At 45.7% G+C, this 115,343-nt stretch carries 101 protein-coding genes, 4 tRNA genes and 2 pseudogenes (2 of these 107 only partly in view); 55 read left to right on the top strand and 52 right to left on the bottom strand.

Translation table 11 applies throughout. From position 1 onward, the window contains the following. Both XDD1_RS11055 and XDD1_RS11050 read left to right on the top strand, forming a co-directional pair. Nucleotides 1–863, top strand: the 3' portion of a protein-coding gene (locus XDD1_RS11055; RefSeq protein ID WP_045971158.1) for an IS630 family transposase. 181 nt of this gene lie to the left of the window's left edge; 863 of the gene's 1,044 nt are visible here — the last part of the coding sequence; its start codon lies beyond the left edge, outside the window; the stop codon is at nt 861–863. A gap of 22 nt (nt 864–885) precedes the next feature. Continuing rightward, nucleotides 886–1,479, top strand: a complete 594-nt coding sequence (locus tag XDD1_RS11050; protein ID WP_148886089.1) for a TonB-dependent receptor domain-containing protein — start codon at nt 886–888, stop codon at nt 1,477–1,479. 201 nt (nt 1,480–1,680) lie between these two features. Here XDD1_RS11050 and XDD1_RS11045 read toward each other — a convergent pair whose 3' ends face one another. The 3 genes from XDD1_RS11045 to xseA all read right to left on the bottom strand — a co-directional run bounded on the left by XDD1_RS11045 (nt 1,681) and on the right by xseA (nt 4,064). Continuing rightward, entirely contained in the window at nt 1,681–1,920 is a 240-nt protein-coding gene (locus tag XDD1_RS11045) for a hypothetical protein (protein WP_045971155.1), read from the bottom strand. A gap of 180 nt (nt 1,921–2,100) precedes the next feature. Next, on the bottom strand, nt 2,101–2,334 hold the full coding sequence (locus tag XDD1_RS11040) for a hypothetical protein (RefSeq protein ID WP_045971153.1): 234 nt from the start codon (nt 2,332–2,334) through the stop codon (nt 2,101–2,103). 362 nt (nt 2,335–2,696) lie between these two features. Then, nucleotides 2,697–4,064, bottom strand: a complete 1,368-nt coding sequence (gene xseA, locus XDD1_RS11035; protein WP_045971151.1) for an exodeoxyribonuclease VII large subunit — start codon at nt 4,062–4,064, stop codon at nt 2,697–2,699. Between the two features lie 173 nt (nt 4,065–4,237). Between xseA and guaB the strand changes: the two genes are divergently transcribed. Continuing rightward, nucleotides 4,238–5,704 carry an IMP dehydrogenase gene (guaB, locus tag XDD1_RS11030; protein WP_045971149.1) on the top strand — a complete coding sequence of 489 codons (1,467 nt, stop codon included), beginning with the start codon at nt 4,238–4,240 and terminating at the stop codon, nt 5,702–5,704. Nucleotides 5,705–5,784: 80 nt separating this feature from the next. Continuing rightward, entirely contained in the window at nt 5,785–7,362 is a 1,578-nt protein-coding gene (guaA, locus tag XDD1_RS11025) for a glutamine-hydrolyzing GMP synthase (RefSeq protein ID WP_045971147.1), read from the top strand. Between the two features lie 394 nt (nt 7,363–7,756). Here guaA and nqrE read toward each other — a convergent pair whose 3' ends face one another. Next, nucleotides 7,757–8,356 carry an NADH:ubiquinone reductase (Na(+)-transporting) subunit E gene (nqrE, locus tag XDD1_RS11020; protein WP_148886078.1) on the bottom strand — a complete coding sequence of 200 codons (600 nt, stop codon included), beginning with the start codon at nt 8,354–8,356 and terminating at the stop codon, nt 7,757–7,759. Nucleotides 8,357–8,446: 90 nt separating this feature from the next. On the opposite strand from nqrE, the gene XDD1_RS11015 reads away from it, so the two are divergent. Then, nucleotides 8,447–8,665: a hypothetical protein gene (locus XDD1_RS11015; RefSeq protein ID WP_045971145.1), complete on the top strand. Its 219-nt coding sequence runs from the start codon at nt 8,447–8,449 to the stop codon at nt 8,663–8,665. 131 nt (nt 8,666–8,796) lie between these two features. On the opposite strand, the pseudogene XDD1_RS20400 reads toward XDD1_RS11015, so the two are convergent. Then, nucleotides 8,797–8,952: pseudogene (locus XDD1_RS20400) on the bottom strand (IS5/IS1182 family transposase); the annotation flags it as partial. A gap of 619 nt (nt 8,953–9,571) precedes the next feature. On the opposite strand from XDD1_RS20400, the gene trhO reads away from it, so the two are divergent. Further along, nucleotides 9,572–10,630: an oxygen-dependent tRNA uridine(34) hydroxylase TrhO gene (gene trhO, locus XDD1_RS11005; protein WP_045973520.1), complete on the top strand. Its 1,059-nt coding sequence runs from the start codon at nt 9,572–9,574 to the stop codon at nt 10,628–10,630. A gap of 134 nt (nt 10,631–10,764) precedes the next feature. Here the strand turns inward: trhO and XDD1_RS11000 are convergent, their stop codons facing one another. From XDD1_RS11000 to XDD1_RS10965, 8 genes are all read right to left on the bottom strand, one after another. Beyond that, the gene (locus tag XDD1_RS11000; RefSeq protein WP_045971144.1) at nt 10,765–11,358 is read right to left on the bottom strand and encodes a LuxR C-terminal-related transcriptional regulator; all 594 of its coding nucleotides are present in this window, start codon (nt 11,356–11,358) and stop codon (nt 10,765–10,767) included. Between the two features lie 211 nt (nt 11,359–11,569). Continuing rightward, nucleotides 11,570–11,824: a biofilm formation regulator BssS gene (bssS, locus tag XDD1_RS10995; RefSeq protein WP_045971142.1), complete on the bottom strand. Its 255-nt coding sequence runs from the start codon at nt 11,822–11,824 to the stop codon at nt 11,570–11,572. A gap of 210 nt (nt 11,825–12,034) precedes the next feature. Continuing rightward, complete coding sequence (gene pyrC, locus XDD1_RS10990; RefSeq protein ID WP_045971140.1) at nt 12,035–13,087, bottom strand: dihydroorotase; 1,053 nt, start codon at nt 13,085–13,087, stop codon at nt 12,035–12,037. A 231-nt stretch (nt 13,088–13,318) separates the two neighbouring features. After that, nucleotides 13,319–13,394: transfer RNA gene (locus XDD1_RS10985), tRNA-Asn, on the bottom strand. 239 nt (nt 13,395–13,633) lie between these two features. Then, nucleotides 13,634–13,709: transfer RNA gene (locus tag XDD1_RS10980), tRNA-Asn, on the bottom strand. Between the two features lie 287 nt (nt 13,710–13,996). After that, a tRNA-Asn gene (locus XDD1_RS10975) sits at nt 13,997–14,072 on the bottom strand. Between the two features lie 402 nt (nt 14,073–14,474). Further along, a tRNA-Asn gene (locus XDD1_RS10970) sits at nt 14,475–14,550 on the bottom strand. A gap of 122 nt (nt 14,551–14,672) precedes the next feature. After that, entirely contained in the window at nt 14,673–15,191 is a 519-nt protein-coding gene (locus XDD1_RS10965; protein WP_045971138.1) for a YlaC family protein, read from the bottom strand. Nucleotides 15,192–15,719: 528 nt separating this feature from the next. On the opposite strand from XDD1_RS10965, the gene cspE reads away from it, so the two are divergent. The 16 genes from cspE to XDD1_RS10885 all read left to right on the top strand — a co-directional run bounded on the left by cspE (nt 15,720) and on the right by XDD1_RS10885 (nt 35,393). Further along, entirely contained in the window at nt 15,720–15,932 is a 213-nt protein-coding gene (gene cspE / locus XDD1_RS10960) for a transcription antiterminator/RNA stability regulator CspE (protein WP_045971136.1), read from the top strand. A gap of 835 nt (nt 15,933–16,767) precedes the next feature. Next, nucleotides 16,768–17,478, top strand: a complete 711-nt coding sequence (locus XDD1_RS10955; RefSeq protein WP_148886082.1) for an MgtC family protein — start codon at nt 16,768–16,770, stop codon at nt 17,476–17,478. Between the two features lie 204 nt (nt 17,479–17,682). Next, the gene (mgtA, locus tag XDD1_RS10950) at nt 17,683–20,382 is read left to right on the top strand and encodes a magnesium-translocating P-type ATPase (RefSeq protein WP_045973519.1); all 2,700 of its coding nucleotides are present in this window, start codon (nt 17,683–17,685) and stop codon (nt 20,380–20,382) included. Between the two features lie 1,562 nt (nt 20,383–21,944). Next, the gene (gene flhD / locus XDD1_RS10945) at nt 21,945–22,295 is read left to right on the top strand and encodes a flagellar transcriptional regulator FlhD (RefSeq protein ID WP_045971132.1); all 351 of its coding nucleotides are present in this window, start codon (nt 21,945–21,947) and stop codon (nt 22,293–22,295) included. Between the two features lie 2 nt (nt 22,296–22,297). Beyond that, on the top strand, nt 22,298–22,879 hold the full coding sequence (gene flhC, locus XDD1_RS10940) for a flagellar transcriptional regulator FlhC (RefSeq protein WP_045971130.1): 582 nt from the start codon (nt 22,298–22,300) through the stop codon (nt 22,877–22,879). A 132-nt stretch (nt 22,880–23,011) separates the two neighbouring features. Further along, nucleotides 23,012–23,893 carry a flagellar motor stator protein MotA gene (gene motA, locus XDD1_RS10935; RefSeq protein ID WP_045971129.1) on the top strand — a complete coding sequence of 294 codons (882 nt, stop codon included), beginning with the start codon at nt 23,012–23,014 and terminating at the stop codon, nt 23,891–23,893. Between the two features lie 2 nt (nt 23,894–23,895). Further along, nucleotides 23,896–24,909 (top strand): flagellar motor protein MotB, encoded by a 1,014-nt coding sequence (gene motB / locus XDD1_RS10930; RefSeq protein WP_045971127.1) that lies wholly within the window; start codon nt 23,896–23,898, stop codon nt 24,907–24,909. Between the two features lie 6 nt (nt 24,910–24,915). Next, nucleotides 24,916–27,126, top strand: a complete 2,211-nt coding sequence (gene cheA / locus XDD1_RS10925; RefSeq protein ID WP_045971125.1) for a chemotaxis protein CheA — start codon at nt 24,916–24,918, stop codon at nt 27,124–27,126. 71 nt (nt 27,127–27,197) lie between these two features. Beyond that, a complete protein-coding gene (gene cheW / locus XDD1_RS10920) occupies nt 27,198–27,695 on the top strand; it encodes a chemotaxis protein CheW (RefSeq protein ID WP_045971123.1) in 498 nt (165 codons plus the stop codon). A 166-nt stretch (nt 27,696–27,861) separates the two neighbouring features. Then, nucleotides 27,862–29,565: a methyl-accepting chemotaxis protein gene (locus tag XDD1_RS10915; RefSeq protein WP_045971121.1), complete on the top strand. Its 1,704-nt coding sequence runs from the start codon at nt 27,862–27,864 to the stop codon at nt 29,563–29,565. Between the two features lie 55 nt (nt 29,566–29,620). Further along, on the top strand, nt 29,621–31,252 hold the full coding sequence (locus tag XDD1_RS10910; protein ID WP_045971119.1) for a methyl-accepting chemotaxis protein: 1,632 nt from the start codon (nt 29,621–29,623) through the stop codon (nt 31,250–31,252). 6 nt (nt 31,253–31,258) lie between these two features. Beyond that, nucleotides 31,259–32,146, top strand: a complete 888-nt coding sequence (gene cheR, locus XDD1_RS10905) for a protein-glutamate O-methyltransferase CheR (RefSeq protein ID WP_045971117.1) — start codon at nt 31,259–31,261, stop codon at nt 32,144–32,146. Beyond that, nucleotides 32,139–33,191 (top strand): protein-glutamate methylesterase/protein-glutamine glutaminase, encoded by a 1,053-nt coding sequence (locus tag XDD1_RS10900; protein ID WP_045971115.1) that lies wholly within the window; start codon nt 32,139–32,141, stop codon nt 33,189–33,191. The genes cheR and XDD1_RS10900 overlap by 8 nt, the downstream gene beginning before the upstream one ends. Before the next feature lie 106 nt (nt 33,192–33,297). Continuing rightward, nucleotides 33,298–33,687, top strand: a complete 390-nt coding sequence (gene cheY, locus XDD1_RS10895; RefSeq protein WP_045971114.1) for a chemotaxis response regulator CheY — start codon at nt 33,298–33,300, stop codon at nt 33,685–33,687. 9 nt (nt 33,688–33,696) lie between these two features. Further along, on the top strand, nt 33,697–34,353 hold the full coding sequence (gene cheZ, locus XDD1_RS10890; RefSeq protein ID WP_045971111.1) for a protein phosphatase CheZ: 657 nt from the start codon (nt 33,697–33,699) through the stop codon (nt 34,351–34,353). Nucleotides 34,354–34,592: 239 nt separating this feature from the next. Next, nucleotides 34,593–35,393, top strand: a complete 801-nt coding sequence (locus XDD1_RS10885; protein WP_052705687.1) for an alpha/beta fold hydrolase — start codon at nt 34,593–34,595, stop codon at nt 35,391–35,393. A gap of 204 nt (nt 35,394–35,597) precedes the next feature. Here the strand turns inward: XDD1_RS10885 and XDD1_RS10880 are convergent, their stop codons facing one another. From XDD1_RS10880 to XDD1_RS10845, 9 genes are all read right to left on the bottom strand, one after another. Beyond that, nucleotides 35,598–35,861, bottom strand: a complete 264-nt coding sequence (locus XDD1_RS10880; RefSeq protein ID WP_052705761.1) for a PAAR domain-containing protein — start codon at nt 35,859–35,861, stop codon at nt 35,598–35,600. A gap of 13 nt (nt 35,862–35,874) precedes the next feature. Then, nucleotides 35,875–36,579, bottom strand: a complete 705-nt coding sequence (locus tag XDD1_RS18890; RefSeq protein ID WP_231854390.1) for a DUF2931 family protein — start codon at nt 36,577–36,579, stop codon at nt 35,875–35,877. Nucleotides 36,580–36,835: 256 nt separating this feature from the next. Beyond that, nucleotides 36,836–37,450 (bottom strand): DUF2931 family protein, encoded by a 615-nt coding sequence (locus XDD1_RS18885; protein ID WP_231854389.1) that lies wholly within the window; start codon nt 37,448–37,450, stop codon nt 36,836–36,838. 107 nt (nt 37,451–37,557) lie between these two features. After that, a complete protein-coding gene (locus tag XDD1_RS10865; RefSeq protein ID WP_148886084.1) occupies nt 37,558–39,366 on the bottom strand; it encodes a phospholipase effector Tle1 domain-containing protein in 1,809 nt (602 codons plus the stop codon). A gap of 161 nt (nt 39,367–39,527) precedes the next feature. Then, entirely contained in the window at nt 39,528–40,310 is a 783-nt protein-coding gene (locus tag XDD1_RS10860) for a DUF4123 domain-containing protein (RefSeq protein ID WP_052705685.1), read from the bottom strand. Further along, on the bottom strand, nt 40,307–42,334 hold the full coding sequence (tssI, locus tag XDD1_RS10855; RefSeq protein ID WP_045971109.1) for a type VI secretion system tip protein TssI/VgrG: 2,028 nt from the start codon (nt 42,332–42,334) through the stop codon (nt 40,307–40,309). Before tssI ends, XDD1_RS10860 begins: the two co-directional genes overlap by 4 nt. A gap of 33 nt (nt 42,335–42,367) precedes the next feature. Beyond that, the gene (locus tag XDD1_RS10850; protein ID WP_269450512.1) at nt 42,368–43,546 is read right to left on the bottom strand and encodes a type VI secretion system baseplate subunit TssF; all 1,179 of its coding nucleotides are present in this window, start codon (nt 43,544–43,546) and stop codon (nt 42,368–42,370) included. Between the two features lies 1 nt (nt 43,547). Beyond that, nucleotides 43,548–44,120 (bottom strand): type VI secretion system baseplate subunit TssF, encoded by a 573-nt coding sequence (locus XDD1_RS20215; RefSeq protein WP_269450511.1) that lies wholly within the window; start codon nt 44,118–44,120, stop codon nt 43,548–43,550. Between the two features lie 341 nt (nt 44,121–44,461). After that, nucleotides 44,462–45,040, bottom strand: a complete 579-nt coding sequence (locus XDD1_RS10845; protein ID WP_045971108.1) for a recombinase family protein — start codon at nt 45,038–45,040, stop codon at nt 44,462–44,464. Nucleotides 45,041–45,442: 402 nt separating this feature from the next. Here XDD1_RS10845 and XDD1_RS10840 point away from each other — a divergent pair, with 402 nt between their 5' ends. The 3 genes from XDD1_RS10840 (at nt 45,443) to flhA (ending at nt 50,265) form a co-directional block, all read left to right on the top strand. Then, nucleotides 45,443–46,819 (top strand): alanine/glycine:cation symporter family protein, encoded by a 1,377-nt coding sequence (locus XDD1_RS10840; RefSeq protein ID WP_045971107.1) that lies wholly within the window; start codon nt 45,443–45,445, stop codon nt 46,817–46,819. Nucleotides 46,820–47,015: 196 nt separating this feature from the next. Then, nucleotides 47,016–48,167: a flagellar biosynthesis protein FlhB gene (gene flhB / locus XDD1_RS10835; RefSeq protein ID WP_045971106.1), complete on the top strand. Its 1,152-nt coding sequence runs from the start codon at nt 47,016–47,018 to the stop codon at nt 48,165–48,167. Then, nucleotides 48,160–50,265, top strand: a complete 2,106-nt coding sequence (flhA, locus tag XDD1_RS10830; protein ID WP_045971105.1) for a flagellar biosynthesis protein FlhA — start codon at nt 48,160–48,162, stop codon at nt 50,263–50,265. Before flhB ends, flhA begins: the two co-directional genes overlap by 8 nt. 949 nt (nt 50,266–51,214) lie before the next feature. Here the strand turns inward: flhA and XDD1_RS10825 are convergent. The 3 genes from XDD1_RS10825 to XDD1_RS10815 form a co-directional block, all read right to left on the bottom strand. Continuing rightward, entirely contained in the window at nt 51,215–51,751 is a 537-nt protein-coding gene (locus XDD1_RS10825) for an IS630 family transposase (protein WP_084720900.1), read from the bottom strand. Next, the gene (locus XDD1_RS10820; protein ID WP_045968011.1) at nt 51,745–52,218 is read right to left on the bottom strand and encodes a helix-turn-helix domain-containing protein; all 474 of its coding nucleotides are present in this window, start codon (nt 52,216–52,218) and stop codon (nt 51,745–51,747) included. Before XDD1_RS10820 ends, XDD1_RS10825 begins: the two co-directional genes overlap by 7 nt. A gap of 103 nt (nt 52,219–52,321) precedes the next feature. Next, the gene (locus tag XDD1_RS10815) at nt 52,322–53,365 is read right to left on the bottom strand and encodes an IS630 family transposase (protein ID WP_045970488.1); all 1,044 of its coding nucleotides are present in this window, start codon (nt 53,363–53,365) and stop codon (nt 52,322–52,324) included. Between the two features lie 194 nt (nt 53,366–53,559). Here XDD1_RS10815 and XDD1_RS10810 point away from each other — a divergent pair, with 194 nt between their 5' ends. The 4 genes from XDD1_RS10810 (at nt 53,560) to XDD1_RS10795 (ending at nt 58,593) form a co-directional block, all read left to right on the top strand. Continuing rightward, a complete protein-coding gene (locus XDD1_RS10810; protein WP_167541630.1) occupies nt 53,560–54,114 on the top strand; it encodes a fimbrial protein in 555 nt (184 codons plus the stop codon). A gap of 121 nt (nt 54,115–54,235) precedes the next feature. Next, nucleotides 54,236–54,922, top strand: a complete 687-nt coding sequence (locus XDD1_RS10805; RefSeq protein ID WP_231854510.1) for a fimbrial biogenesis chaperone — start codon at nt 54,236–54,238, stop codon at nt 54,920–54,922. Nucleotides 54,923–54,952: 30 nt separating this feature from the next. Then, complete coding sequence (locus XDD1_RS10800; RefSeq protein ID WP_045971098.1) at nt 54,953–57,502, top strand: fimbria/pilus outer membrane usher protein; 2,550 nt, start codon at nt 54,953–54,955, stop codon at nt 57,500–57,502. A 71-nt stretch (nt 57,503–57,573) separates the two neighbouring features. Next, on the top strand, nt 57,574–58,593 hold the full coding sequence (locus XDD1_RS10795; protein WP_045971097.1) for a fimbrial protein: 1,020 nt from the start codon (nt 57,574–57,576) through the stop codon (nt 58,591–58,593). A gap of 11 nt (nt 58,594–58,604) precedes the next feature. Here the strand turns inward: XDD1_RS10795 and XDD1_RS10790 are convergent, their stop codons facing one another. The 4 genes from XDD1_RS10790 to flgA all read right to left on the bottom strand — a co-directional run bounded on the left by XDD1_RS10790 (nt 58,605) and on the right by flgA (nt 61,428). Beyond that, a complete protein-coding gene (locus XDD1_RS10790; protein WP_045968390.1) occupies nt 58,605–59,642 on the bottom strand; it encodes an IS630 family transposase in 1,038 nt (345 codons plus the stop codon). Between the two features lie 219 nt (nt 59,643–59,861). Next, nucleotides 59,862–60,302: a flagella synthesis protein FlgN gene (locus XDD1_RS10785; protein WP_045971095.1), complete on the bottom strand. Its 441-nt coding sequence runs from the start codon at nt 60,300–60,302 to the stop codon at nt 59,862–59,864. Between the two features lie 26 nt (nt 60,303–60,328). Beyond that, nucleotides 60,329–60,628, bottom strand: coding sequence for a flagellar biosynthesis anti-sigma factor FlgM (gene flgM / locus XDD1_RS10780; protein ID WP_045971094.1), 300 nt, complete (start codon nt 60,626–60,628; stop codon nt 60,329–60,331). A 122-nt stretch (nt 60,629–60,750) separates the two neighbouring features. Then, entirely contained in the window at nt 60,751–61,428 is a 678-nt protein-coding gene (flgA, locus tag XDD1_RS10775) for a flagellar basal body P-ring formation chaperone FlgA (RefSeq protein WP_045971093.1), read from the bottom strand. 246 nt (nt 61,429–61,674) lie between these two features. Here flgA and flgB point away from each other — a divergent pair, with 246 nt between their 5' ends. The 13 genes from flgB (at nt 61,675) to XDD1_RS10710 (ending at nt 73,084) form a co-directional block, all read left to right on the top strand. After that, on the top strand, nt 61,675–62,091 hold the full coding sequence (gene flgB, locus XDD1_RS10770; protein ID WP_045971091.1) for a flagellar basal body rod protein FlgB: 417 nt from the start codon (nt 61,675–61,677) through the stop codon (nt 62,089–62,091). A 5-nt stretch (nt 62,092–62,096) separates the two neighbouring features. Beyond that, nucleotides 62,097–62,501, top strand: coding sequence for a flagellar basal body rod protein FlgC (gene flgC, locus XDD1_RS10765; RefSeq protein ID WP_045971089.1), 405 nt, complete (start codon nt 62,097–62,099; stop codon nt 62,499–62,501). A 13-nt stretch (nt 62,502–62,514) separates the two neighbouring features. Further along, a complete protein-coding gene (locus XDD1_RS10760; RefSeq protein ID WP_045971087.1) occupies nt 62,515–63,246 on the top strand; it encodes a flagellar hook assembly protein FlgD in 732 nt (243 codons plus the stop codon). A 15-nt stretch (nt 63,247–63,261) separates the two neighbouring features. Beyond that, nucleotides 63,262–64,470, top strand: a complete 1,209-nt coding sequence (gene flgE / locus XDD1_RS10755) for a flagellar hook protein FlgE (RefSeq protein ID WP_045971085.1) — start codon at nt 63,262–63,264, stop codon at nt 64,468–64,470. Nucleotides 64,471–64,491: 21 nt separating this feature from the next. Next, nucleotides 64,492–65,247 carry a flagellar basal body rod protein FlgF gene (locus tag XDD1_RS10750; protein WP_045971083.1) on the top strand — a complete coding sequence of 252 codons (756 nt, stop codon included), beginning with the start codon at nt 64,492–64,494 and terminating at the stop codon, nt 65,245–65,247. A gap of 17 nt (nt 65,248–65,264) precedes the next feature. Beyond that, on the top strand, nt 65,265–66,047 hold the full coding sequence (gene flgG, locus XDD1_RS10745) for a flagellar basal-body rod protein FlgG (protein ID WP_045971081.1): 783 nt from the start codon (nt 65,265–65,267) through the stop codon (nt 66,045–66,047). A 114-nt stretch (nt 66,048–66,161) separates the two neighbouring features. Then, the gene (locus XDD1_RS10740) at nt 66,162–66,941 is read left to right on the top strand and encodes a flagellar basal body L-ring protein FlgH (RefSeq protein WP_045971079.1); all 780 of its coding nucleotides are present in this window, start codon (nt 66,162–66,164) and stop codon (nt 66,939–66,941) included. 15 nt (nt 66,942–66,956) lie between these two features. After that, nucleotides 66,957–68,075, top strand: coding sequence for a flagellar basal body P-ring protein FlgI (locus XDD1_RS10735; RefSeq protein WP_045971077.1), 1,119 nt, complete (start codon nt 66,957–66,959; stop codon nt 68,073–68,075). After that, nucleotides 68,072–69,079 (top strand): flagellar assembly peptidoglycan hydrolase FlgJ, encoded by a 1,008-nt coding sequence (gene flgJ, locus XDD1_RS10730; RefSeq protein ID WP_197541026.1) that lies wholly within the window; start codon nt 68,072–68,074, stop codon nt 69,077–69,079. Before XDD1_RS10735 ends, flgJ begins: the two co-directional genes overlap by 4 nt. A gap of 89 nt (nt 69,080–69,168) precedes the next feature. After that, nucleotides 69,169–70,806, top strand: a complete 1,638-nt coding sequence (gene flgK, locus XDD1_RS10725) for a flagellar hook-associated protein FlgK (RefSeq protein WP_045971074.1) — start codon at nt 69,169–69,171, stop codon at nt 70,804–70,806. 49 nt (nt 70,807–70,855) lie between these two features. Beyond that, nucleotides 70,856–71,803, top strand: coding sequence for a flagellar hook-associated protein FlgL (flgL, locus tag XDD1_RS10720; RefSeq protein WP_045971072.1), 948 nt, complete (start codon nt 70,856–70,858; stop codon nt 71,801–71,803). Nucleotides 71,804–72,047: 244 nt separating this feature from the next. Further along, the gene (locus XDD1_RS10715) at nt 72,048–72,509 is read left to right on the top strand and encodes a helix-turn-helix domain-containing protein (protein ID WP_045971070.1); all 462 of its coding nucleotides are present in this window, start codon (nt 72,048–72,050) and stop codon (nt 72,507–72,509) included. Beyond that, complete coding sequence (locus tag XDD1_RS10710; RefSeq protein ID WP_045971068.1) at nt 72,509–73,084, top strand: PIN domain-containing protein; 576 nt, start codon at nt 72,509–72,511, stop codon at nt 73,082–73,084. Before XDD1_RS10715 ends, XDD1_RS10710 begins: the two co-directional genes overlap by 1 nt. Before the next feature lie 144 nt (nt 73,085–73,228). Here XDD1_RS10710 and XDD1_RS10705 read toward each other — a convergent pair whose 3' ends face one another. Then, nucleotides 73,229–73,540 carry an antibiotic biosynthesis monooxygenase family protein gene (locus XDD1_RS10705; protein WP_045971066.1) on the bottom strand — a complete coding sequence of 104 codons (312 nt, stop codon included), beginning with the start codon at nt 73,538–73,540 and terminating at the stop codon, nt 73,229–73,231. 74 nt (nt 73,541–73,614) lie between these two features. Between XDD1_RS10705 and XDD1_RS10700 the strand changes: the two genes are divergently transcribed. Next, the gene (locus tag XDD1_RS10700) at nt 73,615–74,295 is read left to right on the top strand and encodes an ArsR/SmtB family transcription factor (protein ID WP_045971064.1); all 681 of its coding nucleotides are present in this window, start codon (nt 73,615–73,617) and stop codon (nt 74,293–74,295) included. Nucleotides 74,296–74,642: 347 nt separating this feature from the next. Then, nucleotides 74,643–75,401 carry an SDR family NAD(P)-dependent oxidoreductase gene (locus tag XDD1_RS10695; RefSeq protein ID WP_045971062.1) on the top strand — a complete coding sequence of 253 codons (759 nt, stop codon included), beginning with the start codon at nt 74,643–74,645 and terminating at the stop codon, nt 75,399–75,401. Here the strand turns inward: XDD1_RS10695 and fliR are convergent. The 13 genes from fliR to fliF all read right to left on the bottom strand — a co-directional run bounded on the left by fliR (nt 75,398) and on the right by fliF (nt 86,656). Continuing rightward, nucleotides 75,398–76,180, bottom strand: coding sequence for a flagellar biosynthetic protein FliR (fliR, locus tag XDD1_RS10690; RefSeq protein WP_045971060.1), 783 nt, complete (start codon nt 76,178–76,180; stop codon nt 75,398–75,400). The genes XDD1_RS10695 and fliR overlap by 4 nt on opposite strands. Before the next feature lie 2 nt (nt 76,181–76,182). Further along, the gene (gene fliQ / locus XDD1_RS10685; RefSeq protein WP_045971058.1) at nt 76,183–76,452 is read right to left on the bottom strand and encodes a flagellar biosynthesis protein FliQ; all 270 of its coding nucleotides are present in this window, start codon (nt 76,450–76,452) and stop codon (nt 76,183–76,185) included. Nucleotides 76,453–76,514: 62 nt separating this feature from the next. Beyond that, nucleotides 76,515–77,252, bottom strand: a complete 738-nt coding sequence (fliP, locus tag XDD1_RS10680) for a flagellar type III secretion system pore protein FliP (RefSeq protein ID WP_148885917.1) — start codon at nt 77,250–77,252, stop codon at nt 76,515–76,517. A 46-nt stretch (nt 77,253–77,298) separates the two neighbouring features. After that, on the bottom strand, nt 77,299–77,775 hold the full coding sequence (gene fliO / locus XDD1_RS10675) for a flagellar biosynthetic protein FliO (RefSeq protein WP_045971056.1): 477 nt from the start codon (nt 77,773–77,775) through the stop codon (nt 77,299–77,301). 2 nt (nt 77,776–77,777) lie between these two features. Continuing rightward, nucleotides 77,778–78,185, bottom strand: a complete 408-nt coding sequence (gene fliN / locus XDD1_RS10670) for a flagellar motor switch protein FliN (protein WP_045971054.1) — start codon at nt 78,183–78,185, stop codon at nt 77,778–77,780. Beyond that, nucleotides 78,178–79,185: a flagellar motor switch protein FliM gene (gene fliM, locus XDD1_RS10665; protein WP_045971052.1), complete on the bottom strand. Its 1,008-nt coding sequence runs from the start codon at nt 79,183–79,185 to the stop codon at nt 78,178–78,180. Before fliM ends, fliN begins: the two co-directional genes overlap by 8 nt. A gap of 5 nt (nt 79,186–79,190) precedes the next feature. Further along, entirely contained in the window at nt 79,191–79,667 is a 477-nt protein-coding gene (gene fliL, locus XDD1_RS10660; RefSeq protein WP_045971050.1) for a flagellar basal body-associated protein FliL, read from the bottom strand. Between the two features lie 197 nt (nt 79,668–79,864). Continuing rightward, a complete protein-coding gene (locus XDD1_RS10655; protein ID WP_045971047.1) occupies nt 79,865–81,307 on the bottom strand; it encodes a flagellar hook-length control protein FliK in 1,443 nt (480 codons plus the stop codon). Then, complete coding sequence (gene fliJ, locus XDD1_RS10650) at nt 81,304–81,750, bottom strand: flagellar export protein FliJ (RefSeq protein ID WP_045971045.1); 447 nt, start codon at nt 81,748–81,750, stop codon at nt 81,304–81,306. Before fliJ ends, XDD1_RS10655 begins: the two co-directional genes overlap by 4 nt. 152 nt (nt 81,751–81,902) lie before the next feature. Continuing rightward, a complete protein-coding gene (gene fliI, locus XDD1_RS10645) occupies nt 81,903–83,267 on the bottom strand; it encodes a flagellar protein export ATPase FliI (protein WP_045971043.1) in 1,365 nt (454 codons plus the stop codon). Next, nucleotides 83,267–83,971 carry a flagellar assembly protein FliH gene (gene fliH, locus XDD1_RS10640; RefSeq protein WP_045971041.1) on the bottom strand — a complete coding sequence of 235 codons (705 nt, stop codon included), beginning with the start codon at nt 83,969–83,971 and terminating at the stop codon, nt 83,267–83,269. Before fliH ends, fliI begins: the two co-directional genes overlap by 1 nt. Next, nucleotides 83,964–84,956, bottom strand: a complete 993-nt coding sequence (gene fliG, locus XDD1_RS10635; RefSeq protein ID WP_045971039.1) for a flagellar motor switch protein FliG — start codon at nt 84,954–84,956, stop codon at nt 83,964–83,966. The genes fliH and fliG overlap by 8 nt, the downstream gene beginning before the upstream one ends. Continuing rightward, a complete protein-coding gene (fliF, locus tag XDD1_RS10630) occupies nt 84,953–86,656 on the bottom strand; it encodes a flagellar basal-body MS-ring/collar protein FliF (protein WP_045971037.1) in 1,704 nt (567 codons plus the stop codon). The genes fliG and fliF overlap by 4 nt, the downstream gene beginning before the upstream one ends. A gap of 285 nt (nt 86,657–86,941) precedes the next feature. Between fliF and fliE the strand changes: the two genes are divergently transcribed. The 3 genes and pseudogenes from fliE (at nt 86,942) to XDD1_RS10615 (ending at nt 87,918) form a co-directional block, all read left to right on the top strand. Next, complete coding sequence (gene fliE / locus XDD1_RS10625; protein WP_045971035.1) at nt 86,942–87,253, top strand: flagellar hook-basal body complex protein FliE; 312 nt, start codon at nt 86,942–86,944, stop codon at nt 87,251–87,253. A gap of 128 nt (nt 87,254–87,381) precedes the next feature. Continuing rightward, nucleotides 87,382–87,636: a type II toxin-antitoxin system RelB/DinJ family antitoxin gene (locus XDD1_RS10620; RefSeq protein ID WP_045971033.1), complete on the top strand. Its 255-nt coding sequence runs from the start codon at nt 87,382–87,384 to the stop codon at nt 87,634–87,636. Then, nucleotides 87,626–87,918, top strand: a pseudogene (locus XDD1_RS10615) (type II toxin-antitoxin system RelE family toxin). The gene XDD1_RS10620 and the pseudogene XDD1_RS10615 overlap by 11 nt, the downstream one beginning before the upstream one ends. Nucleotides 87,919–88,091: 173 nt before the next feature. Here the strand turns inward: XDD1_RS10615 and XDD1_RS10610 are convergent. Further along, complete coding sequence (locus XDD1_RS10610) at nt 88,092–89,117, bottom strand: IS630 family transposase (RefSeq protein ID WP_045971031.1); 1,026 nt, start codon at nt 89,115–89,117, stop codon at nt 88,092–88,094. Between the two features lie 20 nt (nt 89,118–89,137). Here XDD1_RS10610 and XDD1_RS10605 point away from each other — a divergent pair, with 20 nt between their 5' ends. Continuing rightward, nucleotides 89,138–89,323, top strand: coding sequence for a YiaA/YiaB family inner membrane protein (locus tag XDD1_RS10605; RefSeq protein WP_045971030.1), 186 nt, complete (start codon nt 89,138–89,140; stop codon nt 89,321–89,323). 692 nt (nt 89,324–90,015) lie between these two features. On the opposite strand, the gene fliT is transcribed toward XDD1_RS10605, so the two are convergent. From fliT to fliD, 3 genes are read right to left on the bottom strand one after another with little or no spacing between them, the layout of a single operon-like run. Beyond that, complete coding sequence (gene fliT / locus XDD1_RS10600) at nt 90,016–90,390, bottom strand: flagella biosynthesis regulatory protein FliT (protein WP_045971028.1); 375 nt, start codon at nt 90,388–90,390, stop codon at nt 90,016–90,018. After that, a complete protein-coding gene (gene fliS / locus XDD1_RS10595) occupies nt 90,387–90,800 on the bottom strand; it encodes a flagellar export chaperone FliS (protein WP_045971026.1) in 414 nt (137 codons plus the stop codon). The genes fliT and fliS overlap by 4 nt, the downstream gene beginning before the upstream one ends. Nucleotides 90,801–90,813: 13 nt before the next feature. Further along, nucleotides 90,814–92,286, bottom strand: a complete 1,473-nt coding sequence (gene fliD / locus XDD1_RS10590) for a flagellar filament capping protein FliD (RefSeq protein WP_045971025.1) — start codon at nt 92,284–92,286, stop codon at nt 90,814–90,816. 96 nt (nt 92,287–92,382) lie between these two features. Here fliD and XDD1_RS10585 point away from each other — a divergent pair, with 96 nt between their 5' ends. The 4 genes from XDD1_RS10585 to fliZ all read left to right on the top strand — a co-directional run bounded on the left by XDD1_RS10585 (nt 92,383) and on the right by fliZ (nt 95,173). Beyond that, on the top strand, nt 92,383–92,586 hold the full coding sequence (locus XDD1_RS10585) for a hypothetical protein (protein ID WP_045971023.1): 204 nt from the start codon (nt 92,383–92,385) through the stop codon (nt 92,584–92,586). After that, complete coding sequence (locus XDD1_RS10580) at nt 92,564–93,634, top strand: flagellin FliC (RefSeq protein WP_045971021.1); 1,071 nt, start codon at nt 92,564–92,566, stop codon at nt 93,632–93,634. The genes XDD1_RS10585 and XDD1_RS10580 overlap by 23 nt, the downstream gene beginning before the upstream one ends. 252 nt (nt 93,635–93,886) lie before the next feature. Further along, nucleotides 93,887–94,609 carry an RNA polymerase sigma factor FliA gene (locus XDD1_RS10575; RefSeq protein WP_045971019.1) on the top strand — a complete coding sequence of 241 codons (723 nt, stop codon included), beginning with the start codon at nt 93,887–93,889 and terminating at the stop codon, nt 94,607–94,609. A gap of 51 nt (nt 94,610–94,660) precedes the next feature. After that, on the top strand, nt 94,661–95,173 hold the full coding sequence (gene fliZ, locus XDD1_RS10570) for a flagella biosynthesis regulatory protein FliZ (protein WP_045971017.1): 513 nt from the start codon (nt 94,661–94,663) through the stop codon (nt 95,171–95,173). A 106-nt stretch (nt 95,174–95,279) separates the two neighbouring features. Here the strand turns inward: fliZ and putA are convergent, their stop codons facing one another. Beyond that, on the bottom strand, nt 95,280–99,260 hold the full coding sequence (putA, locus tag XDD1_RS10565) for a trifunctional transcriptional regulator/proline dehydrogenase/L-glutamate gamma-semialdehyde dehydrogenase (protein WP_045971015.1): 3,981 nt from the start codon (nt 99,258–99,260) through the stop codon (nt 95,280–95,282). 550 nt (nt 99,261–99,810) lie between these two features. Between putA and putP the strand changes: the two genes are divergently transcribed. After that, nucleotides 99,811–101,295, top strand: coding sequence for a sodium/proline symporter PutP (gene putP / locus XDD1_RS10555; RefSeq protein WP_045971011.1), 1,485 nt, complete (start codon nt 99,811–99,813; stop codon nt 101,293–101,295). Nucleotides 101,296–101,385: 90 nt separating this feature from the next. Here putP and XDD1_RS10550 read toward each other — a convergent pair whose 3' ends face one another. Further along, nucleotides 101,386–103,059 (bottom strand): cyclic peptide export ABC transporter, encoded by a 1,674-nt coding sequence (locus XDD1_RS10550; protein ID WP_045971009.1) that lies wholly within the window; start codon nt 103,057–103,059, stop codon nt 101,386–101,388. Between the two features lie 231 nt (nt 103,060–103,290). On the opposite strand from XDD1_RS10550, the gene XDD1_RS10545 reads away from it, so the two are divergent. Further along, complete coding sequence (locus tag XDD1_RS10545; RefSeq protein ID WP_045971007.1) at nt 103,291–104,103, top strand: hypothetical protein; 813 nt, start codon at nt 103,291–103,293, stop codon at nt 104,101–104,103. A 128-nt stretch (nt 104,104–104,231) separates the two neighbouring features. On the opposite strand, the gene XDD1_RS10540 is transcribed toward XDD1_RS10545, so the two are convergent. Next, a complete protein-coding gene (locus XDD1_RS10540) occupies nt 104,232–105,341 on the bottom strand; it encodes an S-(hydroxymethyl)glutathione dehydrogenase/class III alcohol dehydrogenase (RefSeq protein WP_045971005.1) in 1,110 nt (369 codons plus the stop codon). 437 nt (nt 105,342–105,778) lie between these two features. Here XDD1_RS10540 and sfnG point away from each other — a divergent pair, with 437 nt between their 5' ends. Then, entirely contained in the window at nt 105,779–106,861 is a 1,083-nt protein-coding gene (gene sfnG / locus XDD1_RS10535; protein WP_045971003.1) for a dimethylsulfone monooxygenase SfnG, read from the top strand. A gap of 91 nt (nt 106,862–106,952) precedes the next feature. Here the strand turns inward: sfnG and panP are convergent, their stop codons facing one another. Beyond that, the gene (panP, locus tag XDD1_RS10530) at nt 106,953–108,566 is read right to left on the bottom strand and encodes a pyridoxal-dependent aspartate 1-decarboxylase PanP (RefSeq protein ID WP_231854388.1); all 1,614 of its coding nucleotides are present in this window, start codon (nt 108,564–108,566) and stop codon (nt 106,953–106,955) included. A 74-nt stretch (nt 108,567–108,640) separates the two neighbouring features. Next, nucleotides 108,641–115,343 carry the final stretch of a non-ribosomal peptide synthetase gene (locus tag XDD1_RS10525; RefSeq protein WP_045970999.1) on the bottom strand. The gene runs 8,180 nt beyond the window's last position, so the window shows 6,703 of its 14,883 coding nt (coding positions 8,181–14,883); its start codon lies off the right edge, out of view; the stop codon is at nt 108,641–108,643.

Below are 115,343 nucleotides of genomic sequence, written 5' to 3'. Positions count from 1 at the left end.
TAAATTGGTTAACATTATACGGGTTGGAAGGGCTTAAAAGCCTCCCTGCGGGAAGGCCTGCCATCTGGAATTTAGCCCCGCTTCTCTCCGTCATTTCTTTCTTATTACAGCACTCTCCACAACATCTTGGCTATCTCCGTTCACGATGGAGCCTTGAACTGATTACACTTAAAATCAATGAGATACTGAATATATCGCTCTCTCAAAGTACACTCTATCGCTACTTTTGTCGGGCGGGCATCGTTTGGCGAAGGGCGGCGCCAACCTTAAAATTACCTGACCCTGAGTATGATGAAAAAATGGCCAAAATCAGCGAGGCGTTATCCAATGCCTCAGGGAAACATCCTGTCTTATATGAGGATGAAGTGGACATCAACCTTAACCCGAAAATCGGTGCAGACTGGTGCTTCAAAGGACAGCAAAAGCGTGTTGTTACCCCCGGAAAGAACCAAAAACACTACCTTGCGGGTTGCCTCAATGCGAAAACGAAAGAAATCACGTATGTCGGTGGCTTGAGAAAGAACTCAGATTTATTTATCAAATTGTTAGATGAAATTAATCATCAATATACCAGTGCCAAGACAATCACGTTAATTTTAGATAACTATTGCATTCATAAGAGCCGGAAGGTCAGGGTTTGGCTGGCAAAAAATCCCCAATTTAACCTTCTCTTTTTACAGTCCTATTCCCCGTGGTTGAATAAAATTGAACGTCTATGGCAATCCTTGCATGAAACCGTGACACGAAACCACTGCTGCCAATTTATGTGGCAGTTGCTTCACCATGTCAAAATCTTCATGGAAACCGCTTCCTTACAACAGCAGAAACCGGGGATGAGAAAAATGGGTGTATCACAATTATGAAAACCTATTTACTGAAAAGAAAATGTGTAAACTTGATGGAAAATTGACGGCTGAGGAAGAGAATTCACTTAATCCAAATGTTTCTGCTTATATCTATACCAATAGCCTGAAACCAGTAATTATGAAAGGTTATGAAATTTCTGCTAATTATGATGCAGGCGTGTTCTATAGTACATTGGCATATAGCCAGCAAAAAACACAGCAACCGACATCAATAGCAACATATTATTTTGGAGGAAGTCCGGAATCTCAATTACCAGAACGTTATCTGACATTAGATACAGGAGTTCGTTTTTTGGATGAAAAACTTCGGATAGGAACCATTATAAAATATACAGGGCAATCTTATCATCAAAGTCCTGAAGATGAGCGGGATGAAGATAATAAAATCGTAATGCAAAAATCAGACAAAATTCCGACAATTATTGATTTGTATACAGATTATCAAATCAATAAAAATATTTTGGTTAAATTTTCAATTCAAAATTTAACCAATAGAAGCTATGCTGATGCACTGAACCGTATGAATTCATCGCCAATCATGGCTCAACAGGATTCTAAAACGCAAACCGCTCGTGGCCGAACCTACGTGATGGGAGCAGAAATTCGTTTCTAATATTTTCTTAAAGTTTAAATGAGTACATAAAAATAGCGGTGAAGTTTCACCGCTATTTTGCTAAATCTATTTTATTTTTATCTTGATATTTTGGATTTTTATTTGGTAACTTAGATACTCTGCAATCTGGTTTTTAGTATAATATAAACTTTATTTATAATAGATTATATAAAATAGATATGTTGGGTTATTTATATTTTTTTATTCTATATTTCTTTGCTGAATAATAGTTAATATTTCTTTAAAACCTGAAATTGCTATATCTATGATATTTTTTATTTCTATTTTAATTAATGTATCATCAGGGATAATTCCACTGTCCATTAATAACTGAAATATATCTTTAAGTAATTTTCCTATATTATCAATCCCTTGTAAGAGATCCAAGAATGATTTTTCACTGAGGGCTAAGTTTGTTTTTACATCTGTTAACTCTTTCATGGTTACCTCGCTATGTAATTATTATGTGTGTTATTTTACTGCTAAGGGTGAAATAAAAATATCACTAGTCGGACAGAGGAATTAAAAAAATAATTGAGAAAATTTAACTTAACTGTTGACTGAAAATGATAATAGCTATCCAAGTAAATAGCCACTCCAGAAATTTTACCAGGGTGGTGTTCATTTTTTATCCTTAATAAATAGATCTTCAATAATCTTTTCAATAGCCTCGGCCAATCTGTTTATGACAGTAGTTATAATCTTCACTATGTCAGCAGAAATAACATCAGCATCTCTCAATGTATTTAATAAATCATCGATTGTTGTTGCTATATCGCCAACAAGACTTTCGATATCAGTCCATATTTTTTTATCAAGAGTTTTATTTGGTTCTATGGGGGTTGAGTTTGTCATAATTTCCTCACTACTTAATGTTGTGTGTAATAAAATTTAATATACTAATCCATTTCCATATATTGGGAAAGCTGTCTACTCCTTTAGGAATCTATATTAATAATTGAATAATAAGAAAAATAATCATAAGAATTATTTTAATGATCTGTAAATACTAACATTCTTAAAATACAACCTCCTGATTGATCTATTTTGTTATTTTATATATCCAAAATCTCCATTTTGGATAGTAACTAAAAAATAATTTCATCGATAAACTAAGTATAGAATAAAGATATCATTCATCAACCAGAAAAATAGAAAAAAAGATGGATAGGGGGCTATTTTTAGCATAAACCCCTAATTAACTTCGCATATCCAGACTAATTTAATTTCTTTCTCTTGCTGACTTTTTTCACCTGTGTTACCTGACTCTCAATCCACCCATCCTGCAAGTGTGTTTTCACCTTGTCCCCTGTTTTTACCTGCTTAACCTGTTTCAACAAATTCCCGTCAGATAGCTCGCTGATACTGTAACCGCGACTTAATGTTGCCAGCGGGCTAACCGCCTCCATGCGCGAACAGGAAACGGCAAATTTTTGCCGATAACGCCCTAATTGTCGTTCAATGGCCTGTTTTAAGCGAAAATCAAGCTGCTGAATAGATTGACTGTAATGCTGAATTTCCCGTTCAGGGCGGATTTGCAACAACCGCTGATTCAGCTTCTCATAGGAAATTGACTGCTGTTTTAAACAACGTAATAAGCTATCAACTAATTTTTGGCGTAACTCCGCCAAATAATTCTGCTGACGCGCTAATCGCAAATCAGGGCGTTGCTGCTGGAGACGGTGTTGCAATAGATTAAATACCCGTTGTTTCTGGGCAAAGAAATAATCCATCGCCATTTCAAGGCGTTGTTGCAGGGATTGTATTTGCCGTAATAACTCTATTTGGTTGCGGCTGACCAATTCTGCTGCCGCAGAAGGCGTTGGTGCCCGTAAATCAGCGACAAAATCTGCAATGGTAATATCGGTTTCATGCCCGACAGCGCTAATAATTGGAATACGGCTTTGGAATATGGCTCGTGCAACGCGTTCGTCATTGAAACACCACAAATCCTCCAGTGAACCGCCACCACGCCCGACAATCAGGACATCACACTCTTGTCGCGCATTTGCCAGTTCAATCGCCCGGATAATTTGTAATGGGGCTTCATCACCCTGAACCGCAGTAGGATAAATGACAATAGGTAAGGAAGGATCACGGCGTTGCAAGATGTTCAGAATATCGTGCAGTGCTGCGCCACTGGCGGAAGTAATAACACCGAGCCGTTTTGCCGGCGAGGGCAGGGTTTTTTTGTGAATTTGATCAAATAAACCTTCCGTGGAGAGTTTTTGCTTCAACATTTCAAACTGCTGTTGTAACAAACCCTCTCCGGCAGGCTGGATACTTTCCACAATCAGTTGATAATCACCCCTAGGCTCATACAGGGTAATTTGTGCCCGAACCAAGACCTGCTGCCCGTTTTGCGGGCGAAACGTGGCTCTCAGGTTGTGACTTCGAAACATGGCGGCACGAATTTGTGCTCGTTCATCTTTTAAGGTGAAGTACCAATGCCCTGATGATGGCTGAGAAAAATTGGACATTTCGGCGGATAACCAAATTCTGCCCATTTCCAGCTCTAATAACTGGCGAACAGTTTGATTTAAACGGCTAACAGAAAAAATTCCGCTATGAGTTGGTCGTGACATGTGAGCTAGATCAAATTTTAAAACAAGGACTTAATTAACCGATATTAGTCTCATCGGCTGACTAAGCAAGAATTTTTTTCAAAAAATGCTGGAGGCAACCGGTTTCGGCCTGTATAATGCCGCGGCAATATTTTATCCCTCTTATTGCTCCATAGCCTGGTGAGATATTGCCCATGTTACGAATTAGAAAAGAAGCATTAACTTTTGACGATGTATTGTTGGTTCCCGCCCACTCCACAGTCTTGCCTAACACAGCAGATTTGTCCACCCAATTAACTTCCACCATTCGCCTGAACGTGCCCATGCTGTCTGCGGCCATGGATACCGTGACGGAATCTTCATTGGCAATCGCACTGGCACAGGAAGGGGGCATTGGCTTCATTCACAAAAATATGTCCATTGAGCGTCAGGCGGAAGAAGTCAGTCGTGTGAAGAAACATGAAAGCGGCGTGGTGACCGATCCCGTTACTGTCACGCCACAAACGACGCTGCGTGAAGTCCAGGAACTGGCTGAACGTAATGGCTTTGCGGGTTATCCGGTGGTAACCGGAGCGAACGAGTTGGTGGGGATCATTACCGGCCGTGATGTCCGTTTTGTGACTGATCTGGATCAGCCCGTAACCGCGGTGATGACGCCGAAAGCACGTTTGGTGACAGTCAAAGAAGGCGAAGCCCGTGAAGTGGTTTTGCAGAAGATGCACGAGCAACGTGTTGAAAAAGCGCTGGTTGTTGATGATGAATTCCACCTGCTTGGCATGATTACGGTGAAAGATTTCCAGAAAGCGGAACGTAAGCCGAATGCATGTAAAGACGAACAAGGCCGCCTGCGTGTTGGTGCGGCGGTGGGTGCCGGTGCTGGCAACGAAGAACGCATTGATGCCTTGGTGGCTGCGGGTGTAGACGTACTGCTGATTGACTCTTCCCACGGTCATTCTGAAGGGGTGTTGCAGCGTATTCGTGAAACTCGCATTAAATATCCGGATTTGCAAATCATCGGCGGTAACGTCGCGACGGGTGAAGGTGCCAAAGCGCTGGTGGAAGCGGGTGTAAACGCAGTGAAAGTGGGTATCGGCCCAGGTTCTATTTGTACAACCCGTATTGTTACCGGTGTGGGTGTTCCTCAAATCACCGCCATTGCAGACGCAGTTGAAGCGCTGGAAGGGACTGGCATTCCGGTTATTGCAGACGGTGGTATTCGCTTCTCTGGTGATATCGCTAAAGCGATTGCAGCAGGTGCAGCCTGTGTGATGGTGGGTTCTATGTTGGCAGGGACAGAAGAATCTCCGGGTGAAATTGAACTCTACCAAGGCCGTTCGTTCAAATCTTACCGCGGCATGGGTTCTCTGGGCGCGATGTCCAAAGGCTCTTCTGACCGTTATTTCCAGACTGATAATGCGGCTGACAAACTAGTGCCGGAAGGTATCGAAGGTCGTGTGGCTTACAAAGGCCTGTTGAAAAACATCGTTCACCAACAGATGGGCGGCCTGCGTTCCTGTATGGGGCTGACCGGTTGTGCAACCATTGATGAACTGAGAACAAAAGCAGAATTTGTGCGTATCAGTGGTGCCGGTATTCAGGAAAGCCACGTTCATGACGTGACGATCACCAAAGAATCACCAAACTACCGTTTAGGTCTGTAATCTATTTAACGTGGCCCATCATTGGGCCACTGATTTTTTATTTTTTTAATTGCTACTTGTTTTTTTGGAACTCACCTCAAATGACAACGAATATCCATCAGCATCGCATTCTGATCCTTGATTTTGGTTCGCAATATACTCAGCTTATTGCTCGCCGCATCCGTGAAATTGGTGTTTATTGTGAACTTTGGACATGGAATGTCACTGAAGAGCAAATCCGCGAATTTAACCCGAACGGTATTATCCTTTCTGGCGGACCAGAAAGCACAACTGAGCACGATAGCCCACGTGCACCGGAATATGTATTCAATGCGGGTGTGCCTGTGCTGGGTATCTGCTATGGCATGCAAACCATGTCCACGCAATTAGGTGGCCAAGTTTCCAATTCTGATGAGCGTGAATTTGGCTATGCACAGGTTGAGATCAAAAATAACTGTGAATTGTTCCGTGAGATTCAGGATGCCCTGAGCGAAGATGGCAAACCTTTGCTGGATGTATGGATGAGTCATGGTGATAAAGTGACCGCCATTCCGGTTGGTTTTACCACGGTTGCCAGTACGGATACCTGCCCGTTTGCCATCATGGCTAATGATGAAAAACGTTTTTATGGCGTGCAGTTCCATCCAGAAGTGACTCACACCCATCAAGGCCTGAATATCCTGCAACGCTTTGTGTTGGATATCTGTCAATGTGAAGCACTGTGGACGCCGGCTTCTATCATCGACGATATTGTAGAACGTCTGCGTGCGCAGATTGGTGATGATCACGTTATTCTGGCGCTGTCTGGCGGTGTGGATTCCTCTGTTACGGCATTGCTGCTGAACCGCGCGATTGGTAAGCGTTTGACCTGCGTCTTCGTTGACAACGGCTTATTGCGCCTGAACGAAGCGGATCAGGTCATGGAGATGTTTGCAGGTAAATTTGACCTGAACATTGTTCATGTTAAAGCGGAAGAGCGCTTCCTGTCTGCATTGGCGGGCATTGATGAGCCAGAAGCTAAACGTAAAGCCATCGGCCACGTCTTTATTGATGTGTTTGATGAAGAAGCATCGAAACAAACTCAGGTTAAGTGGCTGGCACAGGGTACCATTTATCCAGACGTTATCGAGTCAGCGGCCTCTGCAACGGGCAATGCCCACGTGATTAAATCTCACCACAATGTGGGTGGCCTGCCGGACGATATGAAACTGGGTCTGGTTGAACCGCTGAAAGAACTGTTCAAAGACGAAGTACGCCGTATCGGCCTGGAGCTGGGGCTGCCATATGAAATGCTCTATCGTCATCCATTCCCAGGCCCAGGTCTTGGTGTTCGCGTATTGGGTGAAGTGAAGAAAGAGTATTGTGATTTACTGCGTCGCGCTGATGCTATCTTCATTGAAGAACTGCACAAAGCGGATCTGTACCATAAAGTCAGTCAGGCATTTACCGTATTCCTGCCTGTCCGTTCTGTGGGTGTGATGGGTGATGGCCGTAAATACGACTGGGTTGTGTCCCTGCGTGCGGTAGAAACTATCGACTTTATGACCGCTCATTGGGCGCATCTGCCCTATGATTTCTTGGGTCGTGTATCGAACAGAATCATCAATGAAGTTGATGGTATTTCGCGGGTCGTCTATGACATCAGCGGTAAACCACCCGCAACCATTGAGTGGGAATGATATAAAGCCCTCCCAAACCTCACCAAATCATCATGATTTTCTAATTAAGACCCTGATTTTAGGGTCTTTTTATTCTTGACTAAATACCACCCTTGTGAAGGCGGCCAGTAACAAATTGACTCTGCCAATAATGCTGCACATGGGAAAATCCGACTGTTATCCCATAACAGATAAGGATTTAATCATGAATATAAATAGAGTAAGCGTCAGAGAATAACCCCCTTACTTTCTGCCGATGACAAACGGTCTTATGGTTCTTTCCGTTCAGTTGGCTTGGCAAAAGTTTCTTAGCGCGATTTAAGTTGTATAAAAATTTATATAACTTGGAAAATATAATTAATTTATTGTCTAATTATCATTATATTCGATGATGTGTATGGCTCACCTTCGTTTATTAAAGTGATATTCCAGAGAATGACATAAATCCAAGTGACATAAGACCGACAGTGATAAAGGTAATACCTAGCCCTTTTAGTCCCTTGGGAATATTTGAATATTTCATTTTTTCTCGTAATCCGGCTAAGGCGATAATCGCCAGCATCCAGCCAATGCCACAACCTGCGCCATAAGTAATAGATTCAGCAAAATTATAGTTCCGCTCAACCATAAATATGGTGGCACCAAAAATCGCGCAGTGGATAGTGAGCAAAGGTAGGAAAATTCCTAGCGAGTGATACAGGGAGGGAATGAATTTATCCAGAAACATCTCTAAAACTTGGACAAGAGCGGCTAAGACACCGATAAAGGTGATAAAATTAAGAAATGACAAGTCTATGCCTTCAACGATGCTATCTTCTTTGAGTATATAATTATAGATTAAGTTATTGATTGGTGTGGCTAATGTAAGTAATACTGTGACAGTTATCCCTAGTTTAAATGCGGTTTTAACCTCTTTAGAAACAGCTAAAAAAGTACACATCCCAAGGAAGAAACTTAGAGCCATATTTTCAATAAAAGCTGCTTTAATGAGTATGTTTAAGTGATTTTCAATCATAATCCCTCCCATGTATGATAAGCTGTTTATAGTCTAAATAAAACAGTGAATTACTTAAAGCTATCTTTTAAAAAACTGGGAGGTAGATTTATGAGTATGGACTTGGAAGAGCGAATTTTAGCGGCACTTGATGAGTATTATCCCAATTTACGTTATAAAATAGATCATTATGATGTTGAAGTGACTCAAGCAAATTGCAGCGTAAGAATGTGGATTAAAGGTGAAGTTTTACCCAGATATGTCATATTTGATAGGGATATTGAGACTGACAATTTGTACCTGACACACGGAATCAGTCATGAAGACTAACAGAAATGTTGGTATTTTCCTCTACAACCAATAGTAAATTTTGATCGGGGTTGAATAGTACCCCGATTATCGCGGATAACGTTATTTCTACAACCGATAATATTATTTGAATAGAAATGTTTCTGCCCGTATTTTTCTAACCAGCCCAATGAACGCTCAACCATCCAATGGTTGGGGATCACCACGAACATATGCAATTCAGAACGTTTGGCAATTGTTACGGTAGCACCACACAGCAATTTTACCGACAGGGCAAACGCCTCTCCAGTATACCCACTATCGGCCATAAGCATTTTACCCGCGTTCCAACTGAGTATGATTATCGACAACAAGCTGACGTTTGATTCCTGATATCTTTTCCCCGGCATTATAGCCTTTGCATTCAGCGGGTTCGGTGTTCTTCATACTCCAGAAGGTTGCCGGATTCACAGGGTGCCGTTTGTTTATGGGCGTGCCCAAACAAAGGGAGTATCTGCTCAAATTGCTCGCGGGTACGGGAGAAAAAACACCGGAGGGATTGATAGCACCCAGTGTCTCGGAACCGCGTAATCTGTTGTCAAAATCGGTGAAAAAGACGGGAGAGACAATCGAACAGAGTTTACATTGGTCATACTGGTAGCGACGGCATCAATATTGTGCCTAACAATCTCATTATCATAAACGATATAACAAACTGATTAAAAAGAAATTATGGTTGTATTGTTAGTCAATGTTCAACGCGTTCAGGGCACAGATTGATAGATCTAGGTCACAAGAAAAAGTATATTGTAGAAAATAAAAACCCTAAGTGTGAACTCAGGGTTTTTAGTTAAATATTGCCGATAATGGTCAAGTGTGGACACTCTGTGGACACAGACAGACATAAATGTATAGATATCAATGAACTACAAGGATATTTTGAACACCATGCCAGTGTTACATAACCGTATTTCTAATAAAGAGCTAAAAGAGCGCATGTTGGCTGAAAATGAACCGCGCACGACAATCTCTTTTTATAAATATTTTACTATTTCCGAACCACAGGCTTTTCGCGATAGTTTGTATCAAAAGTTTGCTGAATTATCTGTCTTTGGTCGGGTTTATATCGCCAAAGAAGGTATCAACGCACAAATTAGTGTGCCTTCCAAAAATGTTGATGCGTTGAGAGCATTATTAGATGAGACCGACCCGGCGTTATGCAATTTGCGTCTTAACATTGCGTTGGAAGATGATGGTAAGTCATTTTGGGTATTGCGCATGAAGGTGCGTGAACGCATTGTTGCCGATGGTATTGGAGATGAAACTTTTGATCCATCTAAAACAGGCGAATACCTGAAAGCGGAGCAGGTTAACCAAATGTTGGATGATCCTGATACCGTCTTTGTCGATATGCGTAACCACTATGAATATGAAGTCGGGCATTTCGAAAACGCGATTGAAATTCCATCAGATACATTTCGTGAGCAGTTGCCAATGGCTGTGGAAATGCTGAAGGACAATAAAGATAAAAATGTAGTTATGTACTGTACCGGTGGAATTCGTTGCGAAAAAGCGAGTGCTTATATGTTGCACAACGGTTTTAGCAAAGTTTACCACGTAGAAGGTGGCATTATTGAATATGCCCGTAAAGCGAAAGAACAGGGATTGCCAGTCCGGTTTGTTGGCAAGAACTTTGTCTTTGATGAACGCATGGGTGAACGTATTTCTGAAGATATCATTGCGCACTGCCATCAATGCGGAGCAACATGTGATAGCCATACCAACTGTAAGAACGATGGCTGCCATTTGTTGTTTATCCAGTGCCCATCTTGTGCAGCACATTTCGAAGGTTGTTGCAGCGATGCCTGTCGCGAAGAGATGAGACTGCCAGGAGAAGAACAGCGTACCCGTCGGGCAGGAAGAGAGAATGGCGCTAAAATTTTTAATAAGTCCCGCTATCGGTTAAATGATGGCTTGCATATCACATCACTGCAATCTATTAAGTAGTCGTTCTAGTTAGTTTTCATCTTTCAAATTGTAGATTTATTATCTGCGTTTATTGTCCCAGTCACATAATTCGCTATGTGGCTGGGAATTTATTCTATTGCCACTATTATACTAAGATAGGTAATTCAAATGCGTTAACAGAAATACTTAAAGATATTGTAAATAAAAAGTAGCTCTATTTTGTTAGAAACGCCCATTTTTTCTATAATATGCCTTTTGTGAGAATAAACTGTACTATTGCTGATTTTCAAGATCTTGGCGATTTTATGGGTATCCATTTCTAACATCCAATAATAGATGATGCGATCTTCCTGATAACTAAAAATAGAACTATGCGTACTAAAATTAGAGAAATAATGTTGAATATCATATGAAGCCATTTCTTTTAGGCGTTCAAGTAATATTGTCATATCTTTTTTTGTTAAAATAAAATCCTTGTTTGTCAACTGGATAGGTTGGTTCTTGGTGGGATATGCTTTATCTATATAAATATAGGTACGAGCATCTAAAACTGAAGAAATTAATAATTTCAGTTGTTCACAATATTCACTGTAGTAACCATAAGTGGTCAAATTCGCTAAAATGACATTTGGGGAGAATACAGGTAAAATATTTATAGCCTCACGTATTGAGGCCGTTCCCAAAGAAAGGATAGAGGTATTTTCTTTCAGGGATTCAATAATTCCTAAGCGTGTATAGTGGCATTCATCAATGATTAATAGTTTCATTATTTGAACATCCTTGTTCTACTATGGTTATATTTAAATGATTAGCTTAATAGTTAAGCATTATGCGGGTGAGCGCAGGCGTATAATACAATATTATGAAGAATAATAAACCATATGGATAATTTTATTGGTTAATATATGTTCGGTTATTCATTTGGGACACTCAATATATTGAGTGTCCGAATGGGTTAGGCGTGTCTAAACCTTATTGCTAATGTTTAATATGATCGAGTTGACTGTATTCCGAGGCTTCTATTTTTTCAATCCCGGCTTGTAGAATGAGGATAAGTTGTTTCGCTACACCTGTTGTTAACCATAACGTTTTGTCAACACTGACATTTTCTGTGGTTTGATCTTGGGTGGATGAGTAATGAAGGCGTATCATCATGGCGTCATAGGCATCGACAGTGCTGATATCCCAGCCTACAACAGGATGAGTTTGAATTATTTCATTTTCTTTTCCCATATAACCTCCTAATCAGACAGCAGAATCATTATTGATATAATTGACTAAGAGCAGAAGATCTCATCTAAGATGAGCCTTTAGCAGTATAAACCTTTTTGGCAATCTAAGAAGTGAAAATAGCAGGATTTTTGCATTATAGCGGATAGGGCGCGTTAGGCCGGAAGTGTGCGGAAACAGAGAACAATTTCCGCACAGGTGGTTGTGATAAAATTACTCACATACCCTTACGTCCCATCCTGCATCTTCCCCAGCAAGGAATGGAATTAACTTTTCGTCACCGTATTCAACATATTCAACCACTGGCGTTGGTTTACGGGTGAGCTCGATAAAGCCATCATTCATTGGCAAGCCGTAAAATGCAGGGCCATTTAGGGAACAGAAGGACTCGAAATATTCCATTGCACCCATTTCTTCAAACACAGTGGCGTAGGCCGCCAGTGCGGTTGGAGCATTGAAAACGCCAGCGCAGCCACAAGAAGATTCTTTGCGGTGCAATACATGAGGAGCGGAATCTGTGCCTAAGAAAAAGCGGTTACAGCCGCTGGCAACTGCTGCCCGGAGGGCTTCCTGATGAATATTGCGTTTTAGCACAGGTAAGCAATAAAGGTGGGGACGAATACCACCAACCAGCATATGGTTTCGATTGAACATCAAATGCTGTGGTGTCAGTGTCGCGCCTAATTTATCATTGCCTTCAAGAACATATTCAGCGGCTTCTTTGGTGGTAATATGTTCAAAAACGACTTTTAATTCAGGGAACTGCTGACGCAATGGTTCCATTACCTGTTCAATAAAACGCGCTTCACGGTCAAAAATATCGATATGAGAGGCAGTGACTTCCCCGTGGATCAGTAAAGGCATGCCTATTTTTTCCATAGTCTCCAATAATGGGTAGATCTTTTTAATATCTGAAATGCCATGACTGGAATTCGTTGTTGCATTGGCAGGATAAAGTTTACAGGCAGTGAAGATCCCGTCTTGATAACCCGTCTCAATTTGGTCGCTGGCTGTTGAGTCAGTCAGGTAGCAAGTCATAAGAGGCTGGAAGTGATGATCTGACGGAATAGCAGCGATTATTCGCTCCTTGTAAGCTCTGGCGCTGGCAATATCTGTCACTGGGGGAACAAGGTTGGGCATGACGATTGCACGGCCAAAAAAACGGCTGGTATGGGGCACAATGGTCTTTAGCATATCACCATCACGGAAATGGACATGCCAGTCGTCAGGACGGCGGATTTTAATTGTGTATGATTCAGTGGTCATGGAACCGGCTCCAGAATATAGGTGAAAAATGGTGGATGCTGACTCAGCAATCCTTAAGCCGGAGGAGGATGATAAAGCGAAAATAGTTAAATAGCTATTATTGAATGATAATATTGTTCCAATCTTGGCAAATCAGAATTTTAAGTTTATCTGGAACTAGGGTATTCAGAGGAAATTATCGTATCAAAAAAAGGAAAAAATAGAAGTAACAACACGAGGGTGAATTGAATTTGGCTCCTCCAGCTGGACTCGAACCAGCGACATACGGATTAACAGTCCGCCGTTCTACCGACTGAACTATGGAGGAACTCCTTCAAGACGGGGTGAATATTAACGGCACTTTTTACGTTTGTCAAAGCAGAAAATAGCAATAACTGTTTGATTGCTGAGAATCTGTGCGTTATGTGTTTTTTGGCAGAGAAACCCCTGAAAAATGGCGACGTTAAAAAGAAGAAAGACACAAAACAGAAAAGATGAGATGAGAAAACAGCAGGCCGGAAAGCAAAAAGCCTGATTCGTTTTACGAATCAGGCTCTTCAAAATATTTGGCTCCTCCAACTGGACTCGAACCAGTGACATACGGATTAACAGTCCGCCGTTCTACCGACTGAACTATGGAGGAACTCCTTCAAGACGGGGTGAATATTAACGGCACTTTTTACGTTTGTCAAAGCAGAAAATAACAATAAGTGTTTGATTGCTTGCAATATGTACTTATTGGGTTGTTTTTGAGCTTACTTATGTTTTTTAGGTCGAAAAGGCAGCGGGAAAGCTTCTGGATATTAAGATTTTCAGTTGTAGGTTAACCGGCAACACCGCAATGTGAGAGATGAGAGAAGGGGTATGCACATAACATATTGCAGACAGAAAAAATCCCGACCAGCAAAGCTAATCGGGATTTTCAGAATTTGGCTCCTCCAGCTGGACTCGAACCAGCGACATACGGATTAACAGTCCGCCGTTCTACCGACTGAACTATGGAGGAATTAAGGTGTTCCTGAGAACGGGGAGAATAATACAGTGAATGATCTGGTATTGTAAAGGGAAAAAAAATAAAAATAAGTGCGATCGATTAAGTTAGCATCATAATGGTGTTTTTTTAATATTTTTTGCTGAAAAAATATCTAGTTATCTGAACATTTATGTATTTTATAGTTTTTAGTATTAGTTGTTTATCTTGGTAAAAATCTATTTAGTTTACAATTATTGCTTTTTTATGAGCATTAGGTAAACCAGAGTAAGATTTTACAGAACTTCAAGAAAGGGTGATAAAGATCAGAATAAAAAAAACGGCTTCCCGATTGGGAAGCCGCTTGAAATGATTCAGGCTAAGTTATCTTTCTCAACCTTAATATCACGCTGAACTAGCGAGCGAGATACTTGAATTTGGCTCCTCCAGCTGGACTCGAACCAGCGACATACGGATTAACAGTCCGCCGTTCTACCGACTGAACTATGGAGGAATTGGGTTGTTCCTGAGAACGGGGCGAATATTAGCGATGAACCGGAATAGTGTCAACGCAAAAATTCTTTTTTCTTGCTATTTGCTTGCAATATGAGCTTCTTGATTTGTCATTGTACTATTTCATTGAATTCCCGCGCTTTTATTAACCATGTTAATAGATTGAGCGTAGGGTGATTGTTCTGAACAAGTAAGCATAAACACATCATAAAAACAAATTCCTTGTTTCTTCCGTATGATATGTTTGATGTCATCTTTGATTTCATTAGGAACTCGGGGATGAGTGAGTATCTTACTGATAGCTTGTTTAGAAACTTGCTCGTTGACAAACCATTCGCCATTATAACATACCCGTAAATCGAGTACGTCAATATCTTCGAAATGATAGACTGGCTTGATATCGAATAGTAGGACCGCTGCCATAGCGATAAAAGCCAGAGTAAATGCAAAAAGAGACCACGCACCAAAATAGGGCGCGTACCACATGAGCATAGCAAGAAAAGCATAAGCAATGATCATCGCCAGACATAGGTAGGGATGATGGCGAATAAAAATGCTGTTGAAATGTACTTTACCATCACGATGCTCTTTAAGATTGATTCGTTCAAGATCCTGAATCAATATCTGTTTTATGATTTTCATAATACTAACTCACTTATTTGTAGACTCATTTGTAGAAATAGTGCTGTAAAAAATGTCGTAAAAGTGCTGTAAAAATCGTGATCGAGTTGAAATTTATGGCATTTTCAAGGTTAGCATGCTCTGAGCCTACATTTGTATAGCAATTGCTTTAATTTATTTGGCAAATTGTTATTGTCAGGCGAGCAATATCGGTATTTGTGCCAAGACAAAAAGTTGAACAAATCAAATAAAATTATAAAAACACCGCTTTATTATGTTATTCTGTTCTAATATTGAGCGTCTGAATTTTTTTTTAAAACGATAATACATAAAAAGGTTGCTATTCGTGTGCGGTCATGCGTTAATGCCTTTGGCCTGATTAACAGACCTACTTTATGTACGACATCTTGAGTTAATGAGTTATGTGTAAGTGCTATCCTTGGTAGCCTTTGTTGACCGTTTCCTTCTTAGTGCCTCCATAAGTAATAGCTGATACTGGCCAACACATGCCCGAGGTGGCGAGTTTTTTTTGATATATAGGAAAGTCAAATGTCTGACAAAATGAAAGGTCAAGTGAAGTGGTTCAACGAATCTAAAGGCTTTGGTTTCATCACTCCAGCTGATGGTAGCAAAGACGTATTCGTGCACTTCTCTGCCATTCAAGGTAACGGTTTCAAAACTTTGGCAGAAGGCCAGAATGTAGAATTCACCATTGAAGATGGTGCTAAAGGCCCAGCAGCAGCAAACGTAACTGCTATCTAATTTTACTTTAAGCCTTATTTAAGCTCGCTAGCGTAAAATGCCGTAGCGGGCTTTTTGTCTTTTTATATCATGCAGTTATTTTATTAATTTTAGCTCATGTATCGTATCGGTCTTAACATTTTCCAAGTTCATTTATTTAGTCAATAAAAAATAACTTAGTGAAAATAATGGGATATCAGCCATCAATTAAAATCAATCGTCAATTGTATGTAAAACAGAAAGCTGTTTTTGTTTTGTAGAACAATCTTCCAGATTAAAGCCTTTACTTGTTAATTTTAACTGTTTATACTCCCCCGCAAATTCTATTGGAGAACGATTAATTGGACAGTCAAAGTTTTAGGTTAAATAAAAAAATAATCTGGTAAGCTGTTCATATCCCTCGATTTGCTGCTTACCTAAAATGGTGGGCGGTACTACTTTAACTTCATGAGCTGTACCCACCCGAAGAGAAACTATCTCATATAGGGATCTACTGAGCTGGATTCTTAATGAGATATCGACTGAAGGTATATCGGGGTATACATGATGTGGTCATATACTCATTCCTTATTCCCTCCGGGAACATACGAATAATCGAATTCAATATTCGTCACCAGAATATTCTATGTACGATGAAGAGATGATCTCTTCAGGCATTCTTTGCGTGCTGTTCTTGCGTGGTAGTTTTATAACGAATTAAAAAACTCAGCCAATAAGAACTCAGTCAATCAAGTTAACTGAGGCAGCCTTTATGTACATGATTTTCTATACCTAATAAGTTTCAAGTATGCACTAATCAATCAAGTTCACAATCAATAACTTGAGGGACTTAGCGTGTCTTTATCCATTTGATGTTATGGAGAATGCCATGTTGTTAACATCTATTGCAATGCATTTACTATCCGCACTGTGTTTAGGCGCCTTGATTGGTGCTGAACGTCAATGGCGTCAACGTATGGCGGGATTGAGAACCAACGCCTTGGTATCAACAGGTGCAGCACTTTTCATGATTACTGCAATAAGTACTTCTGAGGGAAATCCTGATCGTATTGCGGCACAAATTATCTCTGGAGTTGGTTTTCTGGGCGCAGGTGTGATCATGCGTCAGGGAATGAGTATTCGTGGTTTAAATACGGCAGCAACATTATGGTGCTCAGCGGGAATAGGGGAGTTATGTGGCATAGGGCAATATTGGGCGGCAGGTATTGCTACCGCGATTATTCTCTGTGCGAACATTTTATTGAGGGAAATTGCACAACGAATTAACACTCAGCCTCACCAGCAAGCCTTAGATTTAGAACAGCGCTATAAGATCCATATTATTTGCGACATCGATGATGAAATATTGGTAAGGACTTTGATTTTACAAGCCCTCAATGGATTAGGTGTTAGGTTGCAGTCATTGAGCAGTGCAGATGCCATTCAACCTGGCAGGCTTGAGGTTTGTGCGGAAGTATTGGCAACGCCTGCGGATCAAAAAGAAATTGAATCGATTGTTTGTCGGGTAAGTTTGGAAAAAAGCGTGAGTTCGGTTAATTGGAAAATTGCAGCAGAACTGCCCGCTTAGAATATTTTATTATTGCTAATTTCGTAATTTTATATCGATAAGGAGTCAATATGGACGATGTCCCCCCATCCCCCACACTGAATGAGGTGTTGCCTATGGAGTGATTTTATTTCTCAGGTAGGCAACGCATAAACGTTTTATATGGAAATTATCCCTTGCTGAAAGGGATGATGGCTATTGCAAATTGAATTTAGAGAAAGCGTTATGACTGAGAAATACACGAATAAATCAGCCAAGTTTTTCAAGGAAAAAGAGTTTGTCGTTGCAAAACGGGCTAATCAGAGTCTGGATCATATCCTCACTGATCTTAACGGCAGTACATTGGGTTTAACTGATGATAATGCCGTAGCGCGTTTAGGGCAGTATGGAATTAATGAAGTGGCACATGAAAAAACACCTCATGCCTTGATGCAGCTTATTACCGCTTTTCACAATCCGTTTATCTATGTATTGCTATTGCTAGCCGCAATCAGTTTTTGTACTGATTATGTGTTGCCATCACTCAATGGGGAAGAAGTAGAGCTTACTGGCGTTATTATTATATTGATAATGATTGCATTAAGTGGATTACTTCGGTTTTGGCAGGAATACCGGACAAATAAGGCATCGGAAGCCTTAAAGTCAATGGTCAATACAACAGCAACCGTTTTTAGACGCCCTTCTGATGTGACCAAACCACAGAAAAAAGAAATTCCAATCAAGTATCTGGTGCCGGGAGATATTATCTATTTATCTGCCGGAGACATGATCCCAGCCGATCTGTACTTAATTGAATCCAGAGATTTATTCATCAGCCAGGCCATTTTAACGGGGGAAGCGATCCCGGTTGAAAAATATGACGCAATGGCTCATGTGAGTGCTAAGACAGCCCGTCCTGATAAGGTATCTGAAACCGAGTTACTTGAGCTTACTAATGTCTGCTTAATGGGAACCAATGTGGCCAGTGGTACTGCAACGGCGGTGGTTGTGGCGACAGGAAAGCAAACTTACTTTGGCTCACTGGCAAAATCTATCGTAGGAACGCGGGCACAAACTGCATTTGATCGCGGCGTTAATAGTGTTAGCTGGTTATTGATCCGTTTTATGTTGGTTATGGTGCCAATTGTATTGTTAATTAATGGATTCACAAAAGGCGATTGGCTTGATGCAGCGTTATTTGCACTGGCTGTTGCTGTTGGTTTAACACCAGAAATGTTGCCCATGATTGTCAGTTCTAATCTGGCAAAAGGGGCTATTGCTATGTCAAAGAAAAAAGTCATTGTTAAGCGGCTCAATGCAATCCAGAACTTTGGCGCAATGGACGTACTATGTACGGATAAGACAGGAACATTGACTCAGGATAAAATTATTCTCCAGCACTATTTAGATACCGAAGGCAGGGGAGATGTGTCTGTACTTCACTGGGCTTGGTTGAACAGCTTCCATCAAAGCGGTACTAAAAATTTAATGGACCAAGCCATTGTTAGGTATGGATGCGTTAATTCAGACCTCGATTTCCTCCGCAGCTACAGAAAAATTGATGAGTTACCTTTTGATTTTGTTAGACGCAGGCTGTCAATTTCTATACAAGATTTGTCTAAAAATTATCAATTGATTTGTAAGGGAGCCGCGGAGGAAATGCTATCAGTTTGCTCCTATATAAGGATAAAGGAGAAAATTATTCCTCTCACTGAAGAAAACCGTAACAATGTAATGGAATTAGTTAGCCGTTATAACGAACAAGGTTTCAGGGTGTTAATCTTAGCGACTCGGGAGTTAAGTCACGATGAAGTGAAACATCCACTTTCTGTTGCCGATGAAAAGGAGATGGTGCTGCAAGGTTTATTAACGTTTTTAGATCCACCAAAAGAAAGTGCCGCAATGGCAATTGCGGCATTAAGGGAAAATGGCATTTCGGTTAAGGTACTTACCGGAGATAATCCTGTTGTGACGGCTAAAGTTTGCCGAGATGTGGATTTAGATTCTGGAAATATTCTTATTGGCCCTGATATTGAACTAATGCGTGATGAAGACCTGGCAAAAGAAGTGGAACTAAGGTCAGTCTTTTGTAAGTTAACCCCTCTGCAAAAATCACGCATTTTAAAATCATTGCAAAATAATGGACACACTGTTGGCTTTCTTGGTGATGGAATAAATGATGCACCAGCATTACGGGATGCCGATGTTGGAATTTCAGTTGATACCGGCACGGATATCGCAAAAGAGTCAGCAGATATCATTCTGCTTGAGAAAAATTTGATGGTATTAGAAGAGGGGGTAATTAAGGGAAGGGAAACGTTTGGGAATATCATCAAGTATTTAAATATGACTGCCAGTTCCAATTTTGGAAATGTATTTTCTGTGTTAGTTGCCAGTGCATTTATTCCATTTTTACCGATGTTAGCCATTCATTTGCTTGTACAAAACCTAATGTACGATATTTCACAACTGTCTTTGCCTTGGGACAAAATGGATAAGGCGTTTCTGAAAAAGCCTCGTAAATGGGATGCGAAGAATATAGGGCGCTTTATGCTCTGGATTGGTCCTACTTCGTCTATCTTTGATATCACGACTTATGCTGTGATGTGGTATGTATTTGCGGCTAACAGCATAGAACATCAAGTATTATTTCAATCGGGGTGGTTTGTGGAGGGGTTACTATCACAGACTTTAGTTGTACATATGTTGCGCACACAAAAAATTCCTTTTGTACAAAGTACGGCAGCACTCCCTGTTTTATTAACGACACTTATAATAATGGTACTCGGTGTTTACATTCCATTCTCCGCATTTGGTACCCTAATTGGGTTACAACCTCTACCGTGGGAATATTTTCCGTGGCTAATTGGGACATTAATAAGCTACTGTATCGTTGCCCAAATGATGAAGCGGTTTTACATTCGCCGATTTGGTGGATGGTTGTAAATAATTCTCATTAATTGATATCTTATTCTGTATGGATTAAGAGAATAATCCATACAGAATAGATGCCATCGTCACTCTCATCATAACGAACTTTCTACAGATATTTAGAATAGGTCTTGACGTTATTCTTTAAACATGAGTTGCCTATCATAATGTAAATGAATTTAAGGAAGTAATAGCGTTATATTTATCTGTTATTCTTTTTATTTGAAACGTCAAATTAAACTATCTATTGCCGTTTTTCTCCAAAGTTAAATAGGATAATTCGCTTTTTTATATCTATTTTTACATCTGGATTTATTTCTTTTTATTCCGATTTTTTATTCTTCTTTTAATTGGGTTTTATGTAATAATATGTTGTTGCCAAATTTGCATTTGGGAATTATTTTATATTTATATTTTTTGTTATATAAGCTTATTAGTTTTTAGCCATCAAGCTACCTTGTATGGGATTCTGACCACTGATTTTCCTGTTTTGAAAAGCCTATAAAACATTTGTCATTCTTATCATTCTTGTTGTAAGTATAAAATTAATTGATTAATTTTTCTTATTTTTTGTGTGTATATGCTAGCCAATGGGAGGAAATAATCAGCAAAGGGAATTTAGTTAAATTTATGTCACAAATCGGCTATGTATGTGTTTGTTTGGTTTAGGTAAATTTATTGATTATGGCGGTGAGAAATATCCTTGACGGATCGTAGAGTAGATTGAATTTTGTTTAGTTAGTAAAGCCTTGCTGGTTGTGTTTACAGGCGAGTAAAGATACAGATGTTTTTTTATTTCAATATCATACTGTATTTTATCTTATTTTTGTGATCTGTATGATGTTTGTGCTCAGAGCAGGGGTGAGGGTTCTTTTTCTTTTGTGTGAAAATAATACGATCATAAACTAAAAATGATCAGACTGATAGCTTTTTAATAACTAGTATTCACATATAATTAATAAATTTGGCATGACTATGATCTAAATCAAGTTATAGTGGAAGATGAGTACCTACCTACATTATCAAGAAGCAAATTTTATTAGAATATTGCTAATTTAACTAAAGGAAAGATTTTTTATCGTTATTTTGGATTTGTAAGTTTAATAGATCGTGTAAAACAAAAAACGCTCCCTAATATTTTTATTTAAATAATTTAACTTATTAATTGTAGACTATTTCCTGTTTTTTATTGCTTGAATAGTTAATGAGCTAGAATCATAATAAAAAGGACTAGTTTTGTGATCGGGATCACATAGTATTTAAAATGACATCTATTCTCCGTTGTATAAGTTGATGATTCAGGAGTAAAGTTAATTAGCATTAAGAATATTCTTAATCAATTGTGGCAAGTGCATTACCCAGATGACGCAATAATACTTTCACAACCCATTACCGAAATATTTTAGAAATTGGGCGATCCCAAGAGTAATACAAAGGACAGTTACTGCTCTGGCTAAAGATGTATATTTCAGTTATGTCGGAGATTATTGAATCTCATGCTACTGGTAATTTTGTCGTGAGTGATTCTTTGATCACTTAATTTGATTTTTTCATGTAATCGGACGGGATATATAGAAATGAGTACGGCTGAATTGCTCAAACATATTTATGACATAAATTTATCGTATTTGCTTTTAGCGCAACGGCTAATTAACCATGAGAAAGCATCTGCGATGTTCCGTTTAGGTATTAGTGAATCGATGGCTGATACGTTGGCCGAGCTGACATTGCCTCAGTTAGTAAAATTAGCTGAAACAAACCAACTGATTTGCCATTTTCGGTTTGAAGACCACGAAACTGTACAGCAGTTAACTAAGGAATCGCGAGTGGACGATCTGCAACAAATTCATACAGGTATCCTACTGTCTACTCATCTTTTTCGGCAGTTATCCGCTCAGGATGACACTTCAATCAAGAAAAGAGCGTAAAGATGGTTGAAAAAAGTATTGTTCAGGAAGCGAAAGATATTCAACTGGCAATGGAACTCATCACTTTAGGCGCACGATTGCAGATGCTTGAAAGTGAAACCCAACTAAGCAGAGGCCGATTGATCCGGTTGTATAAAGAGTTGCGGGGAAGCCCTCCGCCTAAAGGGATGCTCCCCTTTTCGACGGATTGGTTTATGACTTGGGAACAGAATATTCATTCGTCAATGTTCTACAATGCTTACCGTTTTCTGTTGAAAAGTGGACATTGTGAAGGTGTAGAGGCTGTTGTCAAAGCCTATCGTCTATATCTTGAGCAATGTCCTCCGAATAGTGAAGAAGGGCCTGTTTTAGCATTAACCAGGGCTTGGACATTGGTTCGTTTTGTTGACAGTGGGATGCTACAGCCAACCCAATGTCGTTGCTGTGGTGGAACTTTTATCACTCATGCTCACCAGCCGGTAAATAGCTTTGTTTGCAGTCTTTGCCAGCCCCCTTCACGGGCAGTAAAAAAACGTAAACTTTCCTCCCAACCTGCCGATACTAATTCACAACTGCTGGATGGATTTGCTCAGCAAGCTATGTGAATTTAAATGGGAAAGTAAAATTCAGGTTACAGGTTTGACAAAACGCTGTAACCTGCCATCACACCCTTCTTCATTTATCAATTCGTCCTGTTCAAATCCCATCTGCTCACCAACTTAGCTAAAGGATATCGCGTGTTAGTACTTTTAGGATATATCGTGGTTATTGGTGCGGTAATTGGTGGCTACTTACTTGTCGGTGGTCACTTGGGCGCACTTTATCAGCCAGCGGAATTTTTGATTATTGCAGGTGCCGGCGTAGGCGCTTTTATCGTGGGCAATAATGGCAAGGCGATAAAGGCAACGTTGCGTGTTTTACCCAAAATGTTGCGCAGATCGAAATACAATAAGGCGATGTATATGGATCTTATGGCGTTGCAGTTCCGTTTGCTGTCCAAATCTCGCCAAAGTGGACTATTGGCTTTGGAACGGGATATTGAAAATCCACACCAAAGCGATATTTTCACCCAATATCCTCGCCTGTTGAAAGATCAGCATTTGATGGATTTCATCACGGATTATATGCGCCTTATTATCGGCGGTAACATGAATCCTCATGAAATTGAAGCCTTGATGGATGAAGAAATCGAGACTTTCGAACAAGAAAATGAAGTGCCGGCAACGAGCTTGGCAATGGTCGGGGATTCGCTGCCAGCATTCGGGATTGTTGCAGCGGTGATGGGCGTTGTTCATGCACTGGCATCGGCGGATCGTCCGGCAGGCGAATTGGGCGCATTGATTGCCCATGCGATGGTGGGAACATTCCTTGGGATCTTATTGTCTTATGGCTTTATTTCTCCTCTGGCAACCCTCCTTCGCCAGCGCAGCAGCGAGCAGATCAAAATGATGCAATGTATCAAAGTGACACTGCTTTCCAGTTTGCATGGTTATGCACCACAAATTGCCGTTGAATTCGGTCGTAAAACATTATTCCTCACCGATCGCCCTTCATTCACAGAACTGGAAGAACATGTTCGTCGGGTTAAATCTCCTGTACAACAAGAAGTTGAAGAATAATTATGAGAGCGAATAATGTTTCTGTCATCAGAATAAAAAAGCGTAAAAAACATGATTCGAGCCATACCGGTGGGTCATGGAAGATTGCTTACGCGGATTTTATGACTGCCATGATGGCATTCTTTCTGGTGATGTGGCTGATATCGATAGCCAGTCCACAGGAATTGACCAGCATCGCAGAATATTTTCGTACCCCTTTGCAGGTAGCAATCAATAAGGGAGAGAAAAGCAGCGATAGCACCAATCCGATCCCTGGGGGAGGGGAGGATATTCTCCAACAAGATGGGGAAGTTTTCCGTCAATCCAATGTGATTGAAACTCAAGAAGAAACTCGTCGACTGAATCGGTTGCGCCAGCAACTTGACCAATTGATTATCACCGATCCCCGGCTTAAAGAGCTGCGTCCTCATCTATTGATTGACATGATGGATGAAGGTTTACGTATTCAGATTATCGATCGGGAAAATCGCCCGATGTTCATGATTGGCAGTTCAAAGGTCGAAAACCACATGAGCGATATTCTGCGAGCAATTGCGCCGATCTTAAACGATATTCCCAATAAAATCAGCCTTTCTGGTCATACCGATAATTTACAGTACGCCAACGGGCAGCGAGGTTACAGTAACTGGGAGCTTTCTTCCGATCGTGCCAATGCTTCAAGGCGTGAATTGCTGATAGGGGGGCTGGATGAAGTTAAGGTCCTGCGGGTTGTGGGAATGGCAGCCACGGTGAGTATGCAGAAAGGTATTGATCCTAATGCGCCGGTTAACCGTCGTATCAGCATCATTGTATTGAATAAAGATGCAGAAAAAAGGATTGAACAGGAAAACAGTGGCGGCAGCGCCATGACCGCGAACAATAGTATGGATATGCAAGACGTCATCAGAATGGATTCGAATGAGGAAACGACTGTTCAGCAATCCACCACACAATCCCATGTGATCATAAAACATGAAATCATAGAATCGGAACAGCTATCGGTTGAACCGCCAAATGATAATAAGATGACAGAGTAAGTAACGATGGATATTACCGCGTTTTATCAGACTTTCTTTGATGAAGCAGATGAACTATTGGCCGATATGGAGCAGCATTTATTGCTGCTTAATGCCGATGAACCTGAGCATGAACAGCTAAACGCAATATTTCGCAGCGCCCACTCGATTAAGGGGGGCGCTGCGACGTTTGGTTTTACCAAGCTGCAACAGACCACGCATGTTTTAGAGAATCTGCTCGATAGTGCCAGACGTGACGAAATACGTCTGACCATTGACATTATCAACCTGTTTTTAGAAGCGAAAGATATTATGCAGCAACAATTGGATGCCTATAAAAGTTCTCAGGAGCCGGATGAAGACACATTCAATTATATCTGCGAGACACTGCGTCAGCTTGCTCTGGAACTACAACAAGAGCAGCAGGAAGACGCCTTTTTTGCAGCAACACCTGCAACTCAGGCTGAACTTGCCTCGGAAGACGTTGTAAATGAAGTCGAGGAAAAACAGGCGATAGCATCAGTTTTGTCCGAAGAAAATCAGCCAAAAGAGAAACAGACTTCAACAGACAAATCTAATCATGGAAGGATCCGTGTCCATTTATCTGGATTGAAAGAGCGTGAAGTCAGTTTAATGAAGGATGAATTGGGGCATCTTGGTGAAATTTATGATGTAGAACAAACGACAAACAGCCTTGAAGCTTCCTTGATCACCTCGGCGACAGAAGATGATATTACGGCGGTATTGTGTTTTGTGATTGAGCCTGAACAGATAACTTTTTTACCCACCAATGAATCTCAGTCGGCAGGTGCGGGGACTGAAACGGAACAGGATGCCGTCACAAAAAACGATATTGTAAAATCTGCGGCAGAAAATGATATGGCAGGCAGCAAGGCAGCCAAAGATACAGCGGCAGAGACAGCCACCACCGCAGTAAATCATCCACAGCCGACTCACGCCCCGAAAAAAACCGATGTCCGTGAAGTTGGTCGTCCGGCACCCCGTCCGGCTGCGGGATCGCCGCGCCAACGAGCGGAATCGTCCAGTATTCGTGTTGCCGTTGAAAAGGTTGATCAGCTGATCAATTTAGTGGGTGAATTGGTTATTACCCAATCTATGCTGGCTCAGCACTGTAACGGTCTGGAACCGACCAAACACAGTGAATTGCTGAGTTGCATGGCACAATTGCAGCGCAATTCCCGTGACTTGCAAGAATCCGTCATGTCAATTCGCATGATGCCGATGGAATACGTGTTTAGCCGTTATCCGCGTTTGGTACGGGATTTGGCTGGCAAGCTCGATAAAAAAGTGGAATTGACGCTGATTGGCAGTTCAACCGAACTGGACAAGAGTTTGATTGAACGCATTATCGATCCGCTGACTCATCTGGTACGCAACAGTCTTGACCACGGTATCGAAAGCCCGGAAAAGCGTCTTGCGGCGGGTAAACCCGAAACCGGTAACTTGACGCTGGCGGCCGAACACCAAGGCGGCAATATTTGCATTGAAGTCATTGATGATGGTGCCGGCTTAAATCGTGAGAAGATCTTGGCAAAAGCGCAATCCCAAGGTCTGAACGTCAGTGAAAATATGAGCAACGAAGAAGTCGCGATGCTGATTTTTGCTCCCGGCTTCTCTACCGCAGAAGTGGTCACCGATGTCTCTGGCCGTGGTGTGGGCATGGATGTGGTCAAACGCAATATTCAGGATATGGGCGGGCAAATCCAGATTAACTTCCAGGAAGGCAAGGGAACCGTTATTCGCATTTTGCTGCCGTTAACTTTGGCAATACTGGATGGCATGTCAGTCAGAGTGAATGATGAAGTTTTCATCCTGCCTCTGAGTGCCGTAGTCAGTTCATTGCAGCCGCAAGAGGAAGATATTTATCCGTTGGCGGGTGATGAAAAGCTCTTGCAGGTACGCGGGGAATATTTACCGCTGCTTGAACTGTATCGCATATTCGATATCCCCAATGGAATCACTGATCCCACGAAAGGCATTGCCGTTATTGTGCAGAGTGCCGGGCGCCGTTACGCCTTGCTGGTGGATAAATTGGTGGGGCAGCATCAAGTCGTTGTGAAAAATATTGAGAGCAATTACCGCAAAGTACCGGGTATTTCAGCGGCCACTATTATGGGGGATGGTAGCGTTGCGCTCATCATTGATATTCCCGCTTTGCAGAAACTTAACCATGAACAACTGGCTGAGCGCAAAGTGGAATTAGAGAATAACAAATAACCGATACCCACCACACAAAAGCGGCTTGAAAGGCGAAGGGTAAAACTATTTCACACTAAAAAGGTAACATCATGTCAGCCATAGAAGAATTCAATAAATTATCAGGAGAAACGGCCGGAAGGGAATATCTGGTTTTCACCTTGGGTAATGAAGAGTATGGAATTGAAATATTAAAAGTGCAGGAAATTCGCGGTTATGATCAAGTTACCCGCATTGCGAACACACCGGCCTTTATCAAGGGGATCACCAATCTGCGTGGCGTGATTGTCCCTATCATCGACCTGAGGATCAAATTCGCACAGGAAGATGTCACGTATAACGACAACACGGTTGTGATTGTCCTGAACTTGCTTAACCGTGTGGTTGGGATTGTGGTTGATGGTGTTTCAGACGTGCTGTCCCTGAAAGAAGATCAAATTTGCCCAGCGCCAGAATTTGCGGTTACTTTATCCACTGAATACCTCACCGGGCTGGGTTCTATTGATGATCGGATGCTGATTCTGGTTGATATTGAGAAACTGCTCAATAGCGAAGAAATGGCACTGGTCGATTCCGTCGCCAAAGGTTGATGTTTTACCGTTGTCCGACGCTTTGGGGTTGCTGCAATAAAAAACAGCAGCCCTTTTGCTTTAGATCAAAAAAAATCAGTAAAAAATCAATTTTTAAAATTACACGTAAAGTTCCCTTTAAGCGTGCCGATAACACTGGCATAGCAATTTATTAAAAAGGGAAGTTATGTTTAACCGAATGAAAATAGTGACGGGATTAATCTCGGTCATCATATTATTTGGTGCTTTGCAACTTATCTCCGGGGGATTGTTCTTCAAGGGGTTGAAGAATGATATCGATGCCTTTGACTTAATAGATAAAATGCGACAGCAGCAAATTTACCTGGATGAAAGCTGGGTTAACCTGCTGCAAGCCCGCAATAACCTGACCCGTGTTGGTATCATCCATATGATGAAAGATCGCGGTGTTGAAGGCAGTTATAAAGCTGATGAAGCGCAGGCAGAAGCCAGAGCAAATATTGCCCGTGCTGAACGGCTCTTCGAACAATATGAACAGACGGAAAAACTGTCTTTTTATGATCCAGAACATCTGCAACGTTTGAAACAGACCCACCGTGACTATCTGAATGCGCTTAAAGATTTAGATAACATGCTGGTGCAGGATAAGTTTAAAGAGTTTTTCCTCCATAAAACAACGGATTACCAGAACGCGTTTAATGCGGAATTTAACTTTTATCTCTCCCAGAGCGCCAAGTTTTATGATCAGGTGTCACAGGAAGCTGACGACGCTTACGGCAATATCATTGTTTCGTTGCTCTTTGTGATGGCTCTGCTCGTTGTGGTCATGATCATAAGCTGGATAGGCTTGCGTAAATCGCTGATCGATCCGTTGCACAAGCTGCTGGATAATATTAAGGCCTTCTCAAAAGGGGACTTGACCCACACCATCACTGTATCGGGTAATAACGAGATGGGCATGTTGGCCGTTGGCTTGAGACACATGCAGGAAGAGTTGATCAATACGGTCAGAAGTGTCCATCAAAGCACTGAAACCATCTATACCGGCACCAGCGAAATTGCTGCGGGTAACAACGACCTTTCTTCCCGTACTGAACAGCAAGTCGCGTCGTTGGAAGAAACGGCTGCCAGCATGGAACAGTTGACGGCAACCGTCAAACAGAATGCTGACAATGCCCGCCAAGCCAGCAACCTGGCTGACAACGCCTCTGAGATCGCCCGTCAGGGAGGCAAAGTGGTGGCTAATGTTGTTCAAACCATGCATGACATTGCCGACAGCTCTCGCAAAATCTCTGATATCACTGGCGTGATTGACGCGATTGCTTTCCAGACCAACATTCTTGCCCTTAATGCCGCAGTGGAAGCTGCCCGTGCGGGTGAGCATGGCCGTGGTTTTGCCGTGGTTGCCGGTGAAGTGCGCAATCTGGCACAGCGCAGTGCAGAGGCCGCCAAAGAGATCAAGGCGTTGATCGAAGATTCGGTAAACCGCACTGATACCGGCTCCACGCAGGTAGAAAGCGCCGGCGAAACCATGCACAAAATTGTCGATTCTGTGACCCGCGTGACCGATATCATGGGGGAAATCGCATCGGCTTCTGACGAACAAAGCAGAGGGATCACGCAAGTTGGCGTGGCTATTTCCGAAATGGATAGAGTCACCCAGCAAAATGCGTCATTGGTTGAGCAGTCCGCTGCCGCTGCCGCGGCATTGGAAGAGCAGGCCAAGGTATTGACCAGAGCCGTTGCGTTGTTCCAGTTACCGGAGCAGGCCGAAAGGAAGCAGCCTGATAAAAGAAAACATGAAGTTTTATCGACGATAAAATCGTCGACTCCTCCAGCTAATAAAACAAATTCTCCCGTGCTGAAAAAAGACAGCAACGTGGAAGATCCCTCTAATTGGGAAACATTCTAAAAAATAATAGCGATAACTACGGCTGCATCATGCAGCCGTTAAACGAGGTGATTACATGTTAGGCAAGCTTCGCATATCAACCAGTTTGTATCTGTTACTGATGATGTTTTGTGTTATGCAAATTATTTCGAGTGGGTTGTCTCTGGGAATAATTCATACCGACCAGTCATATATCGAGAGAATTGAGCTGGGCACTCAACGGAGAGATACCCTTGGCTTGAGTTGGGCGGCATTGTTGCAAACACGTAATACGCTGAACAAAATCGCACTTGCCCAGAAAGTGGGGCAGCCACAAACGCAGATAGATGAAATGGAGGCGTTGCTTAAAAGTGCACTGAATGAAGCAGAGCGAAATTTTGCCAAATTAAGTGCATTACCCCGGGTGGAAAAATCGGATCAGGGTATAGCGTTATTTGCTGAGGTTGAACACGCTTACCAAAAATATATCAACGCCTTAAAAGAGTTAAAAACGTATCTCTATGAAGGCAATTTTCAGGCTTTCCTTGATCAACCTACCGAAGATTACCAGCGTAAGATGGAAACTGCCTATAACAACTATATGCAGTACCTCGGCGCTAATATTAGTTCAGCCGTTGCTGAAGGGGAATTTTACTACAAAGTCGCCATTGCCATGTTCTTTGGCGCTGTCTTGATGGTATTTGTTGTTTCAGGAGCGGCTCATTGGTGGCTGAAACGTAACCTGCTCAGGCCGTTTTCGAATATGAGAGCGTGTTTCCAGGATGTTGCACAAGGACGTTTGGATAAAGAAGTTGCTGTCACCACCGATGATGAAATCGGTGATATTTTCCGCAAGCTGCGCGACATGCAGACATCATTAATCAAATCGATTGCGGCGGTGCGCGAAAATACCAACCAGATGTACTCAGGCATTCAAGAAATTAGCCAAGGCAATACCGATTTATCTTCACGGACAGAACAACAAGCCGCCTCACTGGAAGAAACGGCTGCCAGCATGGAAGAATTGACCGTTACCGTTAAGCAGAATGCCGAAAATGCGCGACAAGCCAGCGAACTGGCGGTATCCGCTTCCCAGACCGCTTCAAAAGGCGGCGAACTGACCACCAGTGTGGTGGTAACGATGGACGAAATCGCCAGAAGTTCGAAGAAAATCGGTGCCATTATCAGTGTTATTGATGGTATTGCCTTCCAGACCAATATCCTGGCCCTAAATGCGGCCGTTGAAGCGGCACGCGCCGGTGAGCAGGGGCGTGGGTTCTCTGTGGTCGCCGGTGAAGTCCGTGACTTGGCACAACGCAGTGCGGAAGCCGCGAAAGAAATTAAAACCTTAATCGATGAATCGGTCCAACGTGTCAACCAAGGTTCAGAACTGGTGAATAATGCGGGGCAGACGATGGATGAACTGGTGAGATCGGTCAATCAGGTGACTGATTTAATGGCTGAAATTGCTGCTGCTTCTGATGAGCAGAGCCGTGGCATTCATCAGGTTGCCCAAGCCGTCAGCCAAATGGATCAAGTCACGCAGCAAAATGCGGCATTGGTGGAACAATCCGCAGCGGCCGCTTCTGCCCTGGAAGACAAGGCGGACATGCTGGTGAAAACCGTTGCCCAGTTTGAACTGCCTAAAGATGTGGAAGATGAGTACGATCATCCATCATCGGCTGCATCAAACATGACTGATGAGTATGTTGTAAGCCAAGTACGCTGAGGTCAGATGAAATCCAATTCAATAGCTTCAGATACTGATGCTAACGCACTGCTGAACTTTATGCTTCAGCGGCATGCTTTGTCGGATGCGCAATTTGAGCGCATCTGCCAGTTTATCTATCAACGGGCTGGCATCGTACTGGCAAAAAATAAGCGTGAGATGGTATACAACCGTTTGGTCAGGCGGCTTCGTGTATTGGGACTGAACGATTTTGGTCAATATCTGTCAATTCTGGAACAAGACAGCCACAGTCAAGAGTGGGAACTTTTCATTAATTCATTGACCACCAATCTCACGGCATTTTTCAGGGAAGCCCACCATTTTCCCATTCTGGCAGCACATGCCAGCCGGAAAAATGGCGGAACATACCGCGTTTGGAGCGCTGCGGCTTCAACGGGGGAGGAGCCATATTCTATTGCCATGACCTTGTGTGATGCGCTGGGGCACCGGTCAAATCGGATAAAAATCATTGGCAGCGATATTGACACCAGTGTGCTGGAAAAAGCCAGACAAGGAGTTTACCGGCTGGAAGAATTACAGTATCTGAATGAAAATCAAAAGAAAAAATATTTTTTCAAAGGCGTGGGTCTCTTTGAAGGATATGCACGAATTCGCCCTTTACTGGCTGAATTGGTCAGTTTTCAGCATTTGAACTTACTGGATGCGGATTGGGCACTTGAGGGCAAATTTGATGCAATATTCTGCCGTAATGTCATGATTTATTTTGACAAAAAGACACAGGAAAGGATCTTGCGCCGTTTTGTCAGTTTCTTAAAACCGGATGGTTTGCTCTTTGCAGGGCATTCCGAAAACGTCACTCAAATCAGCCGAGAGTTCTACTTGCAAGGACAGACCGTTTACGGTTTAAGTCGGGCAAGGAGGGGTCATGAATAAAATAACTGTTCTTTGTGTGGATGATTCGGCGTTGATGCGTCAAATCATGCGGGAAATTATCAATAGTCACCCTGATATGGAAGTGGTGGATTGTGCGCCAGATCCCTTTGTTGCCCGCGATTTAATCAAAAAACATAACCCGCAGGTATTAACACTGGATGTTGAGATGCCGCGCATGGATGGCATTGATTTTTTAGAAAAATTAATGCGGTTACGTCCTATGCCTGTCGTGATGGTTTCTTCCCTGACCGCAAAAGGTTCGGAAATTACCTTGAAGGCACTGGAACTGGGGGCGGTGGACTTTGTCACCAAACCACAACTGGGTATCCGTGAAGGCATGTTGGCTTATAGTGAACTGATTGCCGAAAAAATCCGTGCTGCTGCCCAAGCTAAAATCAGCACGGCGGCACCGGAACCTGTCAGTACAGCGCCACTGAATTTCAAGCCACTATTATCCAGTGAAAAACTCATCGCAGTAGGGGCCTCGACCGGGGGAACAGAGGCAATCAAAAACCTGCTGCAACCCCTGCCTAACACCTGCCCGGCTTTATTAATCACCCAGCATATGCCGCCGGGTTTTACCCGTTCTTTTGCCGAAAGGCTCAATAAACTCAGCCAGATCACGGTAAAAGAAGCGGAGGATGGTGAGCGTGTCCTGCCGGGACATGCCTATATCGCGCCCGGCGATCGCCATATGGAACTGTGTCGCAGCGGTGCCAATTATCAAATCATGATAACCCATGCCCTGCCGGTGAATCGCCATCGTCCTTCGGTTGATGTGCTGTTTCGTTCCGTTGCCAAATATGCCGGACGCAATGCGGTCGGCGTTATTTTAACCGGCATGGGGAATGATGGTGCGGCGGGTTTGCTGGAAATGAAACAGGCAGGCGCTTACACCTTGGCCCAGAGCGAAAAAAGTTGTGTGGTATTTGGCATGCCACGTGCCGCGATCCAGTTAGGGGCAGTAGACGAAGTCATGGATCTGCAAAAAATCAGTAAAACGATGCTGGCCAAAATTAGCGCGGGGCAATCGATTCGTATTTAGTCGTTGTATTGGGTAGTTGTATTTGATCGTGATATTTGATCATTGTATTTGATGTTAACTTTTGCAGCGCTGTGCTGCTGGATAAGTGAAATTGCAAGGAGTTTTTATGGCAAGTAAGGATCTGAAATTTCTGGTCGTCGATGACTTTTCAACGATGCGCCGGATTGTACGTAATCTGCTGAAAGAGTTGGGTTTTAACAATGTGGACGAAGCACAGGATGGGGCGGAAGCGTTGGCTAAACTTCGTACTGCTGAATTTGATTTCGTTATTTCTGACTGGAACATGCCCAATATTGATGGCCTCGAATTGCTAAAAACCATTCGCAGTGAAGAAAAACTGGCCGCCTTACCTGTCCTGATGGTCACGGCAGAGGCGAAAAAAGAGAACATTATTGCCGCAGCACAGGCCGGTGCCAGCGGTTATGTCGTGAAACCGTTTACGGCGGCCATTTTGGAAGAAAAACTCAATAAAATATTTGAAAAACTGGGGCTCTAAGGAGACAAAATGAGTGAAAATCCAGTCATGCCAAGAGATGAGGCGATCTCAACCAGTGAGATAATCAGTCGTATTGGGCAGTTAACGAGAATGCTGCGCGATAGTTTACGTGAACTGGGATTGGATCAAACCATTGCTCAAGCGGCTGAGGCGATCCCGGATGCAAGAGAGCGATTGAATTATGTTGTCCAAATGACGGCACAGGCGGCTGAAAGGGTGCTGAACTGCGTTGAAGTTGCACAGCCCCGCCAGAACGAATTGGAAGCATCGGCAAAAGACTTGACCCAACGTTGGGATGAGTGGTTTGCCAACCCGGAAAATTTGGAGCTGACGGATGCCCGCTCACTGGTCACGGATACGAGAAACTACCTGAATCGGGTGCCTGATCATACCGCATTTACCAATGCGCAATTGCTTGAGATTATGATGGCGCAAGACTTTCAGGATCTCACCGGGCAGGTTATCAAACGGATGATGGAAGTCATTCAGGAACTGGAAAAACAGTTAGTTATGGTATTGATGGAGAATATCCCTTCTGACCAGATGGCTAAAGCAAAAAAAGAGAACGACAGTCTTCTTAACGGCCCTCAAGTTAACCAGAATGGGGCTGGCATTATTGCCAACCAAGAACAGGTTGATGATTTGTTGGATAGTTTAGGTTTTTGATAACGAGTGTATTACCTTAACGAGCATTACTTTCACAAATAGATTTAACGAGTAAAATTTAACGGACAGAATTTAACGAACCGTATTGTTATATTTTGCGTGCATTTGGGTGAGCCGGAGAGCTGGCCCAAATGCCTGCCTTGGCATGAATATATCGGAAAGCAGGTGAGATCACAGTGTTATCCAGTTGATTTGGTGTATAAAAACGCCTTCATTCAGATCACGCAGAGGAAAACAGTGTGAAGTCGGTCGATAAAATCATTAAATTGAAAGATTCATTTGTCTCTTACCGTAAGGAATGTCCCGAAGATCCGCGTAATAAAACCCCTATCGTCTTCCTGCATGGCACAAATAGCAGCGGTAACAGTAGCTTTGCAGGCATTAAAACAGCATTTAGTCATGACCGAACCGTTATCATTCCCGATTATGCCGGATGTGGCAATTCTGAATTACCACCAAAAACCGTGACGATTGAACATCTGGCGGAACAAATTGCTGCGGTAATAGAAGAGAGCAGTCACACGCCGGTTGATTTAGTGGGCGTTTCTTTGGGTGCCGTGGTTGCGGCGGTGGTCGCAGCCAAATACCCAAATCTAATCAATAAATTAATATTAACCGCACCGTGGGCGACAAATCGTGATCCCCGCCATCAATTGATCTTCAAGACGTGGTTGCATTTGGAACAAAATGATAAGGCATCGGCCATGGCTTTTGGCCTGTCACATGCCTTTAGCCCAGAATTTCTCTCCTCGCTGGGGCAGGAAACCCTACAGCGGATCTGCGCTCAACCGGCAGAAAAAGGGATCGAACAACGTATTGCGTTGGGATTAACCCTAGACATAAAAAATTATCTGACTCAAATAGAGAAAGAGACGCTGGTGATTGGATTAAACCGTGATACGTTAATTCCGCCTTATCGGGTACATGAAGTGAATAGAAATATTAAGAACAGCACATACCAAGAGATTAACAGTGGCCATGCGGTACACCTTGAAAAGACGGCAGAATGGGTGAACTTGATCAAAGATTTTATCAACTAGTGGTACATCCTGTAATTAATCGCCATATTGTGGATAAAATTTACATTAAATCAATGAGATATAATTAAATGTGATTTGTTGCCTCTATTTATTGATTTAATATATTGATTAAATTCACATTTATTATGATTTTGGCGATGATGGTGTGGGTCATTTGCGTTTCTCCGCCTTATATAAAATAAGGCGGGTATTCATTTTATTTGATTAAGCCAGAAAATCTTTCTGACTGGCAATCAGCTTAGCGCCACAGGCGGTTTGCATCCCTTCCAGCGCAATAGGCGTACCATGCGACTTCAACGATTCACTCCCCTCGATAATCGGATACGTCCCCTCGCATTTTGGGCAAGTGACCAAATCACCTTGGCCAGCAACAGGCACACCCTGATAGGTATAACCACCAATAGCGGTGATCACCTTGCCACCGTGATCGGTGGCATCATTTAAAAGAATAACTGCTTTACCTGCCATATTGTTACCTCCATTACCATTCACCATAGGGATAGGTTTTTCCTTTGATAAAGGCTTTTATCCTCTCAGAATACTCACCATAACCATCAGGATGTTTTGTTTTCCCCTGACATACAGTCATGTTATCACCGGAAACCGATTCACCTGTGGCCACTAAGATATTATCGCCGTTGTTTTTATCATAGCCCCGTAACCAAGCCTTGGCAGTTCCGCCGGGGGCTAATCCGATAAAAATTCTATCTCGATAGAATACACGATCTTTAACTAAGTGCCCGGCAGAAGGTTCACGCATCAGTTGTCTAACGTATGGTGAAAATTTAAACAGTGTTTGATAGGATTTTTTATCAATCACTGAATCCCAACAGACTGTCAATGATAGGGGCAAGGCTTCACCATGATTTTTAATAACATCGGATACCCCCCCAATCCGTTTATTCCAAGTATTTACACTTCTATAATCTGAATTAGAGCCATCATTCATAAATTTTTGTACGATATAATTATCTTCATCCAAAAACTGGACAAAACTAATGCTGGCAGGGAAATATTCTGGAGTATTGATTTTAAATTCCCACCGTTTATAAGGCAATGGTTCGCTGTTACGTACAATGGGTTTGTAAGTCACTACCCGCTTTCCGGACGGATAAGAGTGACAAGCGGTTAATCCAAATATCATGCCCGAGCAAAGTAACAAAGCTAATGTTTTCTTGTTTCTCATTATGAAATATCCTTGCCATTATTATCAAAAATAGTTCTACGCCAATCACTATTAGGACGATTCGCATAAGCAATTTCTGCCGGAAGAACATCACCTTGGATGCTATTATCTTTTGTTTTCGTATTGTTCCAGTTTGCTGAAAAGTGAGGAACTAAACTCTTTTCTGGCAGGTATTTTTTCAGATCTCCGTGTTATCGGGTTAATTTATTAGCCCGATAACACGGAGAAGACAAGCGAAAAACTCAAAGTGACCGCTTTACCACTCTCCGTAAGGATATTTTTTCCCTTTGATAAAATTTTTGATATGTTCGGAATATTCACCATAACCATCAGGATGGTTTGTTTTATCCCGACAAATCGTCATATTATCACCAGAAACCGATTCACCTGTGGCCACTAAGATATTATCGCCGTTGTTTTTATCGATACCCCGCAACCAAGCGCGTGCAGTTCCAGCAGGAGCCAGACCAATAAAAATTCGCTCTCGATAGTCTGGTGGCTGTTTCTCATAGCCGGGATAGAAAGCAGGCTCGCGCATCAATTTCCTTACCTCTGATGTGAACTCAAACACTGTTTGGTAGGTTTTTTTATCAATGACCGAATCCCAACAAACCATTATCCGCTTAGGTAGCGCTTCACCATGGTTATTAATCCCACTAGCCCCCCCTCCTAACTTCTTACTCCATGAATTCACACTTCTATAGTCTGGATCAGTTCCATCATTCATAAATTTTTGGACAATATAATTATCCTCGTCCTGAAACTGAACAAAACTAATACTGGCTGGGAAATATTCTGGGGTAATAATTTGAAATCTCCACTTCTTATAAGGTAGCGGTTCGCTATTGCGCACAATGGGTTTATAAGTCACTACCCGCTTTCCTGATGAATAGGACACTGACGGATACGACTGACAGGCAGTTAACCCAAATATCATGCCTGAGCAAAGTAACAAAACTAATGTATTGTTGTTTCTCACTATGAAATATCCTTGCCATTATTATCAAAAATAGTTCTACGCCAATCACTATTAGGACGATTCGCATACGCAATTTCTGCTGGAAGAACATCACCTTGGATGCTATTATCTTTTGTTTTCGCATTGTTCCAGTTTGCTGAAAAGTGACTATATTTAGACCATATTAATGTCAGTTCTTCCTGAGTAAAAGGCTCAGGTTTCTGCCCCTGCCTGATAGCCCTCCCCTGAGCAATCGCTTTTTCTGTTATGGCCTGAAGCTCCGCCGGAAGTTGATAATTACTATCTTTATCGCTTGGCTTATTAAAAACCAATCCCGCTTCTTGGGCAGCATCTTGCATGACCAGCATACCCGTTTTGGACCAATCATTTTTGATGGTACGAGTAAGAACGGCCGCCGCCGTTACATTGGTTGAACCCGATCGCCTGGAATATTCTGAACTGTCATCGCGCCATGTGATGAGCCTGGTATTTTCATCTGTGATTAATGAACCAATGGTCGGGGATTTTTTTAGCTGAGACAACTCTTTTTGAGCATTTTTATAAACATGAAGATGACTATCTGGAGGTACTCCAACCCCTGATACTTGCATCATTTTCGGTCGGGTGATACATAAATTTTCATCACTCACAGGCTCATATCCGCCGCCAACATCCGCATGTGCACCGGGCAGCTCAAGTTCAGGCCAGTGAGGTTTTACACTGTTTAAGGAGAAATTATAACGGCATTCATTCTGCGCTGTAATATGGAAAACACTTTTTGCAATATCAGGAGATAAAAATATATTAGCAGGTCCCGTCACAGAAGAATTATGAGGGTTGAGCAGATTGTTCATTTCAGCAATTGCAGTAACAGTGTCATAAATACCTAAAAAACGAGTCTTGCCTGTAGGGTTGGTTGATTTTTCCAGATAACGATGATCAGCAAAACACTCATTAAGTACCTTTAATAAATCATCATCTTGTTTCAACACACGGTTAGCAAAATGGCGGGATGATGCAGCCCCTCGACTAAAGCCAATAATATCGAACTGTAGTGATCGGATATTATCCTTTGTTTCTTTCAAAAATTCCGTAAGTTCACTTTTTATTTTTTGTATTCCAATATCCGTTTTAGTGACAACACCCGTATCGCCTCTTCCTGTTCCATATCCAACGACACTATCAGATTCACCTGCCTGAGTGCCAACCCCATCAACATATACTTTAATTTGATGATTTCCTTCACTAATTTCATTTGCCCTATAAATTTTGTATAAGAAAACCACATTAGTGTAATAATTATCGTAACTTAGCCGCCAGACATCACCGGGTGCTCCATATTTGCTGAATGAGCAGTTAGGATCATTAGGCTGTTCTGAAGGAAACCCATCCTCTGTTATGGCACAGAGACGTTCGTTGGTATTATCCACATTGTTCCCCGTTCCATCAAAAAAGACGCCAATCGTCAAATTAATACCACTTTCAATTACCTGTATTTCCAACACATGCTTTCGTTTAAGTTGAGATGTGCTGAAACCTTTTAATGTCGAATTTTTAAAGTGTTCAGATAATTTCAATTCATCTTCTTGCCAGCCTTTAATCTTAGGATAAGCATCACTGAGCATACCCAACGTAATATATTGGTATTCATGCCCGTCCAATATAGCCGTTGGCTTAACAGGGGAATTGGCTTCGCCAGTTTGCTGACGAGGAATTCGTTTAACTATTTCATCGGCAAGAGGCTGTGCTGTAACAGATAGCGTCACTGGCATGGGGGGAAGATCTTCTTCACGTAATAAGCCGTTCCCATCTGTGGTACCCGTTCGCACAATGCTTTTATTCCCTCGGCTTGTCAATTATAAGGCATTCCTGACAAAGGCTCACCTTCTTCATCAACTAATTGAAATTCAACCCAGTGTTTCAGTATCTTTTGGCAATCAATGCAATCCGTCGGTTCTAACTGACTCATTCTTTTCTTCCTTAATTCAACTTAAATTTCTTTGTTAAGTACAACCTGTGGGTTATCGGTCATAAAATGTTCAGCAGTGAGTTTGTTCAGGTTATGTTTTTCATCTCTCGCCTGTTTCAGCCACGCCACAAGGCTGCTCTGCAATTGTCCTTCCGGTTCATCCAGTTTGAGCGCCAATTCGGGGTTTTCCTCCCAAAGTTGACAACTTAAGGCATAAGCCAGATTTTTGAGGGTGGTATCGGTTGAGTAACGCGCTTCAATCAGGTGATCACCCAGCACAAATAAATTCTCTGCCAGTTCCTGAGGGCAATTTTCTGGTCGGTAATAACAACACGGGGAGGGCGTATCTATCATCAATTCGTTAATTGGTGTTAAGAGTTCACGCCAGTCACCCGGTTGCAGGGCGGGCAGCAGGGTCGTGAAAATGCGGTTATCCATCAGACGCAAAACCACCACTTGCCCGCGCAGTAAAACCTGCTGATGTAACCGCCAGTGCTCTAACTGAAATGACCACGGCAACGTGCTCCGGTATGCCCAACCCCAACTGGAATCGCTGAATTCGTGTTTATCCAGCAACAGAGCCAGTTCCGGCAGGCATTTTGCTTTGGGTTGGATCAGCCACGGGCTTTGTGCCAGCAGGTCGTTCATCGGGGTACCGCTGTAGAGTGGGAACGCCTGCTCTGTCCAGCCATTGAGATAAAAGGTCTGGACGGGGTTCGGCTTCGCCAAACTGTTGACCAGAAAATAACACTCCCCTCTGTCTTGATGTGACAGCCAGCTTTTCCAATCGGTCGGTTCCATCATGCTTCTTCTGCTCCTGTGATAATCCAATTTTCTTCTTGCTGTGCGAGAATGGCACAGGCCGGTTGGGCGGCAAATTCCACCTCCGGTAATGGCTCCACCCCGTCCGGCAGCAGCAAAGAAATCCCGCGCCCGCTGCCGCCTGAACCCTGTCCGACATTCATTGGTGAAGACAAAATCCCGCCCGGAGTGACTTTCAGAAAACTGCCGCCCACTTTCAGGGTGATTTCTGCCGCCGCTTCCAGCACCACCTTACCGCCGCTTTTCAGGTGGATTTCCTGTCCGCTGTCAATCACGGTGGCGTCGCCGGTCTGGATATGCTGGCTGCCCGCAATCCGGTGGGAGACATCGCCTTCGGTGGTGATTTTGCGCGAACCGGCGACCTGATGATGGTCATCAGCGCGGATATCGTGGTAACGGTTGTTGTCAATGCGTTGTTTCTGGTCATGTTTGATATGCCAGTACGCATCGTTTTCGATATGGGCAGTCAAATCTTTCTGGCCGTGGATATAAACTTCTTCACTGCCTTTCGCATCCTCAAACCGCAGCTCATTAAAGCCCTTGCCCTTGTGTGTCTTGGTCTTGAAGGTCGTGCGGGTTTTCTCAGCAGGCAAGTCCAGCGGCGGGCGATTCAGGCCGTTGTAAACACAGCCGGTGACGATTGGCCGGTCAATATCCCCGTTGAGATAGGAAATAATCACTTCTTGCCCGATACGCGGGATCGCCATAAAACCAAAGCCGTTGCCGTTCCAGCCTTGTGCCACGCGTACCCAGCAGGAAGCGCCGTCATCGGCTTGGTCATAGCGGTTCCAGTGAAAATGGACTTTAATCGCACCGTCTTTATTGACGAAAATCTCTTCCCCTTCCGGCCCGACCACCATCGCCGTTTCATCGCCATCGGCCAGCGGTTTGTAGTGGAACGGGGGACGCCAGTCGGCAAGGCCGTCGATAAAACTGAAATGGTTGCTGAGGGTGGTACCTTCACCACTGTTATCGCCCAGCGCCTGCGGGCAACGCCCGTGGTGGCTGATACCGACCACCTGCCAGCGGGCATTCAGCGGGGCGTGCGGGTGACTTTTGATCTCAAAGATTTTGCCGGGCATCAGTTTGATGCAGTTACTGTTGCCGCTGCCGGTTTTTTTCTGGTTATCCAGTGCTTCATGGCGGTATTTGAGAAACGGTTTGGCGGCGGCATCTTTCTGAAAACGCCCGTAACTTTCAAATATGGTATACGGCGTTTGGCTGCCAAAATCGCGAAAGCCTTCACTGCTCTGCATATGAGAGAGGTGATAGCGCGGGTTCTCCGGGTTGAAGTCTTTATGAAAACTGCGTTGTGGACTCATCCCGACGCCCAGCCGCACCTGATAAATCGTATCTATGCCGTGGGCGGTTTCCGGCTGCGGCTGGTAAAGCAGCGGCAGCCCCGCGGTCATTCCCAGATGGCTGTCGCTGAAAAACAGCGTTTCATCCTCAAACCAGAAGCTGATGCCTTCTTCCGCGGCCAGACGGCTGAAAAACCCATAGTCCGATTCCCGCTTCTGGGTCACATATTCCCGGTCCTGATGGGGATCGTAGAGTTTCGAATCGGCGCGGACTTTATGCTTTTTCAACAGGCTGTTCAGGATGGCAGGCACATTTTGCTGATGGAAAATCCGGCTGTCCTGATTGAGCGTCAGGCGCCAGAGCGCAGGCCGAACCGTCACGGTATAAAGCGTTTTATTGCCGTCGGTACCTGCCCAGTCCGCATGGGAGACGATGCCGGTAATTTTGCGTTGCAGCGTTGTGCCGTTAAACACTTGTAACACCGCTTCCTGCATTAGCAGCGCGGTTAAATCAATTTCTGGCTTTGGCCGAAAAGGGTTGTCAGGCAGGGACTGAACCAGTGTCAGGTTGAGGGTAAACAGTTCAGATAACCCTTCCTGAAGGGAAAATTCCCCTACGGCAAAGGCGGTTTCAGGCAGGCCGGCTATCTGAAACGTAAAGCGTAATCCGCTTTTGGCCGCCGTTAACCCGTTCATGATATTCATCCTATTTTGCTCCTTGTGATTATTCCTGACGAATTACATTTCCATGCGTGTCCCATAGACTTCGTTGAATTGCCAACGCGTTTTTTGGTTCGGGGTAGACACTTCCAGCTTGACGAAGGTGGACTGGCTGACAAAACAGGCCATGGCTTGATTGATTAACCGGCAGAAACGGTACATTTCCCCCGGATTGGCGTAGCAGTCGGGGTTCAGGATCAGTGACAGCAGACGCCCGCGAATAGGACGGCCCAGTTTCAACCGGTCGATCAGGCTCTCTTCCACCTGCATAATGCCGTCGATATGCCGCTGGATATGGCGGCTCAGGGGGCGATTAAATTCGGCATAATAGTCAAACAGGCGGAGAAAATGCGGCATCCCTTCGGTGGTAAACAATAAAACAGGCGGGCTGGCGAGGCAGGAAAGCAGCGGCCAGCCGGAATTATCCTGCAACATCGGCGGGTAATCGGTGGTTACTGGCGTAATATTGTGCACACTGAGATGCGAAGGCGCACCTTCCTGCATCACCGTGATAGCGCCCTGCGCCAGTGCCATTGCGGGTTCATGGTAGCCGGTGAAATTGCAGGCGACAGTCAGTTCAGGCAAGTTGCGGGCCGGTTTGCCCGTCAGGTCAAAAAAATGCAATGAGTGCTGAATGCGATCCAGCAAATCACGCTCGGTGCGAAGCTGGTAATAAAAATAATCCGGTTCTTCCCCGGCCAGCAGATCCGCGGCGGGTGTAAACTGCTCTATCGGCAAATAGCGGTAAGGCGTGCCCCGTTGTACATCCTCCCCGGGCTGCTGAACCGCCTGAATATCCCGTAACCGGAACAGTTTTACCGCCTCGCCCAGCGGCAGGGGATAAGTGTTATTTCCGGTACTCAGCGGAATGGGCGGGCTGAGCCGGTTTTCCAGGTGAATGGCCGGCACACAGCCCAGCATAAAAGCATCACCGACCTCATCCAGCGGCAGTTCGCCTTCAAAACGAAAAATCAGCTCAAAAGTGCCGTCCGCGTTGAGCGGGATTTCCGCGTAGTAACGGCCGATATCAAGGGTGACAAAGTTATACAGCTGGGGCAGCGCATAATATTCCACCAGCGTTTGCAGGCCGATGTAGGGGCTTTTTTCCATCGGCAGGATGGGATTATCCAGTAAATCATGCCAGCCATAAGGAAAGCAGTTCAGCCTGCGCTGTTCACCCTGTGCCCTCAGGCGCATTTCACAGGATATGCTGATCCAGCCACAGGCTGAGCTGTGCCGCGCGTTCGGTATCCGTACCGAGGAAAAAAGAGAGCGTCCCACTTTGCCAGATCGGTGAAACACTGCCCGTCTGGCAAAGGGTCAGGATGATTTCGCTGTGGGTGCCGGTTTTTTTCACCGTGCGATCCCGCACAACCAAAGGCTCAATATGCAAAGGGCGGCAGGTTTTAAAACTGAGCAGCTGCCCGTCCACCTGGGCAGAAACAGAAGTGCTTTTGGGGATATCCGCAGCGCCCTGATGTTCGCCATCAGTGGGGAAAAATTGCACTATCGTGGTGGGCGGAATCGGACATAACGCTAACGGCCAGATACGGGACAGAATGCCGTGGGTAATTTCGGGAAAATCATCCTCCAGTTTATCCCGTAAGCGGGCGATCAGCAGCGCGAAGGCCTCGAAGAGGCGTTGAATATCCGGGTCATGGGCGGTGACCAGAAAATCCGTTAAATGGGGCGACGTTTTTGCTACGCGCTGTGCCAGTTCCCGCAGGTAAGCGCGTTCTTGCAGGTACAGCGATTCCTTGTTGTTTTTCATCTATCTTTCTCTAATGTATTGATGGGTAATTAATCGGCATATTGTGAGTAAAGTTTAAATAAAATCAATTAGCTATAAATAAATATGATTTATCACTCTCATTCATTGATTGTAAATATTGATTAAATTCACATTTTTTATGATTTGGGAGAAGTCTTAATGGAGGGCTGTAATCACCAGAGTGGCGATGGGGACAAAGGCAAACGTGTTAACACTTCCTTGGGCGATAAACACAGGGTGCTCATTGTGGATGAAACCGGCTTTATTAAAAAAGCATGCATCAGAGGCCGGTTAGCCAAACATTTTAAATGGCTTTACCGTGGGAAAACAGCATAAGGCCATTAATTGCAGCATGTACTACTAACCTCTTTCCCCACGGGTAAATATTTATAAATCGTTGACAACGACACGTTATAAATAATCGACAACTGCTTCCGGCTATGCCCTTTATTCAGTAATCTGGCGGCTTGTTGCCGGGCTTCCTCAGTAAACACCACCGGCCGCCCGCCAATTCGCCCCTGTTCCCGTGCGGCGGCCAGACCTGCATTGGTTCTTTCCACAATCAGTTCGCGTTCCATTTCAGCCAGCGCACTCATCACATGAAAGAAAAACCGCCCCATTGCCGTACTGGTGTCAATACTGTCGGTCAGGCTTTGAAAATGAATGCCACGTTCATGCAGTTCTGAAATCAGTGTGACCAGATTCTTCACACTGCGTCCCAGCCGATCCAATTTCCAAACCACCAAGGTATCGCCGGACTTAAGATGCTTTAAAGCGCGTTTTAACCCCGGACGATTAGCGGTTTTCCCGCTGATCTTATCTTCAAAAATCAGCTCACAATCAATACTGACTAATGCGTTTCTTTGTAAATCGCTATTTTGGTCATTGGTTGACACTCTGATGTAACCTACTCTTGTCACTGAGGATCCTTTAGCTACTCTTGAAACTATTTGTACTCGTCATACGTATCTTCCCGTGCTGCGGGAAGAGAATAAGTTGCTTTCGTCTTGCGAGCGGCACTTTGAAGTCTATGGGGTATATTTAGGCATAATACCGATTTATTTACTATAAAAAACCTTTAATTCGATTTATATCGAGATAAAAATTTGTTTTCGGTGGGGAAATATCAGAATAAGTGATGTGAGAAGAATTATTATCAACAGAATTGATAAAGAGTAACCCAAACGAGTGACTCAACTCACAGTATCAATTTTTTCTTGCTAAAGATACTCAATTAATCCTCGCTTATTTTCCCAAAATGCTCTTTATTTAATTGAAATAATTTTGTTGCCAATTTGTTGCATTAAATGCCGAGGGTGTCTATGGAACTGGTTACACAATGGTTAGCTGCACTAAATGGGGTAGTATGGGGCGTTCCCATGCTAATTGGGCTTTTGGGTATTGGTATCTTCATGCAGATCCGTTTGTCTTTTTTACCGATCCGTAAATTAGGCATGGGATTCAAATTACTTTTCCAAAAAAATGAACAACGGGGTGAAGGTCAAATTTCGCCGTTTAACGCATTAATGACAGCCTTGTCAGCGACAATCGGGACTGGAAATATCGCCGGCGTGGCGACCGCCATCGTAATGGGCGGGCCGGGTGCCATGTTCTGGATGTGGATGACCGCGCTGGTGGGCATGGCGACGAAATATTCAGAAGCGGTGCTGGCGGTACGTTTCCGTGAAACCGATAAAAAGGGTAATTACGTTGGCGGCCCGATGTATTACATCAAAAATGGCTTGGGGAAAAAATGGGTTTGGCTGGGAACACTGTTCGCCTTTTTCGGTAGTATTGCCGGTTTTGGTATTGGCAATACGGTGCAAGCCAACTCCGTTGCGGACGTATTGCAAAGTAACTTTGGCATTGAAAAAACCATCACCGCCGGGATCTTGATCATTTTGGTTGGTGCCGTCCTGATTGGTGGCATCAAGCGTATTTCTGATGTGGCCGGTAAATTAGTGCCGGTTATGACGGTCGGTTACTTTGGGGCAGGCGTTATCGTTCTGGCCCTCAATTTTACCGCCATTCCCGACGCATTGGCTTTAATCATTAAATCCGCGTTCACTCCCGTTGCCGCACAAGGGGGATTTGCCGGTGCCGCAGTATGGGCGGCGATCCGTTTTGGGATTGCCCGTGGTGTATTCTCTAACGAAGCGGGGATGGGAAGTGCACCTATTGCTCACGCAGCGGCAAAAACCCAAAACCCCATTCGGCAGGGTCTGATTGCCATGCTGGGTACCTTTATTGATACGATTATTGTTTGCTCCGTGACGGGCTTGACCATTGTCATTACGGGTGGCTGGCTGACCGGTCAAACAGGCGCAACATTGACCGCGGCGTCTTTCTCAGCCGTGATCCCCGGAGGTAACTATATTGTTGCGGTTGCCTTGGCGATTTTCGCCTTCACCACCATTTTGGGCTGGAGTTTCTACGGTGAAAAATGTATTCAATATTTGCTGGGGCCAAAAGCCATCGTGCCTTTTCGTATCGCCTGGGTTATCGCATTGCCGATTGGTGCCACTCAGTCATTGACCTTTGTCTGGTTGCTGGCGGATACCCTCAATGCCATGATGGCGATCCCCAACCTGATAGCGATCGCCTTTCTCAGCCCGGTTGTCTATCGTTTGACCAAAGATCATATCCGTGATGTGAATGCCGATAGTATTGATATTAAGGCACCCGTTAAAACGGATTAAACAAACACACGGAGATGGCTGATAACAGCCATCTCCATTCACGATCGCGATTATAATGCCTCAAATACCCCCGCAAATTTCGCAGTGTTCCCGCCATTAAATTTCTGGGCTTTTGTCATGCTTAACACAATTTTATTTGTTTTTCCCTAAAGACAAATTTTCTGCATGACATCACGAACGCTCACCAAGGAAAGCCGTGGCTGAAGATAGCGATCTCGAAAAAACCGAAGAACCCACGCCCCATAAACGGGAGAAGGCTCGCAAAGAGGGGCAAATTGCGCGTTCCAAGGAACTCACCTCAATCCTGATGTTGGCGGGAGGCGTCAGTCTGCTCTGGATGAGCGGACAATCTATCACTCATGAACTTTCCCTGATGGTATTTGAAGGATTCAACTTCGACCATAACATGGTCAGTAACGATAAACAGATGGTGCAACAAGCCGGCCGATTACTGAAACAGGCCGTTTGGGCATTATTGCCGGTTTTTATCGGATTGGTCTTGATTGCCCTCAGTGCGCCCGCGTTGATGGGCGGGCTGATATTCAGCTCAAAATCCATCAAATTTGACTTAGCTAAACTAAATCCTATCTCTGGCCTGAAGAAAATCTTCTCCATGAATGCGCTGGCAGAACTGTTCAAAGCCATTTTGAAGGCGTCGCTGGTGGGCGGCGGTGCGGCCCTGTTTATCTGGCATAATTGGCCTGCCATGCTCAACCTGACAGCCCAGCATCCGCTGATCGCGTTGAGCGATGCCATGATGATGCTGATTTTTGCCGGCTATATCGTCTTATTTATGTTGATACCTATGGTGGCGTTTGACGTGCTTTATCAAATCCGCAGCCACCTGAAAAAACTGAGAATGACCCGTCAGGAGATCAAGGATGAATTTAAGGAGCAAGAAGGGGACCCCCATGTAAAGGCAAGAATTCGTCAACAACAGCGGGCGGCTGCGCGTAAGCGCATGATGGCGGATGTGCCGAAAGCGGATGTCATCGTCACCAACCCGACGCATTACGCCGTTGCCTTGCAGTATGACAGCAAAAAAATGAGTGCCCCCAAAGTGTTGGCAAAAGGGGCGGGACTCATTGCCTTGCGCATCAAAGAGATGGGTGCGGAAAATCGCATTCCATTACTGGAAGCGCCACCATTGGCAAGGGCATTGTTTCGCCATGCTGAGGTCGGCGGCTTTATTCCTGCGGCGCTTTATGCGGCTGTCGCAGAAGTGCTTGCCTGGGTTTACCAATTGAAACGTTGGAAACAGGAAGGTGGCCTGAAACCGAAAAAACCTGAAAATCTGCCAGTGCCGCCAGCACTGGATTTTGCTGGAGAAAATAATCGTCATGGCTAATTTAGCCTCATTTTTTCATTTATTGGGAAATCGTTTACCGGGAAATATGAAAGGCACCCAGTGGCAAATACTGGCGGGGCCGGTTCTGATCCTGATGATCTTGTCGATGATGGTACTGCCGTTACCCCCATTTCTGCTCGATCTCCTGTTCACTTTCAACATCGCGCTGTCCATCATGGTGTTGCTGGTAGCCATGTTCACCCGCCGAACGCTGGATTTTGCCGCATTCCCGACCATTTTGTTGTTCTCAACCTTATTGCGTTTATCACTTAACGTCGCCTCCACCCGAATTATCCTGATGGAAGGACACACCGGGTCGGCTGCGGCAGGGCAAGTGGTGGAAGCTTTTGGTCACTTTTTGGTCGGCGGTAATTTCGCGATCGGTATCGTGGTGTTCGTGATCTTGATCCTGATTAACTTTATGGTCATTACCAAAGGTGCAGGACGTATTGCCGAAGTCGGCGCGCGTTTTGTATTGGATGGTATGCCCGGTAAACAAATGGCGATTGATGCTGATTTGAACGCGGGATTGATCGGCGAAGATGAAGCCAAAAAACGTCGTGCCGAGGTGACACAAGAGGCGGATTTTTACGGCTCAATGGACGGTGCCAGTAAATTCGTGCGCGGTGATGCGATTGCCGGCTTGATGATATTGGTGATCAATGTCGTCGGTGGGCTTATCGTGGGTGTTGCCCAACACGGTTTGTCTCTGGGGGATGCCGCAGAAGCCTACACCCTGCTGACTATCGGTGACGGATTGGTTGCCCAGTTGCCGGCATTAATCATCTCCACGGCAGCGGGGGTGATCGTTACCCGCGTCGCGACGGATGAAGATGTCGGTCAGCAAATGGTTAACCAGCTTTTCAACAACCCCAAGGTCATGATGTTGAGCGCGGGTGTCCTTGGTCTGCTTGGTTTAGTGCCGGGCATGCCCAATTTCGTCTTTCTGTTATTTACGGCTGCTTTAGCAGGGGCGGGCTATTTCCTCTTGCGTAAGGAGAAAAATCCGCTGATGGTACAACATGAAGAGATGAAAGCGGTGGAAGAGCAGCAACAAACCGCGGAAGCCTCATGGTCTGATGTACAACTGGAAGATCCATTGGGCATGGAAGTGGGTTATCGTTTAATCCCCATGGTGGATTTCCGTCAGGACGGCGAATTACTCGGCCGTATCAGCGGCATTCGTAAAAAATTTGCGCAAGAAGTGGGCTATCTGCCACCTGTTGTGCATATTCGTGACAATCTGGAATTAGCTCCCGCCAGTTACCGTATCATGATGAAAGGCGTCGAAATTGGTCGTGGTGAAGCCCATCCGGGGCGTTGGTTAGCGATTAATCCGGGCGGTGCCATCGGTGAATTGCAAGGTGACTTGACGACCGATCCCGCCTTTGGTCTGGCGGCGGTCTGGATTGATGACAGCTTAAGGGAACAGGCACAAGTGCAAGGTTATACCGTCGTGGCGGCCAGTACCGTTGTTGCCACGCACTTGAACCACTTGCTGTCCCAGCATTCCAGCGAACTGTTTGGCAGACAGGAAGCACAGCAATTGTTTGAGCGCGTCAGTCAGGAGATGCCGAAGCTGACGGAAGATTTTATTCCTGATGTGGTCAGCCTGACAACGCTGCATAAAGTTCTGCAAAACTTGCTGGCGGAACAAGTACCGATCCGCGATATGCGGACGATTATTGAAACACTGGCAGAACATGCGCCGGTGCAGAAAGACCCTTATGAATTGACCGCCATGATCCGAATTGCACTGGGCAGGGCGATTGCCCAACAATGGTTCCCGGGTGCGGCGGATGAAATCAACGTCATTGGCTTGGATGCCGGATTAGAAAGATTGTTGCTGCAAGCGCTGCAAAATGGTGGTGGATTAGAGCCGGGGCTGGCCGAAAGTCTGGAACGCCAAGCGGCAGAAGCCTTGGAGCGTCAGGAAATGTTGGGCGCTCCGCCGGTCTTATTGGTCAACCATGCGCTTCGTCCACTGTTGTCTCGTTTCTTGCGTCGTGTATTACCTCGGTTGGTTGTCCTGTCCAACCTTGAAATCACCGATAACCGTCAAATCAGAATGACGGCAACGATTGGTGGTGCGAGGTAATATTGGTAATGAAATAAGGTGATCGTTTAGATGATCACCTTATTGTCGATTAATCACGTTTAGTTAATCTTCTTCAGTTATTTTTTCCAGTTTTTATCCTCCTGAAAATAATTTCTTGACGTTTATAAACCAAGTCATATCAATTTTAATGATTAAGCTCATAAATAAAATCAATGGCATAAGCCTTAACTATTTTTTATATGAATATATAGTAGTCGATTTTTTATTTTGGTGATAAATTCATCCTGTCAATAAATAATAACCATTATAGGGTGTTTATCAGAGATAAGGCTTAAATAAATGTATAACCATTTATTCTGATAATTAATAATTTAATTATCAGCATATTAAAACAATTAATACCCTATAAACTTCAAGTTTCAGCCCGCAAGATGAAAGCAGCCTATTATCTCCCCACGCGGCGGAGAGGTAATCAATTCATTGTGCTTGCTATTTGAGCTAAAAATCAAAAATCTTGAGTGGTTGGCAGTATGTGACGATAGAAATATGCACTTTAATAGGTTTTAACTATTGATAATCACTAATAAATAGTTAATAACAATTTTAATGACAAAATGAGTTAGTGTATCTTTGCGCCCTTGATAATATGGATTTTATTATTCTGGATCATATAATCTATTGATATAAGTGAAATTTACTATAAAAATATGAGGTATGGAGGCCAATTTTATGTTTTTTTAGACAGGAATATTCTCTCTTCGCAGTATCCAAATAACATATTTATAACGAAATGATCGCTTTTCAACCAAAAGCTGATTTGTTAATTTTTATACCTATACAACTATAGGTATTGAAGGAAAAAATAACAAATAATTAGACTGATATTTGGGTAAAGTGTGTATAGAAATAAATATATCTCCAATACTATTTCAATTATTGGAGATATATTTATTAAAAATACCTGACGCAAGAAATTATAGTTAAGTACTCAAGAGAAATTAATTGCAAATTGGTTACCATAACCGCCCAATAACGTATTTAATTCATTCTCCATTGTCTCCTGAGTCCAAGTGATAAAACGTCGCCAATGGTATTTGGCTTGTTTCCAGACGATTTCAATCAAATTCAGCTCTGGGCTGTAGGCGGGAAGGTAGAATAAAAACAGGTTGTGTTCTCGTAACCAGCTATTTCTGATTTTTTCTTCAATCCCGTGATGGATACGCGCATTATCCAACACTAAAAATGTCAGGCGGTTGTCCCCTTGTTGGGCGAGCTGCTCTAAAAAATCAATCACGTCATCTCGCGTGATACTGCCTGACGTTGTCTGGTAAAACAGCGTGTTATCCGTGTAATTTAACGCCCCCAGAACTGACCGCCTGTCATGCTCTTGAGGCTCAGTTTCATGGGGCTTACCCCGTGGACTCCATCCATATTGCACCGGAGGAGATGCGGCAAAACCCGCCTCATCAAAATAGACCAAACGGTAATGGCCTAACTGTGCTCCAGCCTTAATTTTATTCAGCAAGGCGGATTTGTTAGCAAACTCCGTTTCGTTGCGCTTTTTTTAAGCGATAGACGGGTGCGTTTATAGGTGAGCCCCTGCTTTTTCAGGGTATTTGCCAGCGTTTCAAGCGTACAAGGCAGGGGCCCATGCTTTGCCTCAACGCACTGGGCTATCCGTGCGAGAGTTAGGGACTCTGCACAGGCAGCTTCGACCGCAGTGGCAATCATTTCAGGCGTCATAGCGAGATACCGGCCTCCAGCATGACCGCCTAATAATCCCGCTATCCCTGAATTGTGCCACATGTGAACCCAATTATAGATAACCCGGAGACTGCATCCTATTTCAGCGGTGATCTGGGACGGCTTGCTCCCTCTGGCAAGCATGAGCAAACCCGTTCCTCGCGTACGGATATCCCGGTGGGGATGATTCAAAGCGAGTTGTTGCAATGTTATTCGTTCAGGCTCAGAAAGTATTATCTTCGATTTCATAAGGACAGGCAGAAAATCAGGTTATCGTGTTATCGATTGTAACAGTAATGCAGATAGTTTATCTGATTAACTTATTAAATTTAAAAATAGAATAAATAGGTTTTCATAATTGTGATACACCCATTTTTCTCATCCCCGGTTTCTGCTGTTGTAAGGAAGCGGTTTCCATGAAGATTTTGACATGGTGAAGCAACTGCCACATAAATTGGCAGCAGTGGTTTCGTGTCACGGTTTCATGCAAGGATTGCCATAGACGTTCAATTTTATTCAACCACGGGGAATAGGACGGTAAAAAGAGAAGGTTAAATTGGGGATTTTTTGCCAGCCAAACCCTGACCTTCCGGCTCTTATGAATGCAATAGTTATCTAAAATTAACGTGATTGTCTTGGCACTGGTATATTGATGATTAATTTCATCTAACAATTTGATAAATAAATCTGAGTTCTTTCTCAAGCCACCGACATACGTGATTTCTTTCGTTTTCGCATTGAGGCAACCCGCAAGGTAGTGTTTTTGGTTCTTTCCGGGGGTAACAACACGCTTTTGCTGTCCTTTGAAGCACCAGTCTGCACCGATTTTCGGGTTAAGGTTGATGTCCACTTCATCCTCATATAAGACAGGATGTTTCCCTGAGGCATTGGATAACGCCTCGCTGATTTTGGCCATTTTTTCATCATACTCAGGGTCAGGTAATTTTAAGGTTGGCGCCGCCCTTCGCCAAACGATGCCCGCCCGACAAAAGTAGCGATAGAGTGTACTTTGAGAGAGCGATATATTCAGTATCTCATTGATTTTAAGTGTAATCAGTTCAAGGCTCCATCGTGAACGGAGATAGCCAAGATGTTGTGGAGAGTGCTGTAATAAGAAAGAAATGACGGAGAGAAGCGGGGCTAAATTCCAGATGGCAGGCCTTCCCGCAGGGAGGCTTTTAAGCCCTTCCAACCCGTATAATGTTAACCAATTTACCCAACGATTAACTGAAGAACGTGAACAGTGAAGCGTTCTGGAAACGTGAGAAACCGTACTCCCTTCATGCAACATCAAGAGCGCGGTGAGGCGACGTGCATAGTTCTTATCCCGGGTTTTCTGGATAGCTTTTTTCATTTGACGTCGTTCATTTCGGGGTATTGATGTTATGATTGGCATGACTCAGTCCATTTTGGGATTTGTTTTGATTTGGCGATTAATCAGATCGCGAAAATCGGACTGAGTTCCCTTCAAGTGATCTACTATTTTGAAAACCTATTTATGTTGGATTTGTTGTTAACATTTCTAGGTTTTTTATCGAAAGGTATTTTTATTTCGATGGATTTTACATGCATAATATAAATGGAATAAAAATGAAGTTATTAATAAAATCAATGACCATTGTGGCAATCTGGGGTGCTATGGCTGTTTCCGCATTTGCCATGAATAATACTGGTAATATTAAATTTAGCGGTAAAGTGACGAAAGGAACATGTTCGACTGCGGTTGCGAGTGGTAATGGTAATGTCAATATGCCTGATGTTGGTGTGGGTGATTTTAAAAACGTAGGTGATGCTAAAGGTGACACTGATTTTGATATTTTGTTGAGTAAATGCAGTGTCCAATCAAAGAATAGTTCTTCAGTAAAGGTCAAATTTACGGGTAGCACAGACGGCGATAATGCAAAGGTTCTGAAGAATATCGCTGCGGACACACCAGCAGCGGGCGTGGGTATTGGTATTTATAAGAAAAAAGATAACTCACTAATTCAAATAGGAAATGTACCTGTAGAAGTTGATACCTTAACTTCTGGAGAAACAACTAAGGCATTAAAATTTATTGCTAAATATGTGGCGACAAAAACTCCAGCGAATATTACATCTGGTCCAGTGCAGGCTTATGCCGGCTTTACCGTAGAATACAATTAACGCCTGACATTTTTATTTTCTTTTTCATCGCGCTTGCCATATTCCCACCCTATTGGGTGGGAATATCCCTTATTTTGCATTTATGTAGGGATTCAATACCGTTATGTCAAAACATTTTTTGATGGGCTTGTTATTTTTTCTGCCTGTTTTTCTCGCTCCCCCTGTTCACGCCGGAATAGCACTCAGTAGCACCCGTGTGATCTATGAGGCCTCGCAACGAGAAGTCGCCGTTTCCGTGATTAATGACAGCAACGAAGAGGTCTATCTTATTCAGTCTTGGGTTGATAAGTTCACGCCAACGGCTGAATCTGCGGGTGACAAAACGCCATTTTTAGTCACACCGCCTTTGTTTCGTCTGGATGGGGAGCAAGAAAACCGTCTGCGAATTATTCTGACAGATGACACATTGCCACGGGATCGGGAGTCGGTCTTTTGGCTTAACGTTAAGGCCATTCCTGCCCTGAAAGAAGAAGCAACCAATCGTTTGTTGGTCTCGCTGAAAAACCGGATAAAACTCTTTTATCGTCCGGAAGGATTGACAGCACAACTCGCCGCAACGGCTTATCAACAACTTATTTTTTCCCGGCTTGCCGGGCAATTGGTTGTGCAAAATCCAACGCCTTTTTATGTCTCTTTTTATGACATCAAGCTTGGGAACAGTTTAATACCGGAAGCGGGTATGGTGGCGCCATTCAGCAGCCGGCAATGGCCGTTACCTGTAAACTCTGGTCATACCATTACTTGGCGAGCCATCAATGATTATGGTGGCATCACTGAGCCTCAATACCAAACGTTATCACCTAGGTAATAACCTATCAGCCAGAAGGTATTGGGTGTCGTGATTGTTATTATTTTTGCTGTTTGTAAGCGGTTAGTATTGCCGGCGATGATATTGATGGTATCTGCCATTGGCTATGCCGGTGAACTCTTTGACTTAAATGCACTGGAAATCCATGATCCGTCCGCTCCACCGCCCGATTTAAGTTATTTTTCAGAAAAAGGGGGCAGTGCGCCGGGAACATACCGGGTGACTATCCGCGTTAATGATCAGGATAAGGATACACAAGATATCCAGTTTGTGATCGGGGCTGAAAAAAAACTTAAACCCATTTTATCTGTTCAGCAATTAATTGACTGGGGAGTCAATGTCTCTGCTTTTCCTGCTTTGAATCCACAACAACAGATCTCTGATTTATCTGATGTGATCCCTTATGCCAGTGCATCATTGCAACTCAGTCAGCAAACACTGTTGATCACCATCCCTCAGGCTTTGATGACAACGACAGCCCGTGATGCGATTGATTCGTCACTTTGGCAGCAAGGGGAACCCGCGTTATGGGCGAGTTATGACCTTAATGGTGCTGATACCCGGAGCCAAAATGATTCTGGTACGAATAATGTCTATCTGAATCTGCGTAGTGGATTGAATTGGGGAAGCTGGCGCTTACGGAATTATTCCACCTACTATCGATACTTTGGCCGACATTCTGGCCGAAATAGCGGCGATAAATCACGTTGGGAAAATCTGACTACCTCTTTGCAGCGTGATATTCATGCTCTGAAGAGCCAGCTTGTGGTTGGTGAGACAAATACACAAGGCGATTTGTTTAGTAGATTTGCTTTTCGCGGTATCACCCTGATGTCGGATGATAACATGCTGCCGGATAGTCAACGGGGATTTGCTCCGGTGGTACGGGGGATCGCAGAAAGTAATGCACAGGTGACTATTCGTCAAAACGGTGACGTCATTTACCAGGCTCATGTTCCACCCGGGGCTTTTGTTATTGATGACCTTTATCCAACCTCTGCCGGGGGCAATCTGGATGTTGTTATTCGGGAGGCCGATGGCCGTGAACACCATTTTGTGCAACCCTTTTCATCCATTCCGATGATGTTGAGGGAAGGGAACTTCAAATACCGCTTTACCGCGGGAGAATACCGCAACTCGCATGCAGATGCCCGTCAACCCATCTTTATGCAGAATGAGGTTTATTACGGCTTGTCCTATGCCGCAACGCTGTATGGCGGTATGTTGCTGTCTGCAAATTATCAGGCGTATGTGGTTGGTGTAGGATACAGTCTTGGTCACTGGGGTTCGCTGGCGTTTGATATCACGCAGTCACAGGCTGATATTGTCAATCAAGGCCAGCAACGGGGTTGGGTCTATCGGGCACAGTATGCTAAGGATTTTGAACAGACGGGGACGAATTTGTCTCTGACCGGTTCTTATTATCCTTCACCATATTTTTACGATTTTCAGAACGTCAATAACAGAGCGGCAAATGATGAGCTGTCATATCAGAATAAACATAAATTTCAGTTCACATTGAGCCAAGGCTTATCGGATTATGGCAGCCTCTATTTTTCCGGCTATTTGCAGCATGATTGGGGAAACAGCGGCACTACCCGCAGTTTGAATGTCGGGTACAGCGTGAATTATGCCGATATCCATTACACACTGAACTATACCCAAAACTATACCCAAAACTACAGCCAAAACATGCGTTCAGGCAACTCAATGGCCGATAACCAACTGGCATTCAATGTACAGGTTCCGCTTGACCGTTGGCTATCAGGTAGCTGGGCAACTTATAGCATCAATCATAATCGTCGGGGTGAGATTAACCAATCCGTCGGGCTGAGTGGTACGGCTTTAGGCAGGCTGAATTACTCTCTGCAACAGAGCCACAGTCATCACGAGCAGGGCACTAGCAGTAACCTTCATCTTAACTATAAAGGTCGTTATGGTGTGTTATCTGGTGGATATCACTACAGTGATGATACACGGCAGATTAGCTATGGTTTCAAAGGGGGCGTAGTTGCCCATCGTCATGGCTTAACCTGGTCGCAACCGCTGGGTGAGACCATTGTATTAGTCAGAACGTCTGGCGCTACTGGCGTTAAAGTGACCGGCTATAGCGGCGTGGAAACGGATGGGCAAGGTCATGCTGTCCTGCCTTATGTCAGCCCTTATCACCGTAATCGTATCGCCTTGTCACCAGATTCTTTTGCGGAGGGGGTGGAGATTGGCTCCAATATTCAGACGGTTATTCCAACCCAGGGGGCGATGGTTGTGGCTGACTTCCACACCCGGATCGGCCGCAGGGTACTGTTCACCTTGACCCATCAGGGCAAACCTATTCCTTTTGGCGCAATCGCGACATTGAATAACGGAAACAGGAATGAAGAAAATACTCCTCGCTCCTTGACGATTGCAAATCAGAGCATTGTGGGTCATGGAGGGGAAGTTTATTTTGGTGGTGTTCCAGAACAAGGCCAATTATTTGTTCAGTGGGGGAATAGTCAGTTGGAACAATGTAAAACGCATTTTATTTTGCCCAAAAGTAAAGCGATGGTGCTTTCAATAAAAACCGATTGTCATTCATAAAGTCAAACAGACAAATGGTCATCGTTTTTTAAGCAGTAAGACATAACGATAATTTATATAACGGATTACTAATGAACATATCTATTCCATCATGGTTACTGTTTGTACCCCTATTTTTTTCCCCTTGTGTGGGATATGCGTATGCTGATGTCTCCTGTACCGCACCTTTGCAAACATTGAGTTCCTATAAGATCTCACTCCCTGTGGATGCGCCTGTCGGTCAAGAACTGGAAAAAGCGGATAATAGATTGAGGCTGGAAGCAAGTCCGGTGATTACTTGCCAGGGGAAATCTCTGGACAAAACAGAAGCGGTTCTGGGTATCAAGGCCTATGGCGTGCCGTCAACGACGCTTAATGGCAGAAAAATTTTTCTTTTAGGTAATAGTGGCATTGGATATGCGATTAGGGGATTGACCGGCTATCCTCATGATAGAAAATATGTACGGGGAGAGAATAATAGTACGGTGCTTAAAACGGTTGTATTGCGGGATCATGGCGGAAGAATCAGTGTTGGAATTGCGTTGGTATTTTACCGTGTCGGCCAAGTTAAACCGGGGCAATATCCTCCTCAGCTTGTGGCAACCGCGACGGTAAATTTACGCAATCTGGGGGGGAAGGGCGTGGGGAAAGCTATCGAAATCGGGCAATTCAGTACCGGCAATATTGTGGTTGAATCGCGATCTTGTACCCTTGATAACAATTCCATTCCGGTAGTATTGGAATCGATAACCAGTATGCAATTACCTAAAGTGAGTTCTACCGCAGCGGAAAAGGCATTCGATATCCCTTTAAATTGCAACGAACGTATCAAAGTGAATATGCTTTTGCAGGCGGGTTCTCAAGGAGCTTATGATCCTCAAAGGGGGATTATCAAACTGAATCCGAATGCCAATACAGCCAGTGGTGTTGGGATTCAAATTTTGGATGGTAAGAAAGCAACCCCTATTCCTCTTGGTCAAAAAATTGAATATGCGAGAACGAGAACCGAAGGACCGGTCAATATTCCTTTAAAAGCACGTTATTATCGCTATGGTGATGTTAAGGAAGGGACAGTCAATGCGACAGCGACATTCATCATGAGTTATGAATAATATATACCAATCTAACTTGAAGATGCAGGTTTTAAAATCTGAAAGTTGTCAGTCAGTCTAGTCGTGAGTTCTTTCGCTTTTTCTGGCAAAGTGACATGAAAAAAGTGACGAAGGGTTTCACGGAATGTCTTCGCATCCGGAAAATAAACATTGTTACGTACTTGCTCATTCATATACTTCCACAATCGCTCTATTGGATTGAGGTTTGGGCTGTAAGGCGGTAGGTAATGCAGTTCAATATTAAGGACATATGCCACCTCTTTCACCAATTCTGCCCGGTGGTAACCCGCCCCATCCAGAATAATATGAATTTTTTGCGAAAGTGGGTAAGTTTCTCTAATAGCGCCGAAAAAATACGCGATATTTTCGGCATTGATACTCGGGTATTCACGGATCACGGTGTCTTCAATTCGTTGTAAATTGAGGGCGCCCAGAAGATTGAGACGGGTACGACTGCCGGTGGTTTCGACCACTTTTACCTGATTTTTCCCCGCTTTCATCCAACCATAGCTGAGCTTTGTGGACTGCGAAGGATGCACCGCATCAATAAATAGGATAGGTTCATTCTGACCTGCCCGGTCTTTCAGAGACTGGTAGTCATCAATAAATTGTTGCTGCTTATCCGCATCGAATTTATGAGGAACGCCCTTTGGCTTTTTGTAGCTGAAACCTTGTCGGTGAAGCCATTTCGTCATGCCTCCCACGCTGAAAGACACCTGCCAACGAGCTCGTACATAATCCACAATTTGAGCGGTCGTATGCAGCAAATTTGCCGTCAAATAATCAACCAGATCGGCGGTTTGTTTGGCAGAGAGATGGCTTTCAGAACCGCCATTTTCGGGGGTGAGTTTTTCCTGCGCGATGAAATCTTTTAGGTGACGGCTTACCGTAGTTTCATGAATACGTAAGGCCTGAGCAATCATCTGAGCTGTCCAGCCCTCTGACGCCAAAAGCACGGCCTTGATGCGATCACAGACTCGACTATCACGAGTGGTATCATGCATCAATTCGAGGGCACGTTTTTGTTCTGGTGTCAGATGAATTTTCATGATTGCAAGCATGATCGGGTTTGGATAAGAAATCAAGCATCTTCAATGGCGATTGGTATAGGTTAATATCAGGAATAATCTTCCAAATTATTGGGTGCTTATTTTATTAATCAATTAAATGAGAATGACTTTTGATAAATAACACAGAAACAGACCCCTTATCATTGCCAATAAACCAAGAGGTCTGTAGAGCTTACTACTTAAGCAGTAATCGAATAATCAAACGCTGATCTTGTGACCCGATAGCGCTGAATTATGACGGGCTTGGCCGTCCGCACCATAAAGAGAAGGGCTGTGGTGACTTTTTAGAAAAGCGATGGCTTTACTGTTCAATTCAATATGTTGTTCCAACAAAAATCCATTATGCGAATTTAAGTCACGGATACGTTCAACAGATTGATTAATTTGACTCCATAATAGGGCTAATATTTCATAGCCAGCATAAGGCGCGCTTATTTTCAGCGTCTCATTTAACTGTTGGCGTTTTCGTTCAGCGTAGTCGAGTGCTGAAAGTAAAAATGTCTTTTGTTCCGTCACACGATGTAAATGATTGGCTTCAATAGAACCTTCGCTCAATATACGCTGTTCTTCTGCCATAATTTGCGAAAGCGAATTTAAGTGCATGTTTTGCTGTTCAAGCAAGCGTTGAAGTTCTTCCATTTATGGCTCTTTGTGATTTTGATGGTTTATTTATCATATTCCATGTTTTCAAGGGCCTCCCTGAATAGGGCATCAGCAATTCTACCGCTGTCCATCGTTAGGGTTCCCTTGGCAATGGCTTCTTTCAATTGTTGTATTTTCTGGATATTAATATCTTGGCTGCTTGGCTGGACGAGCTTTTTCTGCGCCTCGCTCAACTTAACTTGTGTATCGGCGCTTTTTTCTGCGACAGCCACTGTTCTGCGAGTGCTCTGGGCACCTTCATTGGCATTGCGTTGTTGCAAAGCAGCCATAGCCAGTAGAGGTTGAGTGCGTTCAATACTCATAATCGTAATCCTTAAATCAGGCATTATTTATTTGTCTTAGGTAGCAGGCGATATACCGCTGGCATGCCTGTAAATCATGGTCTGTTGGTTATATCGGCGTGAAGAAATAAAACTTTAGCCATTTATAACATCATTTTTACACTGCCATTTTCTTGCGCTTCACCCGTAATAACCTGTCCGGAGTTCAGGCGGACACGGATATTATCAAAACTCGCAGCGTTGTTAATCGCTTTTCCTTCGTAGCGCACCTGAAAATGGTGTCCATCGACGGTAACAACCACATTTTGCCCGGCTTTAATGGCCCACGGACGCCGGATCATATTGCGTGTGATGAATTGTCCGGCAGGAATGTTGCGGATCGCAATACCATTTTGTATGGCCTTTCTGTTACGGATTATGTCGTTTGGCAGCTTATCTAAAGAACCCGTTTTTATTTGAAAATCTTTTTCTGTCAGGGATACATTGCGGTTAATCATCCGCTTAGAAACCAAATAAGGGCCGATAACATTAACATAGATCTGAATAAAACGGCGTTGCTGACCACAAGTCACAGGAATGGAAAGGTTGCCCCAATTTTTGTTGCTGATTAACGGTTGTATTTCAGGGCGTTCACAAGTCGGCCATTGTTGTTCAGGCGTTTTGATTTCCACGGAAACTTGGTGATTCGATGTGTGATGGATTTGCCTGAAATAGTCATTGATTAATTGGGGAAAGTCGCTTCCCCAAGCGGAAGCACTGGCAAAAACAAAAAATAGATTAAGGAAAAAGGCAAACAACCCGATAAATTTTAATGCAGGCATTCCACCACCCAATCCTGTTAGCGAACCATGATTGCAAAAAATATTCAGCACCTGTTGGAGATTATGGCTGTTGCAGATTACTGCTTTTGAAGACTAACAGTGTAACCCGATTGATGGTTCGTTAATGGGATAAATAGCAATCCAATTTGTTTCTATTCTTCGAATTACCTTTTTCTTCTGCGTTTATTCTGTTAGTTGCTTGGAGCTTAACTCCACAGATTTCACTAACAAAACCGAGGGAGGAATATGCTCGATAAATTAGATGCCGCCTTTCAATTTCGACAAGAAGCGCTGGCACTCCGCAACCAGCGGCAGGAAATTCTGTCTGCCAACATTGCCAATGCAGATACCCCAGGCTTCCAGGCGCGTGATATCGATTTTGCTGCTCAACTGAAAAAAGTCATGGCACAGGGTCGTGTGACGGGAAATGGAATTGGGCTGACTCTGACTTCCGATCGACATATTCCCGTCCAACCTCAAAAACGTCTGGAGATGGATCTGCTATATCGGGTGCCATACCAGACGGCTATGGATGGAAATACCGTTGACATGGATATGGAACGCAGCAATTTCGCTGATAACAGCCTGAAATATCAGGCCGAACTTACGATGACGAATGCACAAATCAAAAGCATGATGTCAGTTCTACAGTCACAAGGATAATGGGCATGTCTCTACTGAGTATTTTTGATATTGCCGGTTCCGCGCTCTCCGCGCAGTCCCAGCGACTGAACGTCAGTGCCAGTAATATGGCAAATGCCGACAGCGTGGCCGGGCCGGATGGCGAACCTTACCGTGCCAAGCAAGTGGTCTTCCGCGTCGCTGCCCCCGCCGGGCAGGAGATCGGCGGCGTCCGCGTGAGCGACGTGGTGGATGATCCTTCCCCTTTCCGCCTTGAGTACCAACCCGGTCACCCGCTGGCCGATGAAAAAGGGTATGTGCGTATGCCAAATGTGGATGTGGTCGGGGAAATGGTTAATACCATTTCTGCTTCCCGCAGCTATCAGGCAAACGTGGAAGTGCTTAACACCACTAAGTCCATCATGTTGAAAACCCTGACGTTGGGTCAGTAACAGGAATTTCGTTATGGGAATTACCAGTTCAATTAATGAATCATTGGATAATTCAACCGTCGGTGAACTGGCTAAGTTGACCAACGGGAAACCGCAAAATAGTGGTGATATTAAAGATAGCTTCTTGAATATCTTGGTTGCACAACTTAAAAACCAAGATCCCACCAATCCAATGCAAAACAGTGAATTGACTTCGCAGATTGCGCAGATCAGTACGGTTGAAGGCATTGAGAAGCTCAATAAAACGTTGGGTTCTATTGTCGGGCAAATGGACAGCAACCATACGATGCAAAAGGTTGCACTGATTGGCCGGGGGATCATGGTTTCCGGCAATGATTATGGCAATGAGATTTTGGTGGGTGCCAAAGAAGCAGGGGGCACCAGCATAAATCCATTTGGCTATGAACTGGATCGACCTGCCGATATTGTCAAAGTGACCATCAAAAATAAAAGTGGCGCCGTGGTTCGGGAAATGGAATTCAACAAATTGGATCCCCATTCCTCTGAATATTGTCGTGCCGGAACCCACCTTCCCAACTGGGATGGCAAAGACGCAGACGGTAATGCCGTGGAGGATGGCGCTTATAACTTCACCATTTTTGCCAGCCAACAAGATCAAACCTTGACAACACACCCCCTGAGGTATGCCAAGGTTTACGGCGTTATACGGCAGGAGAATGGCACTCAATTAGATTTAGGATTGGTGGGGACGGCAAACATGGATGAAGTACGTCAATTTCTTTAATTAAACGGAGGACATATGTCTTTTTCACAAGCGGTCAGTGGCTTGAATGCCGCAGCGGGTAATCTGGACGTTATCGGTAATAACATTTCAAACTCAGCAACATTTGGTTTTAAATCCAGCTCCGCGACCTTTGCGGATGTTTTCAGTGGTTCAGAAGTGGGTTTGGGGGTTAAGGTTTCGGGTCTGGTGCAGAACTTTAAAGATGGCTCAACCACCACGACTAACCGCCAGTTGGATATGGCGATCACCCAAGGCGGTTTTTTCCGCATGCAGGATACTAACGGCAATATCTTCTATTCCCGTAACGGTCAGTTCAAAATGGATGCAGATCGTAACCTGATCAATATGCAGGGCATGAAGCTGACCGGTTATCCGGCGGTAAACGGCGAAGTTCAGCAAGGCGGTGCTGTGGGACCCATTTCGATTCCAACCGATATGTTGAGTGCGAAAGCCACGACAGAAGTCAAGTTGAAGGCCAATCTGAAGTCAACGGTCGAAGCGATCGACCAGACAGAAAAAGCATTCGATCCAACCAATCAAGACAGTTACCACTACAGTACACCCCTGCCAGTTTTTGACAGCCTGGGGAATCAACACGAACTCAACGTGTACTTTGTGAAAAGAGCAGACAATCAATGGGAAATTAAAGCCAAGGATACTTCTGTAGAAAATGCTGAAGTTCAAGAATTGGGTAATGTGGCATTTGATGGAAATGGACAAATGTTGGGCACCAATAATGTGTTCAAATTCGAGATGGCATCTTTGAATGGTTCAATCGCGGCACCAATTACCATTGATTTCAATGGCAGTAAACAGCAGGAAATTCCACAGCATTTTATTGCCAATCGATCACCAGACGGTTATACCGCAGGGACTTTCACCAGCTATCGTATCGAAAATGACGGCAAAATTTACGGCAACTACTCCAACGACCAGAAGCAAGTCTTGGGGCAGATCGTGATGGCAAACTTTGCCAACCCGGAAGGTTTGTCTGCACAAGGCGATAACGTCTGGGCTGAATCGGCTTCATCCGGCAGCCCGGTGGTGGGGATTGCCGGTTCAGGCAACTTCGGTAAGTTCATCAGCGGTGCGCTGGAAGCGTCTAACGTGGACATGAGCCAAGAGCTGGTCAATATGATCGTCGCCCAGCGTAACTATCAATCCAACGCCCAGACCATCAAGACGCAGGACCAAATTCTGCAAACACTGGTCAGCATGCGTTAATAAGCTCAGGCGGATAGCTTTATGGATCACGTCATTTATACCGCGATGGGCGCCGCGCGCCAAACGCTGGAGCATCAGGCGGTCACCGCCAACAATCTGGCCAATGCCTCAACACCCGGCTTTAAAGCCCAGCTTGCCGCACTGCGTGCTGTGCCGATTGAAGGTGAAACCCTGCCGACACGTACCCTCACCGTGGCTTCTACTCCCGGCATGGACAGCCGTCAGGGACCGATGAATTATACCGCCCGTCCGTTGGATGTGGCGGTCGGACAAGGCGGCTACCTGGCTGTCCAGCTCGAAAACGGGACGGAAGCCTATACCCGCAACGGCAGCATCCAGATTTCACCCGAAGGGCAACTGATGGTGCAGGGGCGTATGTTGATGGGTGAGAACGGGCCGATTGATGTTCCGCCGCAGGCTGAATTAACGCTCGCGGCCGATGGTGCCATTTCAGCCCTGATTGCCAGCGATCCGCCCACCTTGTTGGGTCAGATTGGCAAGTTGAAAATCGTCAAACCGGAAGCCAACCAAGTGGTGCGGGGTGATGAGGGCTTGTTCCATTTGACACCACAGGCGCGGGAACAGCAAGGCGATGAATTGGCGGCCAGCACCGAAGTGAAAATCATGTCGGGCGTGCTGGAAGGCAGCAATGTCAATCCCGTGGAAAGCATGGTGAACATGATTGCCAACGCGCGTCGCTTTGAGATGCAGATGAAAGTCATACACAGTTCTGATGAAAATGCCCAGCGGGCTAACCAAATTCTCGCTGTGAGCTAATCGGGGGAGATAAATTCATGATCCGATCTTTATGGATTGCCAAGACTGGGCTGGATGCCCAGCAAACCAATATGGATGTCATTGCCAACAACCTGGCAAACGTCAGTACCAACGGCTTTAAACGTCAACGCGCGGTGTTTGAAGATTTACTCTATCAAACTGAACGTCAGCCGGGTGCAATGTCATCTGAACAGACGAGTCTGCCATCCGGTTTGCAGATCGGTACCGGTGCACGTCCGGTGGCGACTGAACGTCTGCACAGTCAGGGTAATTTGACTCAGACTAACAGCAGCCAAGATGTGGCAATCAAGGGACAGGGTTTCTTTCAAATCCAGATGCCTGACGGTACGACAGGCTATACCCGCGATGGTTCATTCCAGAAAGATCAAAATGGGCAGTTAGTGACTGCGGGCGGTTTTCAGGTCGTGCCGGCGATTATCATTCCAGACAATGCCACCAAACTCAGCATTGCCCGCGATGGGATCGTCAGCGTGAATGTACAAGGCCAAAATGCCCCTCAGCAGATTGGACAACTGACACTCACCACGTTCATCAATGAAAGCGGTTTGGAAAGTGTCGGTGAAAACCTCTATCTGGAAACTAACAGTTCCGGTGTTCCGGTGGAAAATGCGCCGGGCATCAATGGCGCTGGGTTGCTCTATCAAGGCTATGTTGAGACCTCTAATGTCAATGTAGCGGAAGAGTTGGTCAATATGATCCAGGTTCAGCGCGCTTATGAAATCAACAGTAAAGCCGTATCGACCTCTGATCAGATGCTGCAAAAACTGACGCAGTTATAACCTAATCATGACCTAACCATGACATGAATAGTGGGGAAATCATTTCCTCCACTATTCTCACGATAAATTTAAGAGCCTATTTTTTTAAGAGCCTATTTTTTAAGAGCATAGAAGATGGATACCATGCCCGTTGCCGAAAGCCATGCGAACAACCATGAGGCTGATGGCTCCACTGGTTTACGGAAAAACCAGAGAAATAAGTGGCGTATCAATATATCTGTGGCGGTACTGGCACTGTCAGCACTGACACTGGGGGGGTGTGCGTATATGCCGCACAAACCGCTGGTAGCAGGGCAAACAACCGCTAAACCCACCGAAGCGCCTGCGCCAACACCGAATGGTTCTATTTTCCAGACTGTCCAACCGGTCTATTACGGTTATCAACCGCTGTTTGAAGACCGTCGCCCGCGCAATATCGGCGATACGCTGACGATTATCTTGCAGGAGAACGTCAGCGCGAGCAAAAACTCCTCAGCCAACGCCAGCCGCAACGGGAAAACCGGTTTCACGGCGACCTTGACCCCGCGTTTTTTACAGGGAGTGATGGGAGGTGGAAAAACCGATTTAGGCATGGAAGGCAATAACGAATTTGGCGGCAAAGGGGGAGCAAATGCCAACAATACCTTCCGGGGCACGATTACCGTGACCGTGGATAAGCTACTGGCCAATGGCAACCTGCATGTGGTGGGAGAAAAACAGATCGCCATTAATCAGGGAACGGAGTTCATTCGTTTCTCCGGCGTTGTTAACCCGCGCACCATCACGGGCAACAATACGGTCAGTTCCAATCAGGTTGCTGATGCCCGCATTGAATATGTCGGTGATGGCTATATCAACGAAGCGCAGCACATGGGCTGGTTGCAACGTTTCTTTATGAATATCTCACCGTTTTAAAAGAGGATGGTCAGGATGAAAAAATTAGTCACCAGCCTTTTTACGCTGTTGTTGGTGCTGTCCGGTGCGTTCACATCGACGGCGGTTTTTGCCGAACGTATCCGCGATTTGACAACGATTGAAGGCGTGAGGGATAACGCGTTGATTGGTTACGGTTTGGTGGTCGGTCTGGATGGAACCGGTGACCAAACCATGCAGACCCCGTTCACCACGCAAAGCCTGAGCAATATGTTGTCACAGTTGGGGATTACCGTTCCCTCTGGGACGAATATGCAGCTTAAAAACGTCGCGGCTGTGATGGTGACAGCCAAGCTGCCCCCTTTTGCCCGTGCAGGGCAAAATATTGATGTTGTCGTTTCCTCGCTGGGTAATGCGAAGAGTTTGCGGGGCGGGACATTGCTGATGACCCCACTGAAAGGGGTGGATAATCAAATCTATGCCCTGGCTCAGGGCAATATTCTGGTGGGAGGCGCAGGGGCGAGTGCCGGCGGTAACAGTATTAAGATCAATCAGCTTGCGGGCGGCCGTATCTCCAATGGGGCGGTGATTGAGCGTGAACTGCCCACCCAGTTCGGCCAAAAAGGCACGTTAAACCTGCAACTGAATGATGATGATTTCGGGCTGGCCCAGCAAATCAGTGATGCGGTTAACCGGTTGAAAGGCACGGGGACGGCAACACCACTGGACTCCCGCACGGTGCAGTTGCGTTTGCCGATTGAGAACAGCGAACAGGTGAAATTTCTGGCCCAAGTGCAGAATTTGGCGATTCGTGTCGATGCCGGTGATGCCAAAGTGATCTTCAATTCCCGTACCGGATCGGTGGTGATGAACCGCAATGTGACGCTGGACAGTTGTGCGATTGCTCACGGTAGTTTGTCGGTGACCGTCGAACGTCAGATAGTAGTCAATCAGCCCAATACACCACTGGCGGGAGGCAGCACCGTCGTCACCCGTAATACGGGGGTTGGTATTCAGGAGCAGGGCGGCGCCTTGCAGCAGCTCAGTGCCAGTGCGAATCTGACGCAAGTGGTGCGCGCGTTGAATGCGTTGGGTGCAACCCCGACGGATTTAATGTCGATCTTGCAGGCAATGGAGAGCGCAGGTTGTCTGCGGGCGAAGCTGGAGATTATCTGATGAGTGATTTTCTCACGATGTCCAGTGCCGCTTATGATGTCAATTCACTGCATTCACTGAAAGCCAAATTATCACAGGAACCACAACAGGGGCTACGGCAAGTAGCCCAACAACTGGAAGGCGTCTTCGTGCAGATGATGCTGAAAAGTATGCGTTCCTCGTTGCCGCAGGATGGCATGTTAAGCAGTGACCAGACCCGTTTTTATACGTCGATGTACGACCAACAAATTGCCCAAGACCTTTCGCAAAAGGGGCTGGGATTTGCTGATATGATCGTCAAACAGTTCTCCAACGCGAATCATGTTCCCAGTGAGTTAGCCGGTACCGTGCCGATGCCGCTGGATAATGAAATCCTGCAAACATTACCGAAGCAGGCGCTGGAGCCGTTTATGCGCAGGGTTATGCCTGACGCGATGTTTGGCGATATATCTAAGAACGATAGGTCTAAAAACTCGTCTTCGGCCTTCTCCCAGAGTGCCGTTCAATCGAAGCCATTACCGATGAACAGTGCCAGCTTTGTTTCGATGCTTTCCTTGCCGGCACAGTTAGCAAGCCGGCAAAGCGGCATTCCTCATTTATTGATTATTGCACAGGCAGCGCTGGAATCCGGTTGGGGACAACGGGAAATTTTGACGGCAGAAGGTAAACCGAGCCATAACCTGTTTGGTATCAAGGCAGGGAAACAGTGGAAAGGGGCTGTCACCCGTATCATGACCACGGAATACATCGAGGGTGAAGCGAAGAAAATACAGGACAGTTTCCGGGTGTATGGTTCTTATGTGGAAGCGATAACCGATTACGTCAAGCTCCTGACGGAAAACCCCCGTTACGTTAAAGTCGCTGAATCAACGACGGCAGAGCAGGGTGCCTACTCCTTGCAAGAAGCCGGCTATGCCACTGATCCTGGCTATGCCAAAAAATTAATCTCACTGATCCAGCAGTTAAAAAATACCGGCCATCAAATGGCAAAAGCCTATTCTGATGATTTCGATAACCTGTTTTAAGCTCAAGGATCTGGCGATTTTGCCGATAACGGTAGCAGTGCATGACCTCCCATGACGGAGGCATAACGAAAACGTAAAAGGATCACCATATGTCCAATAATCTTATGAATACGGCCATGAGCGGTATTAATGCTGCGCAGGTGGCAATGAGTGTCGTGGGTAATAATATTTCCAATTCTAAAACTGAAGGGTATAACCGCCAGACAACCGTCATGTCGCAGAATAACGGAAACATGTCCCCGGTTGGCTTTATCGGTAATGGTGCGCATGTCAATTCCATTAACCGTCAATATAATGAGTTTGTCACCCAGCAACATCAGGTGGCACAGACCAAATATGAGGAATTAGTCACATACGATAATGGAATTTCTCAAGTTGACAATCTGCTGGCAGATAAGGCAACCAGCCTTTCCAGCGCTATGGCAGACTTTTTTAGCAGCCTGAGCACGCTTGAAAATAATGCCGAAGACAGTGCAGCAAGAACCACCGTGCTGGGTAAAGCGGAAGGGTTGGTTAATCGATTTAAAGAAGCGGATCATGTTCTCCGTAATTTGGACAGTGGTATTAATAGCCAAATTGAGAACCATGTCAAAGACATCAACAAATACGCAGAAGACATTGCCTTTCTGAACGATGAAATTTCTCGTATGCGTGGTGCGGGAACGGGTGAACCTTTGGCATTACTGGATAAACGCGACGATGTGCTGGGTAAACTTAATAAACTGGTTAAAGTCGACATGACCCAGCAAGACGGTGGTGTTTACAACGTCTCATTTGGTGGCGGTATGTCACTGGTATCAGGCAGTAAATCTCATCGGCTGGAAGCGATCCCATCCAGTGCAGACAGCAGCCGAACTACGCTGGGTTATAACAACGGTACGGGTACGAGAGAAATTGATGAGCGTTTTATCTCGCAAGGGAAATTGGGCGGCGCATTGCGTGTGCGTAGTGAAGTGATAAACCCAACTCGCAATCAATTAAACCAGTTGGGATTAGTGATGGCGGATCAATTCAATCAGGTGCAACGCGCGGGTTTCGATCTGAACGATAAATCAGGTATTGATTTCTTCAACTTTTCCAAACCAGGTGCTATTTCTAACAGTAACAACAAAGGTACGGCCGAAATTACCGTGGCATACGCGGATACCACTAAAGTCAAAGCCAGTGACTACACCATCAAGTACGAAGGTGGTGATTGGAAAGTCCAGCGCGTCGTTGACAAGGAAATGATCGCGGTGACTAAGAATGGTAATGCGCTGGAATTTGATGGTTTGAAAGTCGAGATCAAGGCGACCAATCCACAGGATAATGATCGCTACACCCTGAAAACGGTCAGTAGCGTCATCGCAACGCTGGAAGTCAATATTACAGATTCCGCCCAACTGGCAATGTCTGGAGCCAAAGATTCAGGTCCAAGTAATAACAACAATGCGAAGAAGTTTACCCTCCTGCAAAAAAACAAGCTGATTGAGGGTAAAAATACCTTGACGGATGCCTATGCTTCGCTGGCCAGTACGGTGGGCAGTAAAGCCAATAGTTCTCAACGCAGTGTGGATGCCCAGAAGATTAACGTAGATGCACTTCATAAAGCTCGCGAGTCTATTTCTGGCGTCAATATGGACGAAGAATACGGTGAACTGCAACGTTTGCAACAATACTATTTGGCAAATGCCCGTGTTATCCAGACGGCATCGACCCTGTTCAATGCCATTTTGGAACTTCGTTAATGCGTTGTGGCTGAAAAAAAGTGGCTGAAGAAAAAAAGGAGGTGATATTGTGCGTGTAAGTACCAATCTTTTATATAGCCAAAAAATGAATGGAATTTTTGGCTCCCAAGCTAAATGGATGCAGTATGGTGAACAATTATCCACGGGGAAACGAGTCATCAACCCATCGGATGATCCATTAGCGGCTTCGCAGAACATTATGGTGGCTCAATCTGAGTCGCAGAATCAGCAATATGTGACGGCGCGTATTTTTGCCAAGAACACGATGTCAACCCAAATGGACACTATCGCCAGTGTTGGATTGGTGACACGGAATGTTTTTGAAACCTTAGTCGCCGCTGCGGATGAACAAAGCGATCACGATCGCGCCTCTTATGCCCAGCAGTTGGAGGGACTAAAACAGCAATTGCTGAACCTCGGCAATAAAACCGATGGCAATGGCCGCTATATTTTTGCCGGTTATAAAACCGATGTTCCCCCTTTCGAAGCGGATGACAATGGGAAAGTTAGCTACAAAGGTGGACATGAAGCCATCACCCAAAGGGTGGATGACAATCGTTCCATGGTTATCGCCCATACCGGGCAGGAAGTCTTTTTATCAACCACGTCCAATCCGATTCCTGATGCAGAATCAGATATTTTTGCCGCCATTGATCTGGCGATTGAGGGTCTGAGAAAACCCTTTACGGAGGCCAGCGAAGCAGAAAGAGATGAATCAACGAAGTTGATTGACAAAGCTAACCGAAGTGTACGTAATAGCTTAAATAACTTCTCTTCGGCGGAAGCGGTGCTGGGACTACAGCTTCAAGAAATGGAGCAACTGGATGCGCTGGCCGGTGAACGCAGCATGGCCAATAAAGTTCGCATGGGTGAGTTGATGGATGCAGATTTGGTGTCTACTATTTCTGGTTATTATCAGGAACAGGCTGCACTACAGGCTTCCTATAAGGCTTTCACTGACTTAAAAGGCATGTCGCTGTTTGAGATGTATCGCTGATTAAGTGTATTAGCTCAGATTTGGCCTGATAGTTACCATTTTTAAAGTGTCACTGTCAGCCTGGATTTGAGCTAACTTATTCTCAGTCCAACTCTGTTTTCCATCAAGCAATGTCACCATTGGTGTTCTCCCACAGTACATCTTTCCCTTGCGGCATTTCGATTATTTCGAATATTGCTCGTTTCTTTTATTTCGATTAAAATGGATTTTGCAATATATAGAAATAGAGAGGAGAAATGCAATTATGACTACGACCACTTTACCCAATATCCAGTTACCAGATACACAAGAAAAAGAGATTGCGCAAAAAAGTTATCGCGATTTGTCGGCATTGTTGGCTACAAAGTTTGAGGCGCGTCATTTCACAATTAAAAATGACGAAAAGGAAGGACAATCAATAGAGGTTCCTTCTTCTGCGGTAAAATTACTCGTCGAAATCTTGGGCGAACTTGCCTGCGGGAATGCAGTACAGATAGTTCCTGTTCATGCTGAACTGACTACTCAAGAAGCTGCCAATATACTTAATGTATCACGGCCACATGTTGTTAAATTACTTGAGGATGGCCAAATCAAATTTCATAAAACAGGACGTCATCGGCGGATACGTTTTGCAGATCTTATGGCTTTCAAACAAAAGCGTGATGCTGATGCAATGTTAGCAATGGACGAATTGACAAGCCTTTCACAAGATTATGGTATTTACTAATGACACATTCACCCTATCCTGTGTTACTGGATGCGTGTGTACTTTATCCAGCAAGGCTGCGAGACTTGTTAATGCACCTCGGTCTATGCGGCCTTTATCAACCCAAATGGACAGTTGATATTCATGAAGAATGGAAACGAAATCTTTTAATTAATAGATCAGATTTAACCGTTGAGCAGCTTAATCGCGTACAAATGCTCATGGATAGAGCATTACCAGATGCTAATGTTATTGGATATGACTTGTTGATCCCGAGTATCAATTTGATCGATAAGAATGATCGCCATGTTCTTGCTGCTGCAATACAGGCGAATGCCGAAATCATCGTTACGTACAATCTAAAAGATTTTCCGGCAGATTATCTTTCTACTTTTGGCATTGAAGCGTTTCACCCAGATGATTTTGTATCAGATATAATAGATCTTAATCATGCAATATCCCTACAATCCATTAATAATTTACGAAATTCATTGAAAAAACCGCCATTAACAATTGAGGAATTTCTCGCGTCTTTATCCCAAATAGGGATGGCTAAGACAGTTAAAGCATTGGAAAGCTATAAATTTATGTTATGAAAAATTATCATCGGCTAATTATTTTGTATTAGCTCTGACTTGGCCTGACAGTGACCCATTTTTTAAAGTGTCACTGTCAGCTTGGATTTGAGCTAAATACTTTTCAGCCCAAATCTGTTTTTCATCAAATAAAGAAATAAGGGATTATTTATTTCCGTACATCCCATAATCACGGATAATGGCGGCGACTCTCAGGTGATAATCTGCAAAGACGCCATTACGCCCTAATATCTGCGCTTCCTGGTGTTGGCTATTCTCTCTCCACTGCTTTATCGCTTCTTCATCGCGCCAGTAAGAGAGTGATAAATATTTATTGTTATGGTTGATACTTTGAAAACGTTCGACGGAAATAAAACCCGGAACCGAATCCAATAATGGTGTGATTATCGCCGCAGCATCAAAATAATGCTTACTTTGATTCTCTGCGATTTCAACTTCAAATATGACCGCTAACACTTTCGTCTCCTTGAGTAATAAAAAAACCTAAGATATCTTGTTGAAAACCCACTCACTTCGACAACCACCGAAATATGGATGAATTTAATCTTGAGGAAAGCGTTGCTGCCCTTGCAGCGGTACTGGCCGACCGTACCCGCGCCCGTATGTTGTTTTTGATGATGGATGGACGTGCTTATACCGCGACTGAATTAAGTGCTGCCACCGATGTTGCCCCGTCAACCACCAGCGCTCATCTAAATCGCTTGGTAGAGAAAAAGTTAATTGACTGTATTAAACAGGGGCGGCACCGTTATTTTAAGATTCAGAGTAAAGAAGTCTCACAGCTACTGGAAAATATGATGTGTTTTGCCAATGGTGAGCATCAAGATATTGCCAAAATTTCTACACCCCAATCTCTGCGTTTCTTCCGGACTTGTTATGATCATATGGCGGGAGAAATTGCGGTAAAAATCCACGATAGTCTACTGACAAGCCATTGGATAACGGATAAGTATGAATTAACGCAAACGGGAAAAGACTTTCTGTTTTCTCTTGACATAGACTGTAATGCAGCATTTTCCGCACGGCGAAAATTTGCCTGTTCTTGCCTTGACTGGAGTGAACGGCATTTCCATCTGGGTGGGTTTTTAGGGGCATCGTTGCTTGATATTTTTCTAACGAAAAAATGGGCGGTTAGGCAATTGGATAGCCGGGAACTGGTATTAACAGAATCAGGAAAGCGGGTGCTTAAACAGAAGTTTGGTGTGGAATAGATGGCGGAATATAGACAGCTATATTTAGGAGCAATGCCAGTGTAATGTGAAGTTTATTGGCGATAAACTCTGGTCGAACTGTTATCAGCTACTTAATGACTAACCAGATATAAAAAAAGTTATAGTAGAATAATTAACAAATAATATTCTGGCGGATATGATTATTGAATATTTTGCTTTCCATACATAAAAAACATTGTCTGGCAATGGGATAACATCTATTTGGGATAAATTAGTGCCCGGTCTTCAGCCAATACCTGAAATCAGTTAGAAAAACTTATACTGCTTGCCTACGGGAATGCAAATTTATAGCGAATTTTGAAACTACATCAATGAGGATAAATAAAATGAAGCGATTCGAGGATAAAGTTGTCATTATTACTGGCGCAGGCAGCGGCATTGGCGAGGCGACCGCAAAGCGTTTTTCACAAGAAGGCGCTATTGTTGTCTTGGCCGGGCGGGATACAGATAAACTTAACCATGTGTGCAGTGAATTGTCATCGGACAAAACGCTCGTGATCCAGACCGATGTGGCGAATCGGGAATCGGTTAACAACATGGTGGATGAAACGGTCAGGCATTTTGGACGGATAGATATTCTGGTCAATAATGCAGGCTTGTATGTTGTTGGTGATTTATTAAGTGTCTCTCCAGAAAAGGGCGATGAAGTGCTGGCGACAAATCTGAATGGGGTACTTAATTGTAGTTATTCCGCCTTGCCGCATTTACTGAAAAGTCAGGGATGTATTGTCAATAATGCGTCTGTATCGGGGTTGGGCGGTGATTGGGGAGGGGCACATTATTGCGCAGCAAAAGGCGCGGTGGTCAATGTGACCCGTGCGATGGCACTGGATTACGGCGCTCAGGGCGTTCGTGTTAATGCCGTGTGCCCAAGTTTAGTGATGACGCCGATGGTTGCCCGTTTCGACGATGAAACGTTGCACTATTTCGATAGCCGAATCTCGTTAAAGAGAGCGGGGCAACCTTCCGAAGTGGCCGCCGCCATTGCCTTTTTAGCCAGTGATGATGCCAGCTTTATCAATGGAGTGAATTTGCCGGTTGATGGCGGTGTTAGCGCATCCAATGGCCAACCCAATTTTAATTAGCCCGATATTTCACTGACAATCACCGCCATACGGTCGAACATTTCACTAAATAATCGTTCAGTAAATGGCACCAGCAGTGGGAACAACAGAGAAAGCGTGAAAATTCCCACTGTCAGGGTCAACGGAAAACCGACCACAAATACAGAGAGCTGTGGTGTCATGCGGTTTAAGATCCCCAGCGAAAAGTTCAAGACCAGAAGCAGGGTAATCATTGGCATTGCCAGCATCATGCCATTGACAAAGATCAGGCTGGCACTTTGGGATAACAATAAAAAACCTTTCGGGTTCAGTTGCGTTGATTGAATAGGGATGGAATAAAACGTATCGGCCAGAATCGATAATAGCCATAAATGCCCATCAAAAGCCAAGAACAGCAGCATCATCAGCATATTGAGAATACGGGCTAAAATAGGCATATTCGGGCCACCCGTAGGATCAAAAAATGTGGCGAATGAAAGCCCCATCTGTAAACCGAGGACTTCACCGGCATGACGTACGACGGCAAAGGCGATCTGCATGGTCAATCCCAAGGCCATACCAATCAAGACTTGTTGTATTAAGACCCAAATTCCGGCCACAGAAAAGACCGGAATTTGAGGGGAAGGCAGCGTTGGAACGAGTACAGCGGTGATAAAGAATGCCAGGCCAAGTTTAACTTTTATCGGTATCTGTTTTTCACTGAAAATAGGGGCTGTACTGAACAAGGCTAACAGGCGCACCAATGGCCAGAAAAAATCACTGACGAGGCGGGAAAGGGTTTCGCTGTCAAACGGGATCATAATTAACCGATAATAGCCGGAATGCTGCTAAACAGCGTGCGCATGTAGTCCAGCAGCAAATTGAGCATCCACGGCCCGGCGATGACGATGGTCACGACAACGGCCAAGATTTTCGGAATAAACGATAAGGTCATCTCGTTTACCTGAGTTGCTGCCTGTAATAAGCTGATGACCAAGCCACAAACCAAGGCAGATAAAAGGAGTGGGGCAGCCAGTGCCAACGCCACTTTCATTGCCTCAACACCGAGAGCCATTACCGATTCTGGAGTCATAATTTCCTCAAACCGCTTTTTGATCTTTGTTCTTTATTGTTCTTTAAATATCAGGCCGTTGGCTAGACATAAAAACTTTGTGCCAGTGAACCCAGCAATAATTGCCAACCATCGACCAAGACAAACAGCATCAGTTTGAACGGCAGTGAGATGGTGGCCGGCGGCACCATCATCATCCCCAACGCCATCAAGACACTGGCAACCACCAGATCGATAATCAGGAATGGAATAAAGAGGGTAAAGCCGATCTGGAACGCGGTTTTCAATTCACTGGTAATAAAGGCGGGAACCAGCACGCGCATGGGAACTGAATCCGCCGTTTCAAATGCTTCTTGATTGGCAAGACGGGCAAACAGTGCCAGATCATTTTCCCGTGTTTGGCGTAACATAAATTGGCGCAGGGGCTGGGCACCCTGATCCAAAGCGACTTCCAGCGTGATTTTATCTTCACTGTAGGGCAGGTAAGCGTTTTGATAGACCTTATCAAATACCGGCGCCATGATGAAAAAAGTCATAAACAGCGCTAACCCCAGCATCACTTGGTTAGGCGGCGCGGAAGGGGTTCCCAGCGCATTGCGCAGTAAACCCAGTACAATAATGATGCGGGTAAAACTGGTCATCATCAGCAGGGCAGCGGGGATAAAGCCCAGTGCCGTGATGAAAATCAGGGTTTGAACCGGCAATGACCAACTTTGTCCGCCATTGGCTAAAGGCTGGCTGATGATACCCGGAAACTCGGCCGCCGCGTTCATGGGGAACAGCGGCAGCAGGAGTGCCAGAAACAGCGCCATCAAACGCATTACCCATTGCTTACCGGTCATTCGATTGCCTGTCATAAAAAAAACGCTATTTTTCATCATCGTCCTTGTCATTCTTGCGCTTTCGCTGGAGCGTATTTTTTAGCATCTGACCAAAGGGCAGCGATTTGGATGCGCACTTTTTATCCACGTTATCCACGTTATCTGACGGTGCAGGCATTTGGTGCAGCATCGTGATCTGTTGGGAAGTGACCCCCAAAACCAGCCAATTATCTTCGACTTCGACCACTACAACCCGCTCTTTCGGCCCAAGGGAGCAGCTTGCCTTAACGTTCAGCAAACGATGATTTTTGCTTTTCGCAGGGGCAAAACCCAAACGGCGAATGAGCCATGTCATAAAGAAAATCAGCAATAAAATACCGCCCAAGGCACTGCTGACTTGTATCAGCGATTGGCCGGCCGGCAGGGGGTCATTGCTTGTCTGTTTGATCATGCTTACAGGTGCAGCATCAGATGCCGCACCCGGTTGAAAAGAAGCATGAACGGAAGGCGGGTTTGCCATCATCGTTAACGACTCAAGCGACGCATACGCTCAGAAGGCGTGATGATATCGGTGATACGAATACCGTATTTATCGGAGACCACCACCACTTCCCCCTGTGCGATCAAATAACCATTAATCAGAATATCCAACGGTTCACCCGCCAATCCATCAAGGGGAACAACCGAGCCTTGTGACAGTCTCAAAAGTTGTTTGATGGTCATTTTGGTACGGCCTAGCTCAACCGAGAGCTTGACGGGAATATCCATGATCAGATCAATATCGGAGAGTTGGGCTAACGCATCCTGTGCATCCAGATTCTCAAATATTGACGCGCCGCTGTCAGAGGTTTGCTGTGCGGCCTGTTGTTCCAGCGCTTCTGCCCACATAGCTTCAGTCGAGCTGGTATCTGTAGGTTGTTTAGCATCACTCATTGGGCTTTTCCTCATCCAGAGCCGTTAAAACAGGGTTAATCAGGTGTTCAACACGCAGGGCATATTGCCCGTTCAGTGTTCCATATTGACTGGTGAGCACCGGCACACCATCAACGTGAACGATTAAGCGTTCAGGTTTTTCAATCGGCAAAATATCGCCTTTTCTCAATTTAAGGATCTTTGATAGCCGCAGGGGAATATCAACAAAGTTCGCCACCAGTTCTAATTCTGAATGCTGAACTTGCTTCACCAGACTGTCACGCCACTGGCTCTCTTCCTGACGCACATTTTCCACCGGCGGATTGGTCAGGCGTTCGCGCAAAGGCTCGATCATGGCGAAGGGAATACAGATATTGAATTCTCCGGTCAATGCACCAATCTCGACCTGAAACGGGGTCGTCACCACGATATCGTTCGGTGAAGTGGTGATATTGGTGAATTTCACCTGCGTCTCGGAACGCACGTATTCCACTTCAAGTTTAAAGATGGAATCCCAGGCGTCGCGATAGGCATCCAGTGCCAGTTTCAGCATCCGGTTAATGATCCGCTGTTCGGTATAGGTAAATTCACGGCCTTCCACTTTGGTTGGAAAACGGCCATCACCGCCAAACAGGTTATCCACGGCGATATAAACTAAGCTGGGCTCGAAAGCGAAGAGTGCGGTTCCCCTCAATGGCTTTAAATGAACCAGATTGAGGTTGGTCGGCACGGCCAGATTGCGGGCAAATTCGTGATAAGGCTGAACCTTGATGGCACCGACCGTAATATCCGGACTGCGGCGCAACATGTTAAACAGCCCCATCCTGAATTGGCGGGCAAAACGTTCGTTGATGATTTCCAGTGACTGCAAACGTTCGCGTACAACACGGCGTTGCGTATTGGGATCGTAAGGACGAACCTCATTTTCTCCAGACGCGGTTTGTTCTACGTCATCAGCAGAGGCACTGTCACCATTGAGCAGAGCATCAATCTCTGCTTGTGAAAGAATATTGTCACTCATTGTGATTATCGCAGAATAAACGTAGTAAATAATACATCGGTGATTTCCTGATCGGGTTCACCGGGTATGAGTGTCGGGTGTAGTGTCTGTTTGATCTCTGCCACCAAACGCATTTTGCCGTCATCTTTTGCCAGATCGGTCGCTTTCTGGCGAGATAATAACAGCAACATACGGCTACGAACTTCTGGCAGATAATCATGGAAGCGCTGACGGGTTTTGGGGTCAGTTAAACGTAATGTGATGCCAACATACAGCACGCGATCAAAGTGATCTTCGTTGTCGATCAAATTGACCGTAAAAGGCTCCAAAGTCATAAATACGGGTGTATCAATAGCTTTGGTTTTTTCTGAACTGTTATTGGCTGACTGGCTCATTACCCACCAGCTATACCCTCCAATGGCAGCACCAAGAACAGCAATCAGTATTAACAGTATCATCCAAATTGGATTTTTGCGTTTATGCTCGTAGCTATAATCAGACATGGACAAACAAGTTCCTGTTTTCTGTTGCGAATAAGTCCCCGCGCATTCCGTGGCGGAGCCCTTATCCATCAAAATCGATCCCAATTATCCCGCGTCTTTGTTCCGGCAATGGCCGGAACAAACGGAAAAAAAACCATTAACTCACACGTTTGTTATCGACTTTTTTTCGTTAAGCGAAATGGGTTAGGCAAAATTCGTTAGGCAAAAGTATCAACCCCTCCGCGAGCCGAGGTGAGTTGTTGGGGGGTTACCCGGATAGCGGATGGATGAGAAACTGTCATCTCTGTTGCAGCCGTTGAATCATGCCCTTGCGTTTCGGCATGGGAACGGGAATGGTTGTTCGGGTTATTGGCAAAATGCTGTTGTTGAGGGTTGCCTTGGGGATCACTGTTGACGCTGCTTTGCGCCAGTTGAATGCCATTTTCAGCCAGCGCATGGCGTAATCCCGGCAATGCCGCTTCCAGAGCCGCACGAACATGCTGATGAGCGGAAACAAAATGCAGTTGTGCCTGATTGTCTTCAACGCTCATGCGGATATGCAGCGCGCCCAGTTCTTGGGGATGCAGGCGAAGTTCTGCTTGTTGCAGGCCATGACGGTTAAAAAACAGCACATGCTGATTGAGCTGTTGCTGCCACTCTTCGCTGCCAAGATGGGCATTCAATAACGGTGCCGTTGTGCTGTGCAGTTGAAATTGTCCCGCCGGGGGTTGTCCGGCTGAAAGCAGGGACGGGGTTGCTAATAGCGCAGGTGAATCGACAGGCGCTGTTTCTGCTGTGGCGGTTGCCAATGCAGGCGCGGCCTGAATTGCGGTCTGGAACAGGTTTGGCTCTTTGCTATTACCTGAAATATTATCCGAAATAGCGGAAACGGCATTTTTGAGAACCGTACTGTCAGATCCGGCTTTATTTTGGGTAGCAAGACGGCTGGCAGCCAGCTTGATTTGTCCGGCGAGCGGGGCTAATTCAGATTGAAGATTAGTAGCAGCCTCGTTCTTATTGGTCAGGGGCGTCTCTTGTTTGGCATGTTTAGCAACAAACTGAACATCTTCATGTTGCTCACCGGCTTTAGCGCGTTCTGCAAGACGGGGATCAATGAGCCGGCTGTCTTTAATATTGTTATCCAACTGCGTACTGACAGGGCTGTTTTTGCTATCCAGCCCGGCATTTTCTGACAATGTATTTTCCAACGACTCATCGCCCACCCGTCCATTGGCGTTTTCAGGAACGACCGCGGAATTGGCCTGAGGGGGCAACAGCCCGGCAAGCTGGATGGGGATTGCCGCACTTAATGCTTCGGCTGATAACAGATCGTCCTCTTTCAATACCGCAAATTCAGCGCGGTTTTCCTGCTGTACCGCCTCTTCCGCCTGCGATTTATCCTTGACCACACGGTGATCTGACTCGGTTGTTACCGGTGACTGGCTCTTTTCTGTTGTTTTATCAAAAGCTTTATCAGAGGCCGATTTTTCCCCTTTCAGGTTATTTTTATCCGTTTGGGCAGAAGGCTTCCGCATAGCGGCGGTTTCTGCATTGAGCAGTTGCTCGAATTGAGAAGAAGGGTTATCGGTCACGGACTTATTCAAAACCGGCTGACCTTGGTTCGTGATGTTTAAATCTGTAGGCAAAAGAGTGAGATTCATAGTTTCATTCTCCGCTGTGCACCGCGTTGTGCATACTCGTCCATTTGTTTTTGCTCCATGCGATTTTGGTGTAACTTCAAATTATGCTCCGCCCGCTGTTGCAGTGTGTCGAAGGCGTTCAGGCGCTGCTGTTTTTCCTGCCATTGCAACATGGCTTGCTCAAGGCGTTTTTGCCATTGATGGAGCTGTAACTTATGCTGTTCAATGGCCATTTCCAGCGTTTTCATAAATTGCTGATAGTTTTGCCAGGTCGAGCAGGACATGCCGCTGCTGAGGGTGTCATTCAAACGGGTACGATATTCATCCTGATAATCCATTAACGCCGTGAGTTGTTGCTCCATTTGCTGGTGACTTTGCCGAATGCGTGCCAGTTGTGATGCTGCTTTTTCTGCGGCATCTTGTGCCAGTTCGCGCAAAGTCATAAGAGGGGAGTGTTGTTGCATGTATATCCTCGTGTTAATCACCAACCAGACATCAGCGTGACTGAATGACATCCATCGTTAAACTATATTGGCATTGGCTAAACTATATCGGCACGTTATCGATAAACGTTATACCCCTCGGCAAAGTTATTTATTATTCCGGCAGAAGATAGCTATGCCGGCAATAATTGTTGAAGCTGATTACAGGCCGTATCGTACTCACTGCGCTCGTCAATGCCTTGTTGCAGGAACTGGGCCAGATGCGGATAAAGCTCAATCGCCCGATCAAGCAGCGGATCACTGCCCGCAGCATAGGCACCAACGTTGATCAAATCCCGGTTGCGTTGGTAACTGGAAAGCAACTGCTTGAAATGCTGGACGCGCCGATAATGGCTATTGTCGATCAGTGCGGTCATGGCACGACTGATGGAAGCCTCGATATCAATGGCCGGATAATGACCCGACTCCGCCAGTGAACGCGATAGCACGATATGACCATCCAGAATCGCGCGTGCCGCATCGGCAATCGGATCTTGCTGGTCATCGCCTTCTGTCAGCACGGTGTAAAATGCCGTGATGGAACCGCCGTCACTGACACCATTACCCGCTCTTTCGACCAGTGCCGGTAATTTGGCAAAGACAGAAGGGGGATAACCTTTGGTTGCCGGCGGTTCACCGATAGCCAGGGCAATTTCACGTTGCGCCATGCTGTAACGGGTCAGGGAATCCATAATCAGCAGGACATGTTTACCCCGGTCACGAAAGTCTTCGGCGATGCGGGTCGCGTAAGAAGCGCCCTGCATTCTCAGCAAGGGCGACACATCGGCGGGCGCAGCGACAACCACAGAGCGTGACAATCCTTCCACATCCAAAATATTTTCGATGAAATCCTTAACTTCACGGCCACGTTCACCGATCAATCCCACCACAATCACATCGGCTTGGGTATAACGCGCCATCATGCCAAGCAGCACGCTTTTACCGACGCCGGAACCGGCAAATAATCCCATGCGCTGCCCACGGCCGACGGTCAGCAGGGCGTTGATGGCACGAACGCCGACATCCAGGACATGGCTGATGGGGGTTCTTTGCAGGGGATTGAACGGCGTTGTAGTCAGGGGAGCGCGATAGCCGGTATCTGGGGCAGGTAAACCATCAAGGGGACGCCCTGCACCATCCAGAACCCTGCCCAGTAGTTCAGGCCCCAGAGGCAAGCGCCGCCCGCCTCCTGCATCTTCGCCATAAGAGCGGGCATAGACGCGGGCACCCGGCACAATGCCTTCCAATTCTTCCAGTGGCATCAATAACAGTTTTTCGCCATTGAAGCCGACGACTTCACTTTCCACTTCTTCAATCGCGTTGCCATTTTGCCGCTCGATCAGACACGTCGCGCCGAGCGGCAGATGTAAGCCCGTGGCTTCCAGCACCAATCCGGTGGCGCGAGTCAGACGCCCATAACGGCGTACTTTTGGGGTTTTTTCCAGCCGCTTTCCCAACGCATCCAAGGTTGCCAGCCAGCGGCCAAGTCTTGCGGTCATCACAATTCTCCCGCCGCGGCCAGACGGCACATTTCATGCCAGCGGGTGGCTAAACTGGCGTCCATATCGCCTTCATCCGCCGTGATTTTACAGCCGCCCGGATGGAGTTTGTTGTCAGCAACCAAACGCCAGCCGTGCAGGGACAAAACGTCCCCCAGTTGTTGCTCGACCAGCGGAATGTTTTGTGGATGCACCCGCAATTGGGGTTTTCCGCTGAACATCGGTTCTTGCTGGATAAATTCGCGGATTTGGCTCAGCAGGGCAGTGCCGTCACAAACCGCGGGCTGCCCCAGAATATGATGGGCAGCGGTCAGTGAAAGTTGCATCAGGCGGGAAGCGATAACGGTATCCAGCCCATCCAGTGAATGGCTAAAGTCCGCCAGTAAGGCTTTCCACTGTTCAATAATCACTTGCTGTTGCTGTTTAGCTTCCTGCAAACCTTGTTCCAGCCCGGCTTGCCGGCCTTCCTGAACCCCTTGGTCATAACCCTGCATCTGACCTTCTGCAAAGCCCTGCGCATGACCGGCCTGGCGAGCCTGCTCTTTCAGCTCGTCCAGCACTCTGGCCTGTTCCAGCAACCGATCTTGTTCGCTCGGTTCCTGTTCCTGAGTGATGGGTTCCAGTTTTGCCCGCAGCGTTTCCCACTGAGTCAATTCACCCGGCAGCCACGGCCGCCAGTTCCCGTTATTTGACTGATCAGACATAGGTATCGTCACCACCGTTTAGGATCATTTCGCCACTTTCTGCCAGACGACGAACAACCAGCAGGATGGTTTTCTGTTCAGCTTCCACTTGCGACATCCGGACAGGACCACGATTGGCCAAATCATCGCGCATGATTTCAGCCGCACGTTGCGACATATTGTTGAGGAAGTGATCGCGTAATGCCTGATCGCAGCCTTTCAATGCCACCAGCAAGGAATCGGTTGAAACTTCCTGCAACAGACGTTGAATACTGCGATCGTCCACGCTGATAAGGTTTTCGAACAGGAACATTTCATCAATAATTTTCTGTGCCAGTTCGTTATCGTAGGAACGAACCGCTTCAATAACCCCTTCTTCCTGCTGGCTTTTCATCAAGTTGATGATTTCAGCCGCCGTGCGGATACCGCCCATCTTGCTGCGTTTCAGGTTCTGACCATCCAGCAAGGTATTCAGGACTTCCGTCAATTCCGCCAGCGCAGAGGGCTGCACGCCACCGAAAGTAGCGATACGCAGCATCACATCGTTGCGCAGGCGATCATCAAACAAGGCGAGGATATCGGCGGCCTGACCACGGTTCAGGTGAACCAAAATGGTGGCAATGATCTGCGGATGTTCATCGCGGATCATATCGGCCGCCATTTGTGGCTCCATAAAGTTGAGGGTTTCGATACCCGTCGTGGTGTCACGGGACTCAAGAATATCCTCCAGCAAGCTGGATGCGCGTTCTTCGCCCAAGGCTTTGATCAGGACGCTGCGCAGATAGTCGTTGGCATTGATGCTGAGGGCAGTGAACTGCCCCGCATCTTCTTCAAACTCTGCCAGCACGTCAACCAGTTGCTGGTTGGAGACTTGTTTCATCCCCGCCATTGCAATACTGAGTTGTTGTACTTCGCGGGAATTCAGGTGTTTGAACACCTCGGCCGCCTGATCTTCTCCCAGGGTCATTAACATGACGGCACTTCTTTCTGTTCCGGTCAGGCTCATTGTTCGTTACTCATCCATTGGCGGATCACCAGCGCGACGACGCGAGGATCTTTTTCTGCAAGTTCACGGATACGCTGGCTTTGCAGTTCAGCATTGACACGTTGGCGAGCCATCTGACGACGCATTTTTTCGTCCAGTTCCGCATTGGTTTCTGTTTTCTGTTTCAACTGATTCTTTTGCGCATCCAGAGCGGCTTTCTCCGCAGCCCGTTTTTTGGCGATTTGTGGCACGATCATCTTACGCCACAATAGCCATGCAACCAGAATCAGCAGTAACCAACGACCCGCTTCCAACAATTTCTCCAGCAGGGCAGGGTGCTGCCAGAATGGCAACGGCTCTAACACTTCGGCGGTGTCATTGAACGGGGTATTCACTACATTCAGGCTATCGCCGCGGTCAGCAGAGAAGCCCATGGCTTCACGGGTCAGTGCTTCGATCTGTGCCAACTGTTCTGGTGTCAATGCCTGGGTTTCAGCGCCTTTTTCGCCCTGAACGGTGGCATAGTTAACCACCACCGCAACCGAAAGACGCTCTACTGTGCCGGCCTGTAATTGGGTATGGCGAATGGTGCGATCTACTTCATAGTTGGTGGTTTCGTCATAACGGTTATTGCGGTTGTTACTGACCATACGCTCGTAGCTATTGTTTTTGTTAGCATTATTATTGCGCGGTTGGTCAGGTTTTTCGTCACCGTTGCCTTTGGCAGTCGGTTTTTCAATCGGGGCACTTGGTGCGGCATTGGGTTGGTTTGACAATGCGCCCGGCACACCTCCGACCAAGGGGCCGCCGCTTTGCTCGCTGGTACTGCTCTGCTTGGAACGAACTGCCGCCTGATTCGGTGGCTGGTTAGGCTTATATTCTTCCGCCGTTTCTTCACGACGGGAGAAATCAACTTGTGCCGTGACCTGTGCATGCACATTACCCCGGCCAACCACCGGTGCCAGAATAGTTTCAATGCGATGCTGGAAACGATTTTCCACTTCCTGTGTATATTTTAACTGAGTGGTGTTCAAATCGCGGCCGGTGGCATCGCTCTGTGTCAACAGGTGCCCGGATTGATCCACAATCGTGACATTACCGGCGGGTAAGCCGGCCACACTGCTTGAAATCATGTGCACGATGGCATTGATTTGTCCTTCATCCAGCACACGGCCTTGCAGCAGTCCCACCGTTACTGAGGCGGATGGCGCTTTTTGTTCACGCACGAACAACGAAGGTTTAGGTAAAGCCAGATGGACGCGGGCACTCTGAACCGGGCCGAGTGATTCCACGGTACGCGCCAATTCCCCTTCCAGCGCGCGTTGGTAATTGACCTGCTCACTGAACTGGCTGATCCCGAATTTTTCTTTATCCAATAGCTCGAAACCCGCCGCTCCCCCTTTCGGCAGCCCTTGCTGTGCCAGTTTCAGGCGCGTTTCATACACTTTTTCGGCAGGTATCATGAGCGCGGAACCGTTTTCGGTAAAACGATAAGGCACGTTCATTTGGGTTAATTGCGTAACGATCTCGCCGCCATCCTTATCACTCAGGTTGCTGTAAAGCACCCGATAATCGGGGCTGCGCAACCAGAGAAACAGGGCGACGACGATAGCGATGGCAGCGGAGCCAGCAACTAATAGCGGAACTTTTGGATCAGCTTTTATCCTGCTGATAATAGCGTTGAACCCTTTGTTTTCAACGTCAGTTGTTGCTGCACTCATAGACGATCCTTGCCTTGCTGGTCAACATGAATACTAAAAGCGTGGCGTAACAAAACAGACTCCCCATACGCAAGCGAAAAGATTCTTCCTATTATTAATCTCACCATTATTCGCTTTTCACACCTCTTTTAATGGCACAATAAGCTTCGAATTTTGACTTCAATTACCCGCTTTAGTTTAGAAAGGCTATGTTACGGTGGCAGTCGTGGAAAACTGCCAACACAGCCTGTGGTTAATATGGCACTTAATCCCATAATCAATAGGGTGATTTAACGCGAGGTTTTTATGTCAATTCCGGCAATTGAAGGTGTACTGCAACAGATGCAGACTCAGGCATTGCAAGCAGCCAACACGGCTAAACCGATGCCAGTACAGGGCGGTTTTGCCAGCCAACTGACGGCCGCCGTAGAAAAAATAAACCAAACACGCTTAGACGCGGCCAAGCAGGCGCAAAATTTCACGCTGGGCGCGCCGGGTGTGGAACTCAATGATGTGATGGTGAATATGCAGAAATCGAACATTTCCCTGCAAATGGGGATTCAGGTGCGAAATAAGCTGGTTGGCGCGTATCATGAGATCATGAATATGCAGGTGTGATTGTTGCTATAAATGACGGATTAGTGCCTAACCCCAAGCCACGGATGGATAAACATTTGTAAAAATCATTGCACGATAGATGAAATAATATACAATGTAATACAAATGTAATGACATAGGGCAATACTATGAGCACTATCCAAATAAGAGTAGATGAAGAGCTTAAGAAAAGTGCATATCAAGCATTTGAAAAAATGAACCTGTCCCCCTCTGATGCCTTGCGGCTCTTTCTGCGCTATGTGGCTGAAAATGAGAAACTGCCATTTACAGAAGTCTCCGTGATGGTCTCAGAGCAAGATGAGGATGAGGACATTTTGGAAGTGGTACGCGATCGCCTAAAAAATCCTGCCAAACGAATTCGGGTAAATCTCGATGAAATTTAATGTTGAGTTTGACGAACGTGCATTAAAAGAATGGCAAAATTTGGATAACAGCATTCGTGAACAGTTTAAAAAGAAGCTAAAAAGTTACAGGAAAATCCGTATATCGAGTCTGCCAGATTGCATGGTGACTTAGCTGGCTGTTTCAAAATAAAACTTCACTCTTCGGGATTTCGCCTTGTTTACCAGGTGATAGATGAAGAAATAGTGATATGGGTGATTGCTGTAGGTAAAAGAGAAGGTTCCAAAGCCTATAAAATAGCCAGTGAGCGTATTATGCGCTGATAGCAATAATCTAAATCCAATGAGGCCGCATTTGCGGCCTTTTTACATCCAACAACCTCACTTCGGTGGGGTTTTCTTTTTATAGGTACTTATTATGGCGATTGAAGAATTCAAATGGCGAACGCCAATGGAAACGTTACTTGTATTATAGTTTTTTTTGCATCTATACGCAATTAACTTGAAGATGCAGGAATTAAAGTTTGGAAATTATCCGTCAGCCGAGTAGTCAATTCCTGTATTTTTTCGGGGAAGGTGACATGAAAAAAATGATGAAATGTTTCACGGAAGGTTTTTACATCCGGGAAATAGACATTGTTACGTATCTGTTCATTCGCGTACTTCCATAATCGCTCTATCGGATTGAGATTCGGGCTGTAAGGTGGCAGATAATGTAACTCGATATTCAGAACCTCGGCGAAAAATTTCACGATTTCAGAACGGTGGTAACCGGCTCCATCCAGAATAATATGAATTTTTTGTGAAAGCGGATACGTTTCCCGGATGGCACCGAAAAACAGGACGACATTTTTGGCGTCAATCGTCGGATATTCACGAATAACGGTCTCTTCAATCCGTTGCAAATTGAGTGCCCCCATGAGATTGAGGCGAGTACGGCTTCCTGTTGTTTCAACCACTTTGACATGCTCTCTTCCGCGTTTCATCCAGCCATAACTTAATTTTGTGGATTGGGTAGGATGCGTAGCATCAATAAACAAAATCGGCTCATGCTGACCACATTTCGCTTTCAGCGCGTTGTAGGCCTCAATAAATTGTTGCTGTTTATCCGCGTCGAATTTATGCGGTGTTCCCATCGGCTTTTTGTAACTGAACCCTTGACGATGGAGCCATTTTGTCATTCCAGCGATGGTGAAAGTCACCTGCCAGCGTGCCCAGACATAACCAACGATTTGCGCGGTGGTGTGCATCAAATTTGCCGCCAGATATTCAACAAGTTCTGCCGTTTGTTCGGCAGATAAACGGCTTTCAGAGCCGCCATTTTCAGGGGCAAGTTTTTCTTCAGAGAAGTAATCTTTCAGATGGCGACTCACCGTACTTTCATGAATACGCAAAGCCTGGGCAATCCAACCTTCCGATGCCAAAAGTACGGCCTTGATGCGGTCACGCACACGCCCATCACGAGTGGTGTCGTGCATCAATTCGAGGGCGTCTTTTTGGGCATTTGTCAGGGTAATTTTCATGGACACAATCTTGATCTGATATGAATGAAAAATCAAGCAACTTCAATTACGATTGGTATATAGCATTAATGGCTATTGATCTGTTTAATCCTGACTTACTGCCAAGTGAAAAGGGATTTTATGAGATCGCTTTTTTCTTGTGTTTATTCGGTTCCATTGTGGTACAAAAAATATTAGGGATATGGAGCATATTAAATCACCAATAAAAAAAGACGTCAACACGCCCTAGAACCTGTAACTAAAAGTATTTTTTCGTTCATCATTATCCTATTTAGTCGTATTATTTGACAAATCTAACTTGAAATAACCAAATGAGATTGCTATTAGCATATCACTATACACATGTCAGCCACCTACAGAAACGTACTTTGTTACCCATAAACTATGTCACTCTATACTGAATTAAATTACTTGAAGGGTAATAAGGTGGAAACACCTGTAAATGAAACTGTGGGATTGGGAGTGACTTTCTAAATATCGCCTGGCGATAAATGTTGATTATTGTGCAACTCACGACTCAGGTGTAGCACAATAATCCAAATTCTTATCTACAGAAGAAAATTCTATTTTATGAATGGATAATATCGCAATGATAAATATGTTATTTATATAGTTTGTTAACATTACTCACCCTTTAATTAAAAATAATATGTGATGATAATATCTCCTGTTAATTGCCTCAAAGGTTCGCCACTATCATTTGTTGGTTAATTTTTTGTTAAAAATTATAGATAAGTTATCTTGATTGTTTGCAAATTATAAATACAATAAAGTGCCGAATTAGATTAACCCAAAAAACGATAGTGGCGAATTGACACCGCCCAAAAGAAAAAATAAATGACACCATTAATCAGAGTTAGGGTTAAATGGAATCACTGTTACCTTTGTTTATTGATAGCTATTTTGATTCCGTTGTCGTCAACTCCATTTCATAATTACTGACAGGGAACTGTCCATAGGTATCATGTAAGCGTTGTTTACAGCTTTCCTGTTTAATCAGGTCGCTGAGTTCATTTAACCTTCTTTGCAACAATCTCTTAGTTTCTTTTTCATTATCCAAGACAGTTTGCAAAATTTTGGTCAATTGCTGCTGTAATGAAATAGGGGTGTCTGCATTTTCTGATAGTGAAGTCACCACTTCGACTGCCTTCAGATAAGTGATCTCCATATCAATAAGATCATCCCATTTTTCATTTCTGGCTAAATTAATCATTTGCTCACTTAAACTAAGGATCCGCTGATAAGCTGACAAAAGATCCATATCATTTTTCATTCAACAATATCCTGACTGGCGTTGTAATGAGGACCTATTTGCCGCCAAGCATCTGAAATCTCGGTAAGTAAATCAATCACTTCGGTAATGGCCTTCTCATCATTGCGTAAATTGGCATGGAGTAAACGGCGACTCATATAATCATATAAAGCAAAAAGATTCTGAGCAATCTCACCGCCTTTTTCGAAATCTAATCCCTCTTTAAGACCATTATCAATGATATTGATTGCCTTTGAAATAGCTAAACCTTTTTCCGGGATATTACCCTGCTGCATCAGAATAATTGCACGACGCAGGGCGCTGAGCGCCCCGTTAAACAATATCTGAATCAACTGATAGGGAGAAGCATTCATAATTTCGCTCTCAAGATCTACCTGAGCGTATAATTGGCTTGCCGAACGTTGATACATTAGTGTCCTTTTATTATCTTAAAAGTTGGAATAGGGATGAACTTGCCTGATTCATTGAAGCCGCAAGTTTCTCCAGTTCGGTAAATTGTTTTTTATAGCGCTCCATGGTGGCATTAATGCTTTTATTGGTTTGTTCCACCTGGCTTTCTAATTTTTTCAGGCTCTTATTGATCCCTTCTTTGGCGGTGGCAATCGTCCCTTCGTGACTATCCAACGTTTTCTTCAAAATATTAAAGGTCTGGGTGGCAAAACCGGTTTTTTCACCATCTCCCATAAAGAAAGCCTTAACGTTGGCGGGTTTCTCTTTGAGGTTTTTTTCCAGTTTTTCATTGCTGATTTCCAGCGTCCCATCCAATTTCTGTTTAATGCCCAATTTATTCAATGTGGCAATATCATCAACTTCTTGTGCGGTAATAAGCTGATGTCTTAGCTGATTTTGAATACTTTTTAATGTACTGTCACCGAGCAGGGCGCCATTGTCTTTTGAAGCCGCTTCCCCTTTTCCGACGGCAGTGAATTTAGTCAGCGAGCCAAAAGTGGTTTGTAATTCATTATAGGCATCCACCCACTTTTTAATCGCCTCTTTCATGGGTTCGATATCGCGGGAAACGATCAGTGTTTCTGATTTCACCACGTATTGTTCTTCGGGTTTGCCATCTTTCCCCGGAACTTGTTCTTTAACTTGTTCCGAAACCTTTTTCAGATTCAGCGTGACGCCTTCCGGGGCATCTTTGATCTCATTGGTCTGGCGCTCAATCTCAATGCCATTGACGGTTAATTTTGCATTGGCCGGAGCCATCATCTCTGTCATGGCACCGGAAGCGCCCCCTTTATCATCAGACTGATAGTTCAGCAGGCTATTTAGCGTGTCATCACCCTGAACCTTAATCGTCATCATGGATTGTGTGCCGGCTTTTTTGGAAGTCAGGATCAGATAGTTTTCATTATCGTTCCCTTTCATGATGTTGGCACTGACATTACCTTCTTTTTTATTAATGGCTTCACGAATTTCAATCAGGGACGTTTCATTATCTTTCAGGGAAATGAGCATTGGCTCATTTTTTTCACCAGGTTTATCGGGGACACCGGGCTGCGTGATAATCAGGGTACGGGTGCCTTTACCCGCTTCTCCCAGCGGTTTTTTTGCATCAGGAAATGCCTCGGAACGCAGGGACTGCGATCTTGCAAGCTGTTTGACTTCAATAACATAATTACCCGGACTGGCTTTGGAATCCGTGCTTGGGGTAAATGTTTTATGATCTTCGCTGGTTTTAGTGGTATTGAGTTTATCGAATTTTTTCAGTTCTTCGGAGGCACTCTTGAATTTTTCCAGACTGCCTTTTAATGAACCAAAACCGGTCAGCTTGGCTTTATAACTTTTTTGCTGCTGTGTTAATGGTTCTAAACGTTTACTTTCTGCTGCCTGAAGTTGATTCAGTATAGATCCCATATCCATCCCGGATCCCACTGTGGAAATGCTGGCCATATTGACTCCTTTTAATAAAAAGCATCACTGGAGAGGTTATCGGACTCATTTGGGAAAAGTTTACTGAAAAAATGATTTTTTTGATGGAGAGAATAATTGCTGGGAATAGGCGCTGTTTGGCTTATCGGGGAAAACAACGAAAAAAAGGAAAAAGTTTTTGCAAGAAATATTAAAGGTTCTTTTTTAACAGCCGATAAAACTGTTGGCGGTAATGAACACCGTGGGCAAACAGGCCCAAACTCAATATATCGATTTGATTTTAAAAAGGAACTCTACCATGGCATCAGTCATCAATACTAACTATTCCGCTCTACAGGCCCAGAACAACCTGAACCGTTCTCAAGGTGTTCTGACTAATGCTATTGCGCGCTTGTCCTCTGGTTTACGTATTAACAGCGCGAAGGATGACGCGGCGGGTCAAGCGATTGCCAACCGTTTTACGGCTAACGTTAAAGGTCTGTCTCAGGCATCCCGTAACGCCAATGACGGTATCTCCATTGCCCAGACCACCGAAGGTTCGCTGAACGAAATCAACAATAACCTGCAACGTATTCGTGAGCTGTCTGTTCAGGCACAAAACGAAAGCAACTCTGCAAGCGACAAAAAATCTATTCAGGATGAAGTTAAACTGCGTCTGGAAGAAATTAACCGTATTTCTGAACAAACTCAGTTCAATGGTGTGAAGGTACTGAGTCAAGATAGAAAAATGACTATTCAGGTTGGTGCTCATGATGGCGAAACTATCGAAATTGACCTGAAAGAAATTAACAGCAAAAAGCTTGGCTTAGCGAAGTTTAGTGTGACTCCTAGTGCCCCTCATGCTGATAATAAATTAGAGAAACCAGCAACAGGCGCCGCTACGAAATTTGATTTCACTGAGGCAAAGATTGCTGGTTTGAATCTAAAAGACATGGAAGTACATCATGCAGTTGATAAGGATGGTAACGAAGATAAAACAAAATATGTATTACAAGGTGTTAATGCTAAAGGTGAGACCGAATACCACTCTGTAGCTGTTAATGGTGCGGATGGTAAATTAAGTACTCCTACAAAATTGGATGCTACAGAGCCTACTGCTAAGCCACTGGAAACTTTGGATGCAGCTCTGTCTAAAGTTGATACACTGCGCAGCTCCCTGGGTGCAGTCCAAAACCGTCTGGAATCCACCGTTAACAACCTGAACAACACCGTTAACAATCTGAGCGCGGCACGCAGCCGTATCGAAGATGCTGACTACGCAACCGAAGTCTCTAACATGAGCCGTGGCCAGATCCTGCAACAAGCGGGTACTGCGGTACTGGCGCAAGCTAACCAGATCCCACAAACTGCGATGTCCCTGCTGCGTTAATCGCTATTTTCCAGTTGAGGACTTATACCGGGTCACCGGTATAAACAACGCCTATAAAATAAGGATCGGTTCGCCGATCCTTATTTTTTGGTTCATTGTCAGGGACAGCCTGAAACTTGCTAGGCTTTGGGCGGACAGCAAAAATTTCGCATAGGTGAAAAAGAAGGGCTTTTACTTCACTGTTCAAACGATTGTACCAGTTAGGGGATTGGATAATGGTATCCAGTCTCTTATCCAAAGGTGTCTGTTGTTGTGAGCGATTTGTATACCGCCGAAGGCGTGATGGACAAAAATAGCCTCTGGAAGCGCTATGTACCACTGGTTCGCCATGAAGCATTGAGGCTACAGGTGAGATTACCTGCCAGTGTAGAACTCGATGACTTGCTTCAGGCCGGTGGCATCGGCCTGCTGAATGCGGTGGAGCGGTTTGATTCCATGCAGGGAACCGCGTTTACCACCTATGCGGTACAGCGCATCAGGGGGGCAATGTTGGATGAGTTGAGGAGCCGTGATTGGGCTCCGCGCAGTGTGCGGCGTAACGCACGTGAAGTCACGCAGACCATCCGTAAACTTGAGCAAGAGTTAGGCCGTCCAGCCAGTGAGCAGGAAGTTGCTAAAGAATTAAAGATTAATCTGATAGAATATCGGCAAATACTGTTAGATACCAATAACAGTCAACTATTTTCTTATGACGAATGGCACGAAATTCACGGTGAAAGCTGTGAACCAGTGATTGAGGAAGAGCATGAGGCCAATCCTTTGCAACAACTGCTGGAAGGTGATCTTCGTCAGAGGGTAATCGATGTGATTGAATCATTGCCTGAACGGGAAAAGATGGTTCTTACGCTGTACTATCAGGAAGAACTGAATCTTAAAGAGATCGGCGCAGTACTTGACGTGGGCGAATCCCGCGTCAGTCAGCTTCACAGTCAGGCAATAAAAAGGCTGAGGGCGCGTCTGAATCCAGAGAAGTAACTTTTTGCTTGTTTGTTTTTTATTAAGACTATACACAGGGCTTTATCTCTTATGTCTGTTACAACACAAAAGAAACGGCCGCTTAGCCGTTATATCAAAGACTATAAACATAGCCAGACTCATTGTCTGCACTGCCATAAAGCACTTGACCGTATTTCGCTTGTTTTTAACGGTCAGGTCATCAATAAGGAAGCGATTTCTGAGATGACTGAATTGGTGGATGACAAAACCTGGAATGAGTTGCAGGGTAAATTTGTGGCGCTGTGCCGCTTTTGTAGTGAAATTTATTGCAACAGCCAGACTGATTATTTTGACATTATGTCATTTAAACAGTATCTGTTTGAACAAACAGAGATGAGTCATAGTACTGTGCGTGAGTATGTCGTTCGTTTAAGACGTTTGGATGAAATACTGACTTCAAGCAATTATCCGGCCAGTGACTTCACGCCAGAAAAGGTTCAGGAAAAACTCAGCGAAGAATTATCTCAATCTGCTTTCAGCAATTACAATATTGCCTTGCGTAAATATGAGCAATATCTGAGCTGGCAACAGAACGATCATTGATTAATCATACCGATATATACCCTATAAACTTCCAGTTACAGCTCGCAAGACAAAAATCGCTGATTATCTCCCCGCAGCGCGGGGAGATAATAAAAGCACCATCAGGTTAACCAATCGTCATCAGGTTGGCATTGCCGCCGGCTGCGGCTGTATTCACACTGATTGAACGTTCATGCAGTAAGCGTTCCAGCAGTAAGTTGGTTTCACCACGGGCAAATCCCTGGACGGAGATAATTGGCCCCTTGCGTTGTGCAATCACCTCACAGACCTGACGCAACTGGTCGCCATCACCGTGATAAATCACTGCGGCCATGACCGTCTCTTCATTTTGCCAGTCGCCAGTCCAATCAATACGCTGACGCACTTCATCCGGCAACTGATGTTGCAGTTTTTGATGCAGTTCATCTTTCTGCCAGATGACCTGACCACCGACAGAAAGCACCGCAGCCAATTGCACCAAGGCATCTTGCTGGTTATCGGCCAGACAAAGCACACGGCCGCGCGGCAGCAGCGTATAGGTATTGCGCTCTCCGGTCGGCCCCGGCAGTAAGCGGGTGGTTCCGCCTTGTGCCAGTAAGCTGTATTCCTGAATCACCTGACCCAATGCTTCATGATTTTGCGCCACTGCCCAATCTGCCAGCGTGTAGAGCGGGGAATGCAGGGCAACACGGCTTCTGGCATCCAACTCATATTCCGCATCTTGCCGTGCCAAAGTCTGGTTGGCAGCATTGAGAGGGCGTTGTGACAGCAGACGATACAGATAGAGTGGCCCGCCGGCTTTCGGCCCGGTGCCTGACAAACCTTCGCCACCAAAGGGTTGCACTCCGACGACCGCGCCGACCATATTGCGGTTGACATAGATATTGCCGACTTGCGCCTTGCTGGTGACTTGCGCGATAGTTTCATCAATCCGCGTGTGGACGCCCAACGTCAGGCCATAACCGGCCGCATTGATTTGATCCAGCAGCTTATCTAACTCATGGCGTTTGAAACGGACGACATGCAGAACCGGCCCGAAAATTTCTTTTTGCAATTCAGCAAAACTGTCTAATTCGATCAGCGTGGGTTTGACGAACGTGCCTTGTGACCACTCCTGACTGTCGGTGTCATTCTCATATACCGCCTGATAAACGGTTTTGCCTTGGGTATACATCGTTTGGATATGATGTTCGATACCCGCTTTCGCTTCGGCATCAATGACCGGGCCAATATCCGTGGATAAACGCTCTGTATTCCCCATCCGGCATTCCGCCATCGCGCCTTTCAGCATAGTGAGCGTTTTATCAGCCACGTCTTCCTGAATACACAGGATGCGCAAGGCAGAACAGCGCTGACCGGCACTGTCAAACGCGGAAGCGATGATATCGGTGACAACCTGCTCGGTCAGCGCGGAGGAATCGACAATCATGGCATTCAGCCCACCGGTTTCTGCGATCAGCGGCGTTGGGCGCCCTTGCGCGTCAAGGCGGCCGGCAATATTGCGCTGCAACAGGTTGGCTATTTCGGTCGAACCCGTAAACATCACGCCGCGTACCCGTTCATCACCGACCAATAATGCGCCGACGGTTTCCCCTTGTCCCGGCAGTAATTGCAGTACATCACGAGGAATACCCGCTTGATGCAATATTTTTACCGCAGCAGCGGCAATCAGTGGCGTTTGTTCTGCGGGTTTTGCCAGAACACTATTGCCTGCGGCCAGTGCCGCGGCGATCTGGCCGGTGAAAATCGCCAGCGGGAAGTTCCACGGGCTGATACAGACGACCGGCCCCAAGGGGCGATGGGTATCATTAGCAAAATCCTGGCGAACCTGACTGGCGTAATAGTGGAGAAAATCCACGGCCTCACGCACTTCGGCAATCGCATTGTTGAAGGTTTTGCCCGCTTCACGCACCAGAATGCCGAGCAGGGATTGCAGATGATTTTCCATCAATTCCGCTGCTCGCACTAAAATCGCTGCACGTTCTGAGGGGGGAGTGGCAAACCAAATGGCGTCGGCATCGGCAGCGACATCCAGCGCGTAGCTGACTTCCTGTTCCGTGGCTTCTCGCACATAACCCACGATATCGGCATATCTGGCGGGATTGTTCACTGGTTTAGCCGCCGGCAGTTCCCCGCTATGTTGGTAATAGCCCCCCAACACGGGTTCGCAGCTCCATGTTTCCGTGGAAGAACTGAGCAGGGCACTGGAAAGGGAAGCCAAACGATGCTCATTGGAGAGATCTAATCCCGATGAATTAACCCGGTTTTTGCCGTATAAATCACGTGGCAGGGGAATTTTGGGATGTGGCAGGCCGATTTGCCCTTCGGTTTGCGCCAGTTCCTGCACGATTTTAACCGGATCAGCGACCAGTTCATCTATCGGCAGAGACGTATCGGCAATGCGATTGACAAACGACGTATTCGCTCCGTTTTCCAGCAAACGGCGTACCAGATAGGCCAATAGTGTTTCATGGGTTCCCACCGGGGCGTAAATACGGCATGGGCGATTGAGTTTACCTTCAGCAATCTTGCCAACGACTTGTTCATAAAGTGGCTCCCCCATGCCGTGCAGGCATTGGAACTCATATTGCCCCGGATAGTAGTTCTGCCCGGCCAGATGATAAATCGCGGATAAAGTGTGGGCGTTATGGGTGGCAAATTGCGGGTAGATCACATTTGGGACCGCAAGCAGTTTACGGGCACAGGCAAGGTAAGAAACATCGGTATAGACCTTGCGGGTATAGACCGGATAGTCTTCCAGCCCCTCGATCTGGGCACGTTTAATTTCACTGTCCCAGTAAGCGCCTTTCACCAGACGGATCATTAACCGATGACGGCTGCGCTGTGCCAAATCAATCAGGCTGTCAATAACGAAGGGGCAGCGTTTCTGGTAAGCCTGAATGACAAAACCAATCCCATTCCAGCCTTCCAGTTGTGGTTCGAAACACAGTTTTTCCAGTAAATCGAGGGAGATTTCCAGACGATCGGCTTCTTCTGCGTCAATATTGATGCCAATATCGTATTGACGCGCCTGTAAAGTCAGGGAAAGCAGGCGAGGATAGAGTTCATCAATCACACGCTCATATTGGGCACGACTATAACGGGGATGCAGGGCGGAGAGTTTGATGGAAATGCCCGGCCCTTCATAAATACCCCGGCCATTTGATGCCTTACCGATGGCATGGATCGCCTGCTGATAGGAAACCATATAGGCTCGCGCATCTTCTTCGGTTAATGCGGCTTCACCGAGCATGTCATAAGAGTAGCGAAAGCCTTTCTCCTCCAGCTTCCGGGCGTTGGCAAGGGCTTGGGCGATGGTTTCTCCCGTCACGAATTGCTCCCCCATCAGGCGCATGGCCATATCTACACCCTTGCGCACCAATGGCTCACCGCTTTTGTTGATGATGCGGTTAAGTGATTTAGATAACTTGGCTTCGTTATGGGTAGATACCAGCTTGCCCGTGAACAGCAATCCCCAGGTTGCCGCATTGACAAACATGGAGGGGCTTTGACCCAAGTGGGAATGCCAGTTGCCATTACTGATTTTATCGCGGATCAGGGCATCACGGGTTGCTTTGTCGGGAATACGCAGCAGGGCTTCAGCAAGGCACATCAAAGCCACACCTTCCTGCGAGGAAAGGGAAAATTCTTGCAATAATCCCTGAACCAAACCTGAACGGCCAATGCCCTGTTTTTGTTGGCGTAGCTTTTCTGCAATGGAATAAGCGAGCTTATGCGTTGCCTTGGCTTGTTCTTCACCGAGTTGTGCTTGTTGCAGCAGCATAGGAACGGCTTGAGTTTCGGGGAGGCGATAGGCGGCAGTAATTGCAGAACGTTTCACCGATTGGGGTAAAATATGCTCGGCAAAATCCAGAAATGGTTGATAAGGCGCCTCAATCTGTGATTCTGCTTCGGAAATCATTTCTTCTTTGTTATCCTGACCCGCTGATATTTCTGGGAGTTTTTCTTCATTTTCCAGACGTTCAAGATAATTAAAAATGGCTTGTTTAATTAGCCAGTGTGGTGTGCGATCAATGAGTTGTGCTGCGGCTTTAATTCGATTACGCGTTATTTCATCGAGTTTCACACCCATAGTGGTACTACCCATTTTTACTCCTTAACAGGTAAAACTAAAAAAAGTCACATAACAATATCTTCTATGTTGCAACTTTGTGCAACTTCGTTAAAAGCAGTCATTCTAAATTTGTGAAACTAATCTTGTTTTTACTATTTTTTTCGGCGAAATTGATTATTGAAATTTATTTATATTGTTGATTTTAAATAATTTTATTTTTATTGTGTGGATCTTAAGTATAACCTGTTAGCTAATTTAAGGTGCAACTTCTGGAGTGATAAATGTGATTTAGCAAGCGTTTTTTATAAAAACACAGTTAATCAGTTGTTAATAATGTTTTATCTAAATTAGGATAGAATGTAATTTCAAAATAATTACAAGTATAAATAATACGCATGAAAACTAATGGCATCTTCAGGTACAACTTGTTACCGCCTGATATAAAAGGTGAGGTATCACTGAAAAATATTTCAGGCACGATGGCATTATTTACGCAACATTGTTTACGCAAATAGCACATTTGCAGATACATAATTTATAAAAACACGATCAATTTATAAAAACACTATGGAGAAGAACCTGCATGACAGTAAATTCACCAATGCTCATTACCTTCATCATCTACATTGCAGCAATGTTACTGATAGGATTCGCGGCTTATCGCTCCACCAAGAATTTTGATGATTACATATTGGGTGGACGAAGATTAGGTAGTGTGGTAACTGCATTATCTGCCGGTGCTTCTGATATGAGTGGCTGGTTATTGATGGGATTGCCGGGCGCCATTTTTTTCTCAGGCATTTCAGAAAGCTGGATCGCGTTAGGTCTACTGTTGGGCGCCTATCTGAATTGGCGGTGGGTTGCCGGCAGATTGCGAGTGCATACCGAAGTAAACAATAATGCACTAACATTACCCGATTATTTCACCAGCCGCTTTGAGGACAATAGCAAAATCCTGCGGATTATTTCTGCATTGGTTATCCTGATTTTCTTTACTATTTATTGTGCATCCGGTGTGGTTGCCGGTGGTTTGTTGTTTGAGAATACCTTTGGTATCAGCTATGAAAAAGCGATTTGGTTGGGGGCACTGGCAACAATTGCCTATACCTTCCTTGGGGGATTTCTGGCGGTAAGTTGGACTGATACGGTTCAGGCAACGTTAATGATTTTTGCCTTAATTCTGGTTCCCGTTCTGGTCCTGTTTAAAGTCGGGGGAGTGGGTGCAGCTATCAATATTATTGAGGCAAAAAACCACGCCTATTTAGATATGTTTAAGAATCTGAATATCATTGCCATTATTTCTTTGCTGGGATGGGGCTTCGGTTATTTTGGCCAGCCACATATTCTGGCTCGTTTTATGGCGGCGGACTCCCACCAGACGATTCATAAAGCCCGTCGCATCAGTATGACGTGGATGCTCTTGTGCCTTGCAGGCACGGTGGCGGTTGGGTTCTTTGGTATTGCCTATTTTGAAATGTATCCTGAGCAGGCCGGGCCGGTATTGCAGAACCGTGAACGCATCTTCATGGAGTTGGGTGTGCTTTTGTTCAATCCGTGGATCACGGGAATATTATTGTCTGCGGTGTTAGCGGCGGTGATGAGTACATTAAGTTGCCAATTATTGGTTTGTTCCAGCGCACTGACCGAAGATTTCTATAAAGCATTCATACGGACTAAAGCCTCCCAAAAAGAATTAGTCTGGGTGGGTCGTTTCATGGTTTTGATGGTGGCAATCATTGCTATCGTGATCGCAATTAACCCGAATAATAAAGTATTATCACTGGTCAGCAATGCTTGGGCCGGGTTTGGCGCAGCGTTTGGCCCCGTGGTACTGATTTCTGTGCTTTGGAAACGTATGACCCGTAACGGTGCGTTGGCGGGTATGCTGGTGGGCGCCATCACCGTGCTGGTTTGGATGGAGTTCCGTTGGTTCTCCCTGTATGAAATTATTCCGGGCTTTATTTTCGCGACGATTGCCATCATTGTGGTGAGTTTGCTGGGGAAAGCACCAAGTCAGGCGACACAACAGCGTTTTATTGAAGCCGAAGCGCACTATAAGACCAAATAATCTGATCTGCTCAAGAAGGAAATTATCCTTGATTATCTCCTGTAAGGGATAATCAAGGATATAAAGTTGAGTAGCGTGCATCCGGTAATATCATTGAGCGACGGCCATTTGCGCCTGATTGACAAGGAGCTGCCCACTTTCCAGTTTGATACAGTGATCGGCCAAGTGGAAAAAGCGATCGTCGTGGGTGATCGCCAGTACGGCTTTACCGCGTGCCGCCAATTCGGGCAATAGCTCCTGATAAAACACCGTCTTAAACAGCGGGTCCTGATCCGCCGCCCATTCATCGAACAGATAGAACGGCCGATCTTCCAAATAGGCCACCACTAAAGCGAGGCGTTTTCGTTGTCCCAATGACAAATCGCGCGTTGAGAAACAGCCATTTTCAATCTTTACCTTATGATCCAAATGCAGTTTAGCGAGCAAGGCGTTAGCACGTGAATCCAATGTTGAATCGGCATCGTTCAAACCGACCAGTGTTTCAAAGAGATGGAAATCGGAGAAAACCGCTGAGAACAGTTGACGATAGTGGGCTCTGTTGTTGTCAGTGATGATATGTCCATCAACGGTAATGGTGCCGCTTTCTGGTGTGTATAAACCGACCAGTAGCTTGGCGAGTGTGGTTTTGCCACTGCCGTTCCCGCCGATCAAAAAAGTAATTTCACCTCGTTTGAGTGTCATATCGATTGGACCGAGTTGGAATACTTTATCTTCCTGCTCCCTATAATAACTGTGGGTCAGGCCAGACAGGCGCAGTAAAGTTGCCTCACCGAATTCATCAGCCGAAATTTGCCGGATAAATGGGTCTTGCTCATTCAGCTCAGAGAGGACATCACCAATGCGATTCAGTGATACATGTGCTGCATTCAGGGCTGGAATACTGTTTAACAAACTGTCTAACGGCATCAACATAAACAGAAATACAATGACATATCCGGCGAGTGTCGTGACTTCAAGGCCTGGTATTACTGTCGGGGCGAATATCACCACTCCCAAAAACACATAGAATAAAAAGAGTATCCAGCCAGCCCCGAAGGCATAAACACCGAAAGCACGGGTGCGATGCTGGCGTACCGCGTCAATTTCGTGACCGAGGAAATGAGTGAAGAAAGCCTTGGCACGTGAGAAGTGTAACTTTAATTCTTTGGCGCCAGAGAATAATGCGTTGAAATGGTTGAACAGGCGATCTTGTGCTTTACCCGCTGCGTTGAATGCGGTGATCGCTTTGGCTCCACCAAGGCTATAACCGAGTGAACCAATAACGACGATGGCTACGGCCAGAAAGAAGATAGGCCACGATAACCAAGCCAGATACCCCAGACAACCCAGTACGATTGAACCCTGCATCACAATATTGGGCAAAATGAAGAATAACAGTGATACATTGGTTGTATCGTCGGTGATGATAGATTGCGCGCGCGAGGCACCAAGCTCCTCAATTTGACGGAAGGGTGCACGGGCAATGCGTTCTGAGATGAGTTCGCGCATCTTTGCCATCGTATTTTGGCTCAGTTTAGCGAAAATCACGCCACTCAGTATGCGGCAGGCAATCGCCAGCACAGCCAGAATAGCGAAATACCCAGCGAACAAGCCATAGTTATCGTTGGCGGTTGTCACGGCTTTATTGATTAATGAAATCAAAGAAACGCTGGAAATCCCATTAGCAATGCTGGCAAAAATGGCAATACCAAGTGCCCAGCGTGAACGATATAACAGTGAGAGTAAAATCCGATAGGCCGATTGTTTCATTGTCGAAGTGTTCATTTGTAATCCATAAATTCTGTACGTAACTTGGCGTTAAACGTAGTGGTGAAAGAAAGGATAATAAAATGCCAACCCGTAAGACTAGATTAAAATAACAAAATCAGTCACTCTACTTCATAAACGAACCTTCGAAAATCCGAATTGGGTGGTTTGATTAATCTCTTAGAGCCTAATTCTCCGTCACTATCGGTAAGGACATTTATCTATCTTATGATTTAGGGGAATTTAACCATGATATACAGAACAAAATCTTTTAGTATTAACAACCATAATGATTTTTTATCAAAATCTTTACGACAGACTAAGTCCACTTTGGATATGAGACTCATTGATGCTGAACTCAGAGATCTCAGAGATCTCAGAAGGTTTATACATATCAAGAAAGGAAATGCTCAAGAAGCATCTTACGCTGTAGGCGCAATATTGCGTAGAATGGATGAAGAACAATTAGCGTATGATTTTTTTAAGGATAATTGGGAAAATGAAAAGAAAAAAAGAAATACTGGGGAAGCTTCCGGTTTTGGTAAACCTAATTTGAGTAATATATTAAAAAGTCATGGGTTGATGTCAGAACAACGTAAAAATGTATTAACAGAAATAGAAATGGAAACTAAAGAAGAAATAAAGAGAAATTTTTGTAGATATCAAAACTCAAAAACGATATTCAAATTCATAAAGCAATCAATTAATTATTTTGATGACAAGGATAAGTTCTTTATTGCTTACTATTTCACTCATCCCATAGGGATATTACATTTTTCTACAAAGAAAGATATTCCCACGGTTGTTAATTTTGCAATGCATTACTTGATTAGAAATTGTGGGTATTTATTAATGGAATTTGCTGTAAATGAATCAGTTGATTTAGGAAAAGAGGGAAGGTTACAACTTGAAGCATTATCTGGGGCTGAAACAGCTTATTTTGATATGGGATTTTTAAAAACAAACAATGATCTAATGATATTAGAACCTGCTATGAATGATAAATGGTGTAAAATAAATGGACATTATAAGTTACAATGTATTAATAATAAAGGAAAATAGGGGATTTCTTACTCCCCTCTATCAAGAAAAATTGATATCGCTGAATCAGTAAAAAGCCATCCGGCAATTTTAGTGACGGAAACCGTGTTGGCTTGCAACACGGTTTTCTGCCAACGCCAGAGAGTTAATCAATAGTGAATAACCGTCCGAATCGATTTACCTTCAAGCATGAGTTCGAAAGCCTCATTAATGTTTTCCAGCGGCATCCTGTGGGTAATGAAAGGAGCGAGTTCAATTTCACCCTGCATGGCTTTTTCGACCATCCCCGGCAACTGGCTGCGTCCTTTTACGCCGCCAAAAGCCGTGCCTTTCCATGTCCGTCCGGTAATAATCTGGAATGGACGAGTGCAGATCTCTTGTCCTGCGCCGGCAACACCAATGATAATTGATTGCCCCCAGCCCCGGTGTGCGCTTTCAAGCGCGGCACGCATGACATTAACATTACCAATACACTCGAAAGTATGATCAACGCCCCATTTTGTCATCGCCAGAATGACCTGTTGAATCGGTTGGTCATGGTCATTAGGGTTGATGCAATCCGTCGCGCCAAATTGTCTGGCGAGTTCGAATTTAGCGGGATTCGTATCAATGGCGATAATGCGTCCCGCTTTTGCCTGGCGGGCGCCTTGGACAACAGCAAGCCCAATCCCCCCTAACCCGAAAACGGCAACAGAATCCCCCGGTTGCACTTTGGCGGTATTGTGCACGGCACCGATACCCGTCGTGACACCACAGCCCAACAGACAAACGTGTTCATGGTTTGCGGCTGGATTTATTTTTGCCAGTGAGACTTCTGCGACGACAGTGTATTCACTGAATGTGGAACATCCTGAGTAATGATGAACAGGCTGTCCATGGTAAGAAAAGCGGGTGGTGCCATCCGGCATAAGGCCTTGACCTTGAGTATCACGGACTGCGATACAAAGGTTAGTTTTGCCAGACTGACAGAACTCACATTGGCCACACTCCGCCGTATATAATGGAATGACATGATCACCCGGTTTTACACTTGTGACACCGTCACCTACTTCAACGACGACACCGACGCCTTCATGCCCCAAAACAACCGGGAATATTCCCTCAGGATCGCCGCCGGCAAGGGTAAAGGCATCGGTATGGCAGACACCGGTATGGCTGATTTTTACCATGACTTCACCCGCTTTGGGTGGAGCAACATCAATTTCGACAATTTCGAGTGGTTTGTTGGGTTCAAAGGCAACGGCAGCACGTGATTTCATAGAATATCCCTCTTTTTGTTAACACACGTTGAAATAAAAAGTGGATGCTAAATTGTTCGTTCAAGCAATTACACTATCAGAATACGCTGGCACGTCTATTTATCTGCACGTTATCTGTCCATAAAATCAATTCAATCTTAATAAGATTGGACAGACTGTATATTTCCTCACATAACTATTCCCATTACCTCATCACCATTGTTCTAACGACAATACCCTAACGACAGGCTTATTCATTAACTTTAGACCATAAATAGTACCTTATGTAAATTATTTAAAATTAAATAATAACCAATAGATTTTATTGGGTGCTATCAATAAGATGGCTCATTGATTAACTCATGTTGAATCAATCTATGAAATCAAAGGAAATGATAAATGTTCCAACTGTGTAGTTATATATGTAGTGATATATTCTGATTTCAAATGGAGGTTTAATGGCAGCATTCAATTCTCAACCCATTAAATTTGCTTATTGGGTGCCTAATGTTTCCGGCGGATTGGTGATAAGTAAAATTCCGCAACGCACTAGCTGGGATCACACTTATAACCGCAAGCTGGCTCAAATTGCCGAAAATGGTGGTTTTGACTACGCATTGACCCAAATTCGATTTACGGCTGGCTATGGTGCTGAAAACCAGCATGAATCGATGACCTTTTCGCAAGATCTGCTGTCAGTCACCAGTAAATTGAAAATCATTGCCGCCCTTTTACCGGGGCCTTGGAAACCGGTATTGGCTGCCAAACAGATAGCCACAATCAGTCAGCTTTATGGTGCCCGCATTGCGGTTAATATTGTGAGTGGCTGGTTCCGCGGTGAATTTAAAGCGATTGGTGAACCGTGGTTGGATCATGAAGAACGTTATTTACGTTCTGAAGAGTTTATCCGTTGTTTGCAAGGGATCTGGTCACAACCCGCTTTCAGTTTTTCGGGTGATTTTTATCGTTTCCATGATTATACCTTAAACCCTAAACCACTTACGCCACGACCGGAGATTTTTCAAGGAGGAAGTTCCAGGGCTGCCAGAGACATGGCCGCACGTGTTTCCGATTGGTATTTCACCAACGGCGGCAGCGTGGAAAATATTCAGAAACAGATCGAAGATATCAGCGCTAAGGCGTTATTGAATCATCATCAGGTAAAAATAGGCGTTAATGGTTTTGCCATTGCCCGTGATAGTGAAAAGGAAGCTCGCTCAGTATTACAGGATATTTTGGATCACAGTGACCTTGAAGCGGTAAAAAGTTTTCATCATGAAGTCCAAAATGCGGGAAATGCCTCGCCGGAAAAAGAGGGGAATTGGGCAAAATCCACGTTTGAAGATCTTGTGCAATATAATGATGGCTTTAAAACTAACCTGATTGGTACGCCATTACAAATTGCCCAACGCATTATTGAATATAAGAAAGTCGGTGTAAATTTGATGTTACTCGGATTTTTGCATATGCAGGAAGAGCTGGCGTATTTTGGTAAAAATGTGATCCCACTTGTGCGGGAATTGGAGCAAAAAACGGATTAAATAATGCACCGATGGTTTGCCACTCATAAAAAACCCAATAGATTCCAATTTACCATGCGGTGAAAACTTGAAATCTATTGGGTCATTTCAATTAATCGCCGACTAAATCCTGTAGCGTTTGCCAGAAGGGGCTTTGCCGTGCTAACTGACGCTGCTCTTCAAGCATATTTTCCAGTATTTCCAGGGTGGTCAGTGGATTAGCCAGCACAACACGCAAAACGGTTGTCGGTTGTCGATCCCATTGCACGGGTTTAAGGTGCGTGCGCGAAACAAAAGATTTTCCCGCCGTCCACTGGCTGGTCTGAATACTTTGGTTAAGCGCATTAAGTAATTCATGCAGTTGCTGCCTGACCGACGCCGAACCTTCCCGTAGTGCCGATAATACCGTTGGCGGCACATACCGATACGTCAGCAGGCAAAGCTGAGGTTCACTGATTAGCTCGAAATCCTCCTGCTGATGGATCAGATCGGCAAATTGCTGCGCTTTTTCGATACTTGCCTCTATCAGGCTGGCTAATCCTCGCCGGCCCAATAAATAAAAGTTACTGTGCAGCATCAGCGACATGGCGCTGCGTGACCCCTCCAACGTATGGCGTCCCAGATCTTTCGACCCCTTGCGCACAATATAATTGGCATGTTGGGCAATCGCGTTGGTCAGGGTAGGCTGACGGAACAGCACCATGCCTGAACCCATTGGCACATACATTTGCTTATGGGCATCAATCGTTACCGTATCGGCACGTTCGATGCCGGCGAATAAATGCCGATAGCGTTCTGACATCAGGCTGGCACCGCCCCAGGCGGCATCAACATGGAAATAACACTGCTCCTGTTCTGCGATATCTGCCAGCCTGTTCAGGGGATCGATAGCACCGGTTTCGGTGGAACCGGCTATCCCGACGATAGCCATAGGCTTGATATTGCGTTGGCGCAGTGTCTGCAATTGTGCAAGCAAGGCATCAATGCAGATCCGTCCCTCTCGGTCAGTCTCAACCTTTACCAAGGCATCTTGTCCTAATCCGAGCACATCCACGGTTTTTTTCAGCGAATAGTGTCCCTGTTCAGAGACCAGAATGGCTAAACCACGATAGCCATAATGCAGTAATCCCCTGGCCAGCCCTTCACGTGCGAGACCGGCAAAATCGCCATCGGCGGGCATGAGCTGGTTTCGACACGCCCACATCGCGGTTAAATTAGCCAGCGTTCCACCGGAACAGAAGGTAGCCAGTGCGTGCTCACCGTTATGAAGCCACTGCTGGTAGAAATCTTCATCACGGTGATAGACCAATTTGTGCATCATACCCAGCACTTGGCGTTCCAGCGCCGTTAAAATATGCGAGGTTTCCAGTTTGACCAAGTTTTGGTTCAGTGCTGTCAATACCTTGCCGAGTGCAGGCAGATGCTTGGGAAGCGCCGATGTCATGTGACCCACAAAGGCGGGTGATGACACGGGCACAACGTGATTAAGGATATCCTCGCTCAAATACCGGGCATAGCTATCGACATTAAGCGGAAATTCCGGGATATCCACCGAAACGAATACCTTTTCAAGTTCTGTCAGTTCGCCTATGGGATGGCCTAACTCACGGCGACAATAAGTGACAGGGTCATCTGCAATGTTTGTTTCCAGTTCAAATAGTCCTTCTTCACCGGCATGGGAAATAAACTGGTCGAGCAGCGCCTGCCATTCTTGCTTTTCACTCATTTTTTCACTCATATACACTCGTCGCACTTCAGGATACATTGATTATCCCCCCGCAATGCGGAGAGATAATCACGTTACTTTGGATTACGCAGGCAATCTAATTCTTGCCATAATTGGGCTATCCACTGCCCGACCTGTGGGTCGGACAACATGGTCATATGATTGCCGGGCACCCGCCTCGTATTGAGTTCAGCTACGTGAAGCGCCCACCGGGTTTCGCGCATTCTCCTTTCAGCCAAAGCGCCTTTCTCGGCATTGATCAGATGAACCCGCCCCGCATAGCGGGTACGGGGGATATAGCACGTGTTCAGATTAGCCTGCATCACGCGAACAATGCCTTGCAACAGTGATATCGGCGTTTTTGCCGGAAAGAGACCGGCTTTCACCAAGGCATTATGCAGATGCTGAATCTGTTCATCCGGCGTCAAGTCATCGAGATCAGATCGGGTCAGCGCAAGCGGTCTTTCTAATATCAGGTTATAAATCTCGATCAACTCCATCAGTGTCTCAGTGCGGTTGGTGGATTTGAAATCCCCCGCTTGCTGGTCAGGCCCATCCGTATCAATCAGGATGAGCGTAGCGACCTGTTCCCCCTCCGCCTGCAATTGCAACGCCAGCTCAAAGGCTATCCAGCCACCGAAAGAGTGACCGAGCAGGTGATAAGGGCCATGAGGCTGGATGTGCCGGAGATGTTGGATATAGGCACGGGCAGCCCCTTCCACGCTGGAGTAAGGGAAGTTGTGCTCAGCCGTAAACCCGCGTGCCTGCAAAGCATATATCGGGAGTTGTTGGGGGAACGAGAGCGCCAGTTCAAGCAAACTGGACGGGCTGGCACCCGCACCCGGCAGGCAAAATAGCGGTGCCAGCGATGGCGATCCCTGTTGAATGATAACGCACGGGTCGAAAGCAGGGACTGCCTGTAAGTTTTCGCTGATGGAATCTGCGATCTGGTTTAGCAAAGGCGGGTGCATGATGGATAAATGCGTGCCACCAATAGGATGAAGCACTGAATCATGACCAACGATGTCATGCCAACCGCGCCAAACATCGCCATTGACTAACTCATCTGCGGTATAGAGATGGATAGCTAAGGATGATTTTTTTGCCACATACGCCTGATCAAGCTGCGTCATTATCCCAGTGGTATAGAGACGGAGGAGAATATCTTCACGTGTGATATCGGCCGGCAACCATTGGTGTTTAATGAAGTAATCAACAAGGTGCTCTAACGTACTGAGTTGGTGTAGCTCGTTTAACGTCTGTTCATCGTCAATACTCTTTTCAATACGCAGTGAGTCAATGATTAACTTAACTTGTGTTGTTTCCTGATCGACAGATTGGCGGGGGGTTATTGACGATCCATGATTGTCGTTATCGGTATGATGATAAGAATCAATCATGCCGATAAACTCTACCGTCTCACTATCGGCCGTTAATTGTTGCGCGATTTCATAGGCGATCACCCCGCCTATTGACCATCCGGCCAGACGATAAGGCCCGTGTGGCTGGACGCGGCGGATCGCCTGAATATGACAGGCCGCCAGCGCTTCAATTGACGCCGGAGGATGCGCCAGCGTGTGGATGCCAAGCGCCTGCAATGCGTAGACGGGCAGCTCAGGCGGCAGTAAAGCCGCCAGTGGCGAGTAAACCAATGGGTCACCGGAAGTTTCATGGACGAAAAATAAAGGGCGCAAAGCACCTGCCGGACTTAACGGTACCGGATTTGCATCAAATGGGGATGCTGGCATGGCAACATATTCTTTTACCGCCAAGGCGAGATCACTCAAGGTCGGATGGGCGAACAAAGTGGTCAGTGCGACCTCCATCCCTTGTTCACGCATACGGTTCAACAACTGTACCGCGAGCAGTGAGTGGCCACCTAGTTCAAAGAAGTGATCATTACGGCCGACTTTTTCCACTCCCAGCAAGTCTTGCCAGATCCGGGTCAGGGCGGTTTCTACTTCCCCTTCCGGGGCTTCATAGCGGCGGGTGACCACCGCCGATCCATCAGGCGCCGGCAACGCCTGCCGGTTCAGTTTGCCGTTGGGGGTCAGCGGGAAAGCATCCAGCATGACAAACGCACTGGGCAGCATATAATCAGCCAGAGACTGGGCAAGCTGTTGACGCAGTTCCACCGGCAGGAGTTCAACGTTCTCCTGTGGCCGCAGGTAAGCGACCAACTGCTTTTGCCCTGTTGCATCTTCACGCGCCAGCACAACCGCCTCGCGCACGCCGGAGCACTGCATCAGTTGGGCTTCGATTTCACCGAGTTCAATGCGGAAGCCGCGCAGCTTGACCTGAAAATCATTGCGGCCGAGGTATTCAATCGTGCCGTCGGGCAGCCAGCGACCAAGATCACCGGTTTTATACATGCGGGCACCGGCTTCCGGAGAGAAGGGATCGGCGAGGAAGCGTTCCGCCGTCAGTTCCGGCCGGTTGAGGTAACCACGCGCCACTCCCGCCCCGCCAATATGGATTTCACCCGCCACACCGAGGGGCACAGGCTGGCCGCGGCTATCCAGAATGTAAATCCGAGTGTTGGGTAATGGACGGCCGAGCGGAATATTACCGGTGCTCGCCCAGGCGTGCTTGTCAGCCGATATCGATGAGTTATCCAAGGTGGATGAGTTATCCAAAGTCAATGTTGTGGCGATAACCGTGGTTTCTGTCGGGCCATAGGAGTTAATCCAGCGGCAGGATTGCGTTGCCGGCATCGATTGCCAGCTCTGCCAATGGCGCAGTTCCGCCTTCTCACCGCCGACAATAACCGTGTGCAGATATTTCCCGAAACCACAGCGTCCCGCCAGTATCTCTTCTACCCATTGATGCCAGAAAGCGGTGGGCATATCCATGATGGTGATCTTCTGTGTATTTAACAGATCAACAAATGCCTTATCCGGCACACGGATATGCGCCGGGCGCAGAACCAACGTCGCACCGGATGCCAGCGTCGGGAAAATATCCGATACCGAGGTATCAAACGCGATGGTGGCAAATTGCAAAATGCAATCACCTAATTGAGGATGGCTGGTCTGCTGTTGGGCATGGATAAAATTCACCACATTGCGGTGTTCCAGCATCACGCCTTTGGGCTGCCCCGTCGAGCCGGAAGTATAAATAATATAGGCCAGATGATGGGGCTTAAGCCCGATCTGGCGGGCATCAGGATTATGATCCGGCTGTTTTGCCACCTTATTTCGGTGGGATTCATCGTCCAGCAACCAGACGGGAATATCCAGAGTTGGCAAAATCCCCTGTAAGTGTTGCTGAGTCAGCAACAAGACTGGCTGACTATCTGACAATTGATAAGCCAAACGCCCAACGGGGTATTCAGGATCAAGGGGAACATAACCCGCACCCGCTTTCAGGATGCCATAGATGCCGATAATCATCACCAGACTGCGATCAGCACAGATAGCGATACGATCGTCGGGGCGTACACCGGACGCAATGAGCTGATGTGCCAGTTGGTTGGCATGGCGGTTCAGTTCCGCGTAACTCAGTTCGCTCCCGCCAAAGATCAGCGCGGTGGCATCCGGTGTCCGTGCTGCCTGCTGTTCGAACAATTGGTGGATCAAGACATCTTGCGGAAGTTTGACAGTAGTATCATTAAATGTTGCCAGTAATTGCGTGCGCTCTGCCAAGGGCAGAATATCGATAGTTTGGATGGGTTGCTCAGGATTATGTTGCAGTGCGGCTACAATGCCTTTTAACGCCCGGTTGACATAAGCATTAATCCGTACCGGATTGACTTTCTGGCTGCATTGCGTCGTCAATCTGAATCCATTATCAAAATCATCCACATCCAGTGATAAGGGATAATTGCTGCGCTCCTCGCTTCCTAACACCTGAATGCCTTCCCAAGTCATTGAGGCGACTTGTTCATCTCCTTGCGGGCTATAGCGGAAATTCAGCAGACTGTTAAACAGTGGCAATGGTGCCTGAACCCCACTGCAACGCTGGGCAATTGCCAGTGGGATCTGTTCATGATCCAGCAATTCACTTAACAATTGGTAGGTTTCCTGTACCGCCTGTTTAACATTACGTCCCTGTAACTTAACGCGGACGGGCAGGGTATTGATAAACATTCCGAGCATTTGGGAAGCTCCCAGACCACTTTGTAGCCGACCCAATAAAACGGTACCGAAGATCACATCATCACGGCCGTAGCATCGCGCCAACACTTGTGCCCAAGCCAAATGGAACAGAACCGCTGAACTGATGCCCTGCTGACGGGCACAATCGCGGATCTGTTGTGCCAGTTCATCATCCAGCATGAAGATATCTTCTACGATTTCATCATATTCATCGCGGTCGTTCCCTTGTACATCACGTAATGCAAACGGCAAAGTAGGCTCTTCCACATCGCCCAGTAATTGCCGGAAATAGGTTTCGTGCTCAGCGGCAGGTACACGCAAGGTTTGAGCAACAAAGTTACGGTATTGCAGGGCAGTCGGCAGGGTTTCAGCCTTGCCCAGCAAGATTTGCGCCATTTCAGCAAAAATTAGCTCCAGTGTTATATGGTCACTGATCAGATGATGCAAACGTAAGGCCAGCAGCCATTGATTGTGTCGCGGATCGTGGGCAATATCGGCGGCAAACAACGGGGCCTGCCCCAGGTCGAGGCGGTGCCGGCGGGGATCGGTGGCTGCCCGCAATTGGGCTATAACGTCTTCTTTGGTTTCTGGGGCAGGGGTAAAGATATTAACGGGCAAGGTTGCCTGACGCCAGACTACCTGAACGGGCTGGGGCAGGCCCTGCAAATGGACGGACGTGCGTAAAATATCATGGCGGTCGATAACCTGTTGCAGGGCGGCCAAAAAGGCATTGAGCCGTTCACGGTGATCAAAGGTGAGCAGACAGCGCAGCAGATAATTGTCCCCTTCGGTTTGCAATAGGTGGTGGAAGAAAATCCCTTCCTGCAACGGGGCGAGCGGGTAGATATCCTGCACATTGTCGGCACCGCCGGGGATCGCCGCCGTCAGGGCATCAATCTCGGATTGGGAGAGTGATACCAGCGGCAACATACCGGGAGTAATCACCGTGCAATCGGCGGGAATAAGATTGGCGGGGGCCTCGAAAGCCGGTAACGCGTGCGGGTCTGTTGACAGGGTTTGCGCCAATTCCCGCAGGATCGGGGCATCGAATACGCTGCGCACTTCCAGCCGCCAGCCCAGCTTATGCAGCCGTTCCATCAGGCTGACGATCAACAGCGAATGCCCGCCAAGTTCAAAGAAGTGGTCATGGCGGCCGACCTGCTCCAGCCCCAGTAGGTTTTGCCAGATTTGTGCCAGAGCAATTTCTACGTCTCCCACTGGGGCTTCATACTGACGGGTGATCACCGCTGACCCGTCAGGGGCCGGCAGCGCCTGCCGGTCGAGTTTACCGTTGGGGGTCAATGGGAAAGCATCCAGCATCACAAAGGCGCTGGGCAGCATATAGTCAGCCAGATGTTGGGCAAGTTGCCGGCGCAGTTCGGCCGGCAGCAGTTCAACGCCCTCCTGTGGACGCAAATAAGCGACCAACTGTTTTTGCCCTGTCGCGTCTTCGCGGGCGAGAACGACGGCCTCGCGCACGCCGTGGCACTGCATCAGTTGGGCCTCGATTTCACCCAGTTCTATGCGGAAACCGCGCAGCTTGACCTGAAAATCATTGCGGCCAAGGTACTCAATCGTGCCGTCGGGCAGCCAGCGGCCGAGGTCGCCGGTTTTATACATGCGGGCGTTCAGGTCTGACGAGAAGGGATCGATGAGGAAGCGTTCTGCCGTCAGCTCCGGCTGATTGAGGTAACCTCGCGCCACGCCGGCACCGCCAATATAAATTTCACCGGCCACACCGAGGGGCACGGGCTGGCCGTGGCTATCCAGGATATAAATCCGGGTATTGGCGATCGGGCGGCCGATACTGGGCTGCGGCAGGGATACGTCTACCGGGCAGAAACTGGCATCCACCGTACATTCTGTTGGCCCGTACACATTGATGAAGCGGGTGGTTTCTATCTGTTGCAGTCTGGACCAGATCAGGGGCGGAATAGTGTCACCCCCGATCAGTACCCGCTGGGGTTGATACCCGGCGGAGGTGCCTAAACCGGCGTCCAGCAGCCATTGCAATTGAACCGGGGTGCAGTCAAACAGATCCACGGCATAGCGGGCAAAATAGTGCCAGAGCGCCAAGCCATCGGTACGCAGGGCTTCCGGGACAAGCACCAGAGTATGGCCGGCAAGCAACTGGAACCAACTGCTCACCGAGGCATCGAAGACAATACTGGCATTCATGGCCACGCGGCACGGTGGCGTGAGGGCGAGTACGGGGTTTAATCCCGCATAAAGATTGATGACATTCCGGTGCGCCACCATCACCCCTTTGGGTCGTCCGGTAGAACCGGAGGTGTAGATCACATAGGCCAAATGCTGTGACGTCAGCCCCAGCGCCTGAACATCAGGATTGTTTTCCCGTTTTTCATCAAAGAGAGGGGATGACGGATCATCAAGCACCACAGTAGGCAGATGGCTGCCCAGGTTTTCCAGCAGGCCCGTCTGGGTGAGTAACACAACCGGCGCGGCATCCGCCAGCATATAATCCAGCCGCTCGGCCGGATAAGCCGGATCGAGCGGCACATAGGCCCCGCCGGCCTTCAAAATCGCCAGCAAGCCCACCATCATCTCCAGACTGCGTTCGGCACAAATCGCCACCCGGTCATCCGGTTGGATACCGAGCGCAATCAGATGATGCGCCAATTGATTGGCACGACGATTCAGTTTGCCATAGCTGAGGGTT

The organism is Xenorhabdus doucetiae (assembly GCF_000968195.1).
Taxonomy (GTDB): domain Bacteria; phylum Pseudomonadota; class Gammaproteobacteria; order Enterobacterales; family Enterobacteriaceae; genus Xenorhabdus; species Xenorhabdus doucetiae.
Note: the sequence above shows the minus strand (reverse complement) of the source record. Positions and strands in the feature narration are given on the sequence as shown.

Excerpts from the sequence above, each read along its gene's own strand:
- XDD1_RS10860 (WP_052705685.1), bottom strand. The coding sequence starts at position 40,310 with ATGATGGAACCGACCGATTGGAAAAGCTGGCTGTCACATCAAGACAGA.
- xseA (WP_045971151.1), bottom strand. The coding sequence starts at position 4,064 with ATGTCACGACCAACTCATAGCGGAATTTTTTCTGTTAGCCGTTTAAAT.
- XDD1_RS10805 (WP_231854510.1), top strand. The coding sequence starts at position 54,236 with ATGGGCTTGTTATTTTTTCTGCCTGTTTTTCTCGCTCCCCCTGTTCAC.
- fliO (WP_045971056.1), bottom strand. The coding sequence starts at position 77,775 with ATGATGGCAAACCCGCCTTCCGTTCATGCTTCTTTTCAACCGGGTGCG.
- XDD1_RS10740 (WP_045971079.1), top strand. The coding sequence starts at position 66,162 with ATGGATACCATGCCCGTTGCCGAAAGCCATGCGAACAACCATGAGGCT.
- XDD1_RS10785 (WP_045971095.1), bottom strand. The coding sequence starts at position 60,302 with ATGGAAGAACTTCAACGCTTGCTTGAACAGCAAAACATGCACTTAAAT.
- trhO (WP_045973520.1), top strand. The coding sequence starts at position 9,572 with ATGCCAGTGTTACATAACCGTATTTCTAATAAAGAGCTAAAAGAGCGC.
- XDD1_RS18890 (WP_231854390.1), bottom strand. The coding sequence starts at position 36,579 with ATGAGAAACAAGAAAACATTAGCTTTGTTACTTTGCTCGGGCATGATA.
- XDD1_RS10580 (WP_045971021.1), top strand. The coding sequence starts at position 92,564 with ATGGCATCAGTCATCAATACTAACTATTCCGCTCTACAGGCCCAGAAC.
- XDD1_RS11040 (WP_045971153.1), bottom strand. The coding sequence starts at position 2,334 with ATGACAAACTCAACCCCCATAGAACCAAATAAAACTCTTGATAAAAAA.
- XDD1_RS11015 (WP_045971145.1), top strand. The coding sequence starts at position 8,447 with ATGAGTATGGACTTGGAAGAGCGAATTTTAGCGGCACTTGATGAGTAT.
- XDD1_RS10760 (WP_045971087.1), top strand. The coding sequence starts at position 62,515 with ATGGGAATTACCAGTTCAATTAATGAATCATTGGATAATTCAACCGTC.
- cspE (WP_045971136.1), top strand. The coding sequence starts at position 15,720 with ATGTCTGACAAAATGAAAGGTCAAGTGAAGTGGTTCAACGAATCTAAA.
- fliN (WP_045971054.1), bottom strand. The coding sequence starts at position 78,185 with ATGAGTGATGCTAAACAACCTACAGATACCAGCTCGACTGAAGCTATG.
- bssS (WP_045971142.1), bottom strand. The coding sequence starts at position 11,824 with ATGGGAAAAGAAAATGAAATAATTCAAACTCATCCTGTTGTAGGCTGG.
- XDD1_RS11045 (WP_045971155.1), bottom strand. The coding sequence starts at position 1,920 with ATGAAAGAGTTAACAGATGTAAAAACAAACTTAGCCCTCAGTGAAAAA.
- XDD1_RS10540 (WP_045971005.1), bottom strand. The coding sequence starts at position 105,341 with ATGAAATCACGTGCTGCCGTTGCCTTTGAACCCAACAAACCACTCGAA.
- guaB (WP_045971149.1), top strand. The coding sequence starts at position 4,238 with ATGTTACGAATTAGAAAAGAAGCATTAACTTTTGACGATGTATTGTTG.
- fliZ (WP_045971017.1), top strand. The coding sequence starts at position 94,661 with ATGTCTGTTACAACACAAAAGAAACGGCCGCTTAGCCGTTATATCAAA.
- fliM (WP_045971052.1), bottom strand. The coding sequence starts at position 79,185 with ATGAGTGACAATATTCTTTCACAAGCAGAGATTGATGCTCTGCTCAAT.
- putP (WP_045971011.1), top strand. The coding sequence starts at position 99,811 with ATGACAGTAAATTCACCAATGCTCATTACCTTCATCATCTACATTGCA.
- XDD1_RS11050 (WP_148886089.1), top strand. The coding sequence starts at position 886 with ATGTGTAAACTTGATGGAAAATTGACGGCTGAGGAAGAGAATTCACTT.
- fliS (WP_045971026.1), bottom strand. The coding sequence starts at position 90,800 with ATGTATCAACGTTCGGCAAGCCAATTATACGCTCAGGTAGATCTTGAG.
- fliQ (WP_045971058.1), bottom strand. The coding sequence starts at position 76,452 with ATGACTCCAGAATCGGTAATGGCTCTCGGTGTTGAGGCAATGAAAGTG.
- flhD (WP_045971132.1), top strand. The coding sequence starts at position 21,945 with ATGAGTACGGCTGAATTGCTCAAACATATTTATGACATAAATTTATCG.
- flgK (WP_045971074.1), top strand. The coding sequence starts at position 69,169 with ATGTCCAATAATCTTATGAATACGGCCATGAGCGGTATTAATGCTGCG.
- flgA (WP_045971093.1), bottom strand. The coding sequence starts at position 61,428 with ATGCCTGCATTAAAATTTATCGGGTTGTTTGCCTTTTTCCTTAATCTA.
- panP (WP_231854388.1), bottom strand. The coding sequence starts at position 108,566 with ATGAGTGAAAAGCAAGAATGGCAGGCGCTGCTCGACCAGTTTATTTCC.
- fliP (WP_148885917.1), bottom strand. The coding sequence starts at position 77,252 with ATGCGTTTGATGGCGCTGTTTCTGGCACTCCTGCTGCCGCTGTTCCCC.
- XDD1_RS10715 (WP_045971070.1), top strand. The coding sequence starts at position 72,048 with ATGACTACGACCACTTTACCCAATATCCAGTTACCAGATACACAAGAA.
- fliL (WP_045971050.1), bottom strand. The coding sequence starts at position 79,667 with ATGTCTGATTATAGCTACGAGCATAAACGCAAAAATCCAATTTGGATG.
- XDD1_RS10795 (WP_045971097.1), top strand. The coding sequence starts at position 57,574 with ATGAACATATCTATTCCATCATGGTTACTGTTTGTACCCCTATTTTTT.
- fliD (WP_045971025.1), bottom strand. The coding sequence starts at position 92,286 with ATGGCCAGCATTTCCACAGTGGGATCCGGGATGGATATGGGATCTATA.
- flhA (WP_045971105.1), top strand. The coding sequence starts at position 48,160 with ATGGCTAATTTAGCCTCATTTTTTCATTTATTGGGAAATCGTTTACCG.
- tssI (WP_045971109.1), bottom strand. The coding sequence starts at position 42,334 with ATGAATATCATGAACGGGTTAACGGCGGCCAAAAGCGGATTACGCTTT.
- XDD1_RS10840 (WP_045971107.1), top strand. The coding sequence starts at position 45,443 with ATGGAACTGGTTACACAATGGTTAGCTGCACTAAATGGGGTAGTATGG.
- XDD1_RS10965 (WP_045971138.1), bottom strand. The coding sequence starts at position 15,191 with ATGAAAATCATAAAACAGATATTGATTCAGGATCTTGAACGAATCAAT.
- motB (WP_045971127.1), top strand. The coding sequence starts at position 23,896 with ATGAGAGCGAATAATGTTTCTGTCATCAGAATAAAAAAGCGTAAAAAA.
- nqrE (WP_148886078.1), bottom strand. The coding sequence starts at position 8,356 with ATGATTGAAAATCACTTAAACATACTCATTAAAGCAGCTTTTATTGAA.
- fliT (WP_045971028.1), bottom strand. The coding sequence starts at position 90,390 with ATGAAAAATGATATGGATCTTTTGTCAGCTTATCAGCGGATCCTTAGT.
- XDD1_RS10955 (WP_148886082.1), top strand. The coding sequence starts at position 16,768 with ATGGAGAATGCCATGTTGTTAACATCTATTGCAATGCATTTACTATCC.
- flgC (WP_045971089.1), top strand. The coding sequence starts at position 62,097 with ATGTCTCTACTGAGTATTTTTGATATTGCCGGTTCCGCGCTCTCCGCG.
- XDD1_RS10550 (WP_045971009.1), bottom strand. The coding sequence starts at position 103,059 with ATGAACACTTCGACAATGAAACAATCGGCCTATCGGATTTTACTCTCA.
- XDD1_RS10910 (WP_045971119.1), top strand. The coding sequence starts at position 29,621 with ATGTTAGGCAAGCTTCGCATATCAACCAGTTTGTATCTGTTACTGATG.
- XDD1_RS20215 (WP_269450511.1), bottom strand. The coding sequence starts at position 44,120 with ATGAAAAACAACAAGGAATCGCTGTACCTGCAAGAACGCGCTTACCTG.
- XDD1_RS10850 (WP_269450512.1), bottom strand. The coding sequence starts at position 43,546 with ATGCGCCTGAGGGCACAGGGTGAACAGCGCAGGCTGAACTGCTTTCCT.
- XDD1_RS10790 (WP_045968390.1), bottom strand. The coding sequence starts at position 59,642 with ATGAAAATTCATCTGACACCAGAACAAAAACGTGCCCTCGAATTGATG.
- fliE (WP_045971035.1), top strand. The coding sequence starts at position 86,942 with ATGTCAATTCCGGCAATTGAAGGTGTACTGCAACAGATGCAGACTCAG.
- XDD1_RS10545 (WP_045971007.1), top strand. The coding sequence starts at position 103,291 with ATGATATACAGAACAAAATCTTTTAGTATTAACAACCATAATGATTTT.
- XDD1_RS10880 (WP_052705761.1), bottom strand. The coding sequence starts at position 35,861 with ATGGCAGGTAAAGCAGTTATTCTTTTAAATGATGCCACCGATCACGGT.
- XDD1_RS10620 (WP_045971033.1), top strand. The coding sequence starts at position 87,382 with ATGAGCACTATCCAAATAAGAGTAGATGAAGAGCTTAAGAAAAGTGCA.
- cheA (WP_045971125.1), top strand. The coding sequence starts at position 24,916 with ATGGATATTACCGCGTTTTATCAGACTTTCTTTGATGAAGCAGATGAA.
- XDD1_RS10735 (WP_045971077.1), top strand. The coding sequence starts at position 66,957 with ATGAAAAAATTAGTCACCAGCCTTTTTACGCTGTTGTTGGTGCTGTCC.
- XDD1_RS10815 (WP_045970488.1), bottom strand. The coding sequence starts at position 53,365 with ATGCCAATCATAACATCAATACCCCGAAATGAACGACGTCAAATGAAA.
- XDD1_RS11000 (WP_045971144.1), bottom strand. The coding sequence starts at position 11,358 with ATGAAACTATTAATCATTGATGAATGCCACTATACACGCTTAGGAATT.
- flgG (WP_045971081.1), top strand. The coding sequence starts at position 65,265 with ATGATCCGATCTTTATGGATTGCCAAGACTGGGCTGGATGCCCAGCAA.
- flgE (WP_045971085.1), top strand. The coding sequence starts at position 63,262 with ATGTCTTTTTCACAAGCGGTCAGTGGCTTGAATGCCGCAGCGGGTAAT.
- flhC (WP_045971130.1), top strand. The coding sequence starts at position 22,298 with ATGGTTGAAAAAAGTATTGTTCAGGAAGCGAAAGATATTCAACTGGCA.
- XDD1_RS10655 (WP_045971047.1), bottom strand. The coding sequence starts at position 81,307 with ATGAATCTCACTCTTTTGCCTACAGATTTAAACATCACGAACCAAGGT.
- fliI (WP_045971043.1), bottom strand. The coding sequence starts at position 83,267 with ATGACCGCAAGACTTGGCCGCTGGCTGGCAACCTTGGATGCGTTGGGA.
- XDD1_RS10605 (WP_045971030.1), top strand. The coding sequence starts at position 89,138 with ATGAATGAAAAATCAAGCAACTTCAATTACGATTGGTATATAGCATTA.
- fliF (WP_045971037.1), bottom strand. The coding sequence starts at position 86,656 with ATGAGTGCAGCAACAACTGACGTTGAAAACAAAGGGTTCAACGCTATT.
- cheZ (WP_045971111.1), top strand. The coding sequence starts at position 33,697 with ATGAGTGAAAATCCAGTCATGCCAAGAGATGAGGCGATCTCAACCAGT.
- fliR (WP_045971060.1), bottom strand. The coding sequence starts at position 76,180 with ATGATCCCGTTTGACAGCGAAACCCTTTCCCGCCTCGTCAGTGATTTT.
- XDD1_RS10700 (WP_045971064.1), top strand. The coding sequence starts at position 73,615 with ATGGATGAATTTAATCTTGAGGAAAGCGTTGCTGCCCTTGCAGCGGTA.
- mgtA (WP_045973519.1), top strand. The coding sequence starts at position 17,683 with ATGACTGAGAAATACACGAATAAATCAGCCAAGTTTTTCAAGGAAAAA.
- flgB (WP_045971091.1), top strand. The coding sequence starts at position 61,675 with ATGCTCGATAAATTAGATGCCGCCTTTCAATTTCGACAAGAAGCGCTG.
- cheR (WP_045971117.1), top strand. The coding sequence starts at position 31,259 with ATGAAATCCAATTCAATAGCTTCAGATACTGATGCTAACGCACTGCTG.
- XDD1_RS10750 (WP_045971083.1), top strand. The coding sequence starts at position 64,492 with ATGGATCACGTCATTTATACCGCGATGGGCGCCGCGCGCCAAACGCTG.
- XDD1_RS10900 (WP_045971115.1), top strand. The coding sequence starts at position 32,139 with ATGAATAAAATAACTGTTCTTTGTGTGGATGATTCGGCGTTGATGCGT.
- pyrC (WP_045971140.1), bottom strand. The coding sequence starts at position 13,087 with ATGACCACTGAATCATACACAATTAAAATCCGCCGTCCTGACGACTGG.
- XDD1_RS10810 (WP_167541630.1), top strand. The coding sequence starts at position 53,560 with ATGAAGTTATTAATAAAATCAATGACCATTGTGGCAATCTGGGGTGCT.
- putA (WP_045971015.1), bottom strand. The coding sequence starts at position 99,260 with ATGGGTAGTACCACTATGGGTGTGAAACTCGATGAAATAACGCGTAAT.
- fliG (WP_045971039.1), bottom strand. The coding sequence starts at position 84,956 with ATGAGCCTGACCGGAACAGAAAGAAGTGCCGTCATGTTAATGACCCTG.
- fliH (WP_045971041.1), bottom strand. The coding sequence starts at position 83,971 with ATGTCTGATCAGTCAAATAACGGGAACTGGCGGCCGTGGCTGCCGGGT.
- XDD1_RS10915 (WP_045971121.1), top strand. The coding sequence starts at position 27,862 with ATGTTTAACCGAATGAAAATAGTGACGGGATTAATCTCGGTCATCATA.
- flgM (WP_045971094.1), bottom strand. The coding sequence starts at position 60,628 with ATGAGTATTGAACGCACTCAACCTCTACTGGCTATGGCTGCTTTGCAA.
- cheW (WP_045971123.1), top strand. The coding sequence starts at position 27,198 with ATGTCAGCCATAGAAGAATTCAATAAATTATCAGGAGAAACGGCCGGA.
- sfnG (WP_045971003.1), top strand. The coding sequence starts at position 105,779 with ATGGCAGCATTCAATTCTCAACCCATTAAATTTGCTTATTGGGTGCCT.
- fliJ (WP_045971045.1), bottom strand. The coding sequence starts at position 81,750 with ATGCAACAACACTCCCCTCTTATGACTTTGCGCGAACTGGCACAAGAT.
- XDD1_RS10710 (WP_045971068.1), top strand. The coding sequence starts at position 72,509 with ATGACACATTCACCCTATCCTGTGTTACTGGATGCGTGTGTACTTTAT.
- cheY (WP_045971114.1), top strand. The coding sequence starts at position 33,298 with ATGGCAAGTAAGGATCTGAAATTTCTGGTCGTCGATGACTTTTCAACG.
- XDD1_RS10820 (WP_045968011.1), bottom strand. The coding sequence starts at position 52,218 with ATGAAATCGAAGATAATACTTTCTGAGCCTGAACGAATAACATTGCAA.
- guaA (WP_045971147.1), top strand. The coding sequence starts at position 5,785 with ATGACAACGAATATCCATCAGCATCGCATTCTGATCCTTGATTTTGGT.
- XDD1_RS10610 (WP_045971031.1), bottom strand. The coding sequence starts at position 89,117 with ATGAAAATTACCCTGACAAATGCCCAAAAAGACGCCCTCGAATTGATG.
- XDD1_RS10695 (WP_045971062.1), top strand. The coding sequence starts at position 74,643 with ATGAAGCGATTCGAGGATAAAGTTGTCATTATTACTGGCGCAGGCAGC.